This window comes from Prolixibacter denitrificans (assembly GCF_003014495.1).
Lineage (GTDB): Bacteria > Bacteroidota > Bacteroidia > Bacteroidales > Prolixibacteraceae > Prolixibacter > Prolixibacter denitrificans.
Window position 1 is genome coordinate 670,818 of sequence record NZ_PYGC01000001.1, and the last position, 115,343, is coordinate 786,160.

The window sequence follows — 115,343 nt, forward strand, 5'->3', positions numbered from 1 at the left end:
GCAAATCGAGGGCTTGTCTGTCGAAGAATTAATGAAGAAATACGGCTCTCCATTATTTGTACTCTCAGAAAAAACCATTCGGGACACATATCGCAGCGCCCTGAAAGCATTCGAAACGCGTTATCCGTCGGTCCAGTTTGCGTGGTCCTATAAAACCAACTACCTCGACAGCGTTTGCCGGATCTTTCACCAGGAAGGTTCATGGGCCGAAGTAGTTTCGCGCTTTGAATATGAAAAAGCGCTGTCCAACGGCGTGCCGGGAAATCAAATCATCTTCAACGGACCGCACAAAACCCGCGACGATTTGGAGGTTGCAATTGAAAACGACTCGCTGATTCACATCGACCACTTCGATGAACTGTACACACTGCTGGAAATTGCCGGGAAGTCGGCAACCAAACCCAAAGTGGCTATTCGTGTTAACATGGACACCGGAATTTATCCTCGTTGGGAACGGTTCGGATTTAACTACGAAAACGGTGAAGCATGGGATGCACTGAACCGCATCATGCTGAGTGGAAAACTCGACCTGGTGGGGCTACACACCCACATCGGAACATACATCCTGGCTCCGTCTGCCTATGGAATGGCAGCCAACAAACTCGCTCAACTGGCCATTAATCTGGCACGGAAATACAACCACCATGTTCAATACATCGACATGGGAGGTGGCTTTGCATCGAAGAATACCCTGAAAGGAGCCTATCTTCCGGGTACGGATACCTGCCCAACATTCGATGAATACGCTGATGCTATCACCAGTGCGCTGATCAATTCAGAAATTGAACCAGACCATATGCCAACCCTTTTCCTGGAAACAGGGAGAGCGTTAATTGACGACGCCGGATATCTGCTGGGAACAGTGATTGCCAATAAACGACTTCCTGACGGGCGCAGGGCAACGGTGGTCGATGCCGGTGTTAATCTCCTGTTCACCTCCTTCTGGTACGATCACCAGGTTGTGCCCGCGGTCATTTCGTCACAGCACACCGAGAATACAACTATATACGGACCTCTTTGCATGAATATCGACATCCTGCGCGATGCCGTTATGTTCCCTCTGCTAAGGCCCGGAGAACGGATTGTTATCCCACGAGTAGGTGCCTACAACATGACGCAGTGGTTGCAGTTCATCACCTATCGGCCCAATATCGTCCTGATTGATACGGAGCAGCGCGTACATGTTATTCGTGAACAGGAGAACCAAAACACATTCCAAACATCCGAACGTATTCCGCAATATTTAAAATAATATGACCGAAAACGAGCACATCGTTCTGGCTTCCATACCACGAAGCTATGCCCAGGTATTCTTCTCCAATTACTCATTCCTGGGATGGCTGTTACTCGGAATCAGTTTTATCGATTGGGTAGCCGGGACCTGTGGCCTGATTGCCGTTGTGGTGGCCAATGCCATCGCCTGGCTTTTAGGCTATTCTTCCGAGATGATTAACCAGGGAATGTACGGCTTCAACGCTTTGCTGGTGGGCCTGGGAACCGGACTTGGTTTCCAGCCCGGTTGGGAACTCTTTTCGATTACCATTTTTGCCGCTGTATTTACCCTGTTTCTTACCCTGGCTTTGGAGGGTATTTTGTATAAATACAATCTTCCCTACCTCAGCCTTCCGTTCATGTTTGGGATGTGGATGGTGATGCTGGCCTCGCGCGATTTTCAATCGTTGGGCCTAAGTGAACGAGGGATTTACACTGCCAATGAGTTGTTTACCCTTGGCGGAAAACCGCTGGTCGACCTCTATTATTCGATTGCACACATCGATTGGCCACCGGCTCTTCGCACCTATTTATTATCGCTTGGCGCCATATTTTTTCAAACCAATTTGCTGGCCGGCATCCTGATTGCCATTGGACTATTGCTTTTCTCCCGGATTGCTTTTACACTTTCGGTATTAGGATTCAGTATTGCCTGGGGATTCTATCAGCTTACCGGTGCCAACATTCACGAATTGACATACACATACATAGGATTCAACTACATCCTGACAGCCATTGCCATCGGGGGAATTTTCCTGGTCCCTTCATTTAAAAGCTACCTATGGACGGCTATTTTGCTTCCGGTAGTGGTCATGTTGACACTGAGTCTCGGAAAAGTTTTTCTGTCATTTGGACTTTCGGTTTATTCACTGCCGTTCAATATTGTTGTCATCACATTTGTCTACGTTTTAAAACTTCGGCTTGAGCCGGAAAAAGGCCCGATAGAGGTTACTTTACAGGAAAACTCTCCGGAACGAAATCTATACCACCATATCGGCACCAAACAACGGTTTGCCAACCGGTTTTATCTTCCGGTAGCTCTTCCATTCTTTGGCGAATGGACCGTTTCACAAGGGCATTCAGGCGAATACACGCACAAAGACGAATGGAAGCATGCCTGGGACTTCGTTATTACTGATGAAGAAGATAAACAGTATAAAGGGGATGGTGATTGGGTTACCGATTATTATTGCTTTGGGAAAGCTGTAGCCTCTCCGGGCGATGGAACGGTTGCCGAATTGGTCGATGGCGTTCCTGACAATAAAATTGGCGATGTCAATACTCATCAAAACTGGGGAAATACAGTCGTTGTCAAGCACAGCGATTATCTCTATTCCAAGTTATCTCATCTGAAGGAAGGCAGCATCAAGGTAAAGAAAGGGGAATTTGTCAAACAGGGACAGACTATCGGTGAAGCAGGCAATTCGGGACGTTCACCTTACCCACACCTGCATATGCAGTTCCAGGTATTACCTAATATTGGAGCTCCGACACTTTCGTATCCATTCGGTCAATATATTCTGAATAACGGTCATGCAAAAGAATTAAAATCATTCGCTATTCCCCGTAAGGATGAAAAAATTGCCAGCATCCGGAAAACCAAGCTAATTGAAGAGGCAATGCATTTCATACCTGGAGAACATCTTCAATTTCGAATTCTGAAAAACGAAATCCCTGCATTTCGTCGATTATCTGAAAAATCCGAATGGATCGTAGACACCACTTCCCGGAATGAATCGCGGTTGATTTCTGAAACGGAACAAGCGACTGCCTGGATTTACAACGACGGCCAAGTGCATTATTTCAGTCATTTCCAGGGAAAAAACAAGTCGTTGCTTTACCTCTTTTTCCTGGGATTATTCAAGGTGCAATCAGGTTTCTATGCCGATTTGGAGATTCAGGACAGCATACCGCCCAACCTTGTTTTTCCAAAAAGCTGGATGTTTTTGCACGACTTTACAGCGCCCTTCTTCCGGTTTCTTCACGCCGACTTTTCGATGCAGTATTCTTATATCGATAACCCCACAATGCCTGGCCACATTGAGCTAACCTCCATTGTGGACAAGAAAATATTCAAGCGACAACTTAGTCGAATGACATTCAAAACAGAAATAGGTCCAACCGGAATTAAAAAAATCACGGTCGAAGAAAACGACAAAATACTGATTGCCTTATGCGAAGAGCCATCTTAATCATCCTGCTACTCGTGCCCTTCATTTCCATGGCACAGAAGAAGTTAACCCCGGCAGGGGTGGATAAAGAAACCTATGCCTTCTACCTAACTGGTGAATGGAAAAAATTGATTCAATTATCAAAAGAAGCCCACAAAGAAGGAATTGATTTTTTCTATCTGAATACCCGAACAGCCATCGCGTATTACAACCTGGGACACTATCGCAAATCCGTTCCGCTTTTTGAAAATGCTTTACAGGAAATAAAAGGTGACACCATCCTATTGGAATACCTGTACTACGCCTACCTCTTTTCAGGAAGAGGCCAGGATGCAGTTTTCCTGACACGGAAGTTCCCTGAATCACTGAAGACAAGGCTCGACGCACATCCCAAAGCCATTAGAAGTTTTTTCGTTGAATCTGGTATCGCTAATAACATGGATTACGCCAACATCACCACCATGTCGCGAAACAGAAATTCCAGCGTCTATGATGCAAACTATTATCCCAAGAACCAATATTACATCACAACTGGCTTTTCTCACGACCTGGGAGCGGGGGTGCGCTACACCCAGGCGTATACTTACATCGGGATTAATGAAGCACAGCACATCCGTGAAATGGGAAATACATCTAATGAATCAATGCATACAACGGTTCAGAATCAGTACTACGGTGCGTTAGATTTTAACCTGGGAGAGGGATTTCATCTCGTCCCTTCTCTCAACTTATTGTGGGGAAAATACAGTTATAACGCCTTATCCTACGACGTAAACAATGTAGCAACTTACGACCTTGTGAACGGTAATTTCAGTGATTACTCTCTTTATCTGGGGGTGTTCAAAAATTTTACATATTTCAGTACCGGGCTCAGCGGAAGTTATGCCAATCTTTTAGGCATCGATTGGACCCAGCTTAATGGGCAATTGGCTATCTATCCCTTGGCAAACCTCAACTTTTACCTGGTTTCCACACTCTCTTTGAAGCAACAAAAGCTGGCTTCAGCCGATTATTCTGATAACAATTTAGTATTTAACCAGAAAATTGGCTTTAAAACCGGACCGTTCTGGCTGGAAGGGTATCACACCGCTGGTTCCATGCAGTTCCTTTCCGAAGCGAGCAATTTTGTCATATGGAACACTCCCTACATCATCGATTCCAGGTGGGGAGCCAACCTGATTATCCCGATCCACCAAAACCGGTTACAACTCGTATTCCGCTACTACTCAATGCAGGAAAAGGGTTACCTGTTGTATTACCAAGACACAGAAAATTATCAATATGAAGAATACAATTTCACAAATCAGAATTTCTCAGGAGGACTGACATGGAATTTCTAGTAAAAACAACAATTGCAGTAGCTTTTCTGCTGTCATTTCAAGCAACAAAAGCCCAACAGGATTTCAATACAGTGATGACTGCATTTGAAAAGAGTTATACCTACGAGAAGGAGAATGACTTCAACCAGGCAATAGCAGAACTAAAGAAAGTTTATTCGGATGATTCTTACGAGATCAGCCTGAGGCTGGGCTGGTTGAATTACCTGCAAGGTAATTTCACGGAATCGGCTGCGCATTACCGCCATGCGGTCGAACTGAAACCCTATTCTGAAGAAGCCAGGATGGGGCTGGTTCTCCCCCTTTCAGCTTCCGGGAAATGGGATGAAGTAGTCGATTTGTACAACAAAATACTGGAGAATAATCCGAAGAACACAAAAGTCAACTACCGACTTGGCTTGATATACTATAACAGGAAGCAGTTTGAGAAAGCTTTTCCCTACTTTAAAACGGTGGTCGACCTCTACCCGTTCGATTACGACGGTCTCCTGATGCTGGCATGGACGCACTTCAGCCTGGGCCAAACCCGCGAAGCAAAAGTCCTTTTTCAAAAATGTCTGCTCTTCAAACCCGGTGATCCATCTGCCAGCGACGGCTTATCGCGAATTCCCTGAAAAAAATAACGGGTTACAGCAATAATTAAAACCGTAACCCGTTTTTATTCCATAAAGGAGCCCATTCCCCTATGCTCCTAACCCCAACAAGCACGTAACAGGAAATGGGCTTTCTAACCTCCCCCCAGAGGTACCTTTTACTTAAGTTCCGCGTGATGGGACTTAAGTTTTTTTTTCTCAAAAATCTCCTACAATAATCCTAAAACCTTGCTCCTGAATACAGGAGCAAAAAAATAATTCTACCAAACAAACTATAAATGTTCTCTCCAAACGAGAGCAAAAATTCAAAATCAAAAAAACGAATAATTAACTGTTTTTAATTCATTTATCCCTCCAGCATAACTGTCTTATATCTGTGCTTCCACATACCGTCGTTTTCAAATGATGAACCACTGTATTGGGGGAGACGTTAGGAAAGTCATACACGTTAAGGGGTTTTATCATTCTAACAGTTAAGTTGATTATAAATTTACGAACTAATCGCTCTTAATGTCAATTAAATTTTAACTTTTTTATCAAAATGTTTAAAATTCAGGTTTTACAGCATTTTCAGGGCTTTCAAGCCAAATTATTTTACAAAGCTGTGTTAAACAATTCGACAACATAGTTGACATAACATTTTAAAGAACGCCATTTTTTAGCATATATTCTTCAAGTGAGTGCTTAAAAGCCCCATAATATGAGGCTTTACGCCAAATTATTAAAATTCTGTTTCGGTTTTCTCACTTTTCTATCAATATCTCCTGCTTTTTTTCAACTAAAATCAACTGTATCTACTGAATATCAGTACATCAATTTCCATTTCGTTGGACAATTTTATATCTTGAACCGAAATCATACTAATAACCAAGCTATGCAAAATCACATTTCCAGAAGACTATTCCTAAAAAACACTGCTTTGGCTTCTGCCGGAGTTGCCATTGCCGGGTCATCCCTGGCTTCTGCGCCGGGCAACAAGCGGCTTTTCAAATTATCAGTAGCCGAATGGTCCGTTAATCCCCTCATCTTTGGCGATGCACGCAAAGATGGTTGGGAAAAGTTCATGCAGCTACTCAAAAACGATTTTGGAGCTATCGAGAAAGCGGCTCCGATGAAAAATATCGAGTTCCCGAGGTTCATCAGAGAAGTTGGAGGCGAAGGCGCTGAGTACGTAAATACCTGTATGTACGATAAAGCAAAGAACACAAAATATTTGAACGAACTGAACAATGTTTGCCGTGGAGAAGGAATTGCCAACGTACTCATCATGGTTGATGCAGAAGGAATGGTGGGCGCTCCGGAGAAGAAGGATCGACTACAAACCCTTGAAAATCATAAAAAATGGATCGATGCAGCAGCTCAGATGGGATGTCATTCTATCAGGGTGAACGCTGGTTCACAAGGTTCTTACGAAGAACAACAGAAACTGGCAGCCGACGGACTTCATCTACTTTGTGAATACGGCGACAAGGCTGGCATCAATATTCTGGTAGAAAATCACGGCGGTTTTTCCAGCAACGGTAAATGGCTTAGCAAAGTGATGGAAATGGTCGACCATCCTCGAGTCGGTACCCTACCCGATTTCGGTAATTTCCGCACCAGCTACGAACCGGAGGAATGGTACGACCGCTATCTGGGAATGAAAGAACTAATGCCTTATGCCAAAGGGGTCTCAGCCAAGTCGCAGGAATTTGACGAAAATGGTGAAGAGATTCATTCCGACTTTCACCGGATCATGCGCATCGTGATGGAAGCAGGCTATCGTGGATTTGTCGGGATTGAATATGAAGGTGAACAACTGAGCCCCAAAGAGGGTGTGTTGGCCACCAAGCGACTGCTTGAAAAGTGCCACGACGAACTGGCAAAAGATTTCAAAGCCTGATATAGAAAGAGGTCACTTAAAAAGCGGCCTCTTTTCTTTTATGTTTCGGGGAGTTTTATAATTCACTTAATTGGAACGTTCGCTTCAACGCAGCGCCCTTTTTCCCGGCTTCCAGCTCAGCACACTCGTTATAAGCGTCATGTTCGAAAAACAACACATAATCTTCTTCCAGGGCTGTTTTCATGAATTCCGCTTTCTCTTCCATGGTCGTTACCGGGAATAAATCGTAACCGGCCAGCCAACCTACCGGGATGTTGGCGGTAACAGGAATCAAATCAGCAGTGAAAACCACCTTTCGTCCTTTGTATTCAATTACCGGAATCAATTGTCCGGGAGTATGACCATCGGCAACGATATAATGGAATCCGGGGATCAGATCTCCTTCCTCTTTAATCAACTGCAGCCTACCACTGTCACGCAAGGTTTCCAGATCTGTTGAGAAGTAGGCATTTCCGTCACGGATGTTTGGATTCCAGGCTTTCTCCCACTGACTTTCCGAAACCCAATGTGTCGCATTTTTGAACACTAACTCTGGTGTCATTCCATCTTCACCAAACTGAACAGCACCCCCACAATGGTCCCAATGCAGATGGGTAAAAAACATGTCGGTAATCTCATCCGGATGAAAACCGGCTGCTTTCAGTGAGCCGACCAGAGTTTCATCGCCATGAAGGCCGTTGTTTTTCTTGTACCTTTCATCGTATTTATCTCCGGCTCCGGCGTCAATCAGAATCTTCCGATCTCCGTCAACCACCAGCAAACATCTCATCGCTCCCTTGCAAAGATTATTTTCGTCCGATGGGTAATGCTTACTCCACAACACCTTCGGAACAACGCCAAACAAGGCGCCGCCATCTGCCATGAAATAACCTGCATGAATTGGATAAAGCTTCATATACTGAAATTTTGTGATTCGGATTTTGTTACTTTTAACCGCAAAATTGGCAAAAAGTTACCGAAACCATGAATATTCATTTCATCGCCATTGGCGGAGCTGCCATGCATAACCTGGCTATTACCCTAAAACAAAAAGGTTACCGGGTAACCGGCTCCGACGACGAAATATTTGAGCCCTCCAAAAGTCGTTTGGAACAACACGGTTTATTGCCCGATTCATTTGGGTGGGATGTTAACAGAATCACATCTGATTTGGATGCTGTCATCCTGGGAATGCATGCCCGCGAAGACAACCCGGAGTTGGCAAAAGCAAAAGAGCTGGGCGTAAAAATCTATTCGTACCCGGAATTCCTTTACGAACAGACCAAGAACAAAACCCGCGTCGTCATCGGCGGAAGCCATGGGAAAACCACCATCACGTCGATGATTATGCACGTACTGAAAGAGAATAACGTCGATTTTGATTACATGGTCGGTGCACAAATCGAAGGCTTTGACACGATGGTTAGGCTCAGTGAGTCGGCAAAAATCGCCGTATTCGAAGGTGATGAATACCTTTCATCGCCCATCGACCGGCGCCCGAAATTTCATTTGTATCAGCCACAAATCGGGCTACTTTCGGGAATTGCCTGGGACCATATCAATGTCTTCCCTACCTTCGATAACTATGTAGAGCAATTCAGGGAGTTTGCGCGGCTGATGCCGGACAACGGTCACCTGATTTATTTCGATGGTGACGAAAACCTGAGGAAAATTGCTGACGAAAACGCATCACGTCTGAAGATAACTGGCTACAACGAACACGCAGCCGATGTAAAAAACGGAGAAACGCAATTAATTACGACTGAAGGAAAACACGTGGGGCTGACTGTTTTCGGACGACATAATCTACAAAATATCAGCGGGGCGTACATTATTTGCCAACAATTGGGCGTATCGGATGAAGATTTTTACCGGACGATTTCCACTTTCAGCGGCGCTGCCCGCCGTTTGGAGAGACTGGCTGAAACCAATAGCATGACCATCTTCCGCGATTTTGCTCACTCGCCATCGAAGCTGAAGGCAACTGTGGAAGCGGTGAAGCAACAATTTCCCGACAGGAAGCTAACGGCTGTCATGGAATTACACACATTCAGTAGCCTGAAGAAAGAGTTTCTTCCGCTTTACAAGGAATCTATGGAAAAAGCCGACGAAGCATTCGTCTATTTTAGTCCGCACACGATAGAACATAAAAAACTTGAACCTATCACGACAGACCAGGTGAGAGAAGCTTTCGGGCGCGACGATCTGCAGGTATTTACGGATTCGGCTGCACTGTTTTCGGTATTGGAGAGTTTGCCGCACAACCACCACAACCTGCTGCTGATGAGTTCGGGGACCTTTTCTGGAAAAGATTTACCCGGCTTTGCTCAATCGCTAACTGAAGAATAAAAAAAGGGGAAATTTCATTCCCCTTCTCTGCTTTTAGTTGGTCTCTTTCACTTTTGCTTCAAGCGATTTGATTTGCTTATCCAGCTTGTTCTTTGCTTTCAGCACCAGCGATAAATCGTATGCATTTTTGACAGCTTCCTTATCGAAGGTTTCCAGAACGATGTAATAATACCGTTTCCCGAGAAAGACAGCTTTCAGCTTCAGGTCGGTATGCTCGGCAATAAATTTAATCACATCGTCGCTTTTCCCATTCTTATACGAAACCTGCTCCCACTTCTTATCCAGAAATTCACTGTGATGATTGTTGACATCGTTCAAAGGAACAGTATCGGTTCGGGCATCTAATTTGCCGTCATAAACCCGGATTGCCACATGATTAAGCCATTTATCTCCGTAGTAATTACTCGATAGATATATCCGTCCGCTGGCATCGAGGTGCACCTGGATAAATGACCGGTCCCAGCTCCGATTAACTGATTGTCTTTTCGGAACATATTGCATGTATTGATCGAACTCGCCTTTTTTTGTTGTGAAATTCTTTGACAACGCGTTAACCTGTTCATTCAGTGAATCGCGCTGAGCCCTGAGTGACACCAATTCCGCAACGAAGATGCGCTTCTTCATTTCACCGGCCTGTTTTATCTGGGCAACCGCTTCGGGATACGATTTGGCGATAGAATCAAGGCTTTGAACAGCCTTCACCGTATCGCCCTGCGAAAGCAATGTTTCCGCCCTGTTTATCTGTTGAGACGCTTTCTCCGATGGAGATGGTCCACATGAAACAAATAATACCGACATCAACCCAAGAAAAAATACTGCACTGCTATATACTCGTTTCATACCTCGAAATTTTTCCTAAAAATACAATTTCTGTTCGACTCAAAATGAAATTTTCAAAATCGGATGTGACAAGCTCAAATAATTCTGGCTACATTTGGAAGCATAAAGAACGAATTGGGATTCATTGCTGGATAATACTCCGGTTCTCAATGTGTTCTGAATTTAAATGACTCGAAATGAAAAAGATTATTGTGCTGGCAACGCTTGCAATAACGTTGTTTTCATGTCATCCCAATCGTCAAAGAGATGCTCAAATCTCGTTCAAGCTAAAAGACATTCATCAGGAGGATTACTACTATAAAGTTCACATTGCCTATCCGTTAGTCGAAAGTTACTGGTCGAATTGCCGGTTCGAAGACACATTTAACCGCGAAATGACCAGCTTTGCCGACAGTACGTTGGCTGAATTTCAGGGTAAAGAACTGGCGGAAAAGAAACAGGTTGTCGATCAGGCGTTGAAAGAAAGTCCGAATCCCCGACCGGGATATCGTTACGAAATGTCGCTCACTCATCAGTGGTTCAACATTTACAACGGGATGCTCAGTCTTCGTTTCAAGAAATACGAATACGCGTTGGGCGCTCATGGAAATACCTGGTTTATTTGCTACAACTTTTCGGCTGCCGATAATCGCTTTCTGACCATCGACGATATCATTGACCGTTCGACACCAGAAAAATTGCAGGAGCTGGCAGAGATTATTTCCCAGTATCTCGACAATCCGGAAGATTGCTTTGCAGTAACAGCCGATGATTTGGACAACGATTTTCAGAATGTCAACTTCACCAATGATGACATTATTTTTTCGTTTGCCAACTATCAGATTGGGCCGTACGCGTGTGGCACCGCCGTTGTGCATATTCCAATCGAAGTGCTGAAAAAGAAGAACCTGATACAGCCTGAATTTTTAAAAATGCTTCAGCCCGACGAATAACTTGCCCGATTTCATACTTTTTTCTGATTCAGGTAGCAAACGTTTAACGCCCATATCATAAAGGTTTACTACCTTTCGGGGAAAATTCTCTCCTAACCATGGTGACACTTACACAACTCGAATACATCGTAGCCGTAGACACATACCGTCATTTTGCGACTGCAGCCGAAAAAAAGTTCATTACGCAGCCAACGCTGAGTATGCAAATCAAGAAAATGGAGGACGAGCTGGGTGTCATCATTTTCGACCGGAGTAAACAGCCCATTATCCCTACCGATGTGGGGCGTAAAATTATTGAACAGGCCCGGCAAATTTTATTCGAGGCAAGTAAAATTAACACCATCATCGATGATTTTCGTGGGGAAGTGAGCGGAACGCTGAAAATCGGGATTATTCCTACATTAACCCCCTATCTTCTGCCTCTTTTTATTGGCGAATTCTCGAAGAAATATCCCAACATCGATATCTATGTGGAAGAATATTATACACATATCATTGAAGATAAACTGAAGAAGGATCAGCTGGATGTGGGAATTGTTGTCACTCCACTCAAGGATAAGAACATTCATGAAGACCCGCTTTTTTACGAGGAGATGAAAATCTTTTCGCACCGCGGCCATTCCATCGCTAAAAAACAAACCATTTCGGTAAAAGATATTGCATCACCAGACATCTGGCTCCTCGACGATGGCCACTGCTTCCGTACGCAGGTTATCAATCTATGCCGGATGAAAAACCAGGTGCAATCCAAGCTTCCTTTTCATTTTGACGGCGGTTCGCTGGAAACCATCATGAAAATTGTGGAACGGGAAGGCGGGTATACATTAATCCCGGAGCTCGCTGCCGGATTTGTTCCCCTTACCGCACCGGTCATTGTCCGGAACTTCTCGGATTTGACCCCTTTACGGGAAGTCAGCCTGATTTATGCCCGTAATTTTGCCAAGCATAAACTGATCAGCGTTCTCCGCGAGGAAATCATTCAACAAGTTCCTAAATCTCTCAGGAACAAGGAGCGCGGAACCATTGTAGAATGGCGCTAATTTTTTTAATATTTTTATTTGTTGTTTAAGAAATATGTTATTTCTTTGCATCGCTCAAAACAAAAGGGCAAACAAGCCCTGATGAGCCGTTCAAAATTTTGAATGATTAACAGTCCTTCGTTTGGAGCTTAAAAAAATCTCGTTATTTTTGCAGCGCCAAATAAAAGGCAAGCAATAGGAGGCCCGTTCGTCTAGGGGTTAGGACGCCAGGTTTTCATCCTGGTAACAGGGGTTCGATTCCCCTACGGGCTACAACAGGAACGCATCTCCGGAAAAACCGATTGAATGCTTTCCAAATCAGTAAAAAACGTTAATTTTACAGTCCCATTTGAAGGGACATTGAACAAGGAGGCCCGTTCGTCTAGGGGTTAGGACGCCAGGTTTTCATCCTGGTAACAGGGGTTCGATTCCCCTACGGGCTACTTTTTAAAGACATTAATTATTTAGGGAAATGGCAAATCATAAATCAGCAGCAAAGAGAGCAAGACAATCAGAAAAGCGTCGTTTGGAAAACCGCTATTACGCGAAAACGATGCGTAATGCAGTTCGTAAACTGCGTGCTACCAGCGAAAAAGAAGTTGCTTCGGAAATGTACCCGAAGGTTTCTGCTATGCTCGACAAACTGGCTAAGAAAAATGTCATTCACAAAAACAAAGCGGCTAATCTCAAGTCAAGCCTGTCTTTGCACGTGAACAGCCTGTAAGATATTTCTAATCTATATTTCAGCTCATCCTTCAGAAAGGGTGGGCTTTTTTTGTTTTGACCAATTTCTCCGTTCCCGGTTTGGATTACATTTTGTAAATTAGTTAAAAGCTAAACCTGAATGGAAGAATACCGAAAACTCAGTATCAAGGACTGGGCCGTAGAAGACCGCCCCCGCGAAAAACTCCTCTACCGGGGACTCGCCTCTCTTTCCGACGCCGAACTAATTGCCATCCTAATTGGCTCGGGCAACAGCGAAGAAACTGCTGTCGAATTATCACGCCGAATTTTAGGGACTGTAAAGAATAACCTGAATGCATTGGGCAAGCTTGATGTGGATGCCCTGAAGAAATTCAGAGGAATCGGGGAAGCAAAAGCAATTACTGTAATCGCCGCATTAGAGCTGGGACGGCGACGTAACCAGTCTGAAGCTCTAAAAGCGAAACAAGTGACCAGCAGTCGTGATGCCGCCGAATTCCTGCAACCCGTGATGGGCGATTTGTCTCACGAAGAGTTTTGGCTTATTCTCCTCAACCGCCATAACAAGATTATTCACTACGAGCGAATCAGCCAGGGAGGCCTGACCGGAACCGTTATCGACGTTCGTCTCATTCTGAAAAAAGCGCTCGAAAAACTGGCTACATCCATTATTATCGCTCATAATCATCCATCAGGGAATCTGCTGGCCAGCGAGTCCGATCGTAAAATAACCAAACAAATGAAAGAGGCCGCTAAACTGATGGAAATCCCGCTGCTCGATCACCTCATCATCACTCAAAACGGTTACTATAGCTTCGCCGATGACGGTGCCATCTGAAAAACATAGTAGTATTTTTTTACATTTGTGATAAACCCAGCCTTTGACCGTGATAATTATCTATTGCCATAATCTGAGTCCTCGTCTGACTTATACAGCCAGATATGTCTTCAATGATCTGCTCCCAACCACATTTCAACTGACCGACGATTTGGATTTGGTCAAAAGCTTTGACGGTCCGGTTATCAATTACTCCGACAACAATGAGCTAACGGGTTTGCACATTCTGCCTCACGGTTTGCTTTTTTCAGAAAAACTCGTTGATTTTGTCCCACAGATAGATAAATCCGGTGATATTCCATTGCTTTTCCCGGTTTCAAACGGAAGAAAAGATTCGCTCGCATTCGACATATTCTCCGCCATATTTTGGATGATTTCCAGGTATGAAGAATACTTCCCGAAAGGAAAAACGGACATCCACGGTCGGTTCAGAGCAGAGGAATCTTTCGCTTTCCAGCAGAATTTTCTCCTACTTCCGGTTGTTGACTTGTGGGCACAATTGCTGGCCGATGCAATTGCAGCCGGATGGCCCCAGTGGGAAAAACCGGCACGTCGTTTTCGCTACATCTCAACCATCGATGTCGACAACGCGTATGCAATCCTGCACAAAAATATGTTGCGCCGTGTCACTGCCTCGTTTCGTTCGGTAATGAACCCAAGAAGAAACAAGCCCTTCCCTGTTCGGAAAGAGGTATTGAAAGGACGTACGCCAGATCCATATGACACCTATTCCGAGATGGAAAAGCTCCATGAAACGTACAACGTCGAAGCCGTTTTTTTCTTCCTGTTAGGTGATTACGGAAAGTTTGATAAAAATCTTTCTTACCGGAATGTCAACTACCGCGCGCTTATTCGCGATACCTCGAAGAAGGTCCCGGTAGGCATTCATCCGTCGTACAAAGCTTCCGGTTCTCCGAAAAAACTGGAAACCGAAGTCAAAAGGCTCAGTAAAATCATTGGTGAACCTCCGTTCCGAAGCCGGTTTCATTACCTCCGTCTTAAATTTCCACAATCGTACCAGTGGCTTATCGGCGCCGGAATTAAAGAGGATTATACGCTCACTTACCATTCACATCCCGGATTCAGGGCCGGAACCTGCACACCTTTTCGCTTTTACGATTTATCGACGGAAAGCGAACCCAACCTGAAAATAATTCCTACAACGGTAATGGAGGTATCGTTGAAACAGTACCAGGAACAAAATCCCGAACAAGCGGCAGAAACAATTCACCGCTTAATGATGGAGGTGAAAAATGTGAATGGTACCTTTGTTTCATTATTCCACAACGAATCGTTGAGCGATTTGGGCGAATGGAAAGGATGGAAGAAAGTCTTCCAATCGATGTTGAAAAAGGCGGCTGAACTTCGTGATGAATAAAAATCAGACAATCGACTATATTTCGTACGACAAGCTGGATGTCAAAAAATGGGACACGTGTATTGACAATGCGGTCAACGGGATCATATATGCATATTCGTGGTACCTCGATATTATGGCAGGCAAATGGGACGCATTGGTGATGGGCGACTACGAGTACGTGATGCCTTTGGTTCCGCGGCGCAAATATGGAATATGGTATCTGTACCAGCCCTATTTTACGCAACAATCCGGTATTTTTTCAGCTAACCTCCTGAATGCCGATGTGGTCGACAAGTTTCTCAAAGCGATTCCAGCTAAATACAAATTGATCGAAATTTCCCTCAACGCGTTCAATACACACAATCGCCTTCACAATTTTCAATCGGAACGTCTCGTGACGTACCAGCTCGATTTAATCCAGCCCTACCAACAATTGTGCTCCGCCTATAAAATCAACACCATCCGGAATATCCGGAAAGCACAGAAAAACAACGTTTTTGTAGATGAAAACATCGACCCGGGACTTTTTATGCGTTTTACAAAAGAGCATCTGCAGAAAAAAGCGCCGGAGTTGAAAGATGTCGACTTTCTTCGCCTACAAAAACTGGTCAGCTATTGCGTTCGCTATGGACGAGGACGCATCAGCGCAGTGTACTCCGATCACAACGAACTGTTGGCAACTGCTTTCTTCGTATGGTCGCACCACAAGCCAATCATGCTGGTATCGGCCAGTTCGGAAGAAGGGAAAAGGCAAAGCGCCATGTTCTTTATGATTGACCAGTTTATTCAGAAATATTCCGGCAACCCGTATACACTCGATTTCGAGGGCTCAACGATCGAATCGGTGGCTCGCTTTTACGCGGGCTTTGGCTCAACTCCAACTGAATACTCGTTTATTCGCCGGAATAACCTACCTCTTTTTTTGAAATGGTTTAAACAGTGAATCTGGTTCTTCCGAAAAATCATTTTTTATTATTTTCGCATAAAAATTCCATGATTCACATACTTGGCGAAAACAATTCCCTCTTCAATCAGTTCATAGCTGAAATCAGGGACGAAGTTGTACAGAAAGATTCACTCCGGTTCCGCCGGAACCTCGAACGTGTAGGAGAGATTTTTGCCTACGAAATCAGCAAACAGCTCGAATTTAAAACAGAGGATGTGACGACTCCGCTTGGAGTGGCCAAAGTTCCCACATTAGCTCAACAGCCGGTTTTGGCAACGATTCTGCGTGCCGGACTTCCGCTCCATCAGGGATTGCTCAACTATTTCGACCAGGGCGAAAACTGTTTCATTTCAGCTTATCGTAAATACGACGAAGGCGGCGAATTCCACATCGAATTTGAATATATTTCATCTCCATCCGTCGAAGACAAAATCGTCATCCTTTCTGACCCGATGCTGGCAACCGGTGCTTCGATGGAAATTGGTTACCGGGCTTTGCTTGAAAAAGGTACTCCTAAACACGTGCACATGGTTTCAGTAATTGCCAGCCAGGAAGGCGTTGATTACCTAAAGAAACACATGCCGCAAAATAATTATACACTTTGGATTGGAGCGATCGACCAGGAAATGACACCTAAATCATATATCGTACCCGGATTAGGTGATGCAGGTGATTTGGCCTACGGAGTGAAAATGGATTCGAAGAAAAAAACACATAACCGGTAATTATTTTTACACCGGTAAAATTTTATAATGCCGTTGTGCAAGAGTAACTAACGCTCCTGCTCAGCGGCTTTTTTGTGCACTACAGTTTTTCAACCGAAGAAGTATCGTCACATTCCGCAAGCATCCAGCTTATGGTTTTCCTGGTAACCGGATGAACCCGGTCCGGATAAAGTTCACTCAATGGTTCCAGAACAAAACGCCGCTCTCCCATCCGGGGATGCGGAACAACCAGGTCTGGTATATTGATGATCTGTTCTTCCACGAAGAGAATGTCCAAGTCAAGTGTCCGGGCGGCATAACCTTCCCCTATGCGTTCGCGACCGAAAAATGCTTCTACCGAAAGAAGGGTTTCTAACAATTCGTGCGGAAGCAGTTTTGTTTTCAGGGTGACAACCTGATTCAAAAACGGATCGGAATCAAAGCCCCAGGCCTCGGTCCTGTAGAGCGAAGACTCCCGCATAATAGCCCCAGCCTTCTCGATGAGTTGTTCTTTCGCTTTGCTGAATATTTCCAGCGTGTTCCCCACGTTACCTCCGAGTAAAATATCAACCTGAAGCATTCCTTTCATTTTTTCTGTAATAAAAAGCTGTACAATAATACCTATTTTAAGACGATTAATTTTAATTTCAGTTTTCGGTTACAACATATTCGGGAATGCTGGCAACCAACATTTCACCGTTGCCGAAAACATATCTTTTTTAAGCAATTACAGTACACCTAAATTCAGTAATATGAATAGTTTTTGGAAAGTTTTTTTGGCCACTTTACTGGCCATGTTCATTGGAGTTATCCTCTTCTTTTTCATTTCCATCGGCTTTCTGTCATCGCTGGCTTCATTTGCCGAGCCCACGGTGCAGGTTGCCAATAACTCAGTATTGACCCTCAAGTTGGATAACCGCATTGTTGACCGGAAATCGAATAATCCGTTTGAGGATATGGACATTCCGGTACCTGGTATCAGCTCAACTCCGACCACCGGGCTCAATCAGATTTTGCGATCGATTAAAAAAGCGAAAACAGATGACCACATCAAAGGTATCTACCTGAATCTTTCGGACATTGGTGCCGGTTATGCCACCGTGGAAGAAATCCGCGATGCTCTCAAGGATTTTAAAACATCTGACAAATTTATTTACGCTTACTCTGACAACATTTCGCAAAAAGCGTATTATCTGGCGACGGTAGCCGATAGCGTTATCATGAATCCCCGCGGCATGTTCGATTTCAGGGGACTGAGCGCACAACGGACTTTTTACAAAAAAGCCATGGACAAGTTCGGCATCGATATGCAAATCATTCGCGGCCGGAATAACAAGTTCAAATCGGCGGTTGAACCGTTCATGTACGAAAAAATGAGTGAAGCGAACCGGGAACAAACGAAAGTTTACCTCAATAGCATCTGGGATCATCTCCTCCAGGGAATCTCCGAAACGAGAAATATTCCGGTTGATTCACTTCAGGCTTATGCCAACGAAGTTCAAACCTTCCGCATGCCTCAAAAAGCGTTGAGTGAAGGATTCTTCGATAACCTAAAATACAAAGACCAGGTATTAAACGATTTGCGCGAACTGACCGGCGTTGGAAAAGACAAAGACATTCCAAGCATCGGTCCGGGTAAATACGACAAGGTACCGGAGAAGCTCGATGGCAAAGGTTTGGCGAAAAACAAAATCGCCGTTATTTACGCACAGGGTGAAATTGACCCGGGAAGTGACGGCTCTTATTACATCGATTCGAAGAAAATTTCGCAAACCATCCGCCAGGCAAGACGCGATTCAACCATCAAGGCAGTTGTCTTCCGTGTGAACTCACCCGGAGGAAGTGCCTATGGTTCGGAAGTTATCTGGCGCGAAGTAGAATTGACACAAAAAGTGAAACCGGTCGTTGTTTCCATGGGTGATTTGGCAGCTTCGGGCGGTTACTACATCTCATGTGCAGCCGGTACTATTTTGGCCGAGCCAACCACCATTACCGGTTCGATCGGTATTTTCGGAATGATTCCGAACTTCCACGATCTTTTGTCCAACAAAATCGGTATCACCTTTGACGAGGTAAATACCAATACCCACTCTGATATGCCGACTGTCAGCAGGGCAATGACTCCTTTCGAACATGACCTCATGCAGAACTATGTAGAAAAGGGTTACGAACTATTCCTGAAAAGAGTGGCTACCGGACGTGACACAACCAGCACATATATCGATGGTATTGGCCAGGGACGCGTTTGGACAGGTGAGAATGGAAAACAAATCGGTTTGGTCGACAAATTCGGTGGATTGAACGATGCGATTAAGCTGGCAGCCAACCAGGCTGGCGTCGAAAATTACCGCATCAAGGAATTGCCGAAAGAAAAAGACCCGTTCGAGGAAATCCTGAAAAGCTTCTCGACAGCCGCAAAAGTGAAAATGGCTGAATATGTGTTGGGTGACTCGTATCAAACCTGGGAAAACATCAACCGTGTTTCGCACATGAATGGTTTGTACACAATGTTGCCATACACACTTGAAATCCGATAAAATTCAATTAATTTTGCCATATAAAAGGGAGAACACAGGTTGTTCTCCTTTTTTTCTGTCTTGATAAAGTAGTAACTTAGTCTTCTTCGCGAAACAACGAAAAGCGATAAGATTTCACTGTTGCTTCGGATACAAAAACGATTGTGAAAAAACTGATATTCATACCTCTTTCGTGGTTGTATGGCCTTGTTGTCGCCATTCGGAACCGACTCTTCGAAATGGAGATTCTCCATTCGAAGGAGTTTTCCATTCCCACGATCTCGGTCGGCAATATTGCAGTTGGCGGAACCGGCAAAACCCCACACACCGAATACCTGGTCCGGTTACTTCATCAGGAATTCAAAGTGGCCACCCTTAGCCGGGGATACAAACGAAAAACCAAAGGATTTCACATTGCCCGAGTCGATTCAACGGTGAATGAAGTGGGTGATGAGCCTTTGCAAATCAAACAGAAATTTCCGGAGATAACCGTTGCCGTCGATGAAAAAAGAGTGCACGGCGTAGAAGAGTTACTTAAATCAGAAAAGCATCACCGTCCTGAGATTATCCTGCTCGACGATGCATTTCAACACCGCTACATCAATCCGGGTGTAAATATTCTGCTGACCGAATACAGTCGTTTGGTTACTAAGGATCATCTGTTGCCTTACGGCAGACTTCGTGAAAAAGCCTCGAACCGCATTCGGGCGAATATGATTATCGTAACCAAATGCCCGGGCGAACTCAAACCGATCGACGAGCGTATTATTACGAAAGAGCTGGATATAAAGCCATTTCAGTATCTCTATTTCACAACGCTGGAATATGGTGCACCAGTCCCGGTTTTTCCCGGTAAGGTAAGAGAAGCTTATTCTCACATCGATTCGGCTGTTTTATTGGTTACGGGTATTGCCAACCCCGAACCTTTGAAGGAATATTTGCGGCATCGGACGGTCGAAATCCACGAGATTGCTTTTAGCGACCACCGCAATTTTACCCCAAAAGACATGGAACGAGTGGAAGAACGTTTCATTGAGATTCAGTCACCTCAAAAGATCATCATTACAACAGAGAAGGATATGATTCGGATAAAAGGCCTGAACCATGTCCCTGATATTGTCAAAGAGAGTTTACATTATATTCCACTGGAAATTAAATTCCTGAATGACGGCAAAAAGAATTTTGACCGAAAAATACTGAACTATGTTAGAGAAAATAAAAGCAACTTCGACCTATATTCAAGAGCAAACCGGGTATGAGGCTGAAGTAGGAATCATCCTGGGCACAGGATTGGGCGGTTTGGCGAAGGAAATCGACATTGAGCATTCACTGAATTATTCCGACATCCCGAACTTTCCGGTCTCGACTGTTGAAGGACATGCCGGAAGACTGATATTCGGACACCTTGGCGGGAAGAAGATCATCGCCATGCAGGGACGTTTTCATTTTTACGAAGGGTACTCGTTGCAAGATGTTACTTTCCCGGTCCGTGTGCTACGGATGCTGGGTGTGCGTAAACTCATCGTTTCCAACGCCAGCGGTGGATTGAATCCCGAATACAAAGTGGGCGACATCATGATGCTCACCGACCACATCAATATGTTTCCGGGCAACCCGCTGATTGGCCCCAACATGGAAGAACTGGGACCGCGCTTCCCCGATATGAGCGAAGCCTATAACCTACACCTCCGCAACCTGGCGCGGAAAATTGCTCTGAAGAATGACATCAGCCTTGAAGAAGGTGTGTACGTTGGCGTAGCAGGTCCGACTTTCGAAACACCGGCTGAATACAAGATGTTCCGTGTACTGGGAGGTGATGCAGTCGGTATGTCGACCGTACCCGAAGTAATTGTGGCCCGTCATATGGACATCGACGTTTTCGGTATTTCCATTGTGACCGATAGCGGTGTGCCCGGCGAAATCGTCGAGATATCGCACGAAGAGGTTCAGGAAGTGGCAATGAAAGCCGAGCCGAAGCTTTCACTCATCATCCGCGAACTGATACGACAGATGTAAATATCCTTCCGGGAAACCGGAACGGAGAAAATTATACAAACAACCGCACCAACTTATCCGGAGGTAAGCACCTTCGGATATTTTTTTGCTTGCCTTTTGTTATTCTAATACTGATTAAAATAAATTTTAATCATGGTTAAATTATTTTTTAATCTTGATTAAAACTAAAAATAACCATGATTAGAATTAGAAAAGGTAAGTACATCTAATATAAGATGTGCAGATGTTTTCGGCAGAACATCAGCTTCCTAGCAACAAAAGCAGGATACCCGCCAGAATGCCGAACAGCAGGAGAAATTTCCGACGTATGTTTTGCTCACGGAAAAGGATTGCTCCCAAGGCAAATGTGATGATTACCCCTCCCCTTCGCAAAGCGGAAATGACTGAAATTAAAGAACCATCGAGCGAAAGCGCATAGAAATAAAGAAAATCGGCGGTTACAAGAAACAGCCCGATGAACGGAATGCTCCAACGCCATTGAAACGGCGTGTTCTTTTTCCGTCGCGGATACCAAATGAACAACAGGATGGGCAATAACAGCACGACCTGGTAGATAGAAAACCACGCCTGTACAGCCATCCGGTCGAAGTGGCGGATGAGGAATTTATCGTACAAACCGCTTATCGCGCCAAGCAGTGTTCCGGCAATAATGAACATCACCCATTTATTGGTCCGAAAGTGAATTCCCTCGGTCTTCCCCGCCAGGGAAAACAGGTAAAAGAAAACCAGCGTAACCGAAAGTCCAATCCATTGGAGCGGAGAAAGATGCTCCGAGAAAACCAGAATCGCACCAATCAATGTCCAAACCGGCCCGGTGGCCCGGATGGGCGTTACAATGGTGATGGGCAAATGTTTCATGGCAAAGTAGGCGAACAACCAGGATGAGGTTACAATCACTGCTTTCAGAAAAATAAAACCATGCTGTTCAAGCGGAATCGACGGAATGAAAAAGAGTGACTGACGAAAACCTTCGGGCGCGAAATGAGATAGCAAGAGTAAAGGCACAAACAGCAATGCCGAAGTAACAGTCGAGAAAAAGAGCACCGGAATGACTGCGTTGTCTCTCAACGACCACTTCTTAAACACATCGTATGTACCCAGAAAAAGCGACGATATCGCCCCAAAGATTGCCCACATAATCTGTTCGTTTCGAAGCCACAAAAATAGCGGGTATCAATTAGCAGAGTATCATCAGGGTTTTATGGAATGGTTAATAAAAAAGGAGATCCCGAACGGAACCTCCTTTCATAAAATACCTATCATTTGCAATTAGAAGGGGAATTCGTCCTCCTTCAAATCCGATTTTGCTTTTTCGGTTTCCGGCTTCTTCGCCTCCAGGTGTTTCGGATTTCCGTCGACATAGATGGCTTTGTGCGGGGTTACCGGGCATGCATGCTCACAGGCACCGCATCCTACACAAATGTCTTCGGTAACTTCGGGAATGACCAAATCGCCATAAGGAACCATGTGCACTGCTTTGGTGGGACAATGCTCCGAACAGGCACCACAATCGGTTCCATCGGTTTCCACGATGCAATTCGCCTTAATGAAATGTGCTTTCCCGATTTGCGTCACGTGCTTCTGCTCTACCGTTAGTGGCTTGATTGCACCGGTAGGACAAACTTCACCACAGGTGGTACAATCGAAGTTGCATAAGCCAGTATGGAAGTCCATGTGTGGCTGCAACATGCCGGCCAGGCCGTATTCCAGGAACGATGGCTGCAACACTTTACTCGGACAGGCACTTACACAAAGCGAGCAGCCGGTACAAATATCGTTGAAACGTTCAATACTTTCGGAGCCGGGAGGCGAAACCGCGTATTGCTTATTTTCCGGAATCTTCCCTCCGTTGCTGGAATGAACAGTAGTTGAATCCTGTTGAGTGACAGCTGCGGCCTGTACCTTCTTCACCGAGGTCAAACCAGCTACAGCCGCCATTCCGGCTCCGGCCGTAAAGAGGAAACTCCGCTTACTCATTTGCGGTCCTTTCGGTTGGGCAACCATCACATCCACCGGTTTCAATTCAACAGCTTTATCCTTCTTCCCTTTCCGGGAAATCCGGTAAACGGCCGCATCTTCGGGACAGGTATCGATACAGTTATAACAGGCAACGCAACGACTGTAGTCAATTGTTTGCGTTTTGATACTGATGCATTCTGCTTTGCAAACACGCATGCACTTGCCGCATTTCGTACAAGTATCGTGATCCAACTCAATCTTGAAAAGGGAATATTTTGAAAGAAACCCAAGTACGGTTCCTACCGGACAAACACTGTTGCAATAAAGACGTCCCCGGTTGAATGCCATGACAATGACCAGGATGAAGAACAGCAATGTAGTTCCCAGGACAGTCAACTGTACCGGCGCCAGGTCGTACTGATACAGAATCGAATACACATCGGCGGACGAAAGTGCGGCTGCGCCCAAATTATTCAGCCAAACCACAATCGGTTTAAAAAGGTACGAAGCAATTCGTCCGAACAAACTATACGGATCGAGCACCGTCAGCAAGGTGATTCCTCCGAAAAGAACGACCAACAACAACACTCCCAGAATGGAGTACCGTGTGATGGTCCATGCCTTTCGAAATTTGTAACGGTGCTTTTTCTTCACCTTCCGGGAAAACCATGAAACTACATCCTGCATAATGCCTAGTGGACAAATGGCGGAACAGTACACCCGCCCAAACAGGAGTGTCAAAGCTAACACAGCAATCAGTCCCCAGGCAACCACACCGGCAACGGTAATAGTCTTCATCAAAGCCGGCACAAATTGCAGCGAAACAGCCCATTGATAAAAGGTCTCTCCGAAAGTACTCCGGAAGTCAATGAATACTGCCGAGAGTAACAGAAAAAAGAACAGGGCCAGCACGACCCTGATTTTTTTTAATATAGATAGTTTCATCAAATCTTATTCGTTAGGAAAGTTAAGCAAGAGAAACGTTACACGACAATGCGTTTAATATTCAGCTTACTCAGATCCATCGTTCCAAAGCCCGCTTCGGCGGCAATTTTAATGTGATTAATTTTAGCCGGATCCATGCCCAGGAATTTGGCCGCAGCTGCATCGGCTGCTACAATGTCTGTGGAAATTAACTGACTCTTCAACGTCACCACATCATCCAGCGAAACACCGACCGGACCATTCTGTTTCATCATGCGGTAAGCATCCACCACATTCAAATCGGGTTTGCGGAAATGCAGGAAGTCGGCGATGCATTGGTGCAGATCGTTCTTGTGGTAATACCCCCGGTCCCAAACACATCCCATCAAATTCTTCATAGATATGGTTGCTCTCGAAGAGCTGTGGTTTTTCAAAACAGGTACGTTGATAAACACATCGGTATCGAGCATCAGTTCATGAACATCAGTCTGTTTCAGCTTGACTCCACCTTTGACATTGACCTGCTTATAGTATTTTTCGCTGTTTCCGGGAACCATTTTTCCACCTGCCTCAGCTACCGCCTGCTCAATTCCGGAGTGCTTGTAACACTTCGACCATTCGTGACAAGTATGGTCGAATACCAATACCTCTTTGGCACCGGCATCCAGACAGTGCTCAACGATACGTTTCACCAGTTTTGGATTGGTGTTTCCGGCTCTTTCCGGTGTCCGGTCCCAACCAATGTTTGGTTTCACCAGCACACGTTGTCCGGGCTTAACAAAACGGGACATTCCTCCCAGTGCAGCAATTCCCTTGTCGAACATTACTTCAGGCTCTCCCCCGCGAATGGCCACAAGGTCAACATCAGTCTCAGCCTCAGCCGCCAGCAAGCTGTTGGCTCCGCCTAAACTCAGGGCTGCTCCGGTTGCTACTCCGGCGCCCACACTTGATCGAATGAAATCTCTGCGCTTCATAGTTTGGTTCTTTTTAAATCAGACTTAAAACTAATGAAAAAGATCATGTCGATCATACATTAAGTTCTATGAGCCACTGATTTAGAACTAGTTTAAATATATATAAACCTTCATACTTATCATTCAATGCGATCCGTTAGTACACAGGTCTTTCGGAAGTATCTGGTTTGTCCCGAATTATTGAACGCTTCGATGGCAATGATGTATATCCCCAGTTCCGCCAGTTGCCGATTGTCTTTTCGTCCGTCCCAAACCAATTCACTGGCAGCAGCCAGTAGTTCATTATCACTTAGTCGGCGGATTTCGCGACCGGCGGTATCGAATATCCGGATGTTGGCCGCCCAGCCCGGTTCGCCCGGAGAAAGGTGAATGATTAGTTGATCGTTGTAACCGTCGTCGTTTGGCGAGAAGATTTTGGGCTCAATCTTCAGCCATTCGGCAATCGACTCATCCTCTACCATCGACGAATTGGCGTAGCCCGGTGTCGCGAATCCAGCTGTGGCTGCGGTCGAAAGCCAGTTCCCTTTCTCGTTTGCTTCTCGTAAAAAATTTCTCCGCTCCAGCGAAACGCCTGATTCATTGGCCACCAATGGATGATGCATAGCATGATCATAACTGAATTCTTCCAGAACTTCCATCCTTCGGTTCAGCAACACCACTTTCCCGGCATCATCGGGAAGCGAAGGGAACTCATTCATCTCAAGAAAACAATCCGGACACTCGGTGAAATACTGACTCTTTACTTTATTCGTATTGATTGACAATGCCGCATATTCTCCTGCATCGAGCATTCGCGGTACATCTGAAATTAGCGAAACCTGCTTCAGCGCCAGCGAGTCATTCCGGGTCGCCAGAAAAAGTCCTCCCAAATCAACGACATCGGGACCGGGATTGAAGAGTTCCACAAAATCAACACCGTCTGGGAACGGATTGAATAACACTTCGCTTAATTTCAACTCGCCCGGTTGTAAGAACCGATAAGTGAAATCATAATCGCCACCTTCGGTTTGATTGCCGCATTCATCCGTGAAAGCAGAAAGGTGAAGTGTATAGGAATTCCCTTCCTGAAATGTTCCTTCCGGGAAGAAAAATTCAACCGTTTTGCGATTTGAAACGGTAGTGCTGTCGGTATGATAATCCTTTCTGGAAAAAGAAATATCCGGCAAGGCCGAGAGGGATTCGCTGAACCAAACGGATAATTGACGATCTGATTCTACCCGAATGCCTAACACCTGAGGCGGAATTTCATCCGGATTGGCTTGCTGCATTGAATTAACCAGCCCCGGCGTTCCACCTGCTAAGGCCACCGAAGCCATCCAGTTTCCAGAGGGACCGCACATTCGATTGGGATCGATACGTTCCAACGACCAACCTCCTTCTTGCTTTTCGGCCTCAAAGAAATCATTGTCGTAATACATCGAATCCACCGAAACTCCCTCATTCGATACTAGAGACAGAGCGAATTCGCTGTTTCGTAGCGACAGGCCGGGAATTTCATATACCATTCCGTAATCACTCAACAACGTGCTGTCGCCGGTTCCAACCAACAAAATATAGCTTTGGGGAACCATGATAAGTGATGGCAATTCTTTTTCCGAGTTATCGATGTGAAGCTCCCATCCTTCGATCTTCAATGGGAAAACGTTGTTGTTAAAAAGCTCGACAAACTCCGCTTCCGGCAATCCCTGTGACGGCGACGGATCGGCCATTACTTCCGTGAAAACAATATCACCCAATTGGGCCGGCAAGGCAAACGGAAAAACGATAGTGGTATCGTTTAAAGCAAAACCTTGTTCATCGGAAATGGAATTGATTGCTAACCGTAACTCCCAATCCGTCGGTGGTTCCATTTCCAGAAAAACGGAGGCCGGATAAAACCGATCCGATCGAACATGACTGATATTCATCGAAGTGCCCTGACTACTCGTTAACGTGTACTTTTGCAGAGAAAGCGCTTCATCCATCATCTTCTCGGAGAACTGCACCTTTATTTCTTGTGGCGATACAGCGGTAACATTGCGGACAAAAGGAGCTGTGTTCTCTAAATCGATGGCGATGTCATCGAGCCAGAATTGTCCGCTGTGCGCCGCGGAGAACCGGAAATAAGCACCAGTAGCCTGCATGATTAACGAGGGAGTTTCCTCCGCTTCTTCATATTCCACCGACCAGCTACTGCGACTTTTATCCCGGTAGGAAAAATACCAGACACCTTGCGGTGAATGAGTAATTTGCAACATCACTGTCTTTCCTTCGTCCCATACCATCCGGGTTTTTAAAATTTCCTCAGTCGGTTCTCCATTTTGAAAACGAACCAGCGTCAGGCGGTTGTCTCTGGTCAACAGGTTAACACCTGCCACGTAGCCCGATGCCACAGACAATTCGGTCGTATCGGCGCAAAGCCAAAATCCTAAAGCTTCATCGTCTGTAGGAGCCCAATCGCCATTGGAAAGTGTTACCTCCCAACTGAAATTTCCCGCGTTCAAATCAACCGGCTCAAGGGGATGACTGACATAACTTTCTCCACCCCGACCAAACACAAAATGACGCAACGAATAGTTTCCGTCGACCACTTGTTGACTATCCAGTGCCCAGCTTTGATAGGTTTTCCAGCTATCAAGCTGACCGTTTTCGAAGTTTTCGTGAAATAATGTTGCAGAGAATAGATTGGTCAGCTTACAAATTGTAAGTAAAATAATCGTAAACGTTGATCGCATGGTAAGGTTAGCGTTAGGAAAAAGATTAATTTTGGCGTTGTATCTATGTCTCGATCAAGTAAATCAGACAATGTTATATTCAAGTTAGTAAATTCAGTAGTATTATGAAAGTAGCAATTGTTGGTGTTAGTGGTGCTGTTGGACAGGAGTTTCTCCGAGTGCTCGCCGAACGGAATTTTCCGATGGACGAACTGGTGTTATTTGGCTCTGCCCGCAGTGCTGGTCGAACCTATGAGTTTAAGGGCAAGCAACTGGTGGTTAAGGAACTGAAAGAAGGCGACGATTTTAAAGACATCGATATTGCACTTACATCTGCCGGGGCCAGTACTTCCAAGGCTTTCGAAGAAACGATCACCAAGCATGGAACGGTGATGATTGACAACTCCAGCGCGTTCCGTATGGATATTGACGTACCATTAGTTGTTCCGGAAGTAAATCCGGAAGATTGTAAAAATATGCCGCGCCGAATTATCGCCAACCCGAACTGTACGACTATTCAGATGGTGGTAGCGCTGAAAGCGATTGAAAAGCTGTCACACATTACCCGGGTTCACATTGCCACTTACCAGAGTGCCAGTGGTGCCGGCGCATCAGGCATGGCCGAACTGGAAGAGCAGACCAAAGAGGTAGCCAATAACCAGGAGCCAACCGTAGAGAAATTCCAGTACCAGCTGGTCAACAATGTAATTCCGCACATCGACGTTTTCCTCGACAATGATTACACAAAGGAAGAGATGAAAATGTACAACGAAACGCGGAAGATTATGCACTCGGACGTGCAGGTTAGTGCCACCGCTGTTCGTGTGCCAGTCATGCGCTCTCATTCCGAAGCGATCTGGGTGGAAACCGAACAGGAAATTTCTGTCGATGCCGCACACAGAGCTTTCGAAGAAGCTGAAGGTATTGTTGTTATCGACAATCCTGCGGAGAAGAAATACCCGATGCCTCTGTACCTTTCGGGAAAAGACGAAGTATTTGTGGGCCGTATCCGGAAGGATATCAGCAACCCGAAAGGTCTTACTTTCTGGACGGTTTCCGACCAGATTTTAAAGGGTGCCGCATTGAATGCCGTACAAATTGCTGAATACCTGGTCAAAGAAGGCATTATTAAATAACGATAGAAATTCAATTGAACAGATATCAAAGCCACTTCTCAGAAGGTGGCTTTTTTCATTCTAGGGCCGACTTTAGCTTCACGCCTAATTTTTTCTTCTTCCAAATTATAATCCCCGGATATCTGATTTTGTCGCTGATAGCTTTCATTATTTTACTAAAAACGAAAATCAAAGTATATTTACTAACCAATATCCCTCTTAAAACAATACATGCCAACACAACATTTTTGATAATAGAGCAATTGTACTGGCACCCATTTTTATATTCTTGATAATTATTGATATTTTCATCCTCACTAAACCAAAATAAACCTTGTAAGCAGTTACGATTGATTGGTGAAGGAGCCCCTATTCTCGAAAGATGGAAATGAAATCGCTTGCACTCTTACTACTATCCTTAGGATTTTTATTCTTTGGGCATACTGTCCCGGCACTGGCCGTGCAAAATGAAATGAGTTTTGATTATTTCTCGCAGGAAGATGGTCTGCCCGATAATCATATTCAAATCATTTACCAGGACCACGAAGGATGGATGTGGTTTGGTACCAGTCAGGGACTAAGTCGTTTCGATGGCTATGAGTTTACCAACTATCAGCATGCACATTCCGATAGTTTAAGTTTGAAAGGCATCCTGGTGCGTGCCATTTTCGAGGATAAGAAGGGAAATCTTTGGGTTGGAACCGAAAACGGCGGCCTAAACTATTTCGACCGTCAGAAGGAATGCTTCTATCATCCTTACAAGAACAATCCGCTTTTCAAGGGACGAGATGTTTCCATCAATGATATTCAGGAAGATAAAACCGGAAACATTTGGCTGGGAACCAACAATAATATTTACATCATTGACAAGGATGGTCATCTGAGTGCGTTGAACTGGCGAACCAATGGTAAAACGTACAACCTGACCGGAGAGCATGTCCGGATTGTTCAATTCGATCAGGACGGGAACATTTGGGCGGGAACTAATAAAGGTGTGTTCATTGTCAACCCGCAGAACCACACCATTACACCGCTGAAGCTGCCGCTGACAAAAGGCAAGACTGATGAAATTTGGGAAATATTCCGCGACAAAGACGGAACGATGTGGATCGGAACTTACTCCAACGGTGCCTTCATTGTCAATCCCAAAACATGGGCCATCAAACCACTGGAGTTGACGCCGGCGTACGAGCGAACCGAAACAGTGCGAACCATTTCCGTCGATGCTTTTGGCAACTACTGGATAGGAACCCGGGGCGGTATTTATGTTTACAATAAGAAAACCGGAACCAAAGCATTTTACCGTCACGACGACCGGGAATATACCAGCCTGATCAACAACTCGATTCTGGACATTTTCAATGACAAACGGGGGGAAACCTGGATTGGTACGCGGGGTGGTCTCAACCTTCTGGCGAAAAGCAAACAGGTCTTCCGGAATTTCAGTGCGCACCCATCCGACAAAAGCCATAAGTTCCTGAACAGCGGTATTGTCTATGCTTTGTGGATGGACTCATTGAAAAACATCTGGATAGGAACCGAAGATGGCGGTGTGAATATCTATCATCCGAAAACCGGGCGGTACAGCTATCTAATGACCCAACCGGGAGACCCGCAGAGCATTTCCCGGAATTGTGTCAAAGCTTTCCTGGACGACAAAAAAGGCCATCTGTGGATTGGAACTTTCTTAGGCGGAATTGATGTTCTCGATAAGAAAACCGGAAAAGTAATTCAGCATTACCAGCACGATCCATCCGATTCACGAAGTCTGACGGACAACAAAGTTTTCTCCCTTTTACTCGACAACAGAGGGAACATATGGGTAGGAACCATGAGCGGTATCGACCAATTCGACCTGAAAAGAAAGGCTTTTGTCCATTATCCGCAGCTGGCATACAACAAATTCGTGCGCTGGGTCAGTATGGATTCGTCCAACAATATATGGTTGGGCACCGAAGATGAAGTGGTGATTTATAATCCCGAAAGCAAAAAGATAAAACGCTTCAGCGATAACACGCAGGCTTTCCTCGAAGACTCGAAAGGCCGATGCTGGCTTGCGACCCTCGACCGCGGGCTTGCACAATATTCCCGCCTGAGCGGACCCATTCGGTATTACGGAGTGAAAGACGGGCTAACCAACAACCAGGCATTGTGCATTCTGGAAGACAACAATCATAAACTTTGGATTAGTACCTCAAACGGCCTTTCCAAATTTAACCCGGAGACTGGTGTATTTCATAACTACACAAGCAAAGACGGCTTAATTAACAACCAGTTTTCGTACGGAGCAGCTTACAAAGCACCCAATGGAGATTTGTTGTTCGGAGGCATTTCCGGATTTAACATGTTTAACCCGGCGGATGTGAAAATTGACGACAAAAATGTTCCGCTGGTGCTGACTTCGCTGAAAGTTTTCAATAAAAATGTCAGAATAGAGACCGGTAAAAAGGCAATTCTGAAAAAAAGCATTTCGGAAACCAAACACCTGACGCTACATTATAACCAGAATGTGTTCACGCTGGAGTTTGCCGCCCTGAATTATATCAACAGCAAAAGCAATCTTTATAGTTATTATCTCGAAGGGTTCGACAAAAACTGGAGCGATCCGAGTACAAACCGGACTGCCACTTACACCAACCTAGATCCGGGCGATTACACGTTGCACATCAAACGTGTGGTGCCCGGTGTGAAAAACGATGAAAGCCGGCTGAATCTGCAATTGACAGTTCTTCCTCCCTACTGGAAAACCGTTTGGTTCCGCAGTTTGATTCTCGCCGTTATCGGTTTGTTGATCTACTTCCTCATTCGCTTTTTTATCTATCGGGAAAAAATTAAGAACGAGCTGGTTATCGAGCGGATGAAGGCGCGTAAAATAAGGGAACTTGATAACATGAAGCTGAAATTCTTCACCAATATTTCCCACGAAATCCGTACGCCTTTGACGTTGATCATGGCACCGCTGGAGAAGCTGAAGAACGAAAAGGTTCCGCAGCAAGAATTGAGAAACTACCTTGATGTGATGTACCGGAACACGAATCAACTGAACCGGCTCATCAATCAACTGCTTGATTTCAGAAAACTGGAATCGGGTAACCTGAAGCTGGAACTTTCGCAGGGAGACATTGTCCGGTTTGTGGCCGACATCGTTCATTCATTCGACGGGTTAGCAGAAGATAAAGACATTCACCTGCGTTACAATGCGCTGAAAAAAAGGCTGGTTGCCCGTTTCGACGCCGACAAGATTGAGAAAATTCTCAACAACCTGCTTACCAACGCCTTCAAATTCACGAACAAAGGAGGCAAAATCACCGTCAATCTTTCGCTGGTATTCGATTCCAATGAAGACGATTTGACCAACGAAACTCCGGACAAAGAATACATCGAAATTTCGGTTCGCGATACCGGACAAGGCATTTCTCAGTCGAATGCGGCCAAGATTTTCGATCGCTTCTTCCAGTCGAGCAACGACAAAGCCGAACAGACCGGAACCGGGATTGGTCTGGCTTACGTGAAAGAGCTGGTGCAACTGCACAAGGGAAAAATATTCCTGGTAAGCAAGCCGGGCAAAGGCAGCAAGTTTACCGTGCGCATCCCTTATGAAAAAGAACTTCCGACAACCGAACATACCGAAGAAATTGCTCCGAAAGGAGAAACAGCCATAAATTCAACTGCAGGAATTCCTGAACAGAATCACGATCCGGTTCATTCCAATATTATGCTCGTGGTGGAGGATAATCCCGATGTACGGAATCTCATCGCGAGCCATTTTGCCGAAAGATACCGGGTTATTCAGGCCAAGGACGGAAAAGAAGGTTGGAGAATCACACTGGATACGGTTCCGGACGTCATTGTCAGCGACGTACTGATGCCCGACATGGACGGTTTCGAGTTCTGCAAAAAGGTAAAATTCGATGAGCGTACCTCGCATATCCCCGTTCTGCTTCTGACGGCTCTCCATTCCAAAGAGCACGAAATGAAAGGTTTGTCGGCCGGTGCGGATGACTATATCACCAAACCTTTCGATTTGGGTATTCTTCAAACCAAAGTGGAGAACATGCTGTCGATAAGGAATTCGCTGAAAGAAAAATACTCGGGTGAAATTACGCTGCAGCCGAGGAACATCGTCATCTCTACTCCCGATGAGAAATTCCTGCAGAGAGCAGTGGAAGCGGTTGAAAACAATATATCGGATGCAGAGCTCGATATCGAACGATTTGCCCAGGAAGTAGGTGTCAGCCGTATGCAGCTCTACCGGAAATTACATGCTCTGACCGATATGACGGTCAAAGAATTTATTCGCAGCATCCGCCTGAAACGGGCATCACAATTGTTGCTGCAGAATGGAATGACCGTTAGTGAAATTGCTTACGCGGTTGGCTTTAAGGATTTGTCGCACTTTCGAAAATGCTTCCGGCAGCAGTATGGTATGAATGCGACCGAATTCAAACACAAACATGAATCCGATGTTAGCAATTAGCCGAGGCGATATCCCGACCAGGAGAACAAAAAGTGATAAGTAATCTCATTCATATACGAACAAAATCTGTCAAAACCTCTCTGGCAGGTTATTCAAAAGACCATTTTGATGTTCACTTTTCGTAAGATTTTTTCACAAAGCCCAACGCTTCCATAACAAACTAGTATTTAATTCATTGAAACTACAACCAGTCGTTTTTTTCTTTAGCAATGGGAAAATAATCCCCCTGATTTGGGAAGAATTTCCCGCCGGGAGAATATACAACCTCCTCTTTGGGAATAATAAGCCACATCAAGCAGATACTTACTTCTAATTTCGAAATCGGATAAAATGGCACGCTTAACAATGGGCAACACTTTTATGGATCAAATGCGACAGGATTTAAAAAAATCATCCTGGGGGATCACCATCATCTTGGTTGTTCTGCTCATCGCATTAACCATTCTTGTGAATATTCTTTTCTGAGAAGAAGAGGGTAATAAGCGTATCAACTAACGAATCATTATGAAACTGACTATGTTCAATGGGAAAGTTCTGACCTTGTTTTTACTGGGACTTACCATTACACAATGTGCACCGTCGGAAAAGAAAGACAATTCATCTGACAATCGAGGGCTAGAAATGGCTGTTCGCATGGCTGATTCGGAGATAGCGCACTTTCCCAATGCTGCCTCGGTCGACTTCAAACCTGAGGGTAAATGGGATTACACCGGTGGACTGATTGCTTCGTCGATGATGAAACTTTGGAAAGTGACCGGCGACCAGAAGTATTTCGACTATGCGAAATCCTACGCCGACCAATTCATTGGAGAAGACGGCACCATCAAAGGGTACAAACGAAGTGACTTCAACCTTGACCGGCTGAATTCCGGTAAATTTTTATTCCCGCTTTACGAAAAAACTCACGAGGAAAAATACAAGAAAGCCATCTTTATTCTTCGTGACCAATTGAAAGACCAACCCCGGACTCCGGAGGGTGGCTTTTGGCACAAAAAGAGGTACACCAATCAAATGTGGCTCGACGGGCTGTACATGGGAGCTCCGTTCTATGCTCAATTTGCGAAAGTATTCAACCAGCCAAAAGATTTCGAAGACGTCATCAATCAATTCCTCATCGTCAATAAACATACGTACAACCCGGAAATCGGACTGAATTACCACGGCTGGGACGAAAGCAAAGAACAGCGTTGGGCTAACCCAACAACAGGCTGTTCTTCTCAATTCTGGGGACGGGCAATGGGATGGTATTCGATGGCCCTCGTTGATGCACTCGATTTCATTCCGGAAGATTATCCGAACCGGGATAAACTCATCGACATTTTAAACCAGGTAGCAGCAGGAATTGCCAAATGGCAAGATCCCAAATCGGGCGTTTGGTTCCAGGTGCTTGACCAGGGGAACCGTGAAGGAAACTACCTCGAAGCATCAGCATCCTGCATGTTTGTTTACACCCTACTCAAGGCTACCCGGTTACATTACATCGATTCAAATTACAACGCCGTAGCGGTGAAAGGCTTTGATGGAATACTGAAAAATTTCATCAAGGAAAACCAGGATGGCACCATTAGCCTGACCAATGTTTGTGCAGTGGCCGGTCTGGGTGGCAATCCGTATCGTGACGGAACCTATGAATATTATATAAAGGAACCTGTACGGGACAATGATCCCAAAGGCGTGGGTCCCTTCATTCTTGCATGCCTTGAAATAAAAAACTAAATCAATTCTTATTAGTATGACAGACTTTAAAAAAGAAAAACAGAAAAGCCTGCGCTGGCATATATCCCGCGTAGGAATTCTTGTGTTAGGTCTATTTTTACTGGTTGCTTCTGGTGCATACGCCCAGAATATTACCGTTACAGGTAAAGTGACCGATGCTAAATCCCATGAAAGTATTCCTGGCGCTAATGTTGTAGTAAAAGGAACAACAAACGGTACCATCACCGACCCGAATGGTAACTACTCTTTGAGTGTTCCGGCTAACGCTACACTCGAATTTTCTTTCATTGGCTACAAAACCCAGGAAGTTCCTGTGAATGGCAAAAAAGTAATTGATATTAAGCTTGCTACCAGCTCAACCGAACTGGACGAGGTTGTTGCCATTGGTTACGGTACCGTGAAAAAGAAAGACATTACCGGATCGGTTGCTTCTGTGCAAGGCTCGGATTTGCAGAACATTCCGGTAACCACCGCCGCAGAGGCTATCAGCGGAAAGCTGGCCGGTGTACAGGTTACTTCGACCGAAGGTTCTCCCGATGCCCAAATCAACATCCGGGTACGTGGAGGTGGTTCCATTACCCAGGATAATTCTCCGCTCTTCATCGTTGACGGATTTCCGGTAAACAGCATCTCCGACATTGCTCCTTCCGACATCCAGTCGATTGACGTACTAAAAGATGCTTCTTCTACCGCTATTTACGGTTCCCGTGGTGCAAACGGTGTAATCATCGTGACTACCAAAAGTGGTAAAAAAGGCAAAGTTTCGGTTTCTTATAACGCTTACATGGGTTTCAGTCAAATTGAGAAAACACTGAAAACCCTCAACCCGGAAGACTATGTAAACTGGCAGTATGAATATGCTGTTTTGCGTTACGGTGGTACTACCCCGGATGACCTGGCGTCATACACCCGATACTTTGGTTCTTACCAGGATATCGATCAGTATAAAGGAAAAGTTGGCAACAACTGGCAGAAACAGATCTTCGGTCGTACTGGACAGACGTTCCATCACGACGTGAGTATTCGCGGAGGTTCCGAAAAATTCAACTATGCATTCAACTATGCTCATGTAAATACGAAAGCGATTATGATGAACTCGGGTTTCAACCGCGATTATCTGGCGTTGAAACTAAATCATAACCCGAACAAAAAAGTTGCCCTTTCGTATTCTTTCCGTTACTCGGATACCAAAATCGACGGTAGTGGTACCAACGAACAAAACGAAGTTTCGTCGGCTGACTCGCGTTTGAAGCACAGCGTGGTTTATACTCCGGTTCCGCTGCAGGGACTCGCTTCCTCGGCAAGTGACGATAACGTTTACAGCTACCTGATCAACCCGATTACGGCAACCAACGACAACGACCGGAAACAGTACCGTAAAAAGTATAACATGGCCGGTAGTTTCTCATGGAAACCAATCGACAACTTGCAGTTTAAATCGGACGTAGGACTGGACATCTACGACTATACCAGCGACCGCTTCTATGGTTTGACCACCTACTACGTGTACAATGTCCCGGCATCCGATTACCAGGGGCAGCCGGCTGCGATGCTCGAAAATGAGAAGCGTCAGCGCCTGAGAAATACCAATACCCTGAATTATGACTTCAAGAATCTTCTTGGCGAAGACCATAGTCTGAAGGTGTTGGTAGGTGAAGAATTGCTGCAAACACAAAATACGACGCTCACCAATGTTATTCAGGGTTACCCAAAACAGTTTACCTCGAAAGAGGCATTTAAACTGACAACTCAGGGTACTCCCTACACGATTGACAACTACTACAGTCCCGACGATAAAATGCTTTCGTTCTTTGGTCGTCTGAACTACGACTACAAAAACAAATACATTTTATCAGCTACTTTCCGTGCCGACGGTTCCAGTAAATTCTCCAAAGCCAATCGTTGGGGATATTTCCCGTCAGCTGCATTTGCCTGGAGGATTTCCCAGGAAGGATTTATGGAAGGTACCCAATCATGGCTGAGCGATCTGAAACTGAGATTGAGTTACGGTACTGCCGGAAACAACAACATTCCGTCAGGACAGTTAATACAGTCGTTCGAATCACATAACTCGGCATGGATTGACCAGGTTTCGACCTATTGGTCTCCGTCCAAGACTATGGCGAATCCCGATTTGAAATGGGAAACAACTTATACCCGCAACATCGGTTTGGACTTCGCTATGTTCGATAGCCGTTTGAACGGATCATTCGAAGCATACCTGAACAACACCAAGGACCTGCTGATTCGGTTCCCCGTTGCCGGAACAGGATACGATTACCAGTACCGGAATATGGGTGAAACCCAGAACAAAGGTTTGGAGTTCTCGGTGAACTGGGCAGCTCTTAACAAGAAAAACTACGGACTGAACCTCAGCTTCAACATCAGTTTCAACCGCAACAAGATCAAATCACTTGGTGTAATGGATGACTTCGGAGAATCATCAGGCTGGGCTTCAACTGATATTGGTAATGATTACTGGATTGCCGTTGGTGGTTCGGTTGGTGAAATGTACGGCTATGTTTCCGACGGACGCTATACCGTTTCCGACTTCTCGGGATACGATGCTGCTGCCGGACAATGGATACTGAAAGATGGTGTAGTAGATGCCTCTGAGGTGGTAGGAACGCTTGCTCCCGGTGTCATGAAGCTGAAAAACATCACAGGTAATGATAACGTTGTAAACTCTGAGGACCGCACCATTATTGGTGACGCCAATCCGAAACACACCGGTGGTTTTACCCTGAACGGCCGTCTTTACAATTTGGACCTTTCGGCAGTATTCAACTGGAGTTACGGGAATAGCATTTACAATGCCAACAAAATTGAGTACACTACTGCATCGCAACGTTACCAGTACCGTAACATGATCGACATCATGGCTGATGGAAAACGCTGGACCAATATCGATAAGTCTACCGGACAACTGGTGACCGACCCGGCAACACTGGAAACAATGAACGCCAATACAACCATGTGGTCTCCTTACATGCGCCAATATGTATTCAGCGACTGGGCTGTTGAAGATGGTTCATTCCTTCGTCTGAGCACTCTGACTCTGGGTTACACCCTTCCGTCGAACCTGACCAACAGGTTTAACATCAACAGCCTGAGATTTTACGTAACCGGTTATAACGTCTTCCTGTTGACCAACTATTCCGGTTTCGATCCTGAAGTTTCAACCCGTCGTAAAACACCACTTACTCCGGGTGTTGACTACTCTGCATATCCGAGAAGCCGGCAAATCGTATTTGGTTTGAATCTTAATTTTTAATCCGACTTATGACATTGAATATGAAAAATTTAATATATATCATAGCCATATTTTTGGCAGGCGCGGTAACCTCCTGTAGCAAGGACTACCTCGATGCGCCTACAAAATCTTCACTGGACGAATCGGTTATCTTCTCGACGTATGATTTAGCCAAATCAGCTGTCGATGGTATCAAAATCGACTTTGGAGAAACTGACTCCTACCGCGGACGTTTTCTGCCCTGGTACGGGATGAACACCGACATTGAATGGTACAATTCTTCGGAAAAATACCCGGATGGGAAAGCTGACTTGTGTGTTTACGCAGCCACTCCCACCAACTCACAAATGAATAAAACCAGGAATGCCTGGGCGAAAATGTACGAAGGTATCGAAAGGGCAAACATGTGTATCAAGGGTATTAAAACCTACGGTGATCCGCAGCCGGGAAACGACATGGGACAACTGCTCGGTGAAGCATTGACTTTGCGGGCTGTCTATTATTCAGACCTGCTGAAAGCCTGGGGTGACGTTCCTGCACGTTTCGAACCAATCACCACAGCTACGCTTTATTTGCCCAAAACCAGTCGTGATTCTATCTACAAAAAGCTGATTGCCGACCTCGGCGAAGCTGAGAAACTGGTTGCTTGGCCAAACGAAAGCAGCGCTACCAGCGATGTGGAACACGTAAGCAAAGCATTTGTAAAAGGTTTCCGGGCCCGTCTCTGCATGGTTGCTTCCGGATATTCACAATACCCAGATGGTATTCACAGAAGTACTGATCCCGATTTATCGGTTGATAAAATGTACACACTGGCGTTACAGGAATGCCAGGATGTAATCAACAGTGGAACCGTTCACCTGCAACCATCTTTCGAAACCGTTTTCAAGAATAACTGTAACGATGTTATTACTGCCGGAAACGAATCACTTTGGGAAATACCTTTTGCTGACGGACGTGGCCGTATGCTTTTCACTTTCGCCGTTCGCCACAAGAGTGCTGACCAGTTTACCGGCCAGCCCAAGGGAGGTCAGGCAGGCCCTCTTCCCTACATGTACTATGACTACAATGGTCAGGATACCCGTCGTGACGTTACCTGTGTTCCTTATTACTGGGGAATGGCTGATCCGAACACTGGCATCGCTCAACAAGAGCTGTCTGATATCGATACCTGGTATTTCGGTAAATATCGCTACGAATGGATGACTAACCGTCGTGTTACTTCGACCAACGATGACGGAGTGAACAAAATTTACATGCGTTACGCTGAAGTCATTCTGATGGCCGCCGAAGCAGCCAATGAGTTGAACGGACCTTCTGCTGCTGCTCCTTACCTGAAAATGATTCGCGAAAGAGCATTTCCGCAGAGTGAATGGACGGACGAAGTCGATAACTATATCGCTGGTTTGACCACCAAGGATGCCATGTTTAACGCTATCGTGAAAGAAAACAAGCTGGAGTTCACCGGCGAAATGATCAGGAAGCAGTCGCTTATCCGTTGGAACCTACTCGATACCAAACTGAACGAGGCGAAAGCAAAAATGTATAACCTTCGGGCAAGAACCGGCGAATATGCTGACGTTCCTTCTGAAATCTACTACGATTATGCTGATGACGGTGTAACCCTGAAAATGTATGGTCTGAACAGAGGCGAAACTCAAGACAAGTCGGGCGACTACGCTTACCACACCAGCTGGGCCGATCCTTCCAATCTGGTCGACAGCAAAGTGGAATCCATCTACGCTCAGGATCCTGACCAACATCAATTCTGGCCCATCTGGCAGGTATTTATTGATGCAAGCAACGGTAAATTAACTAATGACTATGGTTATTAATAATTTGAACTTCATGAAAAACAAGCATATAACATTAGCAATTATTATCGGACTGTTCTCCATGATCTTCGTATCATGCGAGGATAACATTCCGGCAGTAATCGACCAACTGAAATTCGATCGGGTATTCACGCCGCTTAATTTTCAGGTCAGAATACGGAACATGACAACCGCCGAGCTAAGCTGGGACGAGCGTGGCGACGCCCAGGCATATGTCGTGCAATTCAGTGACGATAGCCTGGTATTTGACAACATCATCCGAACTGATACCATTACACCAGCGCAGAATCCATTTAGTGCTACATTCGACGGAAATACCCGTTATTCCGCAAGGTTGAAAGGTATCAGCGACAGCATCTCTGAATCGAAGTGGGCGATGGTTACCTTTAAAACCGACCCGGAAAATATCTTCGAAGCACTGGCTGATTCAGACATCATGGCCAAGAGTGTAACACTAAGATGGCCGGCGGGAAGTACCGTCACCAACTTTGTTATCAACCCGGGTGATATCAATCGCCCCATCACCGATCAGGAAAAAACTGATGGTGTAGCGACAATCACCGGCCTCACAGGAGACACCCAATACAGTATCACACTTTACAACGGAACAAAAATCCGTGGTTCTGTCGATTTTAAAACTCAGGTCGATATAGGAAATGCTACGGCAGTTAATCCCGGCGATGACTTAGGTGCAGTGATTGCTGCAGCACAGGATGGAGATGTTCTCGCATTATTCCCGGGAGAGTATAACGCATCAGCCGGTAATATCACGATCGACAAATCCATTTCAATCAAAGCTGTTTACTCATACGATCAGCCTATACTTCATAACCAGTTTGTGATTACAAACGGAGCTGTGAACGTAGAATTGAATGGTTTGGTGATGAATGGCGCATACACCGATACAGCAGGTGTGGATCAGACCCTGGACGAACCGATTCAGTACAGCAGTGACCTGGTAAATGCTACACTCAACTCACTTATCATTAAAGGCTGTACCGTCGACACCTACAACAAATCGTTCATCTCAGCATCAAGCGGTGTATTCGAAACCGATTCGATCCTGATTGATAACTGCCAGGTAAGCAATGTTTACAACAGTGGAGGTGACTTCCTCGACTTCCGTAAATCGTACGTAGCCCACCTGACGGTAACCAACAGCACATTTAATTACTGTGCAACGCTGAATACCCGTGATTTCATCCGTATGGATGGTGACAGCAAAGGCAACACCTACGATGACGGCACCAACTTACCGATAATCGTGCTTAGCCACTGTACGCTGAACGATGTGATGAACAGCACGTCGTCTACCAAGCGGTTATTCTACGTTCGTTGGTCGCAAAACCAAATCACGTCCGAGTACAACTCGTTCTCCGATATGGGTAGTTCAGTATACTCGAACCAGTCGGCTACTTCGCAGCCCACTTGTAACTATAACAATTATTTCAATGCTGACGGTTACATCACTGTCGACGGAACTGTATTGATTGACAACTCAACCACATACACCAACGTTGATCCGGGCTATGCTGATTCTGCAAATGGTGACTTCACGATCAGCAATCAAACATTGATCGACAACCTGGTAGGTGACCCGCGCTGGCTTCCTGCCCAATAACAAAACAGACAATTTAGTTCTGATGTGAGATAATAACCGAAGTTCCTGTGTACTATTCGTACACAGGGCTTCGGAATCTCATAAACTACCTGGAGATGTCAAGAGAGACTTCACTAAAAAGTACTCTGATACCAGGCTAAAAAGATTTCCCAACCTATTTTTCAGATTCGTTACGGCTGTTTCGGGTTCAAAAAAACGAACACGATATCACTGGAACGAGGCAAATGAAACTGATGAAACAACTGATTCAATCAATCTTGATATGCTTTCTGATATCGTTATTCACGGTATCGGCATTTGCCCAAAGCAATGATCTGCCCGCATTCCCGGGAGCTGAAGGCTACGGGAAATACACCACCGGTGGACGAGGCGGTCAGGTTATTTATGTTACCAGCCTTAGCGACGATTATACGCCCGGGACACTCCGCTATGCATTATACCAATCGGGCCCCAGAATCATTGAATTCAAAGTTTCAGGTACCATCCAGCTAAAATCGGACCTGAAGATTACCAAACCGGATGTAACTATTGCCGGACAAACGGCACCGGGTGATGGAATCTGTCTGCGCGATTATCCCGTAATCGTTGAAGCCGACAATGTCATTATCCGTTTCATACGTTTCCGCATGGGTGATGCTGCCAAGCAGCAAGACGACGCCTTGGGCGGTCGCAACCATAAAAATATTATCATCGACCACTGTTCGGCAAGCTGGTCGACTGACGAATGTGTTTCGTTTTACGACAACCAAAATTTCACCCTTCAGTGGTGTATTATTTCCGAGAGCCTTCGTAATTCCATTCATGAAAAAGGCTCCCACGGCTATGGAGGTATCTGGGGTGGAGAGAAAGCCACCTTTCATCACAACCTGTTGGCCGATCACGACAGTCGCAATCCCCGTTTCTGCGGAAGCCGGTACACCAACCAACCCGAGGAAGAATTGGTTGACTACCGCAATAACGTTATTTACAACTGGGGACATAACAGTGCCTATGCGGGCGAAGGTGGCAGCTACAACATGGTGAACAACTATTATAAATCAGGACCGGCGACTTCTTCGTCCGTTCGGTTCAGAATACTGCAACCTTATGCCGACGATGGCTCCAACCAGCAACCGGCAGGTACGTATGGCCATTTTTATATCGCCGGTAACTATGTAGAAAACAGCTCGAACGTGACCAATAATAACTGGGCAGGCGTTTCACTACATTCATCATTTGCGACCTATGCTCCCAACGTTACCATAAGTGATCTGAAAGAAGACAACGAGTTTTCTGTCGAACCGGTCAAAACAACCAGCGCACAGGAGGCTTACCAGGATGTTTTGAATTACGCCGGAGCTTCCCTGGTCCGCGACACCGTCGACAAACGCATTGTCCACGATACCCGAACAGGAACTGCTACATACAACGATGGAGGTAACGGCAGCACGGGAGGAATAATTGACACACAAACAGCTGTTAAAGGATGGCCGGAGTTGAAATCCACCACTCCGCCTGCCGACTCTGACGAGGATGGTATGCCCGACGAGTGGGAAAAGGCCAACAACCTCGATCCCAACAATCCCAATGATGCACAACAAACAACGGTGGATGGTCAGTATCCTAACCTGGAAGTTTACCTCAACAGTTTGGTGGCCGACATCATGCAAAATGAAGGAAGTGTAGCAACCGCTGTCGGAGATCTAAAAAAAAATATCGACCCGCTGAAGGTAGTTTACAACCAACGTACGAAAAAGCTGGATATCCAATACAGCCGTACGATTGTCAAAGTAGAACTGTATTCAGTCACCGGAACACAAGTCAAAACATTCAATACCGCTCAACAAACACTGAGTATTCAGTTGCCGGCTCTGGCAAAAGGGGTCTATATCGTGCGGGTTTGGGATGACCAAAATCGTGCTTATTCACGCAAAATCTTGAATTACTGAAAGCAAAAACGTAGCATATGAACCGAAAAAGCCTTCTCATACTCATCATCTTCAGCGTTATTTGTCAATGGTCATTCTCCAGGGCAAATGACAGCTATGATTTTGTGGTTTCGAAAAACGGAGACGGCGATTTCACAACGGTGCAGGCTGCCATCAATGCTGTGCCAGACTTCCGCAAGCAAACGACTACCATCTACATTGAGAATGGTGTTTATAAGGAAAAATTGGTTCTTCCGGCGTCCAAAACCAAGGTCACGTTTATCGGCGAAAGCGCAGATAGTACCATCATCACCTACGACGATTACGCATCGAAGAAAAACCGTTTTGGTGAGGAGATGGGAACGACCGGGTCATCCGGCTTCTACATTTTCGGAAACGATTTTACCGCTAAGAATATCACCTTCCGGAACACTGCTGGTCCGGTGGGACAAGCGGTTGCTATCCGCGTTGTGGGCGACCGCGTCTTTTTCGAAAATTGCCGCTTTCTCGGATTTCAGGATACACTTTACCCTTACGGGGAAAACAGTCGCCAGTACTATAAGAACTGCTACATTGAGGGAACCGTGGATTTCATTTTTGGTTGGTCGACCGCTGTATTTGACCACTGCCACATTTTTTGCAAAAGTCCGGGTTACGTAACGGCAGCCAGTACGATGAAAGATACGCCGTTCGGATTTGTATTCCTGCACTGCGATATTTCTGGAAGCGCTCCGGCTCACTCTGTATATCTCGGACGCCCCTGGAGACCTTATGCCAAAACCGCTTTCATCGAGTGCAAACTAAGCGATGTAATCAAACCGGAAGGCTGGTTCAACTGGAATAAAAAAGAGGCTGAAAAAACAGTCACTTACGTGGAATACAAGAACACCGGAGCAGGTGCAACTCCGGACAAACGCGTGTCATGGTCGCATCAAATGACGGTAAAAGAAAGACAAAAATATACGCTGGAAAATATTTTCCGGGGATGGACTCCGGGGCAACCATTCAAAGAAAAACACCGGTAAAACAGGTGGACAACCATGAACAAGAAAATACAACTATTCGGAATTATTGTTTTGGTGCTTGGTACAATTGCCTGGTCGTGCTCCAAAAACAACGACAAGCGGATTATTGTCGCTGCAGACGGCTCGGGTGATTATGCGACCGTACAGGAAGCCATCAACGCAGCGCCTTCTTCGAAAGAAACAACGGTTATCTATATCAAAGCCGGAGTTTACAAGGAGAAAGTCGTTGTTCCTGCCGACAAGCAAAATATTCATTTCATCGGTGAAGACACTAAAACGACCATCATCACCTGGGATGATTATTCAGGGAAAGGCGATATCAACACATTCACGTCTTACACCCTGAAAATTATGGGTAACCACATCCTGATGGAAAATCTCACCATCGAGAATTCCGAAGGTTTGCGTGGCCAAGCCGTGGCTCTTGATGTAGAAGGCGATCAATGTGTATTTAAAAACTGCCGGATTGTCGGCAACCAGGATACGTTATACGCAGCAGGCGATAACGCCCGTCAGTATTTCAAAAACTGTCACATCGAAGGAACTACCGATTTCATCTTCGGTTCGTCCACGGCTGTATTTCAGGATTGTGATATCCTGTGTAAAAAGCAGTCTTTCATTACAGCAGCCCGGACTCCGCAAGGGCAGCCATTCGGTTATGTTTTCATGAATTGCAAAATAAAAGCAGCTCCCGGTATCGGACAGGTTTACCTGGGCCGTCCCTGGCGGGCTTATGCCAACGTGGTTTTCATGAACTGCCAACTGGGCGGCTTCATTCGTCCCGAAGGCTGGAGCAACTGGCACGACACCGACCGTTACAAAACAGCTTTCTACGCCGAGTATCACAACACCGGCGCAGGTGCGGATACAACGCAACGTGTTTCGTGGTCGCATCAGTTAACCGACGAACAGGCGCAGAAATATACCGTGGAAAACATCCTCGGATTAAACAGTTGGAAACTGAAATGACAGGAGCTACGAACCAGACATCAACCATGAAAAAAAGAAATAAAATATATCTCCTGGGGTTGTTACTCATAGCCGGAAACATCAATCGGTCCGTGGCTCAACAAAAGACTGACAGTCTTTATGTGTCCAAAGTGTGGGTAGCCGATAATGGTGATGGCACCTACAAAAATCCGGTATTGCATGCCGATTATTCCGACCCGGATGCGATTCGCGTTGGAACGGATTTCTACATGACGGCTTCGTCGTTCAATTGCATTCCCGGCCTGCCCATTCTCCATTCAAAGGATCTGGTCAATTGGAATTTAATCGGCTACGCGCTGCAAAAACAGCCTCCGTTCGATGTTTACGATAAACCGCAACATGGCAACGGTGTGTGGGCTCCCTGCATCCGTTACCACGATGGCGAATACTACATCTTCTACCCCGATCCGGACTACGGAATTTATATGATCAAGGCCCAAAATCCGAAAGGGCCATGGTCGGAACCGCTGCTAATCAAAGCCGGAAAAGGATTGATTGACCCGTCACCTCTCTGGGACGACGATGACAACGCCTACCTGGTTCACGCTTTCGCAGGAAGTCGCGCCGGCGTGAAAAGTGTATTGATGGTCAGCCGGATGAAGCCCGACGGAACCGAATTAATCGGTAACGAAGTGATGGTTTATGACGGGCATAAAAACGATCCGACGGTGGAAGGTCCAAAATTTTATAAACGCCACGGCTATTACTACATCTTCGCTCCGGCGGGCGGCGTACCTACCGGCTGGCAGATTGTTCTGCGTTCGAAAAATGTATTTGGCCCTTACGAGCGAAAAATGGTTATGGCGCAAGATTCAACCTCAATCAACGGGCCACACCAGGGGGCCTGGGTGGAAACTCCCGATGGACAAAGTTGGTTCCTTCATTTTCAAGACAAGGAGGCTTACGGCCGCGATGTATTGCTGGAACCGATGACATGGAAGAACGACTGGCCGGTAATCGGCATCGATAAAAAAGGTGATGGAGTTGGCGAGCCGGTGCTGACATGGAAAAAGCCCGACGTTGGTCGCACTTATCCAATCGTAACGCCGCCCGAAAGTGACGAATTCAACGAACCGACGCTGGGACTTCAGTGGCAATGGCATGCCAATCCGCAGGTTACATGGGGTTTTCCTTCCGGAAGACTGGGCTTTTATCGGTTGAACTGTATTCCCAAACCGGATGGCTTTGTGAATCTATGGTCGGTTCCGAATTTGCTGCTACAAAAGTTTCCTGCCGAAGAATTTATGGTCACCACCAAATTGACTTTCCACCACCGCTTCGATGGTGAAGAGGTGGGACTCGTTGTCATGGGTGAAGATTACCAGTACATCAAACTTGAGCAGGAAAACAAACAACTGGTGGTGAAAACGGTCTCCTGTCACGATGCACGAAAAGGAAATCCCGAAAAGGAAATCTTCCAACAAAAATTTACTGGCCAAACAGTGTACTTCAGGGTGAAAGTTCGTGAAGGGGCTGTCTGTAGCTTCAGCTTTAGTGCCGATGGTAAGAAATTCACCGAGGCAGGTGAAAAATTCCATGCCGTTCCCGGAAGATGGATTGGCGCCAAAGTTGGCCTTTTCGCCTTACAAAACGGGAAAATAAACGATGCCGGAAACGCCGATGTTGACTGGTTCCGAATTGAAAAAATTGAGAAATAATATGTCAGGAAGAAGAAAACTGAAATCTGAAATCCTTCTGCTGCTCCTTGTGCTGCTCCCGGTAACCAATGCGTGTTCCGGGGAAAAGAAAGAGGAAAAGCAGCAGAAAGTCTGTAAGGTCTGGATCATTGGTGATTCCACTGTGGCCAATTACGCTCTGGAAAAAGATTATCCGAGTAAGCGATTTCCGATTACCGGCTGGGGACAGGTCTTTCAACCTTTCCTGGCAACGGACAGCCTGAAAATGGTTGACCATTTAATCGATGCCGACAGCGTGGTGGTTGACGACCGGGCCAAAGGCGGACGTAGCACCCGGACTTTCATCCAGGAAGGACGCTGGCGCGAAGTCTATAACCAAATTCAACCGGGTGATCTGGTTTTGATGCAGTTCGGACATAACGATGCTTCGAAAAACAAACCCGAAAGATATGTCAACCTTCAGGGGTATGCCGAATTCCTGCGCCTCTTCGTCAATCAAACCCGCGAAAAAGGAGGAAAACCTATTTTGATTACTCCTGTGGCGCGAAATTACCCCTGGGTTGACGGGCATTTGGAAAACGTACATGGTGGATATCCGGATGCGATGAAAGAAGTAGCTAAAGAACTTCATGTTGATTTGATCGACCTGAACCAACGTTCGATGGATTTCTTTTCCCGGAAGGGTAAGGATTATGTGACTGAAAACTATTTCATGAACCTCCCGGCCGGAGTTTATGAAGCTTATCCTGACGGACAACACGACAATACCCATTTTCAACCGGCCGGAGCAAAGCAAGTGGCCCGAATGGTGTTTGAAGGCCTGAAACAATTGAATAGTAACAAACTGAACTAAGATAAAAACGATGAAGAAGCGAATGATTGCTGGTTTTATGAGAGCGAGTTTACTACTGGTTTTGGCAGGACTTTTTGCCTGTAGCGAAAAACCAGCACCTAAGGTGGAGTCAGACAACATTTATGATGGGCTGGAGTTCCAGATGCCTCATATTACGGTGCCCACTTTTCCTGACTACAAAGTTTCGGTTACCGATTTTGGTGCCGTTGGCGATGGTCAGAATTTGAATACGAAGGCTTTCGCCGAAGCGATTAACGATGTAGCCAAAAACGGTGGTGGTACGGTCGTTATCCCGGAAGGAATCTGGCTGACAGGTCCAATTCAGTTGAAGAGCAATATCAACATTCACGCCGATGCAGGCGCTCTGGTGATCTTCAGCGACAATAAAGATTTGTACCCGCTGATTAAGACAAGCTTCGAAGGTCTCAACACCGTTCGGTGCTTGTCTCCCATTTATGGGAAAGACCTGGAAAACATTGCTTTCACTGGCGAAGGTGTTTTCGATGGTTCGGGTGATGCCTGGCGACAGGTGAAAAAAAGCAAGCTCACCAGCTCGCAATGGAAAAAACTGGTCGCTTCGGGCGGTATCGTCAGTAAAGACGGAGAAACCTGGTATCCATCCAAAAGCTTTGAAAAAGGTGCAGAGTTGAGCGATATGAATGTTCCAAGAGACTTTACCACCATGGCTCAATTCGAATCCATCCGGGACTTCTTGCGCCCTGTGATGGTTAGTTTGGTTAGTTGCAAAAATGTATTGCTCGACGGCCCGGTATTCCAGAATTCACCTGCGTGGTGCCTTCACCCGCTGATGTGTGAAAATCTGACCGTTCGAAATGTGGACGTACGCAATCCCTGGTATTCACAAAACGGCGACGGCATCGATATTGAATCCTGTAAAAACAGCGCAGTATATAACTGTACTTTCGATGTAGGCGACGACGCTATTTGCATCAAATCGGGTAAAGATGCCGACGGACGGAAACGTAATATGCCGACAGAAAATCTGATCGTGAAAAACTGTACCGTTTTCCACGGCCACGGAGGTGTAACAGTTGGTAGCGAAATGTCGGGTGGCGTGAAGAATATGCACGTTTCCGACTGTACCTTCATTGGTACCGATGCCGGACTGCGCTTCAAAAGTAATCGCGGACGTGGCGGCGTAGTGGAAAAAATCTACATCTCCAACATCAACATGATTGACATCCCTAGCAACGCCATCTCTTTCAACCTCTACTACAACGGTATGTCGGTTTCAGAAATCATGAAGAACAAAAAGGACGAATCCAAAATCGATGAGGTGATTCCGAAGGTGACGGTTGAAACGCCGCAATTCAAGGATATCAGCATTAAGAATATCAACTGCCGTGGCGCACAACAGGCAATTTATCTGCAAGGCCTTCCGGAAATGAACCTGAAGAATGTGACGATGGAAAACCTGACCATGGAATCAAAAAATGGTTTATTCTGCATGGATGCCGATAACGTGAAGATTAAAAATCTGAAATTGAAAACAACCCGGTTCCCGGCTGCGTCGTTCTATAACTCGAAAAATGTTTCTATCTCAGGTCTGCAATTGTCATCTTCCGATAAACCGCTGATTACCGTCGAAGGCAAAAGAACAGGAAAAACGGATATTCAGCTGGTTCCCGGAACCAAGGCAAGCAATTTGTATGTTCTTGGTAAAAATGTAGATGCAGCCAAAGTGAAAATCGCCGAGTAAACAGTAGCACCGAAAAAAACCGAATGTTATGAACATTAAAATCATAGCGATATTAATCTCCCTGATTTGGATGGGCAATTCTGCCCGGAAGGATACTATTCAGCTTTGGACCATCGGCGATTCGACGATGGCCAACAAGAAAGCAGAAGTGTTTCCGGAAACCGGATGGGGACAAGTTTTACACCAGTTTTTCGACGACGGGGTGAAAATCCATAACCATGCAAGGAACGGAAGAAGCACCAAGAGTTTCATCGACGAAGGCAGATGGCAGATCGTTCTTGACAGCCTGAAACCGGGTGATTTCGTCTTCATCCAGTTTGGGCACAATGATGAAAAAATAAAGGACAGCACCCGTTATACCGTGCCATTTGGCAGCTATTCTGATAACCTGAAAAGATTCGTTACCGAAAGCCGCGAAAAAGGTGCGACACCTATTTTACTGACGCCCATCGTTCGCCGGAAATTCGATGCGAAAGGAAAGTTGCTCGATACGCACAAAGATTATCCGGTTGCCATGCGACAGGTAGCCAAAGAGCTGAACGTGCCGCTGATCGACATGGAAAAGCTGACGCGGAAGATGATTCAATCGATGGGCCCGGAAAAAGCCAAAGAACTGTATGTGTGGACACCTCCGACGAAACGTTACCCCGAGGGGCGACACGACGATACACACCTGAAAGTGAAAGGCGCGCAGGCAGTCGCTTCGTTGGCAGCAGAGGCACTGAAGAAGCTTTCGCTGGGATTGTCTAAGCACGTGGTTGCACAGCGTCCGGTAGTCGGGCTCGACAACTGGTTCAACCGCGAGCACAACAAAGCCGGCAAGCTTTACCATTACACCTGGACCGATACGTTGAATAGTGGATATTCACAACTGGGCGATATCTTCAAAGCCAAAGGGGCTGAACTGAGAACGATTGGTCAGGCCCCTACCGCGGCTGAACTTGGCTATCTGGATGTGTATATCATCGTCGATCCGGATACTACATCGGAAAATCCGCAGCCCAATTATATCTCGAAAGAAGATATTCAATCGATAACCAACTGGGTGAAAAATGGAGGGGTGCTGCTTCTGATGGCCAATGATGGCCCGAATTGTGAGTTCACACATTTGAACCAGCTGGCTGGCAAATTTGGGATTCATTTTATTCCTGAAACACTCAACCCGGTTATCAATCACAAATGGGAAATGGGTGCCGAGACCAACCTGCCCAACCATCCGCTGTTTAAAGGGGTGAAGAAAATTTATATGAAAGAGGTCGCCGGAATTAAGATTAGTCAGTCTGCACATCCGGTTTTAACCGATGGAAAGGATATTTTAATGGCCGAAACAACCTTTGGAAAAGGAAAGGTATTGGCTGTTGGCGATCCCTGGCTGTACAACGAATACATCGGGAATAGTCGATTGCCTAAATCGTTCGAAAACAGGAAGGCAGCCCATAACCTGGTGAATTACCTGTTGGATGAAGTAAATCAATAAATTAAAGCGGAGAGTTGCATGTTTCAAGCTTTGCTAAACAAGACGAAGAGTATTAACCTGAAAATATCAAAACAATGAGAAAAATGCACAACAATATCATTACCAATTTTTTGGCTTTGGTAATCATTGTACTGTTTTCCCATGTCAATGGTCAGGCCCAGGAGCGGTCACTGGATTATTACATGAAGAAGACTCCTTTTATTATGCCCGAGGTAACGGTCCCTAAGTTTCCCAACAAGATTTTCGATGTCACGGAATTTGGAGCTGTTGGCGATGGACAAACCCTCAACACACAGGCTTTTGCCGCTGCCATTAATGCCTGTAATGCAGCCGGTGGCGGAAAAGTGGTTGTCCCTCCGGGACTTTGGATTACCGGTCCCATCCAGATGAAAAGCAACGTGAACCTGCACGTGGAACGCGGAGCTCTGGTACAGTTTACTTCGGACCATACGCAATACCCGATGGTGAAAGCGTCAGCCAGCAGCAGCCGGTATGTTACCGCTTCGCCTATTTATGGTTACAAGCTGAAAAATATCGCCATTACTGGTAAAGGAATCATCGACGGAGCCGGCGAAACCTGGCGCCCGGTGAAAAGAGCCAAAATGACGGATGACCAGTGGAAAGACCTGGTCAAGTCGGGCGGAGTGGTTAGCGAAGATGGTAAACTCTGGTGGCCAAGCAAGGAAGCCATTGATGGGAAAAAGTACCTGAAAGAAATGAAAAAGAAAGTCGACAATCCCGGCCCAATGGATTACCTGCCGGCACGCGATTACATGCGTCCGTACATGGTTTACCTGGTGGGTTGCGAGAATCTGCTTATCGAGGACATTACCCTGAGGAACTCTCCTAAATTTGTGCTTTACCCGAACAATTGCGAAAACGTTACCATCCGGCACGCCAATGTCTTCAACGACTGGTGGTCGCAAAACGGCGACGGAATCGATATCAGCGCCAGCAAAAATGTGGTGATTTACCAATGTAACGTCAACGTTGGCGACGATGGTATTTGCATGAAATCAAGCGGTGACGGCCCGGAATCAGGTACCTACAACGTGGAGAATGTTCTGATTGCCGGCTGTAATGTTTACCATGCTCACGGAGGTTTTGTGGTAGGAAGCAATACCAACGGTAACGTGCGCAACGTGTTTGTCAACGACTGTAACTTTGTTGGAACCGACATCGGCATCCGGATGAAAAGTACAGCCGGAAAAGGTGGCATCGTCGAGAATATATACATCAAAGATGTTTACATGACCGGAATCAAAGGTGCAGCAATTTCATTCGACACTTTTTACCAAAATGTACCCGCAGGAACCAGTCGTGACACAAGCAATAAAAAGGCTGAGCATGATATTCCAGTTTTCCGAAACTATTACATTTCCAACGTCTACTGCCTCGGTGCGAACCAATCTATTTACATGTCAGCTTTACCTGAATCACCGATTCAGGACATACACATGGACGATGTTTGGATTAAAGCGAAAAAAGGTGCGGATATGACCAACGTCGACCGGATTACGCTGAAAAATGTAAAAACCGATATTCAGAAAGGACCTGTTTACAAAATCACCAATGGCAGAGATGTGACCATCGACAACGGACATATGCCCAAAGCAGCGAAGGTTTTCATCGAAGCTTCAGGCGACACAAAAGATATTTCTGTCGTGAATACATCGATTCCCAACCTGAAAGAGTTGGTGAAAACGACGGACGGCGCTTCTTCAAAAGCGGTTCATTTCAAATAGTTTAGTTAGCGAGTCGGCTATGACCGGAGGGACCATGTATTTTACAGGGTTTCTGACGGCATTAAGCTTAGTTTTAGTTAGTGAAAATGAGGATAACTCACCCATTCTGTTCCGGTGAGATTATCCTCTTTTTTATGCTTTTGTTGAATTGACTACTATTCGTCCTCTTCCGGGTAGTAATCGTAGAGAAAATCGTTGTACGGAAAACGGGTAACGTGAATTTTCCTTACTTCTTCATAGAGCAATTTCTTAAACTCTTCCACATTTTCCCGCTCCTTGGCGGAAATAAAAATAGAGCCTCCCTGGTGCTTGGCCATCCACGAATGCTGCCAGTCTTCCAACGTCAGATTTTCGCGGGTAACCGGACTCAAATCATCTTCCTCTTTCTCGACATAAGAAAAGGCATCGATTTTATTGAAGACATAAAATTTGGTCTTATCGGCAGCGCCAATTTCCGCTAATGTCTCGTCCACCACTTCGATTTGCTCTTCAAAACCGGGATGCGAAATGTCGACTACATGCAAAAGAATATCCGCCTCACGGGTCTCGTCCAATGTTGACTTAAACGATTCGACCAGGTTGTGTGGTAACTTCCGGATAAAACCAACCGTGTCAGCCAGCAGGAATGGTAGATTACCGACCACCACTTTGCGTACGGTTGTATCGAGCGTCGCAAACAGTTTGTTCTCAGCGAACACATCCGATTTACTCAGCATGTTCATGATGGTCGATTTTCCTACGTTGGTATACCCAACCAGCGCCACACGGACCATCTTACCACGGTTCTTCCGTTGCGTGGCTTTCTGCTTATCGATACGCTCCAACTGTGCTTTCAGCCGGGCGATCTTGTCCAGAATAATACGACGGTCGGTCTCAATCTGTGTTTCACCCGGACCACGTAACCCGATACCACCGCGCTGACGTTCAAGGTGAGTCCACATCCGGGTCAACCGGGGGAGCATATATTGGTATTGCGCCAGTTCCACCTGCGTTTTGGCGTGCGCCGTCTTCGCTCTGCGGGCAAAAATATCCAAAATCAGATTCGTCCGATCGAGAATCTTCCGGTTGATCGCCCGCTCAATATTTCGCAGCTGGGTTGGCGACAATTCATCATCAAAAATAACGACATCGATATCGTGAACTTTCACAAAGTCGATAATCTCCTGCAATTTTCCCGGTCCTACAAACGTTGCCGGATTGGGCACTTCCAGGCGTTGAAAAAATTGTCCCAGAACTTCCGCGCCGGCTGTATCGGCCAGAAAATCCAGTTCATCAAGATATTCTTTTGCCTGCCTTTCGTCCTGCTTCGAGTGTATCAGACCGACGAGCACTGCTTTTTCTTTCTCTTGTGCTGTAATATAGGGTTCTGCCATGGTGCAAAAGTAAATAATTCAGACAAAAAAAATCCCGGCACAACGGCCGGGATCTTTTTATCTTGTTTGCAAAGTCTTTACTGCAATACAAAGTTAATCGGTACAGTAAATGATACGCGAACCGGCTTACCACGCTGTTTACCCGGCTTCCATTTCGGAAGTGAGTTAATCACGCGTAATGCTTCTTTGTCAAGTGACGGGTCAACACCACGTGCAATTTTTGCATCGGTTACTGAACCATCTGTGTTAACAACAAAGTTCACATACACTTTACCCTGAATACCGTTTTCCTGTGCGATAACCGGATATTTGATAGCGTTGGCAATGTACTTACGCAGTGCCAAATCGCCACCCGGGAACTCCGGCATATCTTCCACGATGAAGAATACCTGTTGTTCGTCGGTTTTTTCTTCTTCCTGCTGCTGAATCGGAGCTACATTTACCACCGTGTTATCGTCGGCTTCCGTATCTTCAATCTGCAGTTCGTCGTCAATATCCGTGTTGTTATCCACGATATTAAGTACCTCTACAACCTGTGGTGGTGGAGGTGGTGGCGGCGGTTTAACTTCTTCCGGCCGCGTAATCGGGATCATTTCGTCTTCTACATCTTGAGCCTGTACCTGTCCCAGATTGTCAGCCTCCTTAATTTGGCTGTTCCAATTGAAAGCCAGGAGTACCAAACCCAGAGAAATTACCAGCCCAAGTTGAACGAAGATACCCCTCTTGTTTTCAAGATCCGCTTTGGGTGATTTCTTCGGTTCCATAGTTTTAAGTTATTTCCGAGTTAAATTATTCTTCTTTTTTCGAGGGTTTAAAGATAAAAAATAATCTACAATTCAAAGTTTTTTAATCTCAATTTTGAAATGTTTCAAACACCTCCTTTTTTTCTTTAAACTCGACTTTCTACCTATTTTTTCGAAAGAAACACAAAAAAGTTCCAATTTTGCACGTTAATATTTGTTTCTTTTAAAAAAATTGTATTTTTGCTCCGCATCATTTGGGGGCGTAGCTCAGTTGGCTAGAGCGTTTGACTGGCAGTCAAGAGGTCGCGGGTTCGAGCCCCGCCGTCTCCACCAAACATAAAAAGCCTGGTTCAGTGAGCCAGGCTTTTTGTTTCCCCCAACTCACTACCTATTTGATCTTCGATAAATATAGTTTCTGAAGATCCTCCAGGTAGTTTAAGTCCAGTTTCTTCGAATAAATCCGAACCATCTCGCGCAGTTTGAATTTATAGTAAAACGCTCCTTTGGCCGAGTCAAACTTGCTGCCAAACCAATTGTAGATCACCTGCTGGTTGTATTCATTAAACTCTTCAGATGTCATATATTTTGGTAAAAGGATATAGGCATGGTAGTCTTCCGAGCAGTCCATGAAAATCCCTTTGGCCACTTTCTGAATACAGAAGGTTTTTTTCAGGGTAATGATGCCCTCCTCCTGTTTCCACTTTCCGGTAATTGTTTTGGGTTTAATTCCCAGTTCGGCGAACGCTTCCTGAATCGGTTTAATATCGTCGTAGCTGTCGAGGTGACGTAAACGCAGCGTGTGAAACGTTTTGTTGTAGATTTTTACGGATGCGCAGGCAGCTTCAAAATTCCAGCCTTTCGTCTTTTTAATATGTTGAAATGCTCTTGATACTTCGAAGACTTCGTAATCTTTTTCCAAGCCAATGTAGAGGTACACAGGTTTGGCTTCGTTAGGAACTTCGTTGTAGTAGCCGGGAAAAGGTTGGAATGACTCAAAAACCAGCGTTCCTGGAATCGTTTTGTCGGAGATCGTAAATAAAGTTTCGCTCTTCGACAACGTTCCGAAAACTTCAAATTTCTTATTTTTGCCCATAATTTAGAAGGTTTTTGCAGGTTATAAAATTATAATCCTGTATTCCTAAACAATAATTTAGAGCTTTTGTTAGTAAAAACCTACTACAGACCTATATTTTATTTAACATTTAACTCTTTCCAAAACTAAAACCTCGCCTGACATTTCATGAGAAAAGACCAGCATAAAATATTAAAAGAGGTTCATCCATCGAGAGTTATCATTCCACTCATCATCAGTGTGGCGGTGGGAATTTACATCGTGGCCGTGGAAGAAACTCCTCCATCCTTATCTGATTTGCATTTTAACCGTCAGATGGTGGGCTGGCTGCTGGCGGTGCTGGCCATGGTACTCATGCGGGACATCGGATACATCATCAGGTTACGCATCCTTTCCGACAAGCAACTATCACTTATTCAATCCATTCGAATCACCTTTCTGTGGGAGTTTGCATCTGCAGTAACCCCTTCAGCCATTGGCGGAACTTCTGTCGCATTACTGTTTTTATATAAAGAAGGACTTTCGATCGGAAAAGGCTCAGCAATTGTACTCGCGACATTCTTCCTCGATGAGCTTTATTTCATCCTCATGTTCCCGTTGGTCATCTGGTTGGGAGGATGGCAGCAGCTTTTTGAAGTCACCCCGGGCGATCCGTCTTCGATTTTTCGAAACCAGTTTTTCTGGTTTGCTATCGCCGGTTACGGTGTCAAGCTGACGATTATTTCTCTGGTTAGTTACGGACTGTTTATCAACCCCAGAGCCATTAAAAAACTGATTGCTGTCGTGTTTCGTTTGCCTTTCCTGAAACGCTGGCAACAAGATGCGATGGATTCGGGTGATGAAATTGCCATGGCCTCAAAAGAGCTGACAGCCAAGCCATTTTCATTTTGGGTAAAAAGCTTCACGGCTACTTTCTTCTCCTGGACATCACGTTATTGGGTGGCCAACTTCCTCATTCTGGCTCTGTTCTTCGGATTAAAAGGACAGCTCAACCAGGATATCGTTTCCATCGGAGAGCAAATTCACATCTTTGCCCGCCAGCTTATTATGTGGATTATGATGATGGTGATGCCTACTCCGGGTGGAACCGGCTTCTCCGAAGTGGTTTTCCTGCAATACATGGATGTATTTATTCCACAGGGGTTCGCGAGTCTCATGGCCATTATCTGGCGGTTTGTGAGCTACTATCCGTATCTTTTCATCGGAGCGGTGATTTTACCGGGATGGATTCGACGCAGTTTCAAACGCCGGCATGCTCCGAAAAAAGCTGAAGCGTAAGACGAATATGAGAGAGAAATGGATTTCGGTTGAAGGAATCGGACAGGTAAAACTGGTGAAGAACAAACGGTCGAAGCAGATGCGCATTACCGTGAAACCTTCCGGCGAAGTGCGGGTGAGTATGCCCTGGTACACAACATACGAATCAGGCATCTCCTTTTTACTGAACCGAAAAGAGTGGATTCTTGATACGCTGACACATTATCAGGACAATCCTCCACGACAAAATTCGTTTCAACCGGGTGTTTTATTCCAAACCCGAAACCGGACCTACGAGCTGGCTGTGTCGAAACGAACCGACGACCGATTGATTATTTCCTTTCCGGGAAACCGTTGTATTCTCGAACTTCCGGAAAACCGATCGCCTGAGAAGCCGGCGCTGCAGCAAACCATTGTCAGAGTTCTGACCGAGCAGTTACGCAAGGAAGCCAAACAATACCTGCCCAGGCGAACCAAAGAGTTGGCTGAGCAACTGAACTTCCGTTACAAACAGGTTTTCATCAAAAACAATAAAAGCAACTGGGGCAGCTGCTCGAGTTTAGGCAATATCAATCTGAACCTCCACCTGATGCGTCTGCCCGATCCGTTCATCGATTTGGTGATTGTGCATGAGCTGGTGCATACTGTTATTCCCAATCACGGACCGGAATTCAAAGCAGCGATGCAGCGCTTCTTCCCGGAAGCAAAAGCCATGGAAAAGGAGCTGAAAAAGTATCATCCCCGTTTTTTTAACATTTGATTGGGGGTTTACGAAAAAACAGAGAACTTTATCGTCTTAATTTTAAATTGTCAGCCAAATGATGCAGTGGGACCAGTTACTTTCGGCGAAACGCCTGGGACTTGAAGAAAGACATACCAACGAAATTCACGATGCCCGGTCACAATTTCAGCGCGATTACGACCGCATTATCTTCTCCTCTCCTTTTCGCCGCCTTCAGGACAAGACACAGGTCTTTCCCCTGCCGGGAAGCATTTTTGTGCACAACCGACTGACACACTCGCTGGAAGTAGCCAGCGTAGGGCGATCGCTTGGCAACATGGTCGCCACTGAATTGGAAAAACAACCGGACATTGAACACAAGGAGCTGCTCCCGGAGATTGGTTCCATCGTATCGTCGGCTTGCCTGGCGCACGACTTAGGTAATCCGCCTTTCGGGCATTCGGGCGAATCGGCCATTGCCAATTACTTCACTGACGGACAAGGCATCAACTACCGTAAAGAGATGACATCGGAAGAGTGGAACGACCTGACACTTTTCGAAGGAAATGCCAACGCGTTCCGTATTCTGAGTCACCAGTTTAAAGGCCGACGCGCCGGGGGTTTTGCCCTCACATACACCACGCTGGCATCCATTATCAAATATCCCTATCCTTCGCATATGGCCGGAGGAAAACAGAAATTCGGTTATTTCCAGAGCGAGAAGGAGACCTTCCAAAAAATTATTGGTGAATTGGGATTACCTGAAAGCCAGGAGACGACGGGAAAATTTGCCCGGCATCCATTGGTGTACCTCGTTGAAGCAGCCGACGATATCTGCTACCAGGTAATGGATGTGGAAGATGCGCACAAGCTGAAAATTCTGACCTACGAAGAGACGGAAAATTTGTTGATGGCTTTCTTTTCTTCCGAAGAAGATAAAAAGACGCGGGAATCCATTCAGCGTAACTTCAAAACGGTAACCGACCGCAATGAACGTATAGCGTACCTCCGCGCAACCGTTATCGGACGATTGGTTCGGGAATGTGCCACAATTTTCATGGACAACCACGATACGATTTTAGCCGGAAATTTTGAAGGTTCGCTTTTCAAACGCCTGGCCGGTACTTCCGCGAAAGCGATGGACCACATTAAAAAAGTATCGGTGAGCCGGATCTACAGCGAGCGTTCGGTGGTACAAATTGAGATTGCCGGTTACAAAATTCTCGGAACATTGATGGACGAATTCACCCAGGCTATTATGCATGAAAATAATCCGCTGTCGAAGAAACTGCTCTCCATCATTCCCGAGCAATACCGCAACGATGAGCACTCAACTTATGGGAAAATCCAATCGGTGGTCGACTTCGTTTCCGGCATGACCGACCCGTTTGCCCTCGACCTGTACCGAAAAATTACCGGCATCAGTCTCCCGCAAATTGGGTAATAAAAAAGCCCCTCGCAAAAGGGGCTTCCGTTTTCCGGTTCACCGGGAATATTATTTTGTCAGTTCACTTTTCAGCAACTTCACGTTGTTGCGCAACTTATGTAATTCCGCATCTTTCTTATCCATCTCACTTTGCATCGAAGCAACTTTCGACTGCGTTTTCTTCAGCTCAGCTTTTGCTTCGTTCAACTGATTCTGGACCACTTCCATTTGATTTGCCTTCGCCGTAGTAGCGTCTTTCTGGTTACTTAAATCAAACCGTAAATCGCTCAATTCTTTATTCAATTCTCTAATCCGCGCCTCTCCCGACTTGATTTCATCGTTCAACTCATCAATCTGCTTATCGCGTTGCGCAACGGCTGCTTTCAACTGTCGTTTCTCCGTTTCGAACGCATAGATTTTATCCGACATATCGGCATTGGTTTTCGCCACATTCGACGATAATTTGTCAATGGCGACATTCAGCGAATCGATGTAGGTATCTTTTACGGCATTGCTCATCCGCAGCTTATTCTGCATGGTATTGAACTCGGAGCGGATATCGCTGGTCAGATGATTGAGCGAATCGACGGTGGCCGTTAAGGCAATTACGCGGTTGGCAGCCCTGATTTTGCCCTGTTCCATTTCGAGGTATTTCTTTTTCGACACACACGAATGTCCCAGCAGCATTACCACTGCCAGACCGGTGAAAAGACTAAGTTGGCGGTATTTCATGTCTCAGCATTAATGTTTATGACCTAACAAATATAGGAAATTAAAGATGCTTTCCTTTTCAAAATTAAACCGTAAGCATACCGAAATGTTTATCTTTACGAGGTACGATGCCTCCGGCTGAGAAGCATAATATGACAAAAAGAAAGACGATTGCACCAACAGAATATTTAAACACCGACAGAATGAGACACAAAATAGCTGCCCTTGTTATTGCCTTTTTCCTTCCGGGAATATTGTTTGCACAGAATAAAACAGCAACCATCAAAGGTATTGTGATTGACAATGCCACCGGCAAACCGGTTCAGTATGCTAATATTGGAATTGAAGGAACCTTCCTGGGCTCGGCCAGTAACGCCTCGGGACAGTTTGAATTCAATGTTCCGGCATCGGAGAAAAACGGTTACCTGTATGCTTCGGCGGTGGGCTACGAAACAGTGAAGAGAGCTGTCAGTTCCATCAATTCAAGCGAATCCATTGTCCTGAAAATGGAACCACAATCCTACAAAATTGAGGATGTCGACATCAGTGCGCAATCGCTGGTTCTCTATCGCATTCTTCGCGAAGCTTCTCAAAAAATCAGCGACAACTACCTGCTGGGCCCCTTGAGTTCGCAGGCTTATTACCGGAACGACATTACCGAAAACGGAAAGTTAATTCATCACCGCGAAGCGGCAGTGGAAATCTCCGATAAAACCGGCTATGTAAAGGAAACGCCGGCCCAGGAACAAAAAGACATCAACTACCGGTTCATGGAAGTCCGGACGAACGTCCCGGTATCTTCACTAGCTGACGGCATGACACAGATGGACGAATTGCTGAGTTACGACATTGTTCGGAACAGCTCGGGAGTTTTGAACAACAAGTTTCTTCATGACTACGATTTGACGCTTGACAAGGTGACTCAACTCGACGGCGATTCCATCTGGGTAATCAATTACACGCTGAATCATCCGGATATCAGTCACACCGGCGACTTTTACGTCACTGCTTACAAAGGGAAAATTTACATCAGCAAGAAGAATTATGCGGTGGTGAAAAACGAAACATGGGTGACAGCATCCAATTACAGCCGCCAGGGACGCTCGTTCGCCGTAACCGGAAAGTCTAATTTAAAACCAGTCGAAATTCATTACAACTTCACCACCTCTTACCGGAAAAACGGCAACAAGTATACCCTGGGATTCACGAAGGCCACCCGCCAGAATGTCTGGTTAAACACACAAACCCACAACAAGCGAACCGTTGTATATCAAACATATTTATTACCATCTGTGATCGAAACAGTCCACCCCAATATGCTGAGCGAACGGGAATATTTCGTCAACAAGCCCTATAACAAGGCTTTTTGGGACTCTTTTAACTCAATGGTTCAATAAAAATCAATTGTACATAAGTTCTCCATCTCGCTGAGTTGGAGGATACTTTAAGCAAACTTTATTCGTTTCATTACTGAAAAATCGAAATTATCCGCTTACTTTGCGGCTGATTTTTAGAATTAAAACTAATCATAACGTAAACAAACAGTTAGCCTTAATGGCATCTGTAATTTTTAGTGTCGCATCTGTTTAGAAATAAAAGGATTGACTCATTGGGGCCGAATATCTTCGGGAGTTTTGTAAACCTTTGGCAAAACAGATTCGTCTAAAAGAAATAGGTGTGCTATTCAAATGAAAAAAATACTTGCATATATATCGCTGCTTCCCGGCGTCATTCTGCTGTTGACGATTGGAAGTTGTACCATGAATGATAATGACCTGCTGACTCCGGCACCCAACAACTCACTCATTGTATCGGAAGAAATATATCCCAACATGGATGCCCTGCTTCCTAACGAAGTAATTGCCTACGAATACGACAACCAGGGGTTCATCAGTAAGAAGTTGTATTACGACGCGAAAACCGGCGTACTAGACAGGGAGACCATTTTTCAGACAGACGGTGAGGGACGCAAGCTGAAAGCCCTGAACTATCAGCACAACACCATCGACACGTCCGGAATTCAGCTGATTTCAACCCGCGAATACGAATATGCCGACAACAAGCTGCAGGCTGAGTATGTTACACTTCCCGGCGGTGAAAGGTCGTTGGATGTAAAATACATTTACGGACGCGACCAGTTGGAAAGAAAAGAATTTTACAGGGCAGGCGAAGTGTTGTATTACGATGCATACGATTACAAGAAAGACGGAAAACTGGATAATATCACCCGGTATACTCCGTCGGAATATATCATGTCGTGGATTGAATACGAATACGGCAGCAATAACCTCAAGTCGGTAATGAAATATTTCGACCATACCGGTGCTGTTTACAAGCAGGAATTTTTTCACTACAACTCCGACGGTGAGTTGCGACTGGTGGAACACCAAAACGGCTTGTTGTCGGGAAAATCCCAATCGACTGTCACGCGGTATTCTTACATGTAAGCAAACGTTTCTCACCGGTAAAAAGACAGGAATCGCTTCGCTCCTGATGGGGTCAACTTCACAAGAAAAGTCTGAGAAAAGGAACTAAAACGGAAATTCAAGGCATAAAAAAAGGGCTTGCCTTAAAGCATCCCTTACTGTTGCCCCGCCAGGTCTCGAACCTGGACTCTTCTGAACCAGAATCAGACGTGTTGCCAATTACACCACAGGGCAATAAAATTGTTGACCCGCCAGGGCTCGAACCTGGACTCTTCTGAACCAAAATCAGACGTGTTGCCAATTACACCACGGGTCAATCATTCAGTGTCCTATCTCTTAGGACGGGTGCAAAATTATAAAGATTTTTCTTATTGCAAATCTTTTCATTTAAATTTTTGCTCCCGAAAAGCTTATATTTGCTACAAAGCAAATAGATAACATGTCCGATTTTCATAAGAAAAACGTTGTACTGGGCTGGATTGTATTTGGTTTGTCCGCCACAGTTTACCTTCTCACATTAGAGCCTACCGTTAGTTTTTGGGACTGCGGCGAATTTTTAGCCGCCTCGTACAAACTTCAAATCGGCCATCCACCGGGAGCACCACTTTACCTGATGGTGGCGCGAATTTTTTCATTGCTGACCTCCAATCCGGCCAAGGTGGCGCATATTGTCAACAGTTTTTCCGGACTCATCAGCGGAGCTACCATTATGTTCCTCTTCTGGACTATCACTCACCTAGCCCGCATGCTGATGCCCAATCCCAAAGAGTTGAAAAGCAGCGAACAAATTCTGGTGCTGGGTTCCGGTCTCGTCGGCGCATTGGCATATGCTTTTACCGATACCTTCTGGTTTTCAGCAGTCGAAGCTGAGGTATATGCCTTCTCGTCATTCTTTACGGCCGTAGTTTTCTGGGCTATTCTTAAGTGGGAAGAAGAAGCGGATCAGCCTCGCGCCAATCGTTGGATTGTACTAATTGCTTACCTGATGGGGCTTTCGATTGGTGTTCATTTGCTGAACCTGTTAGCAATTCCGGCAATGGTCTTCATCTTCTACTTCAAAAAATATCAAACTTCCCGGAAGGGATTCATCATCACACTGCTCGTGGCAATGGCTATCCTGGGAACCATTATGTGGGGTATTATTCCGGGCGTACCCAAAATTGCCGGCTGGTTTGAACTGATCGCCGTGAACGGTATGAATCTTCCCTACAACTCCGGCCTATTGATTTTTGTGGCGATTATTATTGCCGCCCTGTTTTACGGTATTTATTATACCTACCGGGAAAAGAAATACCTGGGCAACACCATCCTGTTAAGCGTGCTGATGCTCATCATCGGGTATTCGTCCTACTCCCTTATCATCATCCGATCGGGTGCCAATCCGCCCATGGACGAAAATAATCCCGACAATGTGTTCTCGCTGGAAAGTTACCTGAACCGCACACAATACGGCGAGCGCCCGTTGGTTTATGGCCGCTACTACGATGCACCGGTTGTAGGTCAAAAAAAGGGAAACACGGTTGTTGTTCAGGACAACGGAAAATACAAAAAGGAAATCCCCTTCCCCGCCTACGAATATGATAGTCGGTTTAAGACTTTGTTCCCACGAATGTACAGCAATATGCCCCAGCATGTGCAGGCATACAAAAGTTGGGGCGGAACCAACGGAACTTCCCTGCCTGTAGACGATGGCAGCGGACAGACACAAATGCGCAAAAAGCCTTCGTTTGGTGACAACCTGCGGTTCTTTTTCAGCTACCAGACCGGGTTCATGTATTTCCGCTATTTCATGTGGAATTTCGTAGGGCGGCAAAACGATATTCAGGGTTACGGAGGTGTTGTTCACGGCAACTGGATTAGCGGTATTAATTTCCTCGATGATATGCGCCTCGGGCCGCAGGAGGACCTTCCTTCGGATTTGAAAAACAACAAGGCCCGAAACCGGTATTACTTCCTGCCGCTTATACTTGGCTTACTCGGTTTTGTCTTCCAGTATTCACGCGGAAAGCGTGGCCGGCAGGATTGGTGGGTTGTTTTTCTGCTGTTCATCTTTACCGGGCTCGCGATTGTGGTCTACCTTAACCAAACACCGTTCCAGCCGCGTGAGCGGGACTATGCCTACGTGGGCTCGTTCTATGCGTTTGCGATTTGGATTGGAATGGGAGTGCTGGGCTTGTATGAGTTGCTGGCCAAACGTATCCGAATGAAGAAGGCATTGCCGTGGTTGGTAACTGCTGTGGCAATGGTCGTACCGGTGATTCTGATTGCACAGAATTACAATGATCACGATCGGTCGAACCGGTACATGGCCCGCGATTATGCCCGCGACTACCTGGAATCGTGCGCTCCTAACGCGATCCTGTTTACTTACGGCGATAACGATACGTTTCCGCTGTGGTATGTGCAGGAAGTAGAGGGCATTCGTACGGATGTACGCATTTGCAATCTCAGCTTGCTGGGAATGGACTGGTACATCACGCAAATGAAATCGCGGAATTATAATTCCGCGCCGTTACCTGTAAAACTGAAGGAGGATACTTATCGCATGGGTAAACGGGATTACATTCCGGTAATCCCGAAATTCAGAAAACCCATTCCGCTGAAAGACGCTGTTGATGTTGTTGCCAGCGATGATCCCCGTTCTAAAGTTGAAATGCAGAGTGGCGATAAAATCGATTTCCTTCCGGCGACAACACTTTATATGCCTGTCAATAAGCAACAGGTGTTGAAAAACGGAACGGTGGCCCCGGAAGATGCTTCCGATATTGCCGATACTGTTACCTTTCATATCGGAGCCAACAGCTTATCGAAAAGTGATTTTGCCATACTCGACATGATTGCTAACAACAACTGGAACCGGCCTGTTTATTTCGATCTTAGCGCAATACAGTCGTTACACCTTGGCCTTAAGGACTATTTGCAGCTGGAAGGCTTGGCTTACCGGTTAGTCCCAATTAAAACGCCGTCAAACGGAATGTCGATTGGGCGTGTCAACAGTCGCATTTTGTATCACAACCTGATGGACAAATTTACCTGGGGCAACATCAGTGATACAACAATATGGGTGGATGACAACAACGTAAAAGAAGTGAGGATCATCGATGCCAAACCAACTTTCACGCGGTTAGCGCAAACACTGCTGGACGAAGGGAAACGGGATTCGGCTCTTCATGTTCTGGACCGTTGTGTGGCTACATTCCCCAACCGGAATATCCCGTATGACTACGAAGATTTTGATATTGCCGCAACGTATTACGAAGCCAATGCTCCGGAAAAAGCAAATACCATCATCCGAAAACTGGCAGACCTGACCATCGAGCGGCTGGACTATTACGTCAAGTTGCCCACTTACCTTTCCGACGGACTCGACCGGGAAAGACAGCGGCAAATGGCGATCCTGTCCAACTGTGTGCATATTGCCAAGCAATATAAACAGGAAGATTTGAGCAAAGAACTCGATGACCGGTTGAGTAACCTGATCAACCGTTACAGTCTTTCCGCAAAATAAAAAAAACCTTTTCCCGGTAGGCAGTATGAACTGTTTCCCGGGAAAAGGTTCTTTCCTTATTTTTAAACAGAGCTTATTCTGATTTATGCCGCCAGTAGTCCGATTTTGACTTACTGTCTAACCGTGCGTAAATATTGGCCAGGTAAGCCGCATATCGTATTGAAGGATGAGCCGTATAGAGCTTTTTAAATAAATCGCGGGCTGTACGGTAATCTGCTGAAATTCCTTTCAGTGCCTTCAGCAATTTGCTGTACTGACTGCGGGTATGATTCTTTTCGTAAGCAGCCATCTGATTTTTATACCGCTCCTCTACAGAACTATACAACAACCGGGCTTTTCGGAAAAGGGCATCTTCATTCGTCGGATCCAGTTTTAGCAACATCTCCTGTGCCTTATTCAACTCCGGTTCTCGGTTCAATGACTGACAAACCTCGAAGTACATTTCCACGTAATCTTTGTTGTTTTTCACGTCGCTTTCGATGTAAGGCCACTCTTTAATAGCCTGCTCGTAGTTTTCACTTTCCACAAGCGCCTCGAAATAACGTTCCCGCGCCTTCAGTGCATCCGGACCTTTCACATCAAATGAAAAATAATACCCAAGTGCATCCAGCTCTTTCGACAGGTTGTCGATTTTATGGTAATGGTGTGCCAGGTACAACCACATCTCCGGGGAACTCTGCCCTTTCAATCTCGCTTTATCGTACCATTGAAAAGCTTGTTTGTCATCGCCGGCCTTAGCCGCAGCCTTGGCTGCTTTCAAGTAATTATCAGGAGTGAAAACAGCGCCGACATTTCCGTAATCAGCAATAATTTGTCCCCATGCCGCAGTTGCTTTGGCGTACTCACCTTTATTGTAATACGATTCGGCGTTATTAGTTAACGCTGTGAAGTTTTTTGAAACGGAACAGGACGCCGTCAAAAGGGCAACTAGTCCGATAAGAATATATCCCTTCAATCTCACATCTACAGTTTTAGAAATTAAAAGCATCAAAGGTAAGTCATTTTGTTTCACCAACCCAAACAAGCATTCCAAAAACGATTTTCTTAAAAATTGTAAATATTTGATACATATCCGGCTGCAACTTTTATTTTTGTTAAATTAGATTAATCAAAAAAAGCATTGTACCAGATAAATTAAGCATTACGTTTCGAGTTGTCCTGTGAAGGAAGGTTTTATATCTTCGCACTTCCAGTGAAGAACAAGACAGTTAGCGAATCAACGTGACAAACATGAAAAAATACAATCTTTACAACAACATTACCGGTTGGCTGGTATTCATCGTGGCCGCCACGACTTACCTGTTAACAATGGAGCCCACTGCAAGTTATTGGGACTGTCCTGAATTTATAACAACGGCCTACCGGATGGAAATCGGACACCCGCCGGGTGCACCGTTTTTTATGCTCATCCAGCGTTTCTTTTCGCTTTTTGCCAGCTCTCCTTCCCATGTGGCTATCATGATGAATTCATGGTCGGCTATCGCCAGTGGATTGACGATTCTATTCCTCTTTTGGACTATTTCGCACCTGGCACGTAAAATTGTACTGAAGAATGGTGAAGAACCGACGACTGCGCAACTGATTGCTATTCTGGGAGCCAGCACCGTCGGCGCCTTAGCTTATACATTCTCCGACACCTTCTGGTTTTCGGCCGTGGAAGCGGAGGTTTATGCAACCTCCTCGTTGTTTACCGCGCTCGTTTTCTGGGCTATATTAAAATGGGAAAACGAAGCTGATTCGCCGGGCTCCAAGCGTTGGTTAATCTTTATTGCCTATATGATTGGCTTGTCCATCGGTGTTCACTTGCTGAACCTGCTGGCCATTCCAGCCATTGTATTTGTATACTACTTCCGGAAATATAAAGTCACCAAGCCGGGTCTGGCTATTGCGTTCGTTACTGCCATTGTTCTTTTGGCATTCATCATGTACGGCGTTATTCCGGGAGTTGTGAAAGTGGCTTCGTGGTTTGAACTGCTTTTTGTTAATTCATTCGGAGCACCCTACAACACAGGTGTCGTAATTTACGCCGCACTGCTGATTACTGCGGTTATCTGGGGATTACGGTATACCATCAAAAAGAAGAAAATTTTGGCCAACACCATTTTGCTGGCCTTTACCGTTATTGTCATCGGGTATTCTTCTTATGCCATTGTGGTGATTCGTTCGTCGGCCAACCCACCCATGGACCAGAACAACCCGGACAACGTTTTCGGTTTGCTGGCTTACCTGAATCGCGAACAATACGGCGACCGGCCGTTGTTATACGGGCAGTACTACGATGCACCGCTTGATCGCCAGGATCCATACACACAGGGCAAACCCGATTATGTAGAAGATCACGGTAAATACATCATATCGAATTACAAACAGCATCCGAACTTCGATAGTCGTTTTGAGACTTTCTTCCCCCGGATGTACAGTTCCGATCCACAGCATGTTTCTGATTACAAATCTTGGGTACACATAACAGGAACCAAAATCCGAACGACGGACCGAAACGGGAACCCGAAGGTTCTGGTCAAACCGTCATTCGCCGATAACCTCGCCTTCTTCTTCCGATACCAGGTAGGCTGGATGTATTGGCGATATTTTATGTGGAACTTCTCGGGAAGACAAAATGATATTCAGGGACACGGCGACATTCTTCGTGGTAACTGGATTACCGGAATTAAATTCCTAGATGCAGCACGACTGGGGAATCAGAATAATATTCCGAAGGTATACGCCAATAACAAAGGTCGGAATACCTACTTCATGTTGCCGTTGATTCTTGGACTGCTTGGAATTTTCTTTCAACTGAATTCCGGGAAGCGGGGGAAGCGCGACTTCTGGGTGGTCTTCCTGCTCTTTTTCATGACAGGTATAGCCATTGTTCTCTACCTGAACCAGACACCACACCAGCCGCGTGAGCGGGATTATGCTTACGCCGGTTCGTTCTATGCGTTCGCCATCTGGATAGGGCTCGGTGTGCTCGCTCTCATCGATATACTGAAGAAAGTGACGCCGCCGGTATTAGGTTCTATTCTGGCTACAGTTATCAGCCTCTTTGCAGTGCCTGTATTAATGGCCAGTCAGAACTGGGACGACCATGACCGCTCGAACCGATACACAGCGCGGGACTTCGGCGCCGATTACCTGGAGTCATGTGCCCCCAACGCCATTCTCTTCACCAACGGTGATAACGATACCTTCCCGTTGTGGTACGCCCAGGAGGTGGAAGGTATTCGTACCGACGTGCGTGTCTGTAACCTGAGTTATCTGCAGACCGACTGGTACATTGATCAAATGCGGCAAAAGGCTTACAAATCAGATCCGCTGCCGATCAACTTTACGCACGACCAATATCTGGAGGGAACAAGAGATCTGATTTATGTAATCAATCAATTGAAACGTCCGGTCAACCTGAAAGAGGCTATCGATTTTGTGCGCTCGGACGACCCACGGACCAAACTGCGGCAAGCGGATAATTCATCATACATACCTACGAATGAACTGTTCTATCCGGTTGATTCAGCCGAGGTGATGAAAAACCATGTGATTACGCCTGAGCAAGCCAGGCACATGGTGAAACAACTCAATATTAAACTGAAAGGTCATTACATCACGAAGGATGAATTGATGATCCTGGACATGATTGCTAACAACAACTGGAAGCGACCAATGTACTTCGCCATCACGGTAGGAAGTGACAAGTATCTCAACCTGCAGAACCATTTTATGTCAGAAGGATTCGCTTACCGCGTTGTTCCAATGGATTTCAAATCGGAAAACGGACAGATTGGCGGTGTGGACGCTGATACCATGTATAACAACATGATGCACAAGTTCAAGTGGGGTAACATGAACGACCCGAATGTTTACCTCGACGAGAACAATACCCGCATGGCCATGAATGTGCGTAACAACTTCGTCCGCCTGGCTGATGCGCTGATAGCCAAAGGCAGAAAAGATTCAGCCATCACCGTGCTCAACAAATGTGAAGAGATTGTCCCCAACAGTAAAGTTGAATACAACTACTTTAACTTGCTGATGGCTGAAGACTACTTCAAGGCCGGGGCCAACGACAAGGCGAAAAACGTACTGAACATCATGCTCAGCAACTACGACGATGAATTGAATTATTTCTTCTCGTTGCAGCCGAAATTCCAGAAAACCATCCAGGATGATATTCAACGACCACTCTTTATTATCCGGGAAATGGCAAAAACGGCTGACAAGTACGGAGAGAAAGATTTGGCCAAAACATTGAGTGATAAATTCACTACTTATGTTCAGATCTATTCATCAACTAACTGATAAATAACGGCTACAGGTAAAGTAATTTATGCTAAATTTGTTTTTACGGCATAAATTACTTTACCTTTGCGCCGTATTGAGGTGTTGCGACGCATTACCTTTAATCCAACAAAATGAGACTGAAACCTCAGGTACATTTACCTCGACATATTACAAAATGGTTTCCGGCCGCCATCTGGCGCATTCCGGAAGAGGATAAAAAAGTTGTTTATCTCACCTTTGACGACGGCCCGATTCCCAGTGTTACTCCATGGGTCTTGAAACTCCTGAAGGAAAATGATATCAAGGCTACTTTCTTTTGTGTTGGAGAAAATGTGTTCCGTTATCCCGAGATTTTCGAGCAGATAGTAGAAGACGGTCATGCCGTTGGAAATCATACTTATCATCACATTCAGGGATTGAAAAGCGAGAATGTCTCCTATTTCAAAGACATCGAACAGGCCAATCACCTCATCGGCTCGAATCTTTTCCGTCCACCGCACGGTTGGTTGAAACGCTCACAATACCATTTCATTTCACAGAAATACAGAATCATCATGTGGGATGTTATCTCATGTGATTATAACCAGAATATCACCAAAGAAGAAGTTCTGAACAATGTGCTGAAGTATTCGCGTCCCGGAAGTATTATCACGTTCCACGATTCGCTGAAAGCTGAGGGACACCTGCGTTATGCCTTGCCCAAAGCAATTGCTGAATTGAAAAAACAGGGATACGAATTCCGCAAGATTGAATTCCCGAAAGAACGCCGGTTATTCAACCCGGTTCATCGCCAGCGTTTGCAAAAATTGCGGCAAACCATTCGCCAGGTACGGCGCTGGGCATAATATCCTTTTCCACAATCTGCATACAGATTATTTTATCAACGTCTTCGCATGACTGACACAGGATAACTGTGCCCCACACCGTCGATTTGTTTCGCTACCGTGCAATAATTGAGTATATTTGCCGACAACTGAAAGAGCACAATCATCCTGAACAAAAAAGAACCAATCACATGAAGATTTTACTCGTTGGCTCCGGAGGCCGGGAGCACGCCCTTGCCTGGAAAATCAAGCAAAGCCCAAAAGTTGACCAGCTATTTATCGCTCCGGGAAATGCCGGAACTGCTGAAACCGGGACCAATTTGAACATTGGCGTAAGCGATTTCAATGGTTTGCGCGATGCCGTTACGGAAAACAACATCGACATGGTCGTTGTCGGTCCCGAAGTTCCGCTCGTGGAAGGCATTGTTGACTTTTTCGCTGCTGACGATCAAGTAAAGAATATTCCGGTGATTGGTCCCGATAAGGAAGGTGCCCGTCTGGAAGGCAGTAAGGATTTTGCCAAAGACTTTATGGTTCGCCACAACATTCCAACGGCTAAATATCTTTCAGTTACCACCAAAAATCTCGAAGAAGGTATCCGTTTCCTGAAAACGATGAAAGCTCCTTTCGTGCTAAAAGCTGATGGATTGGCCGCAGGAAAAGGAGTGCTGATTATCGATTCGCTGGAAGAAGCAGAAGCCTCGCTGCGGGAAATGCTGGGTGGAAAATTTGGTGAAGCCAGTGCACGCGTGGTGATTGAAGAGTTTCTGAAAGGTGTCGAATGTTCGGTGTTTGTGCTCACCGATGGTAAAGGATACAAAATTCTGCCCGAAGCAAAGGATTACAAGCGAATTGGCGAAGGTGACACCGGCCTCAACACCGGAGGAATGGGTGCCATTTCACCAGTACCGTTTGCGGACAAAACCTTCATGAAAAAGGTGGAAGATCGCATTATCCGCCCCACTGTTGAAGGACTGCAAAAAGATCAAATCAACTACCGTGGATTTATCTTCCTGGGACTGATGAATTTCGATGGTGAGCCGTATGTGATAGAATACAACGTTCGCATGGGCGACCCCGAAACGGAAGCTGTTATGCTGCGCGTTAAATCCGATTTTGTCGACTTGCTCGAAGGCATGGCCGAAGGTAACCTGGCAGAAAAGAATCTGGAAATTGATGAACGGGCAGCCGTAACGGTGATGTTGGTTTCCGGAGGCTATCCCGAAGCTTACGAGAAGGGCAAAGTCATTTCGAAATTAGAGAAAGTGCAGGATAGCATTGTCTTTCACGCTGGAACGAAATTCGATGGCAACCAGGTGGTGACCAGCGGCGGACGGGTTATTTCGGTCAGTTCGTACGGCACAGACCGTCACGAAGCGCTCGAGCAATCCTATAAAAATGCCGGGATCATCGATTTTGAAAAAAAATATTATCGCCACGATTTAGGATTCGACCTATAAAATAGTTGTCTGTATGGTATTACGATTTCTAAAGACCAATCAGATTGTCCATTTGGTGCTTATTCCGTTAGCCGGAATATTACTTTGGCTACCCGGTTTAATCCACCCGAAAACTTTTAATTTTTTTTCAGGCGAAGCGGATATGCCCCTTTATCGGATTACAGGCGCGTACCTGATAAAATTTCCGTTTCTGTCGGCTTTCGCCGGATTAATCGTCGTGGTTCTCAGCGCCTTTCTCATCAACCAAATCAGTACCCGCTTTCAGTTTCTGCGCTCCCGTTCCGGTTTGCCCGGAATCATCTACCTGCTGACGGTTTCAGCGTTTCCGTCAATGCATACGTTGCACCCGGTACACTTGGCGTCTCTGTTTGTTTTCCTGGCGCTCATCAGCATCTTCGACACGTATCATCATTCCAATACCATACCCGATACGTTTAATGCTGCCTTTTTTCTGTCGGTGGGTTCGCTGTTTTATTTCCCGACCATCTTTCTTTTTCCCATTACCTGGATAAGCATAGCGGTACTGCAAAAGGGCGATAACTGGCGGCTGCTTTTCATTCCGCTGGTGGGATTTGCGGCGCCATGGTTCATCGCTGGCTCTGTCTACTATCTGAATGATATGTTGCCTCAGCTTTTCAGCGTTGTTCAGGAAAATATTCACACTGCCAACATCAACATTATCAACACCCTTTCTTTCCAAATCTTATCCGGATTATTCATCTTCCTGGCCGTGCTTGGAAGTAGTTCCATTCTCAGCCGTTACGATGTCAAGAAAATCAGCTCACGGAAGTACTTCATCATATTCTACTGGATGGTGGCCTTTCTGGTAGTCTCTATTTTGTTCAGCCGTTCAGTCGGCATTGAGGCAATTATCTTGCTGGCCATTCCGTTTTCGTACTTCATCGCCCACTTTTTCATTTTTGCAAAAAACCGTTTCTGGCCCGAACTGCTGTTTTATCTGTTCCTCGGAACCATTGCAACGGTTATGATAATTGGCTAATCCGATGGATTCATCAAAGCCGACACTGGCCATATATGGCATTCAGGACCGGATGGACCTGGACCATCCGGGTTATGTCCACGACCACAATATGGCACTCATGTCGGGTGGGAAAGTGATTAAGCTTTTACAGCTGGAACGCATCAGTCGCCGAAAACGGGATAATCATCTGTACCAGCAAATCACCGAACTTCTGCGAAAGGAGAAGCTACTCTTCCCTGCCGATTACGATTTAGTTTTTGTGGATAATGTGGTCGGACGGTCTTTCATCTCGACTGATGGACAAGCCCGGTTCGAAGCACCGCTAAACGAAAAACTTTTCGCTTCCGCGGAAAAAGGCCGCTGCTGGTGGTATGGCAACGAACATGATGCCTGGGTAGTCAATCACGAACTGGCTCATCTCTTCTCCTCTCTCCCGTTCACCGGTGATATAAAAGACAACAGCCTGTTGGTCCACTTCGACGGCGGCGCCAGCCTATCGAATTTTTCGGCATGGACCTATCGGGACAACCAAATAATACCACTGGAATATCACTGGGACCTTAAATACCTGACCACCCTGTTCAATGCCAATGCACTTGCTTTTGGAATTATTGGAGCGAAAATGGATGACCAAAATTCCGTTCCCGGGAAGATGATGGGCTATGCGTCGTATGGAAAATATTCGCCAGAATTGGAGCAGTGGCTAAACAAGCATCAGTTCTTTGAAGATATCTGGGGAAAGCGTTCCAATTTCTTCCAGCAGGCAAAAGAAGACTGGAACTGGCAGGGAAATTCATTTGACCAGAAAGACCATTTTCTCCAGGATATCATTGCCACCATGCAGCATATATTTCAGCGCGATTTCCTGAAAAAGTTAAGAGAATTACGTGAGCAAACCGGTTGTGAAAACTTGTATTACTCCGGTGGTTGCGCCTTGAATATTGTAACCAATTCGCTCATTGTGAATGAAAATCTGTTCGACTTTGTTTTCATTCCGCCTTGCTGCGAGGATTCCGGACTGGCACTGGGAGCTGCGGCCTACGTTGAGTGGTTGAAACACGGCAAAGTTGAGAAACATTCGCCGTACCTGAACAACTGGGGGCTTCTTCCCGAAAAGGTCAACTACAATAGAGAGACACTGGAGCAGATAGCCGCTGACCTGATGGACAACTGTATCATCGGAATTGCGAATGGTGCGGGAGAATCGGGACCGCGTGCGTTGGGAAACCGGAGTATCATTGCCCGGGCGGACTCGGTTCAACTGGCCCGAAAAGTGAGCATGAAACACAAAGGCCGGGAATGGTACCGCCCGGTGGCTCCCATCATGCTGGAACGAAATGCCAAAACAGTATCGGGCCTTGACGAAATTCATCCGTTATCGCGATACATGCTGCTGGATTTCGATATTCTTCCCGAAAGGAAAAAAGAGATGGAAGGAGTGGTTCATGTGGATGGCACATCGCGAATTCAAACCATTTTCCAACGCGAGGATAATCCTTTCCTGTTCGATTTACTGGAACTGCTTGATGAAAAATATGGATTGAAAGCCTTAATCAACACCTCATTTAACCAACGCGGTGAGCCAATCGTTCATACGGCAGAAGACGCCTTATCATCGGCTAAAGCGATGCAACTCGATGGTGTGGTTCTTAACGGAAAGTATTCGAGATTATAACTTTTACTGAGCCAGCGATTTGTCGGACTGATGACTCCAGGTATTCTCCACATCCGAAAGTGAAACACCGTAAACCGACTGGAAATCTTCGGTAAAATGATCACTTCGGCCTTCGGTAAACAACTTGCGGAACTTTTCCATCCCAAAACGACGAATGATATAACCTGCAAATGAACCCGAAACCGGATAGGAGATATTGGTATCGAACTTTTCAAAATCACTGGCCAGACTTTCGATATCGGGTAAGTTACCATGAGCACTCAACGCCGCCACAATCATTTGTGAACTGCCATAGTCTGCTTCGCTATCGTAGGTTGCATGCTCCATATAAACAGCAATTCCCTCGCTCAGGATACGTAAATCGGTCGGTCCCCAGCCATTAAAAGTGATGATATGTGCGACTTCATGAGCCGATATTCCCCGCTTGCCGATGGTATAGCCATCCAAGCCATAAATTACTTCTATTGTATTCAGGATAGGAAAAGCTTGTCCGGTTTTGTCCGTAAATCCGGCATCCGCCAAATCATTAAAAATATAGGCATGGATTTTTTGATTGTAGTGCGTTCCCAGCAGCTTATTCAACTGTGTGAAAACACGCTCCTGTTCCGCCTCGATTTTATCGATATCGGCTGCGGCCGCAGAATTTGGACGGTAGTAATACACGTAGTGTTCCGACTTGGCCTGTAACCACGTCCCATGCGATTCCATCTCGCCGGTATCGGGAATCAGCGAGCATGCCTGGAGAATCAGCACAATAGCTATCAGCAAATACTTACTTCGCATGGAAAGGCCAAAACTTTAATGAAAAGGACCACCTTTGTTCTGATAACATCAAACTGTACCGTTTATTGTAATCGCGACTATAAATATACGACCAACCAGGACAAAGTTCGATGCGGTTGGTCAGTTGAATACCGACTTCGGCTTTTAAGCCCAATGAAAACCCACTCTCGACACCTGTACTGTTGGCGTAGTATTTCGGACTACTTGAGTACCAGCCAACCATTCCTCTTCCATTGGTCTGCACGTCAGCAGTTATTCCCGGCAAAATGTGTACGACAGCTCCCATAACAGCGCCGCCTCTTACACCTGCCAGGTGGTAAGTCAAATCCGTACCGCCCGAATAATTCAGGTTCCAACTCCGGTAGTTCACACCTGCCGTTGGGCCAACGTAAAACCGAAACAACGAATTCTCATTCTTAGTTAAATAACGATGGTGTTCCCAGTCAATCAATAGTTTTAGCATCTTCTGCTCAGGCGCTGATTCGTGGCTGTTGCTGTATTTCCAATTGCTGAAATCCCACACGTTAAACCGCAGCAAATCATCGTGTCTCTCTCCGGATTTAAACAGACTTACTTCCGGGAAAAGGGAACTTCCATAAAATCCTGCGGGACTCGATTGTCTTTCATGTGAATAGTCCAACCGCGAGTAGCCTCCGCCAACACTCCATCCCCAGCCTTCAGCCCTGTTGATGCCAGGTAACGCTAACACAAAGACTGATAATAAAAACAGTTTTCTTTTCAATCGTCCGTGATTAATTACACAATAATACCTTGTCAGAATGCGCAATAAGCTGCACATTCCATTTAGGCTTACTTATTTTTGCATGGAGTGCAGAGGATACTGTACGAATTTGGAAATTCGTCGAAAGCTTTAAATATAATAAGTTTTCAAGCAATTCAAGCCTTCTTTTTGAGAGTTTCGTTATCCAAACAGCTATCGGGTAATAATTCTCAACTCAAAAAACGAACAGCCGTACGGAATCGTACACCCCCAGTTCGATTCCGTACAATATATTCACACAGTCTCAATTGAACAGAATGTGTTTTATCCCTCATTTTGTGTTATTTATATCCTTTGGCACATCTATTGGTAAAAGCCATTTCGGGATGTAACGTATAACGTGGAAAATTATCCATCATTTGTTGTAACTATTTCGCTCTGGTATCAGTCTAACCTTCCGGAGTTAATCTTTATACGAATAATCTTCCGCACAACTGTTCCCAATCAAAAACAAAACCTGGAAAAATGATACAGATCAACAACTTACACAAGTCGTACGTAACGGGGAATAACAGCCTGCACGTTCTGAAAGGCCTGAACCTGGAAATAGAGGAGGGAGAATTTGTTTCCATCATGGGCTCATCGGGTTCCGGCAAGTCGACTTTGTTGAATATCCTCGGCATCCTCGACAATTATGATGAAGGGGCTTATTCTCTCGATGGTCATCTGATGCAGGACCTGAACGAGACCCAGGCCGCCCGGACGCGTAACAAAATGATTGGATTCATCTTTCAGTCGTTTAACCTTATCTCCTTCAAGAATGCGATGGAGAATGTAGCCTTACCGCTATACTATAAAGGTGTATCGCGACGCAAACGGAACCAGATGGCTATGGAGTACCTGGATAAACTGGGGTTGAAACCATGGGCCCATCACATGCCCAATGAGCTTTCCGGAGGACAGCGTCAGCGTGTTGCCATTGCCCGTGCACTGATTTCCAAACCACGGATCATTTTGGCGGATGAGCCTACTGGTGCGCTCGACACCCAGACTTCCTACGAAGTGATGGAACATTTGAAGCAGATCAATGAGGAGGGAATTACCGTCATTATCGTTACCCACGAATATGATATTGCCGCCATGACCCACAAAATTATCCGACTGAAAGACGGCGTGATTGAAGAGATCATTAAAAACGGCGATTTGAAGTCCTTCCAGGCACAGTATAACCGGAACATTAATAAATCAGAGCATCATGTTTGATATCGATGTTTGGCAAGAAATATTCAGCACCATCCGGAAGAACAAGCTCCGTACTTTTCTCACCGGTTTCTCGGTAGCGTGGGGTATCTTCATGCTGATGATACTTCTCGGATCGGGAAACGGGTTGCAGAATGGCGTTAAACAGGAGTTTGCCAGCAACGCCGTCAACGCGATGTGGATCTGGACCGGCGAAACCAGTATGCCGTATAAAGGGATGAAAACCGGGCGTCCTATCCGTTTTAACAACCGGGACTATACCTTCCTGAAGAACAAAGTAAATGGACTCGACGAAGTCTCTTCCCGCTTCTATCTGCCAGGTGATACCAATTATGCTTACGGGAACGAATACGGGTCATTCACAACAGTTACCTGTCATCCGGCACTTCGGGACGTCGAAAATATAAAACTGAATAAAGGTCGCTTCATTAACCACAAGGATATTACCGACTTCCGGAAATCGATTGTCATCGGAAAAGATATTGCCAAGGCATTATTCAAAGAAGAAGATCCCATTGGAAAATATATCAAGGTCAACGATGTTCCATTCAAAGTGATTGGTGTTTGTCACGACCCGGACAACCGCAATGACCGTACAGCCTACATGCCGGTTTCTACCGCTCAGCGTATTTTCAACGGAGGCGACCGGGTGCACAGTTTTGCCGTTACCACGAAGATGGTCACATCGGAAAAACAAGCTGAGGCCATTACCTCGGAAGTTCGCGAAGCACTGGCCCAGCGTCACAAATTCAATCCCGACGATAAACGTGCCATGGGTGCCTTCAATATGTTGACAGAGTACCTGCGTACCATGAAGATTTTCCAGGGAATCAAAATATTCGTGTGGGTCATCGGGATCGGAACCTTGATTGCCGGAATTGTCGGTGTCAGCAACATCATGCTCATTCTGGTAAAAGAACGAACCCGCGAAATTGGTGTCCGTAAAGCGCTGGGGGCATCTCCCCGTTCGGTCATCGGCCTTATCCTGATGGAGTCCATCCTGATTACCACCGTAGCCGGATATATTGGATTAACCATGGGAGTCGGTATTATGGAGGTCGTAAATTACGGACTCGAACAGGCTTTTGCCTCGGGTGGCGGCGACGGAATCTTCTTCCGCAATCCAACAGTAGACTTTGGTACTGCCATTACAGCCACTTTAATCCTGATTCTTTCGGGAGCCATTGCCGGATACATTCCCGCTAAAAAGGCGGCCAGTGTAAAACCCATTGAAGCCCTTCGTGATGAATAAACTAAAGGGACTATTCAGAATCAAGAAATCAATAACCTGCATAAAATCCTGATCATGTTTGACATTGAACGCTGGAACGAAATTTGGAACGCCCTGACGAAGAACAAACTCAGGAGCTTTCTCACCGCCTTTGGGGTTTTCTGGGGAATCTTCATGTTGATTGTCATGACCGGGGCCGGAAACGGATTGAAACACGGCATCTACGACGGTGTGTCCAAGTTTGCTGTTAACTCCGCTTTTATGTGGACACAGAGAACCGGCGAGCCGTACAAAGGTTTCAAACGCGGCCGTTTCTGGAATATGAACTCAACCGACGTCACCTATATCGAAGATCACGTTCAAGGCATTAAATACCTGGCACCAAAACTCTTTGGATGGCGGGAACGCAGTGGCGATAACACGGTTCGCGACAATCGTACCGGTGCCTTCAGTATCGTGGGCGACTACCCGGTTTATACCAAAATTGACCCGGTTACCATGGTGAAAGGCCGCTGGATCAACGAGATTGATATACTTGACAAAAGAAAAGTGTGTGTGATTGGTGAAAAAGTAGAGGAAAGTATGTTCGATAAAAACGAGAATCCTATCGGGAAATATCTCAAAGTGTCGGGCGTATATTTCCAGGTAATCGGGGTACTGAAACCCGAAACCCGCGTCAACTTTAACGGACGGAAGGAAGAGACCATCTTCCTTCCATTCACCACCATGCAACAAGCATACAATTACGGCAACGAAGTTCACCTGATTGCTGTCACATCGAAAAAGGGTGTTTCCGTTAGTAGCCTGGAAGATCAAATTACAAGCATCATCAAGAAGCGGCATTACATTGCCCCAAATGATGACCAGGCACTCAGAAGTGTGAACATCGAGAAGCAATTCAAACAGATGAACGGCCTTTTCCTCGGCATCAGCATTCTGACCTGGATTGTGGGTATCGGGACCTTAATGGCCGGCGTAATTGGTGTAAGTAACATCATGTTGGTAATCGTGAAAGAACGTACCCGCGAAATTGGAATACAGCGTGCTTTGGGCGCAACACCCAAAACCATCATTTCCCAAATTGTACTCGAAAGTGTGGTTCTGACCACTCTGGCCGGTTACATCGGACTGTCATTGGGCGTCGGACTCCTGGAGCTTATCAGCAACGTTCTGGCGAACATGAATAGCAGTGGAGACGGCATGTTCTATAAAGATCCAACTGTCGAGCTTCCGGTAGCACTTGCTGCATTAGCCGTATTGATTCTGGCAGGATTGTTTGCCGGCTCTATTCCGGCCAAGCGGGCTCTGCAAATCAAACCCATCGACGCGTTACGCGACGAGTAATCAATGCATGAAGAGATAAATAATATCAAGTAGAATAAACCACAAAATCTGCCTAAAATGAAAAAGTTTTTCAAAATCTTCGGATTCGTTTTACTGGGGGCTATATTCCTCGGAACACTGGGTTTCCTGTACCAAAAGTCGCAGGCAAAACCGGAAGTATTTAAAGATGAAACTCCACTGATTACCAACATCATTCAGAAGACGGTGGCTACCGGTTCGGTAGTTCCGCGAAAAGAGGTTGAAGTAAAACCACAGGTATCAGGAATTATCCAGAAACTCTATGTGCAAGCCGGTGATAAAGTGAAAGAAGGCGATATTCTGGCGAAGGTGAAAATCATTCCCGATATGGTGAACCTGAATGCCGCTGAAGCCCGCGTTGCCAAGTCTAAAATCAGCATGGAAGATGCGCAACTGGATTACGATCGCGTTTCGAAACTATTTAAGAAACAGGTGGTTTCCCGCGAAGATTACCAGAAGTCGAAAATTGCTTACGAAGGAGCTAAAGCTGAAGTGGAAGCTGCCGAAAATAACCTCGACTTGATTCGCAAAGGGGTAACCAAGAGCTCGGAAAAAACCACCAACACATTGATTCGCGCCACCATCACGGGTATGGTGCTCGACGTGCCTGTGAAAGTGGGAAATTCGGTTATCCAGTCGAACACGTTCAACGACGGAACCACCATTGCCACGCTGGCCGATATGAATGACATGATTTTCGACGGGAAAGTTGATGAGACCGAAGTTGGAAAAATTAGGGAAGGCATGCCCATCGAAATGACCATCGGTGCTATCGAGAATGAGAAATTTGATGCGACGTTGGAATATATTTCACCGAAAGGGGAAGAAGAAAACGGAGCCATTCAGTTTGAAATTAAGGCGAAGGTCAACCTGAAGAAGGACCAGTTCATCCGTGCCGGATACAGTGCCAATGCCGATATTGTACTCGCCCGTCGCGACAGCGTACTGGCTGTTCCGGAAGGTTTGCTGCAATTTGATAACGACTCGGCTTACGTAGAAGTAGAGACTCAGCCGCAACAATACGAAAAACGCTATGTGAAAACCGGTCTGTCCGATGGTATCAACATCGAAATTAAGGACGGAATTACCAAGGATGACCACCTGAAAGGTGCCAAAGTAGAGCCGGGATCGCAGAATAGTTAAAAATAATTTCCCCGAAAGGGGCAACACCCAAAACGATTGAGTAAATTAGCATAACGTCGAAATAAAAAAATATAATCCATGAGTCGACTAATCTATGCCATCGCATTTTTAATACTGGTAAGCATTAGCAACATCTTGAAAGCACAGGATACACAGGATACACAGGACACACCTGATGCCTGGTCGCTGAAAGAGTGTATTGACTATGCCATTCAAAACAATATCCAGGTTAAACAAAGCGAGTTGAGCACACAATACCAGGAAAATTTATTGCGCAAAGCCAAAACCGACCGTTTTCCCAGCCTGAGTGCACAGGCTTCGCAAAACCAGAACTATGGTCGTTCGTTGACCTACAATAACACGTACGAGAATATCAACTCCTCGGAAAGTGACCTGAATCTGAATACAAATGTTCCGATCTTTCAGGGTTTTCAGATCAACAACAACATCAAAAAGAGTCAGTTTGATCTGAAGGCTTCGATGGAAGATTTACAAAAGGCGAAGGATGACATTACCATGAATATCGCCTCTGCCTATCTTGAAATTCTCTTCTCGCAGGAATTGGTGAAAATTTCGCAGGACCAGCTGGATGTTACCAAACAGCAGATTCGGCAAACCCAGGAAAAGGTTGATGCCGGTAGTCTGGCCAAAGGAAGTCTCCTCGACATTCAGGCGCAAGCAGCCAAAGAGGAACTGACACTGGTAGACAACCAGAATCAGCTAAAACTGAACTATCTGCAACTGGCACAGCTGCTGGAGCTGGACTCTTACAAAAACTTTAAGATCCAGAAACCTGAACTGCCCGAAATTAAAGCCGAAGCTTCCCTTATCTCAGCAACTGAGATTTACAAGAGAGCACTGGCATTGTGGCCGGACGTTAAATCGTCAGAGTATAAACTGCAGAGCTCGCAATATCAGCTCAAGGCTGCCAAAGGAGCTAATTATCCGACCATCACGGCGTATGGCTTTTATTATAACTCGTACAACAACAAATACACCGATTTGAACGGCGATAAGATTCCATTCAGTGATCAGCTGAGCAACAACCAGCGAAAAGGTTTTGGTCTCCAGATGAACATACCGATTTTCAATCGTCTGCAAAACAAGACCAATATCGATAATGCGAAAATTGATGTCCTCAGCAAACAACTCGATGTAGAAAACTCCAAGAAAATTCTCCGAAAAGACATCGAAACGGCAGAGACCAACGCCATTGCAGCGCTGAACCGGTACACATCGAACCAGAAAGCTGTTGCTGCCATGCAGGAAGCTTTCCGTTATTCGGAAGAGAAATACAATGTTGGTTTGGTGAACGCATTGGAGTACAACCAGGCAAAGAACAATTTGGCCAAAGCACAATCGGATTTGCTGCAAGCCAAGTACGAGTTCATTTTCCGCACCAAAATCCTCGACTTTTACCGCGGACTTCCCATTGAATTGTAATCCGAAAGATTTTGTGAAAACTTTATTCCATATAAAAAGCCGCCTGAGCAATCGGGCGGCTTTCTTTTTATCTTACCAGGAAAAATCGTTATTTCACTTCCTCTAGTTTCAGAACGACACTCGTTCGCTGTGCGTTCACATCTGGATTAAATCCGATTTGCATCAGGAAATCGCCGCTAAAAACCTGATTGGCTTTCAACGTCGATTTCGTACCCGGATAAAGATTGATTTCCTCGATCCGGTATTTCTTCGATGCATCCAACCCTTTGAAGCGAATGGGCAACTTGCTCCCTTTTCCAAACCGGTTATTCACCAGGTAACTGAAAACTACCCCCGAAGATTTTGTCTTATCGACATACATCACCGATGCTACATCGTTGGTAAACGGATCGGACAACCGGTATTGTTCGCCGTGCCAGACAATGTTCTTAAATGAGTCATACGTTTTCACAGCTTCGCGGCAAAACTGCAGGTCCTTATCACTCAAGTGGCTGATATCAATATCAAATCCCAGTTTGCCCATCATGGCTACATCGATACGGAACTTCAACGGCTGTTTCCCCCAGGCCGTTACATGATTGCTGGTAGCAATGGCCGGATAGAAATAGGAATATTCCCACTGAATAAAGATACGTTCGAGCGGATCGGTATTATCGCTGGGCCAGAATTCGGTGAAGTATTTCAGTGCACCATAATCGACACGGCCACCACCTCCCGAGCATAACATCATCGGGATGTGCGGATATTTCTTCCGGATACGGTCCAATACTTTATACAGTCCCCGCACATAGTCGATGTACAAATGCGACTGATTTCCCAGGTAGGATGAGTGCGCGTTATAAATAACCGAATTGCAATCCCACTTAAAATAGGCCAGTCCCGGGTTTTTGGTCAATAAGTTGTCCACAATATGATACACGAAATCCTGCACTTTCGGATTGCTCATATCCAGTACCAGCTGGTTCCGGAAGTAGTATTCGGGCCGGTCGGGCTGTTTGATGATCCAATCCGGATGCTGGTGATACAATTCACTTTTCGGATTCACCATTTCAGGCTCAATCCAAATACCAAACTTCACACTGTCTTTGGTTGCCTCTTTTACCAACGAGAAAACACCATCGGGCAGTTTCTTTTTGTTGGCCTGCCAGTCGCCCAGACCAGCATGGTCGCTGTTCCGCGGATATTTATTTCCAAACCAGCCATCGTCAACCAAAAACAGGTCGACACCCAACTTCCGGGTATCCTTAATTAGCGCCTTCAATTTATCTTCATTGAAATCAAAAAATGTGGATTCCCAGTTATTGAGCAACGTCAATCGTGAGCCTTCGCCATCCATAATCTGGTATTTGCGGGTCCAGTCCTGTAATTGCCGACTGGCTTCTCCTTTTCCTTTATTGGAAAGCACCGTGATAAAAGGCGGCGTTTTAAATTCTTCTCCGGGTTTGAGCGAATAGGTCGATGCGTAGTTGTTCATTCCGGCAATGATGCGCAGGTTATTTTGCGGGTCAACTTCCAGATCGAAGCGGAAATTTCCGCTCCACTCCAGTGCACCATATAGTACCTCTCCTTCATCCTCGGTGGAAGGTTGATTAAGCGAGATCATAAAAACCGGTGGCTGAAACAGATCGGCGCGGGTGCCCAACTTGGTGTCCAGCGTTTTGATACCATGTGTCAATTTCGATACTTCGGGCTGCATCTCTTTGGCCCAATCGCCATGAAACTGCCTTAGCCAGTAGCTTTTCCCCTTCAAACAAAGATTGGCAGATGCAAACTTCCGCAACTGCACATTTCCTTTCTCGTGGTGTTTTATTACGCTCCATTGCTCGATAACATCTTCTTTATAGTAGGATTTGTAATAAAGAGTCACCTCAAAATCATATGCCGGATCTTTGAGTTCCACACTCAGCAACGAAACATCATCATTCAATTGCTTTACCTGATGACCAACATATTTCAGCGCCAGGGAATTGTTCCCGTCGGAATGCGTAACCGTGATGGCTGGTTCCAGCAAATTGCGCGTTCCCGAAGGCGTATAAGCGGCGTCGTACATGCCGGTGTAGTCCTGTGCTTGTCGGTACTCCCCGGGAATTTGAGCATATTCGCCAGGTGAGGAAAGTTTCTTTCCGTAGTAAATCATATTTACATTTTTCCCCGGGGGCACCTGAAGTACCAAAGCATTATGTGCCGTTACCACGGGAATTGTTTGCGCTTCGACCTGAAAAATCAGGAATGGCAAAAACAGAAAAGCCGCAAATAATCCGGCCCTTCGAAGAATTCTTGTTCGTCGCTTCATGTATCAGTTATTTTTATTCTTAGGTTGAATCAAAACGTATGATATACAATATGTCCAAATTTAAACATAATCGGTAGGTTGGGGAAAGAAACTTCTTCAGCGAAAGCACATTTTTCTTTTAAAGATGCTATAACAGCCCTACTTCTCTTTATTATTCTATTTCAAAGAAACATAAAAATTAGTTTACGTCATCCGCGTTAGCTTTTCGGTTGAAGCCAAATAATTGTAACTTTAAGGAACTTACTTTCGTTCTCAGGCAAACCATGTAGTCAATTAACACCGTAACCCGTATGAAGAAGAAAAAAAGGAATTTTCGTCTGCTAATTATCCTGGCTTTTGCACTTATTATTCTGCTTATCATCGGTAAAAAAGCCGGCTGGTTCGGAAAAGATTTTGCTACGCGGGTAGCCGTCGAAAAAGCAGAGAAGAAAGATATCACCGAGCTCATTACGGCAAACGGAAAGATTGAGCCGCAAACCGAGGTAAAAATCAGTCCGGAAGTTCCCGGTGAAATTATCGAACTTCCCGTAAAGGAAGGCGACGAAGTAAAAGAAGGCGACCTGTTGGCCGTTATTAAGCCCGATATTTACATTTCCAACCTCAACCGCTCACGTGCCAGCCTGAACACGCAAAAAGCACGGTTAGCGCAGGCTGAAGCCCAACTCACCGAAAAGAAACTGGCCTTCGACCGCTCGAAACAACTCTTTAAACGGCAAACCATTTCGCAGGCCGACTACCAATCGGCGGAAGCTGCCTATAAAGTCGCTGTTTCGGAAGTTGAAGCCGCTCGTTTCCTGGTAAAAAGTGCCGAATCAAGTGTACAGGAATCAGAAGAAAACCTGACGAAAACCAAAATCTATGCTCCTATCTCGGGAACGATTTCGAAACTCAACGTCGAAAAAGGGGAACGGGTTGTAGGAACGAACCAGTTTGCCGGTACCGAGCTGATGACGGTTGCCAACCTCAACAGCATGGAAGTAAAAGTCGAGGTCAATGAGAACGACATTGTGAAAGTGCAGTTGGGGGATACCGCATCGGTAGAAATTGACGCCTATGTGAACCGGAAGTTCAAAGGAATTGTGACTGAAATAGCGAGTTCGGCTAATATATCCGGTACCTCAACCGACCAGGTAACCAATTTCGATGTGAAGATTTTACTGCTGCAAAGTTCGTACGATGATTTGCTGAAGAAACAATCGGAGCGCTATCCTTTCCTACCGGGAATGTCTGCAACCGTCGATATCCGGACGAACACCCGGAATGGCGTGATTACCGTCCCCATCCAGGCCGTTACCACGCGTAGCGAAACCGGAGAAGCCAAAGCCGAAACCGCAGGTCTTCAACAGGTCAATGACGAGGAAACAAGCGACAACGGGAATGAACAACCCAAACCGGAAGCGAAGCAACATGAGGTTGTATTCGTGTACAATGATGGCGTGGTTCGTGAAAAGCAGGTCAAAACCGGCATCCAGGACAACGTCAACATCGAAATAGAGGATGGGCTGAAAGGTGGTGAAGAGGTTGTTACCGCTCCCTACGGACTGATTTCGCGTACGCTGAAAGACTCCATGGCCGTAGAAGTTGTTCCAATTGACGAGTTGTATAAGACGAAGAAGTAGGAGTTTTACACGATAAAAAGAAGCATCAACGCTGTAGGGGCACGATACATCGTGACCGCCTGAGCCTGCGCAACGCGGTTTCATCAAATTAAAAGAGTCCACGCAAAGATTGTTCATCGATGAAGACGAGAGAGAGATGGGGAGAGTGAGCTATGCGGAGCTCCGATGGTTACGGGGAAATTTCAATCACTGACCTGATATTGAAGCCGAACAATAGGAACAACAGAAACCACAGGAACAATTTCAGCTATAGCAACCTCTGGCGGAACCTGAAACGTCCTGGATTAGAAATACCGTGGCCCCATCCGGCGGCGGCGGCGACCAATGTTGAAATCGTAGCTGACCATGAATTCGTGTGTCCCGGCATTGTAGTGCGCTTCAGACATGGTAGTCATATCGTAGGCATAGCCAATTTTCACCTGCGGAGTTATATAAAACTGCAACAGTCCACCGAATGAATTCTGATACCGATAAGTCGCTCCTACCCACACCTTCTCGCTAATCAGGAATTGTGCTGAAACATCAGCCGATATCGGCGAATTCTCTGCATAGCGAACTAAAAACGAAGGTTTAAATTTCAGGGTACCATAACGCGACACATTGAATACCTGCGCTCCCATCAGGTAGAAGTGAAGAACTTCGGTCTGACTTAAATTGGTCGTCTCCTTTTGAATACTGTTTTTGAGAATTTTCGGCACCGATATTCCCAGGAAAAAGCGATCGCCATGCCACATCACACCTACCCCGAAGTTGGGAAGAAATTTGTAGTTGATATCCTGGGCAAAAAGCGGGTCATTGGGGTCGTTGATCTGAAGATCGGACAGACGAGCCTCATACAGGTTGAAACCAGCTTCCAAACCAAAAGAGATATACTGCCGGCGACTGTAACGACTGGCGCGCACACGATAGGCATAGTCGAAATAAATACCGTTCTGTTTGACCGGTCCCCAACTATCGTTGAAAATCGACACCCCCAACCCGACATTATACGAGTTAAGCGGAGCCTGAACCGTAACTGTATTGGTTGAAGGAGCGCCGTCGAAACCGACCCATTGCTGCCGCGAAAGAGCCGTCACATTCAGGGTACCCTGACTTCCTGCATAGGCCGGCTGCACCGTTAGTACGTTGTTCAGGTACTGCGTAAAAACCGGATCCTGTTGCGCTTTTCCCACAAAGGGAAGTAACATCAGCACAGCAAATACTCCCAGCAGGTTAGTCCACTTTAATATGTTGGTTCGTTTTGTCAAATTAATTCAATTTCAATCTTTTCGTTTCAAACGGTATACGGATTAGAGTATAGGGTGTAAGGGGTTCCTATGCTTTTCTCCCGGATTCCGTTCTATTTTTTTCATTTTTCAAATATCATTTATCAGCGTTGGCTCTGTTGCTGTCGAAACAGCGTTGGCGTTTCAAACCACTGCCTCTCGCGACCGCCTTATTACGGGGTCTGGCTTAACATTCCCAAGGCGGTGCCATTGGGCTAAATTAAACTGGCCTTTCAGGCCGAAAAATACTACAATACTGTGCCCTACGGGCAAACAGATAAACAGCACTCAGTCACTTCTCTGCCTTCTTAAATCTTAACACTCTAAGCTTTATTCTTATGAACGCTTTTCTTCTTTATATCGTGCCAGATCTGTTTCATAAAACTTAAAACCTAACACTTAAAACTTCCTCCGTCTAAAGCCACCAGTTACCGTTTCCCAGGCCTCTGCTGTTCGCGGGCTATCCTCCGCTGGAGGAGGTGACCGCAGGCCGGAGGAGGATTGTTAAACTCCTACGGAGTATGGGCACTTCCTTCTATTTCATTTCTACAATACTGTATGCCCTACGAGCAAACAGATGCTAATTTTCAAAACATCTACGCCTCTGCAATTGTGGTCGAAACAGCGTTGGCTTTTCAAATTCACGGGTTGCACCCGACATGCCCCCGGATGCTCCCGACGCCTCGGGACAGGGCTATTAATTTTTTAACCCCTACCGGGGTTGTAAGAACGCTTTTCTCCAACCTGAAATGTCAAAGGTGTAAAGTCTGATGTCTGCAGTCTTTATTCTTAAAACTTAACACCTAAAACTCTCTTCTTATGAACGCCTTTCTTCTTTATATCGTACCAGACCCGTTCTTAAAACTTAAATCTTAACACTTAAAACTTCTTCTTCCGTCTAACATCTCTCCTCTAACGTCTCTTTTCTAATATGCTATATAGACGAATCCTTTATAAGTCTTGTGCGTACCACCGAGGGTTAACACATAATAGTATGTTCCAACCGGCAACAAGCGGTCACCCGACATCAACCCGGTATTGCACTTACCATCCCAGTCGTTTTTGTAATCCTTGCTTACATACACCTTACTTTGCCAGCGGTTATAAACCGTCAGTACCGTACCCGGATATTGCTCAATACCCTTAATTTCGAAGGCATCGTTGAAGCCATCGCTGTTGGGCGAGAAGGCCTCCGGAATCACAAACGGACCTCTGCTGACATCAATGACCACCACGGCCGAATCACACAGATTGGTCAAGTCACACACCTGGTAGGTAAACTGATCGTTCCCCTGGTACGGTTCCGTTGGAATATAGTTAATGGTTCCATCCGGCAATACCTTCACATCTCCATAGCTCGGTTTTAGCAATATTGTCACCGAGCTGGTATCCAGATTATTGTCGACATCAACATCGTTGGCTAATACTCCTATATTGATGGGTTCCTGAGCTGACGTAGCTGCAAAATCATCGTATGCCACCGGTGCATGATTCACTCCTTGAACAACAACAATATCAGTAGCAGGACAACCTGATGAGTCTTTAACATCAAGGGTATACGTACCCGGTGAACTAATTTCCAGGATCGGCTCATCGGAAACACCCTCGATGGTTCCATCGGTCGTACTCCAGTGAAAAGTAAGTGGAGCATTGCCAGTCGTTCCGGAAGCATCCAGAACAGCACTCATACCCGATTCAAGCGTTTCTGGTGCATCCATTACAATTTCCGGCAATGGCAGCACCGTAGCAACCATTGTGTCTTTTTTACTCAATCCGGCACTATTCGTAACCGTCAAAATCAATTCATGCTGTCCCGGTCCATCGGGCACATAGTTGGTTACCTGGGCCGTTGGGTTATCAAACGTGCCGGTAGTTGATGTCCAGTCGTACCGCAAATCCAATCCCTGAGAACCGGAAGCATCCGCCACAACGGTCCCACAGCCACTAACAGTAGTATCATTGCCGGCATTCGCAATCAGGTCGGCCATTACATATACATAGGCTGTTGCATACGTCTGGCGTGTTCCATCACTCACTTCATACACAAAATGATCGGCTCCGATGTATCCCGGATTCGGCGTATAGCTAAAACTACCATCTGTTTTCAGGTTGACCATCCCATGATCGGGACCGTTAGCATCTTTATTAGCCAGTTTGTAGGTAAGCGCCTGTTTTCCGTCCACCGACAGATCGTTGGGGGCGACCGAACCCGACTTTTCCTTCATGAACGACATGAACAGGTCGTCGCCACCGAAAGGCGGATTATTCTGATTCGTGTTATCGTACAACCGAAGCTTCACCTTCGCCTCTACGGTGCTATGACCGTCGGTTACTTCGTAGGTAAATTCATCGTCTACCGGGTTCGGTGTCGATGGCGTATAGATATATGTTCCGTCGGCGTGCAATACTACGGTACCGTGCAACGGGCCTTTCGCAGGCGTGGTATTCACGGTGAGCGGATCGCCGTTCAGGTCGATATCGTTGTTCAGTACGGTCGAATGGATGGTGGTACCGGCAGGTGCCCTTGCCTCATCATTAAAGGCGACCGGCGGATATTGCTTCGACGGATTCGTTCTCAGGATTTCGAACTGCACCCTCGACTCCATGATGATGCCATTGCGTTCTACCTTGTAAGAGAATGAATCGTGTCCCGCATAACCATTATCCGGCATATACGAATAGTTACCATCATGAATACCGATAACAACAAAGCCGTTTTTCGCCTGTTGGGTCACACTGGCTATCAAATCCGATTGACCCGCCAGATTGTCCAGCGGCAATGCTTTGGTATTTGTTGCAGCCGTCGACAACATGAAGTCGTTGGTAAACACACTTCCGTTGAAGGCGGTTTCGCCGTCGCTTACGCTCATGATGTTGTGGTCATCGACCAGCTCGAAGGTGTATGGCTCGACAATCTCAACAGAGATCTGCCTTGGATCGCCGTTACAAACGGCAATCTGCTGCCCATCGGTATTCACGTGTATCTGCGTAACCGAGAGCTCCAGTGTGTAGATGCCGGGAGTTCCATCCCAGGTTATGGTTACTGAGTTTCCGGTAGATGCACTCAAATCGGTGGAGGAACCGCCGGAAGAGACACTCCAGTGGTACTGGTAGTTTGGCTCGGCCGTTACGCTGTAGGTCCGTTGTTCACCCTGCGGCACTTGCTGATCGGCCGTGGTCTGGGCATACCCTTTCCCTACCGGGAAGAGGAGTGCCAGCACGCTAACCAACAGGATGATATGTTTCACGTAGACCTTCACGTACTTAATTCATTTTTATTTCCGGGGTGACCGGCGTTTTAAATATCGTGTATTGGAATGTTCCGTCAGTTGTCGAAACATGAATCTCCATTCCGTACTTGTCGGTGGCTTTCACCAGTACGACGTCGTAAACCTGGTCTTGCGACACATCATTTACGAGGCCGTTCAGCGGTAAGCTGTAATCGGTGGCATCCTGTAAAGTTTGGGATAGATTTTGTGTGGTCCCGTCCGGTTTGGTAACCTTATAATCCACGGTCACCGGGTAATTTGAATTCGGTAACGGAACGCCATCGGCCGCATACAGTTCAACGGTCGCCGTTGTGTTGCTGGTCGGTATATTCGGGTCGGCACAATCGCCGGCCTCTTTCGGGTTAAAGGCGATACTGGAGGTGTTGGGCTGAACATTAACGACAATGGCCTTGGTATTGGTACAGCCATTGGCATCGGTTTCCGTCGCCGTTACGTAGTAAGTCCCGGTTTTGGCCCATGTCACTTTGATAGACGCCTTGTTGTCTCCTATCGGGAAACTGATTTCCGAAGGTTGTGTTGCTTCGGTGGTAAATGTTTGTTCGTTGTAAATCACCCAGGAGTAGCTACTCCCGGGATGATTTGCAACAAAAAGGTTGCGTGTTTGCCCTTCCGACACCACAAACGCCTCCTGTGCCGTGGCAGAAGCCACGGCCAGGATTACCCATCCAACGATGAGTAGCAGGCGTTTATAGGTCAGGGTTGAGAACACTAAATGTTATTTGAATTAATATGCAGTGATTGGTGATGTATCAGGTCTAGATACTGTCACGTCTGCATGATTGTTATCGTTAGAAGTACTTTCAACCGCCCCGCTACTACAATGTGGATTGCTAATATTAAGTGTTTCGGTAAAATCTTGAGCATCAACAGGAGCATCTATTCCATAACCATTGTTGTTGTCTAGCTCAATTTTAACATTCACGGAAGTTACTCCAGCTGCCACACTTACAGACTGATTCGTCTTATCATAAGTCACCGTACCACTTCCATTTGCATCACTAACACTAACGATCCCTGAGGCTGTAAGATCTGCAACAACCTTAGTTGCATCAAAACCTGAATTACCTGTAGCTGTTATACTTCCAATATTAAAGCCCCACGTTTCAGATGTGCCAATACCGGATACGCTCACCTTATAAGTTACTGTTGCGGTGCCATGATCATATGTAACATCTCCAGTTGAGCTATTAAAATTAACATTAACCTTACCATCATAACAGAACATACCACTATTCGATCCACCTGGTTCAACAGCCAGATCGAAAGTAGATGCTTTAGGCATGACGGGTAGAGCGCGAGTGTTTTCACAGCCACTAGCGTCTTTTTCTGTTACCTTAACAAGGTAATAAACACCAGTTGTAACATTCGATTTCCAAGTAATGCTAATACTATTTGTTGTTCCGTCATTGGTTCCAGAGGTTTTATCGATTTCTGCCACAGTAGACGCATCATTCCCAGCTGCATCCAGTACTTCCCACGTATAAGTATAAGGAGTCGCGCCATCAGTCTCAAGATGCTCAGTCACAGAATAAGTATGTGTTGCACCAGGATAGGGGTTTTTTCCTGTCGATTGTGCAAACACCTTTGCACTACCCAGTGCAAAGAATGCGATTAAAGAGAGAATTATTAGTTTTTTCATAATTTAAAGATTAATTGCTCAATTTTATTCCTGATTGATATTTTATAATGCTTGGTATTGAATTTCAGAAGTATTCGGTATTTGATGAATACGCAGTTCCTGTGTGCTACTCACATCCGGAGGAGTAACTCCGTTTGCATCAGTGGCTGAAACAATTGAAATCGTCTTCACCGCATCAGCGCCTCCGGGATTATTAGTTAGATCGTAAGAAAATGAATTGGTGCCTGTTCCGGTAGTACCAGATTCTGTAACTGTAAAAGATTTTTGAGTTGTTCCATCAGTAACAGTCACGTTCCAAGGAAATGTTCCTCCAGAAACGGTCACGCCTCCGTCAACAGTTGTCGTGGAACCCGATAAACCAGCATCAGCACAAGTAGCAACAGCGACATCAAAATTAATAGTCAGGTTGTTATCTACAGTCACGGTAATTTCCTTGTAATTGGTACAATTAACTCCTGTTTTCTCAGTTACCTTAACAGTATAAATACCTGGCTTTTTCCATAATATCTGTGCCTGAAATTTGTCATTATTCGTTAGTGTAAATCCATCAGTAATACTGGTTGTTGGAGTTACTGTCCATAAATAAGTATTTCCAGTTGTCGCAGCAGCGCCAGGCTGATAAGAGTACTTTGTATTTACATCCACTGTTTGAGGACCAGTCGATTGTGCATAACTAGCTCCAACCAACAACGTCATAAGTATTGACACTAATAAAGCAGTCTTTTTCATAATCAATTAATTTATGATCAATTAATTTTTTGGTATTCTATATCCTGTGTTTTTGGTTTAAAATGAATTTCGACATTAAAACTTTCAATGTTACTCTCGTTTGAACTTTCATCAATAACTTTGAAACTAACGGTTGAAATACCTTCCGGGAAAGCATATCCACTGGGATCTCCATCGCTATCATCTCCAAAATCAACCAGTGTAACACTATTGTGTACTATCCGATATTCCACAATTAGATTGGCATTGGAAGTGCAGTTATCGTAATACGAGGTTCCTGGTAATCCAATGTTGTTAACTACATAGGTTCCTGTACCTGGGTCATCAACACATCCAATAATCACATCACTTAAAGGTTGAATGACTGGCGCTTCATCATCTGTCACTGTTACATTCATACTCGCCTGAGCAGAATTGCCGGCTGCATCTGTCACTGTCCATGTAACAGTTGTGATTCCAGAATTGAAACTGACATTATTAATTGAGTTTATTCCCGTTGTAGGAGAAGAAGCTGTTGTAGCACCAGACAAAGTCCAGGTTAAGGAAGCGACAGAGCAATTGTCACCATACATTGGATCAGGTATCGAAATATCTGCTGAACATGAAGAAGCATCGGTCGATGTTGAAATATCTGCAGATGCTGTAATTGTTGGCGGTTCTGATTCGGTTACTGTAATATCAAATGGACAAACAGCGGTATTACCGGATACATCAGCACATGTAAACCTCATGTGATGAACACCAACTGAAAATGAACTTCCCGGTGCAGGCGCAGGATACCAGGTCGGATCTCCTTCGTTTTGCATCTCACCTTTTATCTTTGGACCTTCAAATTCAATGATTGCCCGGAGAGTACTATTATTGTATCCATCATTCCACTCGCCATAAAAGTCATGATAATCTGATTTATGATAATCATAAACAAAATTCCAAAGTTCAGCCCAATCTTGGTCTACACCTCCGTTTACAAGATCATTCGGCTGATCGCCGATCAGTGTTCCTGTTGACCAATTTGTATAAGTTACCGGTTCACCGGTAACCCATTGCCAATCACCTTCATTTTTTGCATCTGAAAACCCAATCCAGTATTTGTAATCTGTACCAGAAGTAGTATTCAAATAATCCCAAGGAGTCTTTTTTACTAAAAAGTCCAGTTCTCCTTTTGAACTTATTGTAGCCAAATGTCCGCCAACTTCAAGGGCTTTCGCTTGTGCTTCCTCCGGGGTCATCTTGGAATCCGACAAATAGAAGCTATGTCCATTATACATCCCCAAAAAAGAAAACCCTCCTATTGAACCTGCGTAGGCACCAGAATTATCGGTTGCTATTGGAGTATTGTACCAGACCGTAGCGGAACATTGACCGGGATCGGCTACAACCGTAATATTGGAAGAACAATGAGTGAAGTGTGGTGCCTCTGTATCCGGAGCCACAGTAATTGTAGCAGTTCCGCTCAAACTAGATGCTGGGAAGTAATCTCCATATTGGTCTCTTACACTAATTATTGAATAAGTAGTTGTGATGGTAGGCGAAACCGTAATTTCAGAACCACTTGTATAATTATTCAACGTATAATTCCGATTTCCATCGGTGTAGACAACCGTGTAGGTATTTGTCTTGCCAATTACTGTAATAGCAAGACTTGCTGACCCACCATACACTATCGTTGCATCTCTATAAATCTTAGCAGAAGCTGGAGCATCTAACTTATGAAGATTGTCCACATTAAAGGTAGCAGGAGGATCCACCGTCATACTATTGTTAACAGTCACATAGATATGCGCCGTAACCTGAGCACTATCTGTAACAATCAAATTATAAAACGTAATATCTTCCCAACGTGGACCGGTGATCATCTGAATATCTCCAGAAAAAACAAAAGTGCTGTTCCCAGGATCAAAAGTCCCCCTTTCCATATCCCAGGTACTACCATCCATTGTAATGGTACTATTCTGAGCATAGATATTTCCCGCTACGGTTACATTCTTCCCAAAATAAACATCCCCACTTCCGCCATTTAGAGTTCCGCCTCCACTGAAAGAACTATTATCATAGAAGTTTACTGCTCCACCTGTAACATTAAGGGTTCCCCCTCCCGTCATACTCGAACTTCCATATATATTTAAAGTTCCATTATTCAGATTAAAGTTCGCTCCACCCTCCATTGTAAAAGTCACACTAGATGTGGAGGTTCCCACGTTTACAACTCCAGCACCACTCACATTAATATCGGCCTGAAGATCTAAATTACCAAGGAAATCAATTGTTCCGGAATTCAGATCGAGTTCACCATAAACCGATGAAGCTGAATTGACCGTTAAATTTCCATCTCCCATATCAATCTTGCCTCCATCCGGTATTGCAATTGTCCCTGTAGTAATCGTACCAGTTGTAACTGTCAGAACACCACGAACAGATAAACTTCCGCCAACCGTCAAGTTTCCTGCCCCCAAAGACAACTCAGTTGAAGAATTTAACAATAAATTCCCCGACACATTTATAGTAGAATTACCTATTACTGTAACAGTATTTGAAAAACTCCTACTTTTTATAGTCAATGAAGCGAAAGAAACATCTGTACTTATAACGGGCTTATAATGTCCAGAAGCAATATCAGCAATGATCACATCGTCTCCCGGACCCGGCACTCCGTTATTCCAGTTCGCAGGGTCTGTCCAAGAACTGCTGACCGCTCCAGTCCATTGCGTCGATTTTCCATAGACAAAACCGGAACTCAACACCAATAAAAATATCGAAATGGTAAAAAGCTGAAGGGAACGACGAATAAGAGAAGTTGGAAAAGCTTTCTTTGGAGCATTTGAAGAGAAAAAGGAACTAAGCGCTACCCTAGAGTAACTCTCGAGATCTTGATGATCGTAAGCAGTCGGACTGTGCTTACGACAGCATACGAATCTCTTTACCGATATGTCAATCAGTTGATGTAACAAGTGCTCCTAGTTTTTGCCTTTTTATTCCTAATCCACCGCGTTAACCAAATTCTCAGAAATGTGCTCAACAATTCTCTGGTTTACGCAAATGTTTAATTTGTTTAATGTCCGAAAATCAGACACTTTTTTTCACAAAACTCAAACAGCATTAATTATCTTAAAATGTGATCATTAATACCATTGCCCTTTTTACTCCGCTGGTAAAATTATTAAAAATTGTTAAACAAAGCAGTGCCCCCGATATAATAATCGATAAACATCTCCGTTATGTCGCCCAACAAGACGCATAATGGATTGATTTTCTGACGATTGCTCTAATTCCACCATTGTTAATTTTTTTTACATTTTAACATCTGTTCATTCGGGTTTTGCGTAATTAAATTTATCATATAATTATATATGATTTTCTGACCAATCCCCAGCTTTGCTTCTACATCATATAAAGGGACTTAGCAAGCAAGTCAATTGCTCACAAAAATTTGAGAAACCTTCGTGAATGACTATCGTTACCCAAGAACGTTTACTGGCATCAAAAGACCTTTCCATCTCGTTCATAGTCTTTTCAAGCAGTAATAAAATAACGGGGTTAATGATCGAATATTTTGTGGAACCATTTATTTAGAATACAAGAAATCCCAATTCCAACCTGTATCTGGCTTTTAGAATTGTAGAACAAGACGCGAAATCACTAATCAAACATCTCACTACTAACACAATAAAAAATTCACAAACGACAAACCTGTTAATTTTTTTTACAATATCTTTAAACTACCTGCCAACAGGTTATCAGTCCATTATGTTAAGATAAACAGATTGAATATTATTAAAACGACCTACAAAAAACAGGAAAACGAAAAATCAGGTAATAAAATATTCAAAGAAGTGTTTGTCTGAGAAAGAGTAAACAACGACAAAAAGGGAACTTTCACGCCCCTATAAACTGGAAATAAATTTCGACTAAAAAGGAAGAGGTAAGTTTATTAGAAGGAACAATGCCTCATAAGCGATTGTGAAGCAGTCGATTTAACAGTTCGTCTTTGTATTTCGAGGAAACTTTCAACATTTCCCCGCTCGTCATTTCGACCATACCGCCCCCCGACTTCAGGTAGCGGACAACGTTTTTCAGGTTAATCAGATGACTGCGGTGAATTCGGGAAAAGCCATGGTGAGCCAAGAGATTTTCGAATTCCATCAGCGTCCGGCTCACCAATGTTTCGGTTCCGTCTTTGAAGAAAATACGGGAATAATTGCGCTCGCCTTCGCAACGCTCAATGTCATCAATCCGCACAATCGAAAAGCCATTTAGTTCGGGTAGAGCAATGGTGGCATTGGCCTCTTCTGACGAGCCAAAGAGGTTGTCGCGCATGGCCCGGACCCGCGGCAACGTAGACGCCGTGGAAACCTGGTTAATCCGGTTCAGCGATGCCTTAATATCGTCGGGAACGATTGGCTTCACAATGTAATCGAATGCCGAATATTTAAAGGCCTTGATGGCATACTCGCTATATGCCGTTGTGAAAATTAGTTTGAAGTCGGAATTCTCAAGTTTTTCGATCAGGTCGAATCCTGTACCATCCGGTAGTTTGATATCCAGGAAAACCAGGTTAGGATGCACACGGTTAATCAATTCGAAACCAGAAGCAACAGAATCAGCTTCCCCCTCGAGAATCACATTCTCAAAACATTTCTCGAATGTCTTCTTCAAAATCGTCCTCGAAAGTTGATCGTCGTCTATGATAACCGTTCGCAACATGAGTTCTTTATATCAACTGTACGAAATTCAGAATAAACCTCGTAAAAGTATAAAAACACAACATATCAACACGGAAACAGGGACGAAAGTTTTACGGAATTATGTTCGACATGAAATAAGGCACTCCCCTCCTGAACCATCCTATTTCAGGTTTCAGGTTGCGCTACGATTGTTAGAAAAAAGACATCAGACATCAGACACCAGACTTTAGATTTAAGACCTAATCTCCTACACTGAATACCATAAATGTCTTCTTCCTTTAACCTATAAACCTGGCAACTTTAACCTTATATTCCTGTTCGGCATAAGATGAAGTTCTCTCTTCCTTCGCGTGTTTAGGCTTTGCGGCCTCTGCGTGGTGAATTTACTTTCCTTGTAAACCGCGGGACGATCAAACAGAAAAAATCAGATTTCTTTGGAATTCACAGTCACGATGTATCGTAACCCTACACCGAGGGACCTTTTACTTAAACCATCCATCCGGTCGAAACGTTACTCACTAGCCGGATGAAATACCGACTTGAAAAATTTACCATCTTTGCACAAAATTAAAAGCATGTCTTTAATTCTGAACCTGGAGTCCTCAACCGAAGTTTGTTCTGTTTCCTTAGCGGAGAACGGTCGTATTCTCACTTTTCGTGAAAACAGTGATGGTATGAATCATGCCAAATTATTGACCGTGTTTATTGAAGAAATTTTCAACGAGTTGAAATTAAAGGCTGAGCAGTTGGATGCTGTAGCCGTATCGGGAGGGCCGGGTTCCTACACGGGGCTTCGAATCGGGGTGTCAGCCGCAAAAGGTATTTGCTATGGCGCCGGAATTCCGTTGATTGCTCTGTCTTCGCTGGAATCGATGGCCAATCATGTAGCGGCTCATCTTTCGGATTATAACCTTCCTGCTGATGATTTGCTTCTGTGTCCCATGATTGATGCCCGGCGGATGGAAGTATATTCCGCCCTCTATTCCACCGATGGAAAACAAGTCCGGGATATTTCTGCCGACATTATCGACCACCATTCCTTTCACGAATATCTGCAAAAAGGCCCTGTTGCATTTTTCGGAAACGGAGCGGAGAAATGTAAGCGGGCCATTCAGCACCCCAATGTCCTTTTCCCCGAAGAAATTACTGCTTCGTCGAAACACATGGCTGCGTTAGCTGAAAAGGCCTTCCGGGAGAAAAACTTTGTCGATGTGGCTTATTATGAACCTCTTTACTTAAAAGACTTTATTGCCACTGTTCCCCGGAAAAACATCTTTGGAAACCAGCAATAAAAGACTATTGGAAGAGTTTTAAGTGTTAAGTGCCCAGAAGATTGCCATCTTCCGACATCAAAAGGAAACATTAATTGGGTTTCATGCAGGAATTTTCCGAATCAACGCACCCATTGTTTCTTAAGAGTAAGAGATTATCAGACAGGAGGACTTAGACTTTAGACCTTTTTATTATTCATTGCTTTAATTGTTCCTGTTGTTACTGTGGTTCCTATCGTTCGGCTTCGAGGAATGATTCCGCGTTGCGGTCTCTGCGTGGAGCCTTTTATATATTCCTCGCAAAGAGCGCTAAGAACCACAAAGTCCGCAGAGATTTATCTAATTTCAACTTCATGACTTTAAAACCCGGAAACAGTCATTTGCCTATCGTATCATGCCCATTTTCCAAAACCACGCCTGCTTTTACTCAAAACCACACGTGGTTTTCGACAAAACCATGTGTGATCCTGATCAAAACGACACGTGGTTCGAACTAAAACCACCGCAGGTTTTGTGGTGACCACCTTTTTAATTCCCTGCAAAGAGCGCTAAAACGCCCCAAAGCCCCCAGAGGACTTCTTTTCAATCACCGTAAAACGCACCATTCCTGCTAGATAGCTTAAAATAATTTCTCATCTTGATTTTCAATTCTTTGCCTGCTCCGCGAATTCAAACTTTGCGGTCTCCGCGTGGAGTCTTCAATTAGTTCCTTGCAAAGAGCTCTTAGTCGCTCAACATACGCAATATGAAACACTTCCCTATCTTTCTCATGCCCTTTAGGAAAGTTTCACTAAATTTGCGGCCTGACAGATCCCCGGAAATCTGGGGAAGTAAGTAATAATCATTTATTTAAATACATTATAATGGCAACTACTGCAGATTTCCGTAACGGATTGTGCATTGAGTACAACGACCAGTTGTTCCAGATTGTGCAGTTTCAGCACGTCAAACCAGGGAAAGGATCGGCCTTTGTTCGTACCAAACTCAAAAACCTAAAAACCGGTCGTGTTATCGAAAACACATTCAACTCCGGAGTGAAAGTGACCGTGGCCCGCATCGAGCGTCGCCCTTATCAATTCCTGTATAAAGATGATATGGGATTCAACTTCATGCATACCGAAACATTCGAACAGGTGATTATCCAGCCTGAGCTGGTAGAAAACGCCGACCTGTTGAAAGATGGCATGATGCTGGAGATCGTGTTTCATGCCGAAACCGAAACTGCATTAAGCGTTGAACTTCCTCCGTTTGTTGAACTGGAAGTGGTTTACACCGAACCGGGTGAGAAGGGCAACACGGCTTCTTCTACCGCATTGAAACCTGCCGAAATGGAAACCGGCGCTACCATTATGGTTCCGATTTTCATCAACCAGGGAGATATTCTTAAAGTGGATACCCGCGACCGTTCTTACTCAGAACGTGTGAAGAAATAAGAAAAGTTCCAAATGGAATTCTGAATCCCGGTCAACCACGGTTGTCCGGGATTTTTTTATGATGAACAACTGGCAGTAAAAGGATTATTCATTAAATTGCCCAATAATTAGACAATTACTTGTTTTTCCTGAATGAAATCAACTTTTCATATGAAAACCCGGATGCTGAAATATATTCTAACAATCATCTTTAGTTTAATCTCGTTTATTGCTTTTTCACAAACGACTTACTACTATACAGCTAATTCCGGCCTTTGGAGCGACAATACAATATGGGGTACCAACATTCCTCCTGCACCTGACGCGACCAATACAGTAACTGTAGGAAACGATCTAACTATCACAGCCGGAGATACCGTTACCTCCTACAGTAATCTCTCCATCAGTGGAAACGGGACCATGTTGTACATTAAAGGAGTGTTAATCATCAACGGGGATCTTGCTCTTGGCACTAACAAGGAAGGAATTGATATTGCATCTGGTGGTATGTTGATTGTACTTGGAAATTTTAGTGCAGACGATAATAAATTCTCAATTGCTTCTGGCGGCTATTTTTACGTTCAGGGCTCTGTTACTGTTTCAAAAAACACACAAGCAACAGTGACAGGAGATAGCAATATTTATTTTGAGACAGCTCCAGTGGGAGATTGGCCAACAGGAGACACAGGTGATGGCCTTCCAGGATATAATTCAGGGTACACCACGGATCCGACCAACAATCCTTTACCAACACCGATTCAGGATGCAATTGGGAATAATTGTATCAATGTTTCTCCAACAACTGTTGATGGATGCATCAGTAGCGATCAAACCTCATTCACGTTTACCATCCCCGACGCCACTAATGGATGTTCCGGCCAACTATATTATCGGGTTATTCGCGACTATAACACAGGCAGCCAAACGATTACTCTCGACTACACGCAATATACAACAAGTCAAGACCTAACAATGACCGAAAATCCAACTGGTTACTCATATTCTGTAGTATTTTACAGAGGTAACAGCATTACTGATCTATTGCCCGGTTTCAAAGAGGTTCCTATCATTCTTTCCAATACTCCAACAACTGGAACCATCACGAAATAAAATTGTACATATAGAAGGAGTCCAATACGTCATTTTAAGGCACTCTTTGTATAATGCCTGTCGTGGGAGCCGACGAAACATTAATTGGGGAAGTTTCGTCGTAAAATGCTGCGCCTAAAAAATACCAACGCCCGATCAAAGTTCCTCCGTCATATGCTTTTTTTAATTGTAAGTACGCATTTATTTCTGTTACGCCCGAGGTCGTATCCACAAGGACCAAAGGACTAGCTAAATTAGGCGATGTAATGAGCATCTGATAAGAAAACCAGAAAGACAGTAAGTTCTTCCATTGTATATAGACAATATCTCCATCACAACCTGATATTTGATCTGACGGCAGAATAAATGATTGAGTAGCCGAATAGGTGCCATTTAGCACATTAATGGGATCATTAGGATCGGTAGGAAGTGTTTCATAAATTGTTCCTGAAACAGATGTACCTGTAATACCACCTGTGGCAAAAACTCTTCCTCCTCCCTGAATATCGATATTATCGTGCCCCTGACTATTTGTTATTGTCAACAGTCCCGTTATCAGCAAATCACCACTAACCAGTACCACTTGATTAGGATTATCACAGGTAAAAGTCCCATAAACAAGCAAACTACCGCCTCCATTTAAGGTTATTTGACTTTTGTTATTGTCCATATAGACATTCCCGTAAATAACGAGAATGTCATTCACCGTCAAAGTAATTTGAGCCGTTAAATGAAGGTCGCCGACCAATACAACTTTATGATTAATTGTTGCATTGCTGTTCAGATTCAGATTGTCCGGAGCAGTTCCGCCCCAGGTCGCTCCGTCTTGCCAGTTTCCGTCCGCAGTTGTCGCAATTTGAGCCGACGAGACCCCTGTAAAAAACAGAAACACAATTAGTAGTAAAGTACGATTCATTACTATAGAATTAATCTCGGTCGAAGAAGTCGTTTGCGAAACAATAAAAGCATGTTCAGCAAAAGCATGTAGCCTATCTGCCTTATTAACGAATAATTACGTTGTTTATTGCCGACATCTTTCGGGAAAGAACAATCCTGGTTCTAGCCTTTAATCTTATTAGATTCCTGTATATCCAGCACCACAATCAGCGCAAAACTCATCCAGAAAGGAATAGCGGCATTGTCCATATCGAGGAAGTTGTTGAGAAAGCTATGCACAAAATAGGTTGCAAGGGATAAGACCGCTGCCATTGACAAAAGTCGTGTGCGGGAATCTTCCGTTCGGGAATACAGTCGGATACCTGTGTATAAAATAGAGACAATCAGTGACAGGAAAGCGAGTAATCCCAATAAACCGGAAGATACCAACGCCCCAAGGTATTCACTGTGGGCATTGCCCCAGTCGCCTGAATTGGTACTGATAATGGTTCGGAATTCCCGAATCTGAAACGGAGCATATTTGAACTGATACGTATTCGGTCCCCATCCAAAAACCGGCTTTTCCTTAAACATTTCCAAAGCGCAGTACCAGCGATTCAACCGTTCCACGTTCGATGCATCGGAAGTAATGTTGGTCATCGATTCCACATGTTTCACCATGTTGCTCGAAGAATCGGTCTTGTTCGTTTCCAGCTTCAACAGAATCTGTGTCCAAAATGTGAACAAGATGACCACTACGGCTACGGTCGTGAAAAGAAGATGGGTGAACCGAATGCGTAACTTCATGATGAGCCAAACAACGGCAGCAACAGCCACACTTAACCAACTGGCTCGTGAATAGGAGAAAACCAGGCCGGCAACGAAGAGAGGCAGGAGCATAAGAAACAACAGCCGTGTTTTCATCCTGCTTTCGCGATCAGCGGCAAAAGCCAGCAAATAGGGAATCATCATCGCTATGACGGCACCGTAAACGGTATGATCGTTAAAAAAAGGCTGGGGAACTTTATAAGCAATCTGTTTATTCCATAAACCATAACCAATGTGCTTCCTGATGGTCAGAATGATCACGATGACCATTCCCGCCAGGAAAAGTAACCACAACTCCCTGACCGATGAAAATCCTCTTTTCAGGTATTGTGTTGCCATCAAATAAGCAGCACTGATGAACCAGGCAGCCGCCAGAAAAGCTTTTAACGAAACCAGCGGCATCGTAGAGGTAAAACTAGTCAGCAACATCCATCCGAGGTAGATTCCAATCATCAACGTAACAGGGTGACGCCACACCTTCCGGTCAAAATCATTCTCCATTAAGAGCCGCAGCACAAATATGCCTAGTAATCCAAAGAAAATGGGTTCCGATGGCAGGCTCATATTGATGGTTGAATCCGGATAAAATGTTGTTAACGGGATGGAAAGTGGTGTCAAAAATATGACCAGCCGAAATAAAACATCCAGACGGTACAAAGCCAACAGCACCACACCCAAAGCCAAAGGCAACAGGATTAGTACCCGGCTCTCCTTCACAATCAACAGATAAATATTGGCCGCAATAAAAAGAAGCGACACAATGTAAAACAGAGCAAGTTTTATGTGGCTGACGCGTTCCACCCGATGCTACGATTTTTTCCGATCGACTACTGCGATAACGACGGTTCCAATCAACAGGGCAAACAAAACACTTAGCAAAACAATGAGGGTTCGCTTTGGCCAGTATTTCCGATCGGCCGGGAAAGGTTTTTGGACAACCCGCGCAAACCTGGCCTGTTTGTTCGACTGGGAAAGTGCCCAATGATGATACGTTCGCAGCGAATCGATCTCTGTATTGCGCCCTTCCAGCTCTTCGCTCATTTGCCAAAAATGGATTCCCTTTTGGCCTAAATTCTCCAAATCTTTCTTAACCTCTCGGGATGAAGGAGATGACACTCCTCCTTTGACAACCGCTGCCATATAACCCCGGGTTACCTCCTTCACCTGCTCCAGATAGTCAAGTAAACCGGTCTTTTTGCTGTATTGTGTCAAATCTTTTACCAACGAGTCACGCTGATGCACCAGATTTTTGAGCTCCATACCGCTGGTTTCCGCATATTCTCTATACCTCTGGCGGTACACGTGCAACATTTTACTGTCGCAAAACGATATCAGCGAATCCACCATGTCAGAGGCTCGCTGTGGCTCTTCGTCGAGAATACTGATTTCGACAGCCTGATATTCGGTCTTCCGGATGTCCACATTTTTGTCATATCGGTCGAGCACGGTAGACCAAAAATAGGGGTAGTCCTTTGATACCCGGTAAGCCTCACCCAGGTCAAAAGTTTCTACCATACGACGCTTCAAATCGGTCGAATTAAAAAACTCCAGCATCTGCTCGGTTTCCGATTCATCGCTAAAAGTCCGGACATCCAGCATGGGATACACTTTGGCTGTTGAACGGAATTTGGGATGGATAAACGTCGGACCGGTAAAAATGGCGGCCAACACTGCAGCTACAACAGCAATAATTCCCAAATGGAGTTTCCACTTCAGGAGCAGTTGCAACAGACGGCGATTGTCGAAATAATTTTCCATGGTTAGTTAACTGAAAGTAAAACGGGCCTTGTCATTCACAAAGGAAACGAACAAGACCCGTCAAAAATTATCTAATATCATGCTGTTCAGCAGAAAATAACAATTATCCTGCTATAATCAGGAAGTAATTCTTCTTCCCCTTCTGCACCAGCAAATACTTTTCTCCAATCAGCGACGCAGCATCCACGGTTGCATCGTCGGCCGCCACTTTCGATTTGTTAATGCTCAAACCGCCTCCTTTGATGGTCCGGCGCAACTCTCCTTTCGACGGGAAGACCTGCGTATGCTCAGCCAGCAGATCGATGACGCCAACACCTTCGTCAAACAACTTCCGGTCGACCGGGAATTGCGGAACCCCTTCAAAAACCGAAAGAAAGGTATCTTCATCCAGCTTGCGCAATTGCTCTTCCGTCCCTTTTCCAAACAGAATCTGCGACGCCTCAACAGCCGCATCGTAATCCGCTTCGGAGTGAACCATGCAGGTAACCTCTTTAGCCAGTGTTTTCTGCAAAATGCGTGTGTGTGGCGCTTCCTGATGTTCCGCTACCAGCTTCTCAATTTCTTCTTTAGGCAACAGCGTGAAGATTTTAATGTACCGCTCTGCATCTTCATCCGAAGTATTCAGCCAAAACTGGTAAAATTTGTAAGGTGACGTACGCTTCGGATCGAGCCAAACGTTGCCCGATTCGGTTTTTCCAAACTTTTTCCCGTCGGCTTTGGTAATCAGCGGACAAGTAAGTGCGAAGGCCTCTCCTCCCAGCTTTCGCCGGATGAGTTCGGTACCGGTAGTAATGTTTCCCCACTGATCGGAACCGCCCATCTGCAGTTTGCAGTTTTTGGTCTCGTATAGATGGAGGAAATCGGTTCCCTGAACCAGCTGATAGGTGAACTCGGTGAACGACAAACCCGATTTGCTGCTTCCGTCGAGACGCTTCTTCACCGAATCCTTCGACATCATGTAGTTCACGGTGATGTGCTTTCCGATATCCCGGATAAACTCCAGAAAGCTGAATTCCTTCATCCAGTCGTAGTTGTTCACCATCTCGGCACCGTTCTCCGCTTCGGTACTGAAATCGAGGAATTTGGCCAGCTGCTCTTTCAGGCAATTCTGATTGTGACGCAGGGTCTCCTCATCCAACAGGTTTCGCTCCTGCGATTTACCCGATGGATCACCGATCATTCCGGTCGCACCCCCCACCAACACAATCGGTTTGTGGCCGGCCACCTGGAAATGTTTCAGCATCATTACTCCAACCAGGTGACCAATGTGCAACGAATCGGCCGTCGGGTCGATTCCCACATAGGCCGTGGTCATCTCTTTCTCCAATTGTTCTTCCGTACCGGGCATCATGTCGTGAATCATGCCCCGCCAGGTAAGCTCATTTACAAAATTCACTGGTATATTTTTTAGTCCGTTAAATGTTCTGTTTGTGCATTTCAACCTTCCGGGAAACCGGAAAAACGACTGTCCGGCTGAAATTCCGCGCTAAGATACAAAATTTTAACGCTCTCCGCCGAAGACCTTCCGTTCGTCCCAACGGGAAAAGATGCTATCTTTAAAAACCACACCATTAGCCCAACCATCATGAAACGAAACCACGACTTTTCTTTTCGTTTGAATCACGCATTCACATTCCTGCTAATTTTTCTGCTTTCTACCAACCTGTTTGCCTCTAATGAAAGTAAGCACCGCATCATCTTGCTCCACCCAACGGTGAGTAACATCGAAAATGCGCTGGCACTGGTCAAAGACGGCTTGATTGACATTCCCAACCTGGAAATGCTTGGCGTTTATTACGCCGATGAAAACTATGACTATTCAGCTTCGGAAAAGTATTTGGCCGAGCATCATATCGAAAATTACCATCTGGAGAAAGTCGAGGGTAAACTTACACTCAATGACCTTTTCAGGAAGAATGCCTGTACTGAGCAGCTCCATCAACTTTTTGAAAGTGCAGATGCCGTTCTTTTCTTCGGTGGACCGGATATTCCGCCATCCATCTACGGCGCCAAACAGGAGTTACTTACTTCGGTGACCGATCCGATGCGTCACTTTTTTGAGGCTTCGTTCTTCTTCCACCTGATTGGTGGCGAGCGAAATCCCGATTTTAAACCTTTCCTGGAAGAACGGCCTGACTTTGTTATCCGGGCATTCTGTTTGGGTATGCAAACCATGAATGTGGCTGCCGGCGGAACACTCATTCAGGATATTCCGCAAGATGTTTATGGAATACGCGATGTAGAAGATGTATTGAAAATGTCACCAGCGATGATGCACCGAAATTATTTCAATGGTTTTTCGGATAACCAAGATATTTTCTACGGTCATTTTCACCCCATCCGGTTGGTGAAGGACGGCTATTTTGTTACTGATGCCGGTTTCCCGGAAACGGCCACGCCGTATGTGCTAAGCGCGCATCATCAGTGCGCAGGCAAAGTTGGACAAAATCTGAAAGTCATTGCCACCTCGATGGACGGAAAAATTGTGGAAGGCCTCCAAAGTACGCGTTTTCCCAACGTGATTGGCGTGCAGTTTCATCCCGAACAGGATTATCTCTATCATCCCAATAAGAAATTCAAGCGGACAAATGATGAATCTTTCAGTCCGGAAAGGCTGTTACAAAGGACCAACAGCCTGGCTTTTCACAAAGCATTCTGGAAGGATTTTTCCCGGAAGGTGACCGAGAGCAAAAAGTAAACCGGATTTTACAGCGAAACCTGTTGGACGCCTTCTTTCAACTCTTTTTTCGCTTCATCGAAATGGAAGAAAGGCAGAATGCTGGGCGCAAAATTCCGCAGCGGTTTATAAAGTACCGAATTATTGGCCTTTTCGGGTGGTATCAGGTTGAATGTATACTGACCCACCATTTCGATCAAAATGAGCAATACGCTGATGATAAAAGCGGCTTTCAGCACGCCGACCACCACTCCGGCCAGTCGGGTTAACATACCAAGCGCGATAGCCTTAAATAGTGTATCGGCCAGCCGCGCTACCAGGTGCACAGCCACGACCACCAAAATAAAAGTGAGAATAAAAGCAATCAAACCCAGATGTTCCGGATTCCAGTCGAATACTGAATGCAGGTAGTAAGCTGTGAATCCGGAAAATTCAACCGCTCCCCAAATGCCCAGTAACAAAGCGGCAATGGAAGCCAGTTCGATAAAAAAACCTTTTTGGAATCCCCTAATGGCGGCGAATACCAAAATGGCGCCAAGAATAATGTCGAGCACGTTCATGGTTTCGGATTGATTCAATAGGGTAAAAATATCAAAAAATGAAGCAGAAAAAGGGTTCCCCGAAAAAATTATGTATTTTGGCTTCCGGATGTTAAAAACATAACATCCTGACCTTGAACCAACTTAATTCGAAAAACACGAATGGCACTGCTGAATTCCATCATCAAATGGGTTAATTATAAACGCATTTACCAGATCGAGCTCTACCGGAACCATGCCGAGGAGATTCAGGAGGAGATGCTTTTTAATTTATTGAACGAGGCAAAAAATACTGAATGGGGTAAGAAATACGACTACCGCTCCATTAAGTCAGTTGAGCAATTTGCCGAACGCATTCCGGTCAGCACGTATGAGCAGATGGAACCGCATATCTCGCGCATGATTGATGGAGAGCGCAATGTGCTTTGGCCAGGTGAAATTAAGTGGTTTGCCAAGTCGTCAGGGACCACCAATGCTAAGAGTAAATTCATTCCGGTTTCCCGGGAATCACTGGAAGACTGTCACTTTCGTGGAGGGAAGGATGTGCTGGCTATTTATCACCGCAACTACCCCGAAGCCAAAGCCCTCACGGGAAAAAGTCTGACACTCGGTGGCAGCCATCGCATTAGCAACCTGAGCAATAAATCGTATTATGGCGATCTCTCTGCCATTATGATAGAGAACCTGCCGTTCTGGACCGACCTCAACCGGACACCTCCCACAGAAATAGCACTGATTGAGGAATTCGAGCGGAAAGTGGACGAAATCACCAAAACTTCCATCCACGAAAATGTGACTTCGTTTGCGGGCGTACCGTCATGGTACCTCGTGCTGCTTCGTCACGTACTCGATTACACCGGGAAAAATAATATGCTGGAAGTATGGCCGAACCTGGAAGTATTTATCCACGGCGGCATCAACTTCGAGCCTTACCGCGAACAGTACCGCAAGCTGATTCCGTCGGACGAGATGCGTTACCTCGAAACCTACAATGCATCGGAAGGATTTTTCGCCATTCAGGACGATCCTTCCCGGGATGATCTGCTGCTGATGCTCGATTATGGCATTTTCTATGAGTTCATCCCCATGTCGGAATACGGAAAAGAAAATCCGAAAACCATTCCGCTTTGGGACGTGGAAACCGGCGTCAATTACGCGATGGTTATTTCCACCAACGGCGGACTGTGGCGCTACCTGATTGGAGACACCGTCGTTTTCACTTCGAAAAATCCATATAAGATTAAAATCACCGGACGGACGAAGCACTTCATCAACGCATTTGGTGAAGAGGTCATCATCGATAATGCTGAAAAAGCGCTTAAACAGGCTTGCGACGAAACCGGGGCTACCATTCGTGACTATACTGCCGGACCGGTTTTTATGGGCGACAACGCAAAAGGAGCTCATGAATGGCTCATTGAGTTTGATACACCTCCGGCCGACCTTTCCCGTTTTACGGAAATACTGGATAAGACATTACAAAGTGTCAATTCAGATTACGAAGCCAAGCGACATAAAAATACCACCCTCAATTCCCCGAAAGTAATTGCTGCTGCCCAGGGAACTTTTTATCACTGGATGAAAGAAAAAGGCAAAATCGGCGGACAAAATAAAGTCCCGCGCCTTTCGAATAACCGTGATTACCTGGAACAATTGCTTCCGTTTCATCATGAACTTTCGCGGTAGAGCGGAAATTATCGATGGTTTTATTACATTCGTATGTTTTTGAAAAACCCTAGACAATGCACATTGCCATAGCTGGAAACATTGGTGCCGGAAAGACCACACTTACTAGCCTACTTTCGAAACATTACGGCTGGGAAGCCCATTACGAGAGCACTGATGATAATCCTTACCTCGACGACTTTTACCACGACATGCAGCGTTGGTCGTTCAATCTTCAGGTGTACTTCCTGAATAACCGGTTCAACCAGGTACTCGATATCCGGAAATCGGGAAAAACAATTATTCAGGACCGGACCATTTACGAGGACGCCGAAATTTTTGCTCCAAACCTGCATGACATGAGCCTGATGAGCACACGCGATTTTAACAACTACCGCTCGCTCTTCGACCTGATGACCCGCCTGATCGAACCGCCGGATTTGCTTATCTACCTGCGTGCTTCCATCCCGACACTGGTGAACCAGATTCAGAAGCGTGGCCGCGATTACGAAAATTCCATTCGCCTCGACTACCTGAAACAGTTGAATCAGCGTTACGAAGCTTGGATTTCGAAATACCACAAAGGAAAAATGCTCATCATTAACGTCGATGAAATTAATTTTGCCGATAGCGCCGAAGACCTCAGCAAAGTCATTGACCGCATTGACGCCCAGATAAACGGATTGTTTTAGACAATTCGGACAGAAAATATTTCAAAGCCGCTGCATAAATCCAGTGGCTTTTTTTATCGCAAATTCACACCATGATGTCCGTCATTATAATTCCGAACGCCTGTGAGTGATGTACACTATACTTTTGTTATGTAATTTAATCGGGATTTAAAGAATTTATGAAATACCTGAGCGTAACAACTATTTCAACAAATATCAGATACTTTGAAGCAGCAACTTATTGCTACAAATCAATGATTTGATAACATCTAAGAAAAATCAAATGAAAAAAACACTGCTGGACCCACAAAAAAAATATCCAATGGTAATGCCTGATGGAACTGAAATAAAAACCGTAGTTCACTTAAATCAGGTCATTGATCATCCACAAATCGAAATTGGTGATTTTAGTTATTTCGGTCATTTTGAAGTGCTGGAAGATTATGCCTCTTTTCTGGCGCCATATCTTTTTCCTTTAAGTCCAGAAAAGCTGGTTATTGGAAAATTCTGTCAGATTGCTCATGGTGTAAGGATTATCACCAGTTCAGCGAATCATAACATGAACGGATTTTCCACTTTCCCGTTTAACAACTTCATGATGACGCCTGAAACCTCCGCAAAAGAAATAGAAGCGATGTTCCAGGTTCCCGGAAGGAAAGGAAATACACATATCGGCAACGATGTTTGGATTGGAATGGAAGCCATTATTATGCCGGGAGTTACTATTGGCGATGGAGCAATTATCGGGGCACGTTCCGTGGTTGTTAAAGATGTTGAGCCCTATACCATTGTGGGAGGAAATCCTGCTAAAGCGATTAAAAAACGCTTTTCTGAAGAAACGATTGAAAAGCTTCTTGAATTGAAATGGTGGAACTGGGATGTGGAAAAAATCGAACAAAACCTGGAAGCTATTCTAAATTCTGATATCAAAAAGCTATACAACATCAGACTCTAGAATTAGATAGTTAACAAAAAAACCGAACGCTTTAAATAATAAGAAAACTAACCTTCAAAAACAGAATAAAAGAAATGGAAACCCTAACCAGAACCCTTGAAGAACAACGAAATGAATTTGCTTCCCGAAAATTTCTGGCAACTCCCATCGCCGGGTTGATTGCCTGGCTCATTACCGGGATTGCCGGAATGACAATGCCGCCCGTCATTACCGTTTGGGTACTGTTTATCAGCACCGGCAGCATTGTTTACATGGCTATGTTCATTTCAAAATTCACCGGCGAAAATTTCCTCGATAAAACCAAACCCAAAAACGAATTTGATACGCTTTTCATGCTGACCGTTGGACAAGCTGTTTTGGTTTATTCCATCGCCATTCCCTTCTTCCTGATCGATTACACTTCGTTACCTATGACCATTGGAATTCTCACCGGATTGATGTGGGTGCCGTTTTCGTGGATGATCAAACATTGGGTGGGAATCTTTCACTCGGTCGTCCGGACAGTACTCGTCGTTGCTCTTTGGTATTTGCTTCCGGAATACCGGTTCGTAGCCATTCCATTTGCCATCGTGCTCATCTACATCATCACCCTGTTCATTCTAAAGAACCGGAAAAAAGGTTAACAAACGATCGTGTAGAACAAAGAAAAAGTTGCTGCAAAGCGCTCTCGATGAGAGTGGCCCGTTTCGCAAATGGCAGGTACAACAATTTAAATTCGTAGTTTTGTGTAGTGAAGGGAAATGTGCCAGACAAAACGATTGCTGTACTTCCATTTGTGAACATGAGTGGCAGTGAAGAAATTGAATATTTCAGTGATGGAATCACCGAGGAAATAATCAACGCGTTGGCACGGATTGAACACTTGAAAGTCACTTCACGGACTTCTTCATTTTACTTCAAAAACAAACATGTCCCCGTAAGGGAAATTGCCAAAGACCTGAATGTCGCTGCCATCCTGGAAGGAAGTGTGCGCCTGGCGGCTAATACTGTTCGTATCACTGCGCAGTTAATCCATGCAGAGGAAGATTTTCATTTCTGGTCGGAAACATGGGACCGGAAAATGGAGAATATCTTTGAAATTCAGGATGAAATCAGTCTGTTAATTGCCGATAAGCTCCGGGAACAATATGGCCACCTGGAGATTCAGGATCACCTTGTCGGGAAAAAAACTGAGAGTATTGATGCCTATGAATATTTTTTAAAAGCCCGGTACCATTTCAACAAATGGAACCCGGTAGATGCCCGGACCGCAATCGAACTCTATGAAAAAGCCATCGCTCTCGATCCGAATCATACCGACTCGTACGTAGGACTGGCCGATGCTTACAGTTTTTTTGCCGTAACCGAATTGATGCCCCGCAAGGAGGCGTGGGAAAAATCGCTTGGCTATACTGATAAAGCGTATTCACTGGACCCTCAACATGCCGGAGTGCATTACCTTTTTGCCAACGTCTCTTTTTTTTATGACGCCAATTTTCATGAAGCAGCTCAACACGCATTAAAGTCAATTGAGCTAAAGCACAATTATCCGGAAGCACAACAATTTGTGGCCTTGCTGTACATGATTTCCGGCCAAATGGAAAAGGCCAAACAACATCTGGAAATTGCGCATGACATCGACCCGCTTTCGCAGGAAACCTTGTTTTACCGAGCCTACTTCCATTACCGGAATGAGAATTATTCCGAAGCCCTAATGTTGTTTAATGAGGCACTGGAGAAAAATCCCAATAACATTCCGGCCTACATTGTCCGTAGCTATTGCTTGTTGAAAACCGGACAATATGACGAAGCACTCGATTTCCTCGGAAAAATGCCGGAAGAAATTGTCGTTCCTGGCGAGCGTCTGGGAGTAATTGCCCTGTCACATATTCTGAAAAAAGACCAGGCAGAAGCGGAAAAATATTTCAAGCAGCTAAAACAGGAAGCGCAAAAACCGACTTCTTTCCAGGCACACTCCTACCTGTTTATGGCGTACGCCTGCATGCGAAAAGCCGACGAGGCATTCTCGTGGTTGGATGACGCAATGAAAATCAAGTCCTCCGTTATACTGCTGAATTATACTGACCCGCTGAACAACTTTATCAAAGAAGACCCACGGTACGAACAATACAGACAAAAGCTTTATCATCAACCCGCTCTTTTTGAGAATAAGTCTGGTAAAAAACCGCCGCTGCTGGATGCAGATACAGCCGACGCCTACACGGAGAGTTTAATGCGGTTCATCGATGAAGAAGAACCCTTTCTGGTTCCCAATCTTTCGCTGCGCATGCTGGCTGAACAGGTCGATATACATCCCAACAAATTATCGT

General features: G+C 45.3%; 84 protein-coding genes and 5 tRNA genes (2 of these 89 cut by a window edge). 60 read left to right on the forward strand and 29 right to left on the reverse strand.

Annotated features, from left to right (window positions below; all coding sequences use genetic code 11):
- The 5 genes from CLV93_RS02935 to CLV93_RS02955 form a co-directional block, all read left to right on the forward strand.
- Positions 1 to 1,252 carry the 3' portion of a type III PLP-dependent enzyme domain-containing protein gene (locus CLV93_RS02935; protein WP_106540655.1) on the forward strand. It extends 95 nt beyond the left edge of the window, so only the last 1,252 of its 1,347 coding nucleotides appear in the window; its start codon lies off the left edge, out of view; its stop codon occupies positions 1,250 to 1,252.
- A gap of 1 nt (position 1,253) precedes the next feature.
- Positions 1,254 to 3,464, forward strand: a complete 2,211-nt coding sequence (locus CLV93_RS02940) for an urea transporter (protein WP_106540656.1) — start codon at positions 1,254 to 1,256, stop codon at positions 3,462 to 3,464.
- Positions 3,446 to 4,783, forward strand: a complete 1,338-nt coding sequence (locus CLV93_RS02945; protein WP_106540657.1) for a hypothetical protein — start codon at positions 3,446 to 3,448, stop codon at positions 4,781 to 4,783. The genes CLV93_RS02940 and CLV93_RS02945 overlap by 19 nt, the downstream gene beginning before the upstream one ends.
- Positions 4,771 to 5,394: a tetratricopeptide repeat protein gene (locus CLV93_RS02950; protein WP_106540658.1), complete on the forward strand. Its 624-nt coding sequence runs from the start codon at positions 4,771 to 4,773 to the stop codon at positions 5,392 to 5,394. The genes CLV93_RS02945 and CLV93_RS02950 overlap by 13 nt, the downstream gene beginning before the upstream one ends.
- An 853-nt stretch (positions 5,395 to 6,247) precedes the next feature.
- Entirely contained in the window at positions 6,248 to 7,255 is a 1,008-nt protein-coding gene (locus CLV93_RS02955; protein WP_174821573.1) for a sugar phosphate isomerase/epimerase family protein, read from the forward strand.
- 55 nt (positions 7,256 to 7,310) lie between these two features.
- On the opposite strand, the gene CLV93_RS02960 is transcribed toward CLV93_RS02955, so the two are convergent.
- Complete coding sequence (locus CLV93_RS02960; RefSeq protein ID WP_106540659.1) at positions 7,311 to 8,150, reverse strand: MBL fold metallo-hydrolase; 840 nt, start codon at positions 8,148 to 8,150, stop codon at positions 7,311 to 7,313.
- A gap of 68 nt (positions 8,151 to 8,218) precedes the next feature.
- Here CLV93_RS02960 and CLV93_RS02965 point away from each other — a divergent pair, with 68 nt between their 5' ends.
- The gene (locus tag CLV93_RS02965; protein WP_106540660.1) at positions 8,219 to 9,583 is read left to right on the forward strand and encodes a UDP-N-acetylmuramate--L-alanine ligase; all 1,365 of its coding nucleotides are present in this window, start codon (positions 8,219 to 8,221) and stop codon (positions 9,581 to 9,583) included.
- Positions 9,584 to 9,616: 33 nt separating this feature from the next.
- Here CLV93_RS02965 and CLV93_RS02970 read toward each other — a convergent pair whose 3' ends face one another.
- Positions 9,617 to 10,423 carry a hypothetical protein gene (locus CLV93_RS02970; protein ID WP_106540661.1) on the reverse strand — a complete coding sequence of 269 codons (807 nt, stop codon included), beginning with the start codon at positions 10,421 to 10,423 and terminating at the stop codon, positions 9,617 to 9,619.
- 176 nt (positions 10,424 to 10,599) lie between these two features.
- Here CLV93_RS02970 and CLV93_RS02975 point away from each other — a divergent pair, with 176 nt between their 5' ends.
- The 9 genes from CLV93_RS02975 to upp all read left to right on the forward strand — a co-directional run bounded on the left by CLV93_RS02975 (position 10,600) and on the right by upp (position 16,945).
- On the forward strand, positions 10,600 to 11,355 hold the full coding sequence (locus CLV93_RS02975; protein WP_106540662.1) for a DUF3298 and DUF4163 domain-containing protein: 756 nt from the start codon (positions 10,600 to 10,602) through the stop codon (positions 11,353 to 11,355).
- Positions 11,356 to 11,453: 98 nt separating this feature from the next.
- Complete coding sequence (locus CLV93_RS02980; protein ID WP_106540663.1) at positions 11,454 to 12,395, forward strand: hydrogen peroxide-inducible genes activator; 942 nt, start codon at positions 11,454 to 11,456, stop codon at positions 12,393 to 12,395.
- A gap of 180 nt (positions 12,396 to 12,575) precedes the next feature.
- Positions 12,576 to 12,647, forward strand: a tRNA-Glu gene (locus CLV93_RS02985).
- Between the two features lie 98 nt (positions 12,648 to 12,745).
- Positions 12,746 to 12,817 (forward strand) — tRNA-Glu (locus tag CLV93_RS02990).
- A gap of 29 nt (positions 12,818 to 12,846) precedes the next feature.
- On the forward strand, positions 12,847 to 13,098 hold the full coding sequence (gene rpsT / locus CLV93_RS02995) for a 30S ribosomal protein S20 (RefSeq protein WP_106540664.1): 252 nt from the start codon (positions 12,847 to 12,849) through the stop codon (positions 13,096 to 13,098).
- A gap of 120 nt (positions 13,099 to 13,218) precedes the next feature.
- The gene (gene radC, locus CLV93_RS03000; protein WP_106540665.1) at positions 13,219 to 13,914 is read left to right on the forward strand and encodes a RadC family protein; all 696 of its coding nucleotides are present in this window, start codon (positions 13,219 to 13,221) and stop codon (positions 13,912 to 13,914) included.
- Between the two features lie 49 nt (positions 13,915 to 13,963).
- Positions 13,964 to 15,292 (forward strand): polysaccharide deacetylase family protein, encoded by a 1,329-nt coding sequence (locus CLV93_RS03005; protein WP_170288137.1) that lies wholly within the window; start codon positions 13,964 to 13,966, stop codon positions 15,290 to 15,292.
- A complete protein-coding gene (locus CLV93_RS03010) occupies positions 15,282 to 16,217 on the forward strand; it encodes a hypothetical protein (protein ID WP_146141934.1) in 936 nt (311 codons plus the stop codon). The genes CLV93_RS03005 and CLV93_RS03010 overlap by 11 nt, the downstream gene beginning before the upstream one ends.
- 50 nt (positions 16,218 to 16,267) lie before the next feature.
- The gene (gene upp / locus CLV93_RS03015; RefSeq protein WP_106540821.1) at positions 16,268 to 16,945 is read left to right on the forward strand and encodes a uracil phosphoribosyltransferase; all 678 of its coding nucleotides are present in this window, start codon (positions 16,268 to 16,270) and stop codon (positions 16,943 to 16,945) included.
- A gap of 79 nt (positions 16,946 to 17,024) precedes the next feature.
- Here upp and folK read toward each other — a convergent pair whose 3' ends face one another.
- Entirely contained in the window at positions 17,025 to 17,513 is a 489-nt protein-coding gene (folK, locus tag CLV93_RS03020; RefSeq protein WP_106540668.1) for a 2-amino-4-hydroxy-6-hydroxymethyldihydropteridine diphosphokinase, read from the reverse strand.
- Between the two features lie 163 nt (positions 17,514 to 17,676).
- Here folK and sppA point away from each other — a divergent pair, with 163 nt between their 5' ends.
- The 3 genes from sppA (at position 17,677) to CLV93_RS03035 (ending at position 21,456) form a co-directional block, all read left to right on the forward strand.
- Positions 17,677 to 19,461 carry a signal peptide peptidase SppA gene (sppA, locus tag CLV93_RS03025; protein WP_106540669.1) on the forward strand — a complete coding sequence of 595 codons (1,785 nt, stop codon included), beginning with the start codon at positions 17,677 to 17,679 and terminating at the stop codon, positions 19,459 to 19,461.
- Positions 19,462 to 19,604: 143 nt separating this feature from the next.
- Complete coding sequence (lpxK, locus tag CLV93_RS03030; RefSeq protein WP_211297725.1) at positions 19,605 to 20,699, forward strand: tetraacyldisaccharide 4'-kinase; 1,095 nt, start codon at positions 19,605 to 19,607, stop codon at positions 20,697 to 20,699.
- Positions 20,644 to 21,456, forward strand: coding sequence for a purine-nucleoside phosphorylase (locus CLV93_RS03035; protein ID WP_106540671.1), 813 nt, complete (start codon positions 20,644 to 20,646; stop codon positions 21,454 to 21,456). Before lpxK ends, CLV93_RS03035 begins: the two co-directional genes overlap by 56 nt.
- Positions 21,457 to 21,696: 240 nt before the next feature.
- On the opposite strand, the gene CLV93_RS03040 is transcribed toward CLV93_RS03035, so the two are convergent.
- From CLV93_RS03040 to CLV93_RS03055, 4 genes are all read right to left on the reverse strand, one after another.
- Positions 21,697 to 22,593 (reverse strand): EamA family transporter, encoded by an 897-nt coding sequence (locus CLV93_RS03040; protein WP_106540672.1) that lies wholly within the window; start codon positions 22,591 to 22,593, stop codon positions 21,697 to 21,699.
- Between the two features lie 132 nt (positions 22,594 to 22,725).
- Positions 22,726 to 24,360 carry a 4Fe-4S binding protein gene (locus CLV93_RS03045; RefSeq protein WP_106540673.1) on the reverse strand — a complete coding sequence of 545 codons (1,635 nt, stop codon included), beginning with the start codon at positions 24,358 to 24,360 and terminating at the stop codon, positions 22,726 to 22,728.
- A gap of 38 nt (positions 24,361 to 24,398) precedes the next feature.
- On the reverse strand, positions 24,399 to 25,313 hold the full coding sequence (locus CLV93_RS03050; RefSeq protein WP_106540674.1) for a DUF362 domain-containing protein: 915 nt from the start codon (positions 25,311 to 25,313) through the stop codon (positions 24,399 to 24,401).
- Between the two features lie 119 nt (positions 25,314 to 25,432).
- Positions 25,433 to 28,027: a T9SS type B sorting domain-containing protein gene (locus CLV93_RS03055; protein WP_106540675.1), complete on the reverse strand. Its 2,595-nt coding sequence runs from the start codon at positions 28,025 to 28,027 to the stop codon at positions 25,433 to 25,435.
- 104 nt (positions 28,028 to 28,131) lie between these two features.
- On the opposite strand from CLV93_RS03055, the gene CLV93_RS03060 reads away from it, so the two are divergent.
- From CLV93_RS03060 to CLV93_RS03125, 15 genes are all read left to right on the forward strand, one after another.
- Positions 28,132 to 29,142, forward strand: a complete 1,011-nt coding sequence (locus CLV93_RS03060) for an aspartate-semialdehyde dehydrogenase (RefSeq protein ID WP_106540676.1) — start codon at positions 28,132 to 28,134, stop codon at positions 29,140 to 29,142.
- A 451-nt stretch (positions 29,143 to 29,593) separates the two neighbouring features.
- Positions 29,594 to 33,598: a hybrid sensor histidine kinase/response regulator transcription factor gene (locus CLV93_RS03065; RefSeq protein ID WP_170108851.1), complete on the forward strand. Its 4,005-nt coding sequence runs from the start codon at positions 29,594 to 29,596 to the stop codon at positions 33,596 to 33,598.
- Positions 33,599 to 33,928: 330 nt separating this feature from the next.
- On the forward strand, positions 33,929 to 34,063 hold the full coding sequence (locus CLV93_RS20520) for a hypothetical protein (protein WP_281351367.1): 135 nt from the start codon (positions 33,929 to 33,931) through the stop codon (positions 34,061 to 34,063).
- 39 nt (positions 34,064 to 34,102) lie between these two features.
- Positions 34,103 to 35,314 carry a glycoside hydrolase family 88/105 protein gene (locus tag CLV93_RS03070; RefSeq protein ID WP_106540678.1) on the forward strand — a complete coding sequence of 404 codons (1,212 nt, stop codon included), beginning with the start codon at positions 34,103 to 34,105 and terminating at the stop codon, positions 35,312 to 35,314.
- A 16-nt stretch (positions 35,315 to 35,330) separates the two neighbouring features.
- The gene (locus CLV93_RS03075) at positions 35,331 to 38,588 is read left to right on the forward strand and encodes a SusC/RagA family TonB-linked outer membrane protein (protein ID WP_106540679.1); all 3,258 of its coding nucleotides are present in this window, start codon (positions 35,331 to 35,333) and stop codon (positions 38,586 to 38,588) included.
- A 20-nt stretch (positions 38,589 to 38,608) separates the two neighbouring features.
- Positions 38,609 to 40,402: a RagB/SusD family nutrient uptake outer membrane protein gene (locus tag CLV93_RS03080; protein ID WP_106540822.1), complete on the forward strand. Its 1,794-nt coding sequence runs from the start codon at positions 38,609 to 38,611 to the stop codon at positions 40,400 to 40,402.
- A gap of 13 nt (positions 40,403 to 40,415) precedes the next feature.
- A complete protein-coding gene (locus CLV93_RS03085) occupies positions 40,416 to 42,023 on the forward strand; it encodes a DUF5123 domain-containing protein (RefSeq protein WP_170108852.1) in 1,608 nt (535 codons plus the stop codon).
- Positions 42,024 to 42,256: 233 nt separating this feature from the next.
- The gene (locus CLV93_RS03090) at positions 42,257 to 43,951 is read left to right on the forward strand and encodes a T9SS type A sorting domain-containing protein (protein ID WP_146141935.1); all 1,695 of its coding nucleotides are present in this window, start codon (positions 42,257 to 42,259) and stop codon (positions 43,949 to 43,951) included.
- Positions 43,952 to 43,968: 17 nt separating this feature from the next.
- Complete coding sequence (locus tag CLV93_RS03095; protein WP_106540682.1) at positions 43,969 to 44,955, forward strand: pectinesterase family protein; 987 nt, start codon at positions 43,969 to 43,971, stop codon at positions 44,953 to 44,955.
- 15 nt (positions 44,956 to 44,970) lie between these two features.
- A complete protein-coding gene (locus CLV93_RS03100) occupies positions 44,971 to 45,924 on the forward strand; it encodes a pectinesterase family protein (RefSeq protein WP_106540683.1) in 954 nt (317 codons plus the stop codon).
- Between the two features lie 26 nt (positions 45,925 to 45,950).
- The gene (locus CLV93_RS03105) at positions 45,951 to 47,603 is read left to right on the forward strand and encodes a glycoside hydrolase family 43 protein (RefSeq protein WP_106540823.1); all 1,653 of its coding nucleotides are present in this window, start codon (positions 45,951 to 45,953) and stop codon (positions 47,601 to 47,603) included.
- A gap of 1 nt (position 47,604) precedes the next feature.
- Positions 47,605 to 48,435 carry a rhamnogalacturonan acetylesterase gene (locus CLV93_RS03110; RefSeq protein ID WP_106540684.1) on the forward strand — a complete coding sequence of 277 codons (831 nt, stop codon included), beginning with the start codon at positions 47,605 to 47,607 and terminating at the stop codon, positions 48,433 to 48,435.
- A gap of 10 nt (positions 48,436 to 48,445) precedes the next feature.
- On the forward strand, positions 48,446 to 50,155 hold the full coding sequence (locus CLV93_RS03115; RefSeq protein ID WP_211297726.1) for a glycoside hydrolase family 28 protein: 1,710 nt from the start codon (positions 48,446 to 48,448) through the stop codon (positions 50,153 to 50,155).
- A gap of 28 nt (positions 50,156 to 50,183) precedes the next feature.
- Positions 50,184 to 51,632, forward strand: coding sequence for a GDSL-type esterase/lipase family protein (locus tag CLV93_RS03120; RefSeq protein WP_106540685.1), 1,449 nt, complete (start codon positions 50,184 to 50,186; stop codon positions 51,630 to 51,632).
- Positions 51,633 to 51,706: 74 nt separating this feature from the next.
- Positions 51,707 to 53,377: a glycoside hydrolase family 28 protein gene (locus CLV93_RS03125; protein ID WP_106540686.1), complete on the forward strand. Its 1,671-nt coding sequence runs from the start codon at positions 51,707 to 51,709 to the stop codon at positions 53,375 to 53,377.
- Between the two features lie 155 nt (positions 53,378 to 53,532).
- Here the strand turns inward: CLV93_RS03125 and hflX are convergent, their stop codons facing one another.
- Positions 53,533 to 54,750, reverse strand: coding sequence for a GTPase HflX (gene hflX / locus CLV93_RS03130; protein ID WP_106540687.1), 1,218 nt, complete (start codon positions 54,748 to 54,750; stop codon positions 53,533 to 53,535).
- 77 nt (positions 54,751 to 54,827) lie between these two features.
- Positions 54,828 to 55,514 (reverse strand): energy transducer TonB, encoded by a 687-nt coding sequence (locus CLV93_RS03135; RefSeq protein WP_106540688.1) that lies wholly within the window; start codon positions 55,512 to 55,514, stop codon positions 54,828 to 54,830.
- A gap of 235 nt (positions 55,515 to 55,749) precedes the next feature.
- Between CLV93_RS03135 and CLV93_RS03140 the strand changes: the two genes are divergently transcribed.
- Positions 55,750 to 55,826, forward strand: a tRNA-Ala gene (locus tag CLV93_RS03140).
- Between the two features lie 55 nt (positions 55,827 to 55,881).
- Here CLV93_RS03140 and CLV93_RS03145 read toward each other — a convergent pair.
- Positions 55,882 to 56,586 carry a hypothetical protein gene (locus CLV93_RS03145; protein WP_106540689.1) on the reverse strand — a complete coding sequence of 235 codons (705 nt, stop codon included), beginning with the start codon at positions 56,584 to 56,586 and terminating at the stop codon, positions 55,882 to 55,884.
- Positions 56,587 to 56,733: 147 nt separating this feature from the next.
- Between CLV93_RS03145 and CLV93_RS03150 the strand changes: the two genes are divergently transcribed.
- Genes CLV93_RS03150 through CLV93_RS03160 form a run of 3 tightly spaced genes read left to right on the forward strand, consistent with a single transcriptional unit; the run spans position 56,734 to position 59,987 of the window.
- Positions 56,734 to 57,843 carry a lysylphosphatidylglycerol synthase transmembrane domain-containing protein gene (locus tag CLV93_RS03150; RefSeq protein ID WP_106540690.1) on the forward strand — a complete coding sequence of 370 codons (1,110 nt, stop codon included), beginning with the start codon at positions 56,734 to 56,736 and terminating at the stop codon, positions 57,841 to 57,843.
- Positions 57,818 to 58,582 carry a M48 family metallopeptidase gene (locus CLV93_RS03155; RefSeq protein ID WP_106540825.1) on the forward strand — a complete coding sequence of 255 codons (765 nt, stop codon included), beginning with the start codon at positions 57,818 to 57,820 and terminating at the stop codon, positions 58,580 to 58,582. Before CLV93_RS03150 ends, CLV93_RS03155 begins: the two co-directional genes overlap by 26 nt.
- Positions 58,583 to 58,640: 58 nt before the next feature.
- Entirely contained in the window at positions 58,641 to 59,987 is a 1,347-nt protein-coding gene (locus tag CLV93_RS03160; protein ID WP_106540691.1) for a deoxyguanosinetriphosphate triphosphohydrolase, read from the forward strand.
- 51 nt (positions 59,988 to 60,038) lie between these two features.
- On the opposite strand, the gene CLV93_RS03165 is transcribed toward CLV93_RS03160, so the two are convergent.
- Positions 60,039 to 60,701: a hypothetical protein gene (locus tag CLV93_RS03165; RefSeq protein WP_106540692.1), complete on the reverse strand. Its 663-nt coding sequence runs from the start codon at positions 60,699 to 60,701 to the stop codon at positions 60,039 to 60,041.
- A gap of 182 nt (positions 60,702 to 60,883) precedes the next feature.
- Here CLV93_RS03165 and CLV93_RS03170 point away from each other — a divergent pair, with 182 nt between their 5' ends.
- Positions 60,884 to 62,077 carry a carboxypeptidase-like regulatory domain-containing protein gene (locus tag CLV93_RS03170; protein WP_170108853.1) on the forward strand — a complete coding sequence of 398 codons (1,194 nt, stop codon included), beginning with the start codon at positions 60,884 to 60,886 and terminating at the stop codon, positions 62,075 to 62,077.
- Positions 62,078 to 62,368: 291 nt separating this feature from the next.
- Positions 62,369 to 63,127, forward strand: coding sequence for a hypothetical protein (locus tag CLV93_RS03175; RefSeq protein WP_106540694.1), 759 nt, complete (start codon positions 62,369 to 62,371; stop codon positions 63,125 to 63,127).
- A gap of 140 nt (positions 63,128 to 63,267) precedes the next feature.
- On the opposite strand, the gene CLV93_RS03180 is transcribed toward CLV93_RS03175, so the two are convergent.
- Both CLV93_RS03180 and CLV93_RS03185 read right to left on the reverse strand, forming a co-directional pair.
- Positions 63,268 to 63,340, reverse strand: a tRNA-Gln gene (locus tag CLV93_RS03180).
- Between the two features lie 9 nt (positions 63,341 to 63,349).
- Positions 63,350 to 63,422 (reverse strand) — tRNA-Gln (locus CLV93_RS03185).
- 123 nt (positions 63,423 to 63,545) lie between these two features.
- Here CLV93_RS03185 and CLV93_RS03190 point away from each other — a divergent pair.
- The gene (locus tag CLV93_RS03190; protein WP_106540695.1) at positions 63,546 to 66,614 is read left to right on the forward strand and encodes a glycosyltransferase family 117 protein; all 3,069 of its coding nucleotides are present in this window, start codon (positions 63,546 to 63,548) and stop codon (positions 66,612 to 66,614) included.
- A gap of 73 nt (positions 66,615 to 66,687) precedes the next feature.
- Here CLV93_RS03190 and CLV93_RS03195 read toward each other — a convergent pair whose 3' ends face one another.
- Positions 66,688 to 67,575, reverse strand: a complete 888-nt coding sequence (locus CLV93_RS03195; protein ID WP_146141936.1) for a tetratricopeptide repeat protein — start codon at positions 67,573 to 67,575, stop codon at positions 66,688 to 66,690.
- A gap of 269 nt (positions 67,576 to 67,844) precedes the next feature.
- Here CLV93_RS03195 and CLV93_RS03200 point away from each other — a divergent pair, with 269 nt between their 5' ends.
- From CLV93_RS03200 to CLV93_RS03220, 5 genes are all read left to right on the forward strand, one after another.
- On the forward strand, positions 67,845 to 70,910 hold the full coding sequence (locus CLV93_RS03200) for a glycosyltransferase family 117 protein (protein WP_106540697.1): 3,066 nt from the start codon (positions 67,845 to 67,847) through the stop codon (positions 70,908 to 70,910).
- A 113-nt stretch (positions 70,911 to 71,023) separates the two neighbouring features.
- A complete protein-coding gene (locus CLV93_RS03205; RefSeq protein WP_106540698.1) occupies positions 71,024 to 71,737 on the forward strand; it encodes a polysaccharide deacetylase family protein in 714 nt (237 codons plus the stop codon).
- A gap of 170 nt (positions 71,738 to 71,907) precedes the next feature.
- The gene (gene purD / locus CLV93_RS03210; RefSeq protein ID WP_106540699.1) at positions 71,908 to 73,176 is read left to right on the forward strand and encodes a phosphoribosylamine--glycine ligase; all 1,269 of its coding nucleotides are present in this window, start codon (positions 71,908 to 71,910) and stop codon (positions 73,174 to 73,176) included.
- 13 nt (positions 73,177 to 73,189) lie between these two features.
- Positions 73,190 to 74,176: a DUF6427 family protein gene (locus tag CLV93_RS03215; RefSeq protein ID WP_106540700.1), complete on the forward strand. Its 987-nt coding sequence runs from the start codon at positions 73,190 to 73,192 to the stop codon at positions 74,174 to 74,176.
- A 4-nt stretch (positions 74,177 to 74,180) separates the two neighbouring features.
- Positions 74,181 to 75,833, forward strand: a complete 1,653-nt coding sequence (locus CLV93_RS03220) for a carbamoyltransferase C-terminal domain-containing protein (protein WP_106540701.1) — start codon at positions 74,181 to 74,183, stop codon at positions 75,831 to 75,833.
- A 3-nt stretch (positions 75,834 to 75,836) separates the two neighbouring features.
- On the opposite strand, the gene CLV93_RS03225 is transcribed toward CLV93_RS03220, so the two are convergent.
- The gene (locus CLV93_RS03225; RefSeq protein ID WP_106540702.1) at positions 75,837 to 76,616 is read right to left on the reverse strand and encodes a peptidase MA family metallohydrolase; all 780 of its coding nucleotides are present in this window, start codon (positions 76,614 to 76,616) and stop codon (positions 75,837 to 75,839) included.
- Positions 76,606 to 77,358 (reverse strand): hypothetical protein, encoded by a 753-nt coding sequence (locus tag CLV93_RS03230; protein ID WP_146141937.1) that lies wholly within the window; start codon positions 77,356 to 77,358, stop codon positions 76,606 to 76,608. The genes CLV93_RS03225 and CLV93_RS03230 overlap by 11 nt, the downstream gene beginning before the upstream one ends.
- Before the next feature lie 504 nt (positions 77,359 to 77,862).
- Here CLV93_RS03230 and CLV93_RS03235 point away from each other — a divergent pair.
- From CLV93_RS03235 to CLV93_RS03255, 5 genes are all read left to right on the forward strand, one after another.
- Positions 77,863 to 78,600 carry an ABC transporter ATP-binding protein gene (locus CLV93_RS03235; RefSeq protein ID WP_106540704.1) on the forward strand — a complete coding sequence of 246 codons (738 nt, stop codon included), beginning with the start codon at positions 77,863 to 77,865 and terminating at the stop codon, positions 78,598 to 78,600.
- Positions 78,593 to 79,849: an ABC transporter permease gene (locus CLV93_RS03240; RefSeq protein ID WP_106540705.1), complete on the forward strand. Its 1,257-nt coding sequence runs from the start codon at positions 78,593 to 78,595 to the stop codon at positions 79,847 to 79,849. Before CLV93_RS03235 ends, CLV93_RS03240 begins: the two co-directional genes overlap by 8 nt.
- Positions 79,850 to 79,903: 54 nt before the next feature.
- Positions 79,904 to 81,172 (forward strand): ABC transporter permease, encoded by a 1,269-nt coding sequence (locus CLV93_RS03245; RefSeq protein WP_106540706.1) that lies wholly within the window; start codon positions 79,904 to 79,906, stop codon positions 81,170 to 81,172.
- A 57-nt stretch (positions 81,173 to 81,229) separates the two neighbouring features.
- On the forward strand, positions 81,230 to 82,333 hold the full coding sequence (locus tag CLV93_RS03250; protein ID WP_106540707.1) for an efflux RND transporter periplasmic adaptor subunit: 1,104 nt from the start codon (positions 81,230 to 81,232) through the stop codon (positions 82,331 to 82,333).
- 78 nt (positions 82,334 to 82,411) lie between these two features.
- Positions 82,412 to 83,776: a TolC family protein gene (locus tag CLV93_RS03255; protein WP_106540708.1), complete on the forward strand. Its 1,365-nt coding sequence runs from the start codon at positions 82,412 to 82,414 to the stop codon at positions 83,774 to 83,776.
- An 88-nt stretch (positions 83,777 to 83,864) separates the two neighbouring features.
- On the opposite strand, the gene CLV93_RS03260 is transcribed toward CLV93_RS03255, so the two are convergent.
- Complete coding sequence (locus CLV93_RS03260) at positions 83,865 to 86,069, reverse strand: alpha-galactosidase (RefSeq protein WP_106540709.1); 2,205 nt, start codon at positions 86,067 to 86,069, stop codon at positions 83,865 to 83,867.
- 290 nt (positions 86,070 to 86,359) lie between these two features.
- On the opposite strand from CLV93_RS03260, the gene CLV93_RS03265 reads away from it, so the two are divergent.
- Entirely contained in the window at positions 86,360 to 87,688 is a 1,329-nt protein-coding gene (locus CLV93_RS03265) for an efflux RND transporter periplasmic adaptor subunit (protein ID WP_106540710.1), read from the forward strand.
- A 284-nt stretch (positions 87,689 to 87,972) separates the two neighbouring features.
- Here CLV93_RS03265 and CLV93_RS03270 read toward each other — a convergent pair whose 3' ends face one another.
- The 7 genes from CLV93_RS03270 to CLV93_RS03300 form a co-directional block, all read right to left on the reverse strand.
- A complete protein-coding gene (locus CLV93_RS03270) occupies positions 87,973 to 88,935 on the reverse strand; it encodes a PorP/SprF family type IX secretion system membrane protein (RefSeq protein WP_106540711.1) in 963 nt (320 codons plus the stop codon).
- Positions 88,936 to 89,879: 944 nt separating this feature from the next.
- The gene (locus CLV93_RS03275) at positions 89,880 to 92,213 is read right to left on the reverse strand and encodes an Ig-like domain-containing protein (RefSeq protein ID WP_106540712.1); all 2,334 of its coding nucleotides are present in this window, start codon (positions 92,211 to 92,213) and stop codon (positions 89,880 to 89,882) included.
- Between the two features lie 4 nt (positions 92,214 to 92,217).
- A complete protein-coding gene (locus CLV93_RS03280; protein WP_106540713.1) occupies positions 92,218 to 92,952 on the reverse strand; it encodes a hypothetical protein in 735 nt (244 codons plus the stop codon).
- 15 nt (positions 92,953 to 92,967) lie between these two features.
- Entirely contained in the window at positions 92,968 to 93,882 is a 915-nt protein-coding gene (locus tag CLV93_RS03285) for a hypothetical protein (RefSeq protein WP_106540714.1), read from the reverse strand.
- Between the two features lie 42 nt (positions 93,883 to 93,924).
- Positions 93,925 to 94,611, reverse strand: coding sequence for a hypothetical protein (locus CLV93_RS03290; protein ID WP_106540715.1), 687 nt, complete (start codon positions 94,609 to 94,611; stop codon positions 93,925 to 93,927).
- Positions 94,612 to 94,628: 17 nt separating this feature from the next.
- Positions 94,629 to 97,559, reverse strand: coding sequence for an HYR domain-containing protein (locus CLV93_RS03295; RefSeq protein ID WP_146141938.1), 2,931 nt, complete (start codon positions 97,557 to 97,559; stop codon positions 94,629 to 94,631).
- A 997-nt stretch (positions 97,560 to 98,556) separates the two neighbouring features.
- Positions 98,557 to 99,312 (reverse strand): LytR/AlgR family response regulator transcription factor, encoded by a 756-nt coding sequence (locus tag CLV93_RS03300; RefSeq protein ID WP_106540717.1) that lies wholly within the window; start codon positions 99,310 to 99,312, stop codon positions 98,557 to 98,559.
- A 556-nt stretch (positions 99,313 to 99,868) separates the two neighbouring features.
- On the opposite strand from CLV93_RS03300, the gene tsaB reads away from it, so the two are divergent.
- The 3 genes from tsaB (at position 99,869) to CLV93_RS03315 (ending at position 103,086) form a co-directional block, all read left to right on the forward strand.
- Entirely contained in the window at positions 99,869 to 100,585 is a 717-nt protein-coding gene (gene tsaB / locus CLV93_RS03305; protein ID WP_106540718.1) for a tRNA (adenosine(37)-N6)-threonylcarbamoyltransferase complex dimerization subunit type 1 TsaB, read from the forward strand.
- Positions 100,586 to 101,427: 842 nt separating this feature from the next.
- Positions 101,428 to 101,997, forward strand: a complete 570-nt coding sequence (gene efp / locus CLV93_RS03310) for an elongation factor P (RefSeq protein WP_106540719.1) — start codon at positions 101,428 to 101,430, stop codon at positions 101,995 to 101,997.
- 150 nt (positions 101,998 to 102,147) lie between these two features.
- Complete coding sequence (locus CLV93_RS03315; RefSeq protein WP_106540720.1) at positions 102,148 to 103,086, forward strand: hypothetical protein; 939 nt, start codon at positions 102,148 to 102,150, stop codon at positions 103,084 to 103,086.
- A gap of 34 nt (positions 103,087 to 103,120) precedes the next feature.
- On the opposite strand, the gene CLV93_RS03320 is transcribed toward CLV93_RS03315, so the two are convergent.
- From CLV93_RS03320 to tyrS, 4 genes are all read right to left on the reverse strand, one after another.
- A complete protein-coding gene (locus CLV93_RS03320) occupies positions 103,121 to 103,981 on the reverse strand; it encodes a hypothetical protein (RefSeq protein ID WP_106540721.1) in 861 nt (286 codons plus the stop codon).
- A gap of 143 nt (positions 103,982 to 104,124) precedes the next feature.
- Complete coding sequence (locus CLV93_RS03325; RefSeq protein WP_106540722.1) at positions 104,125 to 105,570, reverse strand: O-antigen ligase family protein; 1,446 nt, start codon at positions 105,568 to 105,570, stop codon at positions 104,125 to 104,127.
- A gap of 6 nt (positions 105,571 to 105,576) precedes the next feature.
- Positions 105,577 to 106,527, reverse strand: a complete 951-nt coding sequence (locus CLV93_RS03330; RefSeq protein WP_106540723.1) for a GumC domain-containing protein — start codon at positions 106,525 to 106,527, stop codon at positions 105,577 to 105,579.
- Positions 106,528 to 106,630: 103 nt separating this feature from the next.
- Positions 106,631 to 107,923: a tyrosine--tRNA ligase gene (gene tyrS, locus CLV93_RS03335; protein ID WP_106540724.1), complete on the reverse strand. Its 1,293-nt coding sequence runs from the start codon at positions 107,921 to 107,923 to the stop codon at positions 106,631 to 106,633.
- Between the two features lie 189 nt (positions 107,924 to 108,112).
- On the opposite strand from tyrS, the gene CLV93_RS03340 reads away from it, so the two are divergent.
- Positions 108,113 to 109,225: a gamma-glutamyl-gamma-aminobutyrate hydrolase family protein gene (locus CLV93_RS03340; RefSeq protein ID WP_106540725.1), complete on the forward strand. Its 1,113-nt coding sequence runs from the start codon at positions 108,113 to 108,115 to the stop codon at positions 109,223 to 109,225.
- An 8-nt stretch (positions 109,226 to 109,233) separates the two neighbouring features.
- Here CLV93_RS03340 and CLV93_RS03345 read toward each other — a convergent pair whose 3' ends face one another.
- The gene (locus tag CLV93_RS03345; RefSeq protein WP_146141939.1) at positions 109,234 to 109,782 is read right to left on the reverse strand and encodes a CvpA family protein; all 549 of its coding nucleotides are present in this window, start codon (positions 109,780 to 109,782) and stop codon (positions 109,234 to 109,236) included.
- Positions 109,783 to 109,905: 123 nt separating this feature from the next.
- On the opposite strand from CLV93_RS03345, the gene CLV93_RS03350 reads away from it, so the two are divergent.
- The 5 genes from CLV93_RS03350 to CLV93_RS03370 all read left to right on the forward strand — a co-directional run.
- A complete protein-coding gene (locus tag CLV93_RS03350; RefSeq protein WP_106540727.1) occupies positions 109,906 to 111,429 on the forward strand; it encodes a GH3 auxin-responsive promoter family protein in 1,524 nt (507 codons plus the stop codon).
- A 56-nt stretch (positions 111,430 to 111,485) separates the two neighbouring features.
- Positions 111,486 to 112,100: a deoxynucleoside kinase gene (locus CLV93_RS03355; RefSeq protein ID WP_106540728.1), complete on the forward strand. Its 615-nt coding sequence runs from the start codon at positions 111,486 to 111,488 to the stop codon at positions 112,098 to 112,100.
- A 262-nt stretch (positions 112,101 to 112,362) separates the two neighbouring features.
- Positions 112,363 to 113,034 (forward strand): CatB-related O-acetyltransferase, encoded by a 672-nt coding sequence (locus tag CLV93_RS20525; protein ID WP_106540729.1) that lies wholly within the window; start codon positions 112,363 to 112,365, stop codon positions 113,032 to 113,034.
- Positions 113,035 to 113,108: 74 nt separating this feature from the next.
- The gene (locus tag CLV93_RS03365; RefSeq protein WP_106540730.1) at positions 113,109 to 113,657 is read left to right on the forward strand and encodes a DUF7010 family protein; all 549 of its coding nucleotides are present in this window, start codon (positions 113,109 to 113,111) and stop codon (positions 113,655 to 113,657) included.
- 107 nt (positions 113,658 to 113,764) lie between these two features.
- On the forward strand, positions 113,765 to 115,343 hold the 5' portion of the coding sequence (locus CLV93_RS03370; RefSeq protein ID WP_211297727.1) for a tetratricopeptide repeat protein. The gene runs 218 nt beyond the window's last position; only the first 1,579 of its 1,797 coding nucleotides appear in the window; its start codon is at positions 113,765 to 113,767; the stop codon falls past the right edge of the window.

What these genes read in the sequence shown, in the direction of transcription:
- upp (WP_106540821.1), top strand. Translation starts at nt 16,268, where the DNA reads ATGATTCACATACTTGGCGAAAACAATTCCCTCTTCAATCAGTTCATA.
- CLV93_RS20525 (WP_106540729.1), top strand. Translation starts at nt 112,363, where the DNA reads ATGAAAAAAACACTGCTGGACCCACAAAAAAAATATCCAATGGTAATG.
- CLV93_RS03365 (WP_106540730.1), top strand. Translation starts at nt 113,109, where the DNA reads ATGGAAACCCTAACCAGAACCCTTGAAGAACAACGAAATGAATTTGCT.
- CLV93_RS03175 (WP_106540694.1), top strand. Translation starts at nt 62,369, where the DNA reads ATGAAAAAAATACTTGCATATATATCGCTGCTTCCCGGCGTCATTCTG.
- CLV93_RS03100 (WP_106540683.1), top strand. Translation starts at nt 44,971, where the DNA reads ATGAACAAGAAAATACAACTATTCGGAATTATTGTTTTGGTGCTTGGT.
- CLV93_RS03200 (WP_106540697.1), top strand. Translation starts at nt 67,845, where the DNA reads ATGAAAAAATACAATCTTTACAACAACATTACCGGTTGGCTGGTATTC.
- CLV93_RS03315 (WP_106540720.1), top strand. Translation starts at nt 102,148, where the DNA reads ATGAAAACCCGGATGCTGAAATATATTCTAACAATCATCTTTAGTTTA.
- CLV93_RS03255 (WP_106540708.1), top strand. Translation starts at nt 82,412, where the DNA reads ATGAGTCGACTAATCTATGCCATCGCATTTTTAATACTGGTAAGCATT.
- CLV93_RS02975 (WP_106540662.1), top strand. Translation starts at nt 10,600, where the DNA reads ATGAAAAAGATTATTGTGCTGGCAACGCTTGCAATAACGTTGTTTTCA.
- CLV93_RS03215 (WP_106540700.1), top strand. Translation starts at nt 73,190, where the DNA reads ATGGTATTACGATTTCTAAAGACCAATCAGATTGTCCATTTGGTGCTT.
- CLV93_RS03055 (WP_106540675.1), bottom strand. Translation starts at nt 28,027, where the DNA reads ATGCGATCAACGTTTACGATTATTTTACTTACAATTTGTAAGCTGACC.
- radC (WP_106540665.1), top strand. Translation starts at nt 13,219, where the DNA reads ATGGAAGAATACCGAAAACTCAGTATCAAGGACTGGGCCGTAGAAGAC.
- CLV93_RS03090 (WP_146141935.1), top strand. Translation starts at nt 42,257, where the DNA reads ATGAAACAACTGATTCAATCAATCTTGATATGCTTTCTGATATCGTTA.
- CLV93_RS03040 (WP_106540672.1), bottom strand. Translation starts at nt 22,593, where the DNA reads ATGTGGGCAATCTTTGGGGCGATATCGTCGCTTTTTCTGGGTACATAC.
- efp (WP_106540719.1), top strand. Translation starts at nt 101,428, where the DNA reads ATGGCAACTACTGCAGATTTCCGTAACGGATTGTGCATTGAGTACAAC.
- CLV93_RS03205 (WP_106540698.1), top strand. Translation starts at nt 71,024, where the DNA reads ATGAGACTGAAACCTCAGGTACATTTACCTCGACATATTACAAAATGG.
- CLV93_RS03110 (WP_106540684.1), top strand. Translation starts at nt 47,605, where the DNA reads ATGTCAGGAAGAAGAAAACTGAAATCTGAAATCCTTCTGCTGCTCCTT.
- CLV93_RS03220 (WP_106540701.1), top strand. Translation starts at nt 74,181, where the DNA reads ATGGATTCATCAAAGCCGACACTGGCCATATATGGCATTCAGGACCGG.
- CLV93_RS03045 (WP_106540673.1), bottom strand. Translation starts at nt 24,360, where the DNA reads ATGAAACTATCTATATTAAAAAAAATCAGGGTCGTGCTGGCCCTGTTC.
- CLV93_RS03145 (WP_106540689.1), bottom strand. Translation starts at nt 56,586, where the DNA reads ATGGGCAAAAATAAGAAATTTGAAGTTTTCGGAACGTTGTCGAAGAGC.
- CLV93_RS03235 (WP_106540704.1), top strand. Translation starts at nt 77,863, where the DNA reads ATGATACAGATCAACAACTTACACAAGTCGTACGTAACGGGGAATAAC.
- CLV93_RS03190 (WP_106540695.1), top strand. Translation starts at nt 63,546, where the DNA reads ATGTCCGATTTTCATAAGAAAAACGTTGTACTGGGCTGGATTGTATTT.
- CLV93_RS03075 (WP_106540679.1), top strand. Translation starts at nt 35,331, where the DNA reads ATGACAGACTTTAAAAAAGAAAAACAGAAAAGCCTGCGCTGGCATATA.
- CLV93_RS03250 (WP_106540707.1), top strand. Translation starts at nt 81,230, where the DNA reads ATGAAAAAGTTTTTCAAAATCTTCGGATTCGTTTTACTGGGGGCTATA.
- CLV93_RS03225 (WP_106540702.1), bottom strand. Translation starts at nt 76,616, where the DNA reads ATGCGAAGTAAGTATTTGCTGATAGCTATTGTGCTGATTCTCCAGGCA.
- CLV93_RS03355 (WP_106540728.1), top strand. Translation starts at nt 111,486, where the DNA reads ATGCACATTGCCATAGCTGGAAACATTGGTGCCGGAAAGACCACACTT.
- hflX (WP_106540687.1), bottom strand. Translation starts at nt 54,750, where the DNA reads ATGGCAGAACCCTATATTACAGCACAAGAGAAAGAAAAAGCAGTGCTC.
- CLV93_RS03125 (WP_106540686.1), top strand. Translation starts at nt 51,707, where the DNA reads ATGAGAAAAATGCACAACAATATCATTACCAATTTTTTGGCTTTGGTA.
- rpsT (WP_106540664.1), top strand. Translation starts at nt 12,847, where the DNA reads ATGGCAAATCATAAATCAGCAGCAAAGAGAGCAAGACAATCAGAAAAG.
- CLV93_RS03300 (WP_106540717.1), bottom strand. Translation starts at nt 99,312, where the DNA reads ATGTTGCGAACGGTTATCATAGACGACGATCAACTTTCGAGGACGATT.
- CLV93_RS03035 (WP_106540671.1), top strand. Translation starts at nt 20,644, where the DNA reads ATGTTAGAGAAAATAAAAGCAACTTCGACCTATATTCAAGAGCAAACC.
- CLV93_RS02945 (WP_106540657.1), top strand. Translation starts at nt 3,446, where the DNA reads ATGCGAAGAGCCATCTTAATCATCCTGCTACTCGTGCCCTTCATTTCC.
- CLV93_RS02965 (WP_106540660.1), top strand. Translation starts at nt 8,219, where the DNA reads ATGAATATTCATTTCATCGCCATTGGCGGAGCTGCCATGCATAACCTG.
- CLV93_RS03115 (WP_211297726.1), top strand. Translation starts at nt 48,446, where the DNA reads ATGAAGAAGCGAATGATTGCTGGTTTTATGAGAGCGAGTTTACTACTG.
- CLV93_RS03165 (WP_106540692.1), bottom strand. Translation starts at nt 60,701, where the DNA reads ATGAAATACCGCCAACTTAGTCTTTTCACCGGTCTGGCAGTGGTAATG.
- CLV93_RS03150 (WP_106540690.1), top strand. Translation starts at nt 56,734, where the DNA reads ATGAGAAAAGACCAGCATAAAATATTAAAAGAGGTTCATCCATCGAGA.
- CLV93_RS03060 (WP_106540676.1), top strand. Translation starts at nt 28,132, where the DNA reads ATGAAAGTAGCAATTGTTGGTGTTAGTGGTGCTGTTGGACAGGAGTTT.
- CLV93_RS03155 (WP_106540825.1), top strand. Translation starts at nt 57,818, where the DNA reads ATGCTCCGAAAAAAGCTGAAGCGTAAGACGAATATGAGAGAGAAATGG.
- CLV93_RS03240 (WP_106540705.1), top strand. Translation starts at nt 78,593, where the DNA reads ATGTTTGATATCGATGTTTGGCAAGAAATATTCAGCACCATCCGGAAG.
- CLV93_RS03095 (WP_106540682.1), top strand. Translation starts at nt 43,969, where the DNA reads ATGAACCGAAAAAGCCTTCTCATACTCATCATCTTCAGCGTTATTTGT.
- CLV93_RS02950 (WP_106540658.1), top strand. Translation starts at nt 4,771, where the DNA reads ATGGAATTTCTAGTAAAAACAACAATTGCAGTAGCTTTTCTGCTGTCA.
- CLV93_RS02955 (WP_174821573.1), top strand. Translation starts at nt 6,248, where the DNA reads ATGCAAAATCACATTTCCAGAAGACTATTCCTAAAAAACACTGCTTTG.
- CLV93_RS03260 (WP_106540709.1), bottom strand. Translation starts at nt 86,069, where the DNA reads ATGAAGCGACGAACAAGAATTCTTCGAAGGGCCGGATTATTTGCGGCT.
- CLV93_RS02970 (WP_106540661.1), bottom strand. Translation starts at nt 10,423, where the DNA reads ATGAAACGAGTATATAGCAGTGCAGTATTTTTTCTTGGGTTGATGTCG.
- CLV93_RS03135 (WP_106540688.1), bottom strand. Translation starts at nt 55,514, where the DNA reads ATGGAACCGAAGAAATCACCCAAAGCGGATCTTGAAAACAAGAGGGGT.
- CLV93_RS03065 (WP_170108851.1), top strand. Translation starts at nt 29,594, where the DNA reads ATGAGTTTTGATTATTTCTCGCAGGAAGATGGTCTGCCCGATAATCAT.
- CLV93_RS03160 (WP_106540691.1), top strand. Translation starts at nt 58,641, where the DNA reads ATGATGCAGTGGGACCAGTTACTTTCGGCGAAACGCCTGGGACTTGAA.
- CLV93_RS03350 (WP_106540727.1), top strand. Translation starts at nt 109,906, where the DNA reads ATGGCACTGCTGAATTCCATCATCAAATGGGTTAATTATAAACGCATT.
- purD (WP_106540699.1), top strand. Translation starts at nt 71,908, where the DNA reads ATGAAGATTTTACTCGTTGGCTCCGGAGGCCGGGAGCACGCCCTTGCC.
- CLV93_RS03320 (WP_106540721.1), bottom strand. Translation starts at nt 103,981, where the DNA reads ATGAATCGTACTTTACTACTAATTGTGTTTCTGTTTTTTACAGGGGTC.
- CLV93_RS03080 (WP_106540822.1), top strand. Translation starts at nt 38,609, where the DNA reads ATGAAAAATTTAATATATATCATAGCCATATTTTTGGCAGGCGCGGTA.
- CLV93_RS03340 (WP_106540725.1), top strand. Translation starts at nt 108,113, where the DNA reads ATGAAACGAAACCACGACTTTTCTTTTCGTTTGAATCACGCATTCACA.
- CLV93_RS03120 (WP_106540685.1), top strand. Translation starts at nt 50,184, where the DNA reads ATGAACATTAAAATCATAGCGATATTAATCTCCCTGATTTGGATGGGC.
- CLV93_RS20520 (WP_281351367.1), top strand. Translation starts at nt 33,929, where the DNA reads ATGGCACGCTTAACAATGGGCAACACTTTTATGGATCAAATGCGACAG.
- CLV93_RS03290 (WP_106540715.1), bottom strand. Translation starts at nt 94,611, where the DNA reads ATGAAAAAGACTGCTTTATTAGTGTCAATACTTATGACGTTGTTGGTT.
- CLV93_RS03050 (WP_106540674.1), bottom strand. Translation starts at nt 25,313, where the DNA reads ATGAAGCGCAGAGATTTCATTCGATCAAGTGTGGGCGCCGGAGTAGCA.
- CLV93_RS03105 (WP_106540823.1), top strand. Translation starts at nt 45,951, where the DNA reads ATGAAAAAAAGAAATAAAATATATCTCCTGGGGTTGTTACTCATAGCC.
- CLV93_RS03285 (WP_106540714.1), bottom strand. Translation starts at nt 93,882, where the DNA reads ATGAAAAAACTAATAATTCTCTCTTTAATCGCATTCTTTGCACTGGGT.
- CLV93_RS03330 (WP_106540723.1), bottom strand. Translation starts at nt 106,527, where the DNA reads ATGGAAAATTATTTCGACAATCGCCGTCTGTTGCAACTGCTCCTGAAG.
- CLV93_RS02980 (WP_106540663.1), top strand. Translation starts at nt 11,454, where the DNA reads ATGGTGACACTTACACAACTCGAATACATCGTAGCCGTAGACACATAC.
- sppA (WP_106540669.1), top strand. Translation starts at nt 17,677, where the DNA reads ATGAATAGTTTTTGGAAAGTTTTTTTGGCCACTTTACTGGCCATGTTC.
- CLV93_RS02960 (WP_106540659.1), bottom strand. Translation starts at nt 8,150, where the DNA reads ATGAAGCTTTATCCAATTCATGCAGGTTATTTCATGGCAGATGGCGGC.
- CLV93_RS03070 (WP_106540678.1), top strand. Translation starts at nt 34,103, where the DNA reads ATGAAACTGACTATGTTCAATGGGAAAGTTCTGACCTTGTTTTTACTG.
- CLV93_RS02940 (WP_106540656.1), top strand. Translation starts at nt 1,254, where the DNA reads ATGACCGAAAACGAGCACATCGTTCTGGCTTCCATACCACGAAGCTAT.
- CLV93_RS03245 (WP_106540706.1), top strand. Translation starts at nt 79,904, where the DNA reads ATGTTTGACATTGAACGCTGGAACGAAATTTGGAACGCCCTGACGAAG.
- folK (WP_106540668.1), bottom strand. Translation starts at nt 17,513, where the DNA reads ATGAAAGGAATGCTTCAGGTTGATATTTTACTCGGAGGTAACGTGGGG.
- CLV93_RS03170 (WP_170108853.1), top strand. Translation starts at nt 60,884, where the DNA reads ATGAGACACAAAATAGCTGCCCTTGTTATTGCCTTTTTCCTTCCGGGA.
- tsaB (WP_106540718.1), top strand. Translation starts at nt 99,869, where the DNA reads ATGTCTTTAATTCTGAACCTGGAGTCCTCAACCGAAGTTTGTTCTGTT.
- CLV93_RS03265 (WP_106540710.1), top strand. Translation starts at nt 86,360, where the DNA reads ATGAAGAAGAAAAAAAGGAATTTTCGTCTGCTAATTATCCTGGCTTTT.
- CLV93_RS03085 (WP_170108852.1), top strand. Translation starts at nt 40,416, where the DNA reads ATGAAAAACAAGCATATAACATTAGCAATTATTATCGGACTGTTCTCC.